The following is a 115,343-nucleotide window of genomic DNA, read 5'->3' as shown; positions in this document are numbered from 1 at the left end:
GGACCAATTAGTAATGAGCTTCAATAATACAGCCGTATACGTGTTTAATAAGTCTAGACTAGTGGAAAGAATAGATCCTTTTGACTGGTTCTCAATAGAAGATGTGTTATTCATGGGTGCCGGAGGATATGCCACGTATATTGTATATTTCAAGCCTACACCTAATCTCGGCACGTTACTCCAGTTAGTTATTCAAGCAAATGATTTCATCAATAACTATACAACCACAACAATTGTACTCCTCGATATAGTCCATTCAATGAAACATAAAGAGGGTATGAGAGTTTTAGGTGGAATAGCTTCAGAAGTTAGTGGCTGGCTAAAGATAACTATACTTCAAGCACTTGTAGTTTTGTACTTATACATAATGTATAGGCTCTATAAACAAAAGAGACAGGTATTAAACAAGACTCTAACTACAAGGACAGGAAGCAATCTTGAGGCAACTATAAAATCAAACTTCTATACACGGTACCGATGACTTTACGGACTGGACTATAGCCCATTATGTCATAGATATCTGATACCCCTCTGACATACAGGTATATTGTACCCTGGATGAGCCTGTTTTTATTGATTATTGATACTGGTTTCCAGCCAGGTATCTCGAAGTCTAGAGTCACTATCCTAGTACCGATTTTTAGTTCACGTATAAGCTTGGGCTTCAAGAGCTCGTTGGCACGCTTGGTTAAGTACATGTATACTACTGTGGCATCTCTTATTGGTACGGTGAAGAAGTCTCCGTGAATAATCTCGACACGATCCTCTACACCAGCTTTTCTCGCGTATTCTCTAGCTACTTTTACGAGATTCTCGTCAATCTCTATACCAACAGCTTTCTTGACATTAGCTCTCTTGGCAGCCTCAATAACTATTCTTCCATCACCACATCCTAGGTCGTAGAATACGTCTTTCTCACTAAGTTTTGCAACAGAGAAGATCAAGTCGAATAGATCGGGGTTAGTTGGCAGATAAGGTACTGATATAGGGTGCCAGCTGTTGTGTGGTGTCATCCTCCTACCATATACCGCCATAGGGCTCGCCGCCGTTATTGTTGTCTTAGTAGACTACTATCTATTGTTTTCATGTAAAGAAAACTCTTTAACCCTAATAATCCTATTCTTTAGAAACCTATTATACTATATGACTATACTTGACTTGTTCGTTGCAATAGGGGCGTGTGCCAGCAATGCTTGACAGAATAGGGTTAACCGGGTTTAAGCGAAACTACTGGGTCATAGTATCTACATGGGTTCTCGTGGTATTCGGCTCAAGAATAGCCATGACATACATGAGCAACTATGTCTACGTGCTGGGTGGTGACGAGAGACTCGTAGGGTACGTACTGGGGGTAGCAGCGATTCCAACGGCTATTGTAAGGATTCTTGGTGGAGCATATAGTGATGTTTATGGCAGGAAGAAGATTATAGTAAAATACACATGGGTATTGGCCATAACAAGCTACTTAATAGCCTTTGCACCCGACTGGAGAATCCTGCTCATGGCAATGCTCATCAACAGCATCACATTACTCTATACGCCAGCACTCCAGGCAACACTTGCCGAGAGCATGCCTCCTGGGAAACGGACACTTGGATTCCTCTATGCCAATATCATACCCGAGTTATTGAGTATACCAGCACCACTAATCGGTGGCTTCATAACAAGTCTCTACGGTGTCAATGATGTCACAGGGTACCGTATAGTCTTCACTATTAACGCCGTATTCCTAACAATAGTAGCGATCATAAGGCATATGTTCCTTGAGGAGACGATAAAGCCTCTCAAGATACCTGGCGCAAAACTCATGGACGGTGTCAAGGGTGTCTATAACCTCATGCTGGTGATGCCACGTTGGCTAAAGAGGTATCTTTTCTTGAACTACGTTGTTTTATCGATCCCTGTAATGATGTACACATACTATGGTATAAGGTATGTTGTTCACCGTGGATACAATAACATGCTGTATGGATGGATTGTTACAATGGGGATCACTATATCAATGGCTATAACAGTCTATGTAACCAAGAAACAAATCAGTGTAAAGGATACGCGGCCCCTTGGCATAATAGTGCTCATGATGTCCCTAGGGATCGTATTGTTTGCACTAGATGGAATGCCATGGATAGTTATTGGTGGTGTACTAGCCCAGTCCGGTATAGTGATGAGGTTCGCTATAGGCAATGCTCTCCTGCACGAGTACATAAGCAATAGACTACGAGCAAGATTTTCTAGTTTCGCACTAGCATCACTAGATATATCATCACTCGTAGCAGGACTTGTCTCGGGTACACTATACCCTATTAGCCCATTCTATACAATGATACTTGCGTCAATACTTTGTCTCCCAGTAGGGATAGTATTCCTTGTAAAACCGATAAGACCGCCACTAGCCTCTATAGCGAAAGAAGTAGAGGATAAAATAATCCTAAAAAACTAGTCGTAGACCCACATGCACAGGAACATACTTGTCTATAAATCTCCTCCTGATATAATCTCTTAACTCGTCACCACTACAATGGGCTGCTCCAATATATTTTACTCTACTAGCAAGTCTATCGATTATCCTCCTAGAAGCATTATGGAGACCACCTATAACCATGTATACCTCCTTTTCCCCGGAAACCCTAACGGCTTCTTCAACAAACTTCTCCACACCAGGATGAGAACAACCAACGACAACCACGAGACCTTTGCCGTCGACCTTAAAGGCAAATGCTATCTCCCAAAGACTACTCAAGGGGCTGCTCCTGAAGGCACCTATTACCCAAGCATCATCAGCAACTTTCTCAGAGCTCTTGACAACAATAGGTTCTAGACCCCATTCCCTAAGATACCCTGTATCACCAGGCGGAACATAGACTTTAAGCCCCCTATGGACACGTCCAATAAACTCGAAGCCACCACAATGATCTCCATGATGATGACTCAATACAGCAAAATCAAGATCCTCGGGATTAATACCAAGAGCCTCCATATTACACTCAATAACATCGGGATCACCACCGGCATCAAACAATACTCTCCAAGAAGGCGATTCAATATAGGCAGACCAACCCCATTCACTCCTGAGCCCAGGAGAAGACGTATTATCAACAACTACTACAAGAGTAGCATTAGATACCACTTGATGCCGTCACCCCTCCAACCAGGATGCCTGGGGTGAGAGAAACTATGTTGTTCTACTAAAATTAACCTAGCTTCAAACACTTATCTTACAATTACTAAGCCGTAGTTAAAACTCCTGGTTGGGGGTCATTACCCAGGCTGGCCGTAGTGAAGACCTTGTAGAGGCTATGACTGGTCTTTGTTCATACATTGTTTTATTTTTGTATATCATCTGTATTAATAGGGGGTTTACTTAGGAGTTGAGGATTACTGATAGTATAAAGTACTTGGAGTCCCGTGGCTACAGTATAGTCTATGAAGTAGAGCCTTTCATTGAGCCTGAGCGTGTCGACAAGAGATTTACCGATATAGTCGAGGAACTTGGCAATCTTCAGGAACTCAAAGAGTTCGCGAGTAACAGGCTTTATCTACACCAGTTTGAAGCCTATAATGCCCTGCTAAAAGGCTCGAACGTGATCCTCAGGTCTGGTACTGGCTCGGGTAAGACTGAAGCCTGGGTTATGTACTTCCTAAACAAGGTCAAGCAGGACAAGAGCTTTAAGGCGATCGCTGTATATCCAACACTTGCTCTTGCTAACGACCAGATCCGTAGGATAACCCTGTACTCCAGAGCTATTGGAGCTAATGTGGTACAGCTTGACGCTCCTCATAGAGACATGTACATGAGGGAGCTTGGTAGAACAAAGCTAAGGCAAATGATCTCTAGTGCCAATATTGTTGTGACAAACCCTGCTTTCCTACTTCATGAGCTCAAAAAGTATTTCATCAAGCAATCGAGTAGTCTCCTGGAGAGCTTCTTCAGGAAAATAGACTTAATTATTATTGATGAGCTCGACTTCTATGGTCCTCGTAGTCTAGCGTTACTAATGGCTATGATCGAGCTTTTGTCTATTGTGAGCAACGTCAAGCCCCAAGTAGTATTATTGACCGCTACGCTGGCAAACCCTGACGAGCTAGGTTCCTACCTCAAGGACATTACTGGTAGGGACTATGTTGTAATCGATGGCAAGCCCTTCCACGTGGAGAACAGATTGATCGTTGTTCTAGGTAAAGACCTGGAAAACGTGTGGAAGAAGATCAGAGGATACCTCGGTAGCTTGTCTAGGAGAAGCGATGTAGACGAGGATATCATCAAGGCTCTTAGAGACTACAAGGAGTTCGTTAAGAACCCCTATCGAGTCCTATCCTACCTTGAGGCACTAGGCTATGATGTACCGAGTATTGGTATAGACTATAGTGAGATCCTAGGAGCATACCTGGAGGACGATGGCGTCACTCTTGTTTTCACCAAGAGTATTGCTAAAGCCGAGGAAGTAGCCAAGAGACTGAAGACCGTATACCAGGAGCACAGCAATCGTATTGCATCACACCACCACCTTGTATCAAAAGAACAACGTAGACAGATCGAGGAGGCTGCACGTAGAGGAGAAATGAAGATCATCGTTAGCCCAAGGACTCTATCCCAAGGCATTGACATAGGCACTATAGTTAGGATCGTGCACCTGGGGCTCCCCGAGGATGTTAGAGAGTTTATTCAACGCGAAGGACGCAAGGGGAGGAGACTAGAGATACCATTCACCGAGTCAATAGTTATACCTAGCAGCCGCTGGGACTGGGATCTATTGACCAAAGGCTTGGATGCACTCAAGAAATGGCTTTCACTACCACTAGAAAAAACCATTATAATACCGAGGAATCTCTACATAAAACTCTTCACAGGCATAGTAAAGCTGTTATCGCCATGGCTTGGACTAGAGTTGTCCGACCACGAGAAAGAAGCCCTCGAGAAAGCCGGGGTACTCAAGAAAACAGGGGTTGACAAGAAGAAACTAAAGTGGATATGGGATCGCATGGGCTTCTACGAGTTCGCGCCACCATATGGTATCAAACGGTACCTTGAGACAAAAGATGGAGTACGCTCCCTGGAACCGATAGGCCACTGCGACCTCGTCGAGAGATTCCAGATCGGATGCATAGACTATTCAAGCGATGCAATGGTTGTTAGACACAGTATCTCGGCTCGCGGGAGAACAGTCACAGCAGTCTACGAGAAGCCCCTATGGGAGATCAGGTTCTGGGAAGACGAGGCACTCGCCGAAGCCTACGAGGAATACCTTGACATAAAAACGAGGTGGGGTGAAGAACCTAGTCTCGTCAAGGACTTGATGAGAGGCAAGATCAATACTCATGTTCACTGTGTAGTCTACCCGCCTAGACACGGTTTCGGACTCCTCATAAAAGTCCCGAACCGCGTTGTATGGATCGTGTCATCGGAGAAACCACGTGTCATAAAAATCAAGGGAAGACATGTTGTAACCAGGGATAAGAAGACGATATATGTGCCAACACCAGTTCACGGCGAGTACCGTGACTATACCTATGGATACATATACGAGGTTGACGAGCGTCTCGATACAGCACTGCTTAGACTAGGGCTAGCCTATATCATGATCGTGCTGAGGAGAGTCTATGGGATAGCATTCGAGACCATAATGTATGGTGTCGAGAAAATCGGTGACAAGAAGTTCTTCGAGCTCCACGAACCAGAAGCAACAGCCCTCATAGACGAGCTTGACTGGCTTGATGTCAGGAAGAGTGTTATGGAGTACAAGCCCGATGAACTAGACCTCATACTCTTGAACCAGATAGACGAGCTCGCCTACGCCGATATGCTCACACTAGGAGTAGACTGGGAGCCCGTAAGAGAATACGCACTAAAGATCCTAGACTACATTCTGTCTAAGGAGAAAATTGTTGTAGAAATCAGTGGGCTAATAGAGGCAATACCGAAGCCCAGCAAGGCCCAGAAAATCGTGGCCTTGGACGCTATAGTCGAAGAGATCGGTGGTGAAGACGTGTTTTCGCCACCACTACTACTCATAGCAGTAGCTGTCTTTGATGGGGAAGAAACGAGGACCTACATAGACTTAGTCCTCAATATACCGGGGCTCAAGCCTAAACAAGAGCTGAGAGAGATAGAGAATCTCGTAGAAGACCTCGTGTACTATAATAACTTCAAGATAGTGGTTCCAGCGAGAAACATTGCCGACTCTCTTGAGAAGACTGGTCTAAAGAAACTACCTGTCCTAATAAGGAATACGGGTATTGAAGCCTATAGTCTTACACGGGAGGAACTAAAGAATATAACTATCGAGGACTTGTTCGAAGTACTACCAAGAATCTACGGGGACATGAAAATACCGAGGCTACCCAGAATACATAGGATCGTGGAGAAAATACGTGAAAACAAGTACACAAAACTCCTAGACTCGGAGAAAGATGAAATAACAAAACATATGGAAGCACGTGTTAAAGCACTCTACCTACTATACATGTTAGCATCTTCAAAAAGCAGTGATAAAAAATAGTCTGGTTTTATAAACTACGTTTACTCTTCAATGATCTTCCTTAACTCATCGATCTTCTTCTTAAGCTCATGGACTTCCTTCTTAAGCTCAGAGAGCTCCTTCTCAAGTTTTTTCTCGGGTAGAGACGATGGTGGCCACATTGCTGTTAGCCCGAAGGTTACGACAAAAGCCACGCCTAGAAACAGCAGCACCATTATGTTTGTCCAGAAGTTCACGCCACCGATCCAGAGGTATATTGATGATAGGATTGCTATTGTGATCCAACAGACAACGATTATTATAGCGGTTGTCCTACTTATCATCACGGATCATCTCCTTCAGTTTTTGTGGAGAGACATGTATATCGAAATCAACTAGCTCATAGTACCTGAGTGCACGTGCCTCATCCTCTAGGACAACAATACGGCTTTTGACAAGCCCGGCTTTCTCAAGCTTCTTGAGATGAATCTTGGCTAGCGCCCGGCTAATACCAAGCATACCAGCTATCTCGCTCAAGTACATACTCCTCCCCTCCCTAGCAAGTACAGCTAGGATACGTAGCCTCAACGGATGACCCAATGCCTCCAGCTTCTTGGCAAGTTCTTCTAGAGACCCCATGCATACTAAACCCCTAGATTACATGTAATAAAAAGATTACATATAAAGTTTTCTATTACATAGTAACACAGAGATAACATTCGAGATCTACTAGTCACTACATCGTTGTTGAGGTTGAGAAAACGCGTGTTAACTATAAGCTATACAATACACAATGATACCACATAATAGATAATACGTTTCTATCTTAACTAACAACGTTATATCAACAAAGAATTCTATGCTAGGGGAATTTTACTACGAGTAATCCTTTTCTTGTAACATCACTACTTATGAACCATAGTTGCTCGGTCAACCTGTTTCTCAGGTCTTGGTAAACCTCGTCTAGCACGTTCACAAGGTCTCTTCCCACGCTGGTCAAGACTGTTTCTCCTCTACTGATACCTCCTCTCTTTATGACAACAATTTGTGTACCGAGGCTTCTTTCCAGCGACTCTATTTTCTTCTTTAGTGTTATGTATGGTACGGCTAGTTTTTGGCTAACTTTCTTGAGACTCTTATATTTCTCGATGAGCTTTAGTGCTTTAACAAATTTCTCGTCAACCAGGACGTCATCATTTATTTTGAGTACGATATCAACTCTTACCTCACCTATCTTGCTGAGAGATTCCTTGCTAACAAGTTTCTCTAGGAAACCACGTAGTACAGAAGACAATGGCTCACGTATATTGATGTTACTCAACAATCTATTGTCATGTACTAGTATAGACGTGTACACTGGTTGCTCAGCGAGTTTCCATGTATACGTCTTCGTTTTACCGTCAGGCTGTAGTATATACTTATAGATCCTATGCGTCTTGTTATAGTATAGAAATACATCGTATATAAGCCATTTAGTAGGCTCCAATGGCTGCTCAACAAGATCCTCTATGCTACGTACATAGGTTAAACACTTTTTATCAGTTATTATCGCTTGGTTTACATTGTATTTTCTCGATACCAGCATCAATAATTCTGTATCAATACTACTTGGGTCATAGTGGTTTATTATGTATAAACGGCTGTTCACTGTCTTTAAGGAGGCTACTTCGGTTATAACATTGTATAGCTCGATGAATTTATTACAGTAGATTATTATGGAGTAGACATCTCTTAACAAATCTTGATAGAATTCTCTCGAGAAATCCTTCACTATACGAGATGTAATAATAATGTTGATGTCTTTTACATTATTTGAGACTAGTTTTTCCGCGAAGAACTTTGCTTCTTTGATGCTATTTGGTGAATCAACCATTATGTTTACTTTACATCTCTTGATTTTACTCATGAATTCAACCATTGTGTTTGCAAGAGATATCTTGTCAAGATATCTTTCAGTCACTATGGAGACGTTGTTTACCGGTAAAAGAGGATTCTTGCAGATGTCATCTCCCGCATAGACGAACAATTCCAGTGGATCGTAGTTTCCTGAGTAGCTGGTGTCCAGCATACATACCATCCTTGATAACTATAATCGTCTTTACGGGTAATTACCCTATCTATAGGCTATGCAGCTGTTTATGCAGAATATACTTTCCCGTGTCGTTATTACTCTCATGTTTGTCCTTAAACTCGGTTGTCTCGCTTTCTTTACCTCGAAATACTTTACTATTTTAAAAACGATATCTTTGCTTGATACGGTGAAATTATGTCAGAGAAATTAACATTAATTGTATGTCCTTATTGTGGTGTTGGATGCAGGCTTTACATAAAGAGCGTCGATGGATATCCTGTAGGTATAGAGTATGCTACAGACCTGGATGGCATACCTAATGAGAAAGGCAAGCTTTGCCCAAAGGCAAACGCTGTCATAGAGTATCTTACCAGCCGAGACAGGCTCAGGAAGCCACTTAAGGCTGTTGAAGAAGGAAAGTTTAGGGAAATCAGCTGGAAAGAAGCGATAAAAGAGGTTTCGGAAAGGCTTCTAGAGATAAAGAAACAGTATGGCCCTGATGCCGTAATGTTCTTTGGAAGCGCTAGGACCTTCAATGAACCAAACTATCTCATACAAAAACTAGCGAGGGTCTATGGGACAAACAATGTAGATCATTGTGCCAGATTATGTCACTCAGCTACAGTAGCTGGCTTGAAGGCTGTTTTTGGAGCTGGCGCGATGACCAATACTTATAGAGACATAGCGATGGCCGACTGTATTATTGTCTGGGGCCACAACTACGCTGAAACCCACCCAGTAGGATTCAGGTATGTGCTCAAAGCAAAGGACCGTGGCGCGAAACTAATTGTCGTCGACCCAAGGCGTACACGTACGGCATGGTTTGCAGACATACATCTACAACTGTATCCGGGAACAGATATAGCGCTAGCAAACGCGATGATACATGTCATCATAAAGGAGAATCTTTATGATAAAGAATTCGTTGCCAAGAGGACAGTGGGCTTCGACGATCTTGTGAAAACTGTTGAGAAGTATACTCCAGAGTATGCAGAGAAGATAACAGGAGTACCGGCTAGCCTGATACGTGAAGCAGCTAGAATGTTTGCTAGAGCAGAAAAAGGAGTGATCACATGGTGTATGGGGCTTACACAACATACCTGTGGAACAGACAACGTCAGACTGCTCGCTACATTGGCTGCGATATGCGGTCATGTAGGCAGGGAAGGTACTGGCTGCTCGCCGATGCGTGGACAGAACAACGTACAGGGAGCATGTGATCTCGGTGTACTCCCCAATGTGTTCCCAGGCTATAAGAGCGTAACCGCCAGCGAGAACATAGAGTACTTCAAGAAGCACTGGGGCGTCGACTACCTAAGCGACAAACCAGGCTACACAATAATAGAGTCTAGCTATGCTATAGAAGAAGGAAAAGTCAAAGCCTACTATATCATGGGAGAAAACCCTGTTATCAGCGACGCTAACTCCAACCACGTTGTAAAAGCATTGAAGAAACTCGAGTTCCTAGTAGTACAAGATATTTTCTTGACTGAAACAGCCCAGTTCGCCGACATAGTGTTACCAGCAGCTGCACTACCAGAGAACGAGGGCTCGTTGACAAACACGGAGAGAAGAGTACAATGGTCTTTCAAAGCAGTTGAGCCACCAGGTGAGGCAAGACCCGACTGGTGGATTATAACAGAGATAGCAAAAGCTATGGGCTACGAGAAACAATTCCCGTACACAAGCGTCGAGGAAATAACGCTAGAGATCGCGAGAGTGGTACCACAGTATGGTGGAATGACCCCGGAGAGACTTAAGAATAATATTGCTGGAATACACTGGCCATGTCCTTCACCAGATCATCCCGGAACACCTATTCTATACAAAGACAAGTTCCTGACACCCGATGGTAAGGCTCATTTAGCTGCTGTAGAGCACAGGCCACCAGCAGAACAACCTGACGACGAGTACCCGTTTATCCTAACCACTGTTCGTGTTGTAGGAATGTACCACACCAACACCATGACCGGTAGGAGTCCGTCACTTAAGAAGAGATGGCCCGAACCATACCTAGAGATCCATCCTGATGATGCGGAGAAACTAGGGATCAAAACTGGTGATAAAGTAAAGATCATTACTCGCAGAGGAGAGTATGTCTGCAAAGCAAAGGTTACCATGACCATTAAACCCGGTGTCGTAGCTGTTCCATGGCATTGGGGAGCTAATGTATTGACTAATGATGCACTAGACCCCATCAGCAAGATCCCTGAGACAAAGGTTTGTGCATGTAAGATCATTAGGCTTGAAGGGTGAGACCCATGGGCCGTAAGATCATATTAATAGATTTCAGTAGATGTATAGAATGCCGTGCATGCGAAGTAGCTTGTGAAAGAGAACATGAAGGTCAGTCACTCATTAGTGTCTTCGAGTACCAGGAGACAACAGCAATACCTCTGAACTGTAGGCACTGTGAAAAAGCTCCATGTATAGAAGTATGTCCAACTCGGGCACTATATAGGGACGATGACGGAGCAGTTATTCTCTCGCCACTGAAGTGTATTGGCTGTCTCTTATGCAGTGTCGTATGCCCATTCGGTATACCAATACTCGATAAAGTAAACAAGGTTATGATAAAGTGTGACCTGTGTGCACATAGAAGAGCCGAAGGAAAACTACCAGCATGTGTTGCTACATGTCCTACTGATGCACTAATCTATGGAGACGTCGAGGAACTCCTGTTCGAGAAGAGGAAGAAGGCTGCATTACAGGTTGTTGAGTCCAGTAGATCTGCTGCTTCCTTGAAAGAGTTTACCAAGTACTTCATAACGCCATGAGGGTGCTACCCATGGACCCCATACTTATAGCTTTTTTAATACCCATACTAGTCCCCTTCACCATAGGTTTATACTTGTTCCTACTCGATGGAAGGAAGGCTGATTCATATCTTCTCATACTCCTATCTCTGATCCTGTCTTCATACATTTTTGGCACATTCCTGTTTATTACAAGCAAACAAGAAATACTCCATTACATCATCTCGTACACGGAGTACACAGGAGAATTCTATGGATTCATCATCGACCCTATGTCAGTTGCCGTAGGCTTCGTCGTTATTACAGCTGGAACAATATTCCTAGTATACTCGATAGACTACATGAGCCCCAACAACAAATTCCATCCAGTACATAGTGGTAAAGGAAGATTCTACGGATGGATGCTACTGTTTATCGGAGCCACACTAGCCTTCATACACTCCTCAACAATAATACAGCTACTCATGTTCTTCGAGGTAATGAGTTTCTCGTGCTGGGGACTCGTATCCTACTATGGTACAGAGAAAGCGCTGAGATCAGCAAATAAGGCTCTCATATACACACATGTAGGTGCCATGATAGGATTATTCACTGCCTCATCAATATGCCTATTCCACCTACACGACTTCAGTCTCACTGCCATCAATAAACTAGAACCCATGCTGAAGTACCAGTTGTTCGCCGCTGCAATGATCGCTGCTTTCTCTAAGTCGGCCCAGTTCCCCTTCTACTCATGGTTGCCAGACGCAATGGTAGCGCCAACACCCGCCTCAGCTTTTCTGCATGGAGCCGCAATGGTTGAGATGGGTGTATACCTGCTGGCGAGACTAGCACAGTTCGCTACCCCATTACCGCAGGGCATCTTCTGGCTGATGTTGTTCTTCATTATGATAACAGGAGCTATCTGTATGCTCATGTATCCTGTCCAGCGCGATGCGAAAAGACTTCTCGCCTACTCGACTATAGGCGAATCCATGGTTATGTATGTTGGAGTACTCTATGCTACAACAGGTTCTCTCCTAGGCTTGCAAGCAACAATACTCCAGTTATTCAACCATGCCTACGTAAAGGGGCTTGCATTCCTTACAGCTGGAGTATTCGGATACTCCCTTGGCACACACTCGATGGAGAAGATTAAGGGGCTTATCAAGTCATCACCACTCATCGCCGCTGCTTGGACGCTATCACTACTAGGATTGACAGGTGTACCACCATTCGGGATTTTCTACGGGAAACTAATGGTGATCTCTTCAGCTACAATAGTAGACCACATAGCATGGTCTATTATTCCATTGCTGGTAGTCCTACTTGACTCAACAATATTCTTCATCGTAGGGCTTTCATGGATACACGAAATGGTTTTCAAGGAATGCAAGAAACCATCTACAATAAGCATAACGACACTCATGAAGCTATGTATTTTATCACTAATAGTATTTTCTCTCATATCAAACTACATCGCCTACCCCTTGATCACTAGAATAAGGTTCCTCGGGGGATAGTCCTTGTCTAGCTTTCTAAAACCCCTTATATGCATCCTCGTATGTATTACAGCACTCCTCACATCCCTCTATATCTACTTTACAGGCTCCACCATAGAGCTGTATGGTATAAAGCTAGCCATCGATACACTATCGCTGTTCTTCATAGTAAACACATGTATACTAGGAATAGCATGTATATGGGCTTCACATAGATACTTAGAATTATACAAGAACACTCATCCATTAATACCATATTATGGTCTTATGCTAATATTCATACTCTCTATGGTAGTAATACCTGCCTCGAGGAACTGGATATTATTCCTGTTCTTCTGGGAGATAATGACTCTCTCCTCATACTTCCTCATAATATATGACTATGCCGACGAGAAAGTGCTCAGAACAGGGTGGATGTACTTCGTCGCAATGCATATACTTAATGCACTACCTTTGTTCCTCATGGTAGCATTGATTTATATGTCTACAAGTAGCTTCGATTTCACAAGCTACAGCAAGTTCTGTATCTACATAACATTACTAGCGCTAATAGGGTTCGCCACTAAGGCTGGTCTCTTCCCGATGCATTTCTGGCTACCAGAAGCCCATCCAGCAGCGCCATCACCAGTATCGGCATTGCTATCTGGTGCGATGGTGGAGCTAGGTATCTACGGTATCGTACGAGTATTCAGCTTATCGGCATTCCCGATAACCCCATGGATAACCCTGGTTGCATACATAATGGCTTTCATGAACATAGTAGCAGCACTCTTAACTTATCCTCTTCAATTCGATGTCAAGAGATTGTTCGCCTGGTCTACTATAGAGAACTCTGGATGGATGATGCTTATTGTACTAGTATCAAAAGACATCACGGACATTGCTTTGCCTCTAGGACTCTACGTACTATGTCATGGACTAGCTAAAGCAGCAGCATTCCTTTCATCAGGAGGAATAATCTACGTATATGGAACAAGAAACCTTAGTGAAATCAAGGGTATGGTGAATACATGTAAACCACTAGCATTCCTCACAATATTCTCTATACTAGCTCTCGAAGGAGTACCACCATTTAATTTATTCCTAGCAAAACTATACGTTGTACTTAAGGTGTTCCACTACAATAACTGGCTCGGCGGATTCCTCGCCATAATATGGTGTTTCGTATTCATAGTATTCCTAAACATTATCCATACATTCATTCTAAGCAAGGGTTCTCCTGAGGCGAAGAGGAAACTTCCTCTCAGTATATCAGCTCCCATCATAATGCTCCTCATACTCTCCATGCTCTCTTACCCACTAGTATCACTAATAATGAAGGGCGGTGTTTGGAAGCTATGGTAGTCCCTGTACCCGTAAAGGTACTAGAATACTCGATAATGTTATTCGTAGCTGGTATACTAGCTGGTTTCATACTCTACAAATCATCAAAGAAAGCACTCATAGTATCTAGTATGCTCGGCGCTATAGCATCAATATTTCTCCTAGTTTTTTGTATACTAGTCGCCGCCAATAACACGGTTATTGAAGCCATTGTATTCAATATACCTATCTACATAGACTTCCTGTCAATACTATTACTAATAGTGCTAAGCTTACTCGGCTTTGCTACGCTGGTCTATACTCCACAGTACATGGAGCACTATAGGAGACTTAGCATCAACTGGCTTTATGGCGCTATTCATAACACGTTCATCTTATCCATGGTGCTAGTAGTTATCTCTAGGAATCTTCTGTACTTCATATTCTTCTGGGAAGTTATGACACTAGCATCTTACTTGTTGATAACATGGGAGTACGATAACGATAGCGTTAGAGAGACTGGCAGAAAGTACTTCATCACAATGCACATACTCAGCACACTACCATTATTGCTAGCGGTAATAACTGTCTATGACACCTATAGGACACTAGACATAGTAGTGCTACGTAGTATTGCCGGAGTCAACCCTGTTCTCTACTTCCTGTTCCTACTGGGGTTTGGTAGTAAAGCTGGTGTAGTACCATTCCACTTCTGGCTACCCGACGCCCATCCAGCTGCACCAAGCAATGCATCAGCCCTCCTCTCGGGAGCAATGATCAAGGTAGCGGTCTATGGTCTCATCAGGACAACATGTTTCATGATGCCCTATAACACCTTGTACGGCTACATAATCGCTACCATGGGTACTATAACGCTTACAGTAGGTACATTATATGCGCTCAAACAAACGGATGGAAAACGACTGCTTGCATACCATAGCGTGGGACAAATGGGTTATATATGGCTGGGTGTTGGCGTAGGCATAATATTCTTGTCACTAGGCGATCCGTATAGAGTCTTCGGCGTAATAGCTCTTGCAGCAGGTTTATTCCATCTCCTGAACCACGCGTTATTCAAAGGAGCGCTCTTCCTTGCAGCTGGATCTATTCTTTATAGAGTGCATACACGTGACCTCAATAGACTCGGTGGTCTAGCCAAGAACATGCCGTTTACAGCACTAGCAACAATCATTGCCGCGCTCGCTATAGCAGGTGTTCCTCCTCTAAACGGGTTTATATCGAAGTGGATGATTTACCAAGCTACATTCCTTTCAAACAACGCGTACATAATATTCTGTGGTATCATGGCCCTCTTTATAAGTGCTGCAACATTGGCATCATTCATAAAGTTCTATACAACCGCCTTCGGCGGCGAACTAAATGAGGTAACAAAGGAGGCTAGGGAAGTCCCGTTGACTATGAATTTTGCACAAAACTTCCTGTCAATCCTATGTGTAGTACTAGGAGTTACTCCATCAATAGTGCTTCCAGTACTATTAGGTATAGGTGCTTCGTCAATAGGATTAGATCTAGCAAGTCTAGTCGACTATGTGTCCTATAGTTACTTGGTGATACAGTTCATACCACCGTGGAGTAGCCCGTTGTATCCATCATTCTTCTCGCCAATAACATTGGCCATAACGATACTTGTCTTAACCACTATTACAGTAGTATATGTAGCATCACTAAGAGTGCCGGGAACCACTGGTTCATGGCTATGTGGTGTCGAGGCTCCTGTTGCACAAACCAAGCTTAAGGCAAAGTATTACTATGGTGATTTCGAGGAGTCTATCGAGCCTCTCTATGCTTTCGGTGAAGAACTACATAATGGTTTGTCCAAGGCTAAGAACACACTGTTTGGTGGATACGAGGAGTCTCTTAGAGTGCTGCTTGCTGAAGCAGATAAGCTAAAGCGTGCTCCTAGGATATGTGTTGGCTATAGAAGGATCCTATGTGCATTACACAAGTTCTCTGAAAGGATTAGTGGAACCATTTACTTTATACCAAGGATTTACCATAGACTGGTTAAAGGCGATATATACATCGATGAAATGCTTTGGATGCCTCTAGTAGACTTCATCAGGAAATCCCTGGTTATATTCAGGGGTAGGAAGTATAATTTGGTATTTTACTGTATTTTATCGGCTTTCATGATCTTCTTGTTGGCGCTAATAGCATTATTAGTAATAATCAAATGGGGTGGGTGATGGAGAGTCATGTACACGTATTTCCTGGCACTAATACCGCTTGTAATGATTTTCACTGTGCCACCACTAATAGATGGTCTCGGTAGAAAGATCAAGGCGTCGCTACACTATAGGGTCGGTCCATCGATAATGCAGACATGGTACGATCTTGTCTCGCTGTTAAAGATAAAGCCCGTGATTGTTGGACAAAGACTTGCCTTTACACTAGCTCCATGTATAGCCTTTGCATCAGCTGTAACAGCAGCCCTTATACTACCATATGGAACAACAAGCATACTGAGTTTCACAGCCGATGTATTCGTCTTCATCTATACTTTAGCCATGGTATCTATATCACTAATGATCGCTGGTTTCAGCGTCAATAACCCATATGCAAACATTGGCGCTAATAGAGAAATGATGCTCATCCTGACAACCGAGCCTATAATAGGTGTTGTCTTCGGCGTCCTTGCACTAAACACTATGTCGCTCAACATTTATGGTATACTCAGCAACCTAACCCTAAAACCATCACTACTACTCATATATCCTATACTAGCATATGTTATCTACGTAGAATCAGGGTTCATACCCTTCGATATAGCTGAAGCTGAAACAGAGATCCTTGAAGGACCTCTTGTAGAGTATAATGGTGCTCTACTAGGGCTCTTCAAGTACGCGTTATTGATTAAGAAATTTACTCTCCTATGGTTTCTGTCAAGCACCATAGTACTCCCGTTCACGAGATTCTTTGCAGTACAAGCAGGCCTGGCCACATGGGCTATAGTACTGCTGATGCAGTTTGCTTCTATACTACTCATCTACACGATCTACACAATGCTCGAAGCATACTCGGCTAGAAGCAGAATAAGAGATGTGATCAAGCTTAACTCCAAGGTGTTTATTGCAGGACTCGTTATACTCGCCATAGCCGCAACGGGGTGGTAGAAGATGCAGTGGACAAGTCGTGTAGACAAACTGGTTAAAGCTCTTGGAGAAAACGTCAAGGAGGTTAAGCAGGTAACACCGAATCAGTTCGTCATCGTTATCGACAAAACCATCCTCCCCAAAGCCGTGAAGTTATTTGTTGAAGAACTAGGTGGCAGTGAACCACAATTGTCAATAATGGTGGGTAATGATGAACGTCCTCTAGGACGGGGCTTCAGTATAACATACTGGTTCAGCGTTAATGCTGGCGAGGAAGACCTCTTCATAGGGCTTAGAACCCGTGTAGACGAGAAAGATCCTTCATTCCCGTCTATAACACCATACCTCAAGGGAGCAGAGTGGTATGAGAGAGAAGTACTTGACCTCCTTGGCTTGAAGCCTGTGGGCCACCCTGACCCAAGGAGACTTGTGTTACCTGACGACTGGCCCGACGACGTGTATCCATTGAGGAAAGACTTCCCCTACAACAAGAGCCCTATCTCCGAGAGAAAGTACCCCTATAAGGAGAAGAAAGACTACCTAATCGTCCCCTTTGGCCCCTACCACGTCTCCCTAGATGAGCCCGCGCACTTTAGGTTGTTTGTGAAGGGAGAGGAGATAGTTGATGTGGATTATCGTGGATTCTACTCGCATCGCGGCATAGAGAAGCTTAGCGAGACAAGACTCACCTACAACCAGGTATGCTTCATAGCGGAAAGGGTATGCGGTATATGTGGATGCACTCACAGTACAGCGTATTGCCAGGCAGTGGAAGCCATAGCTGGAGTAACTGTTCCCGAGAGAGCAGAGTACATAAGAACTATAATGCTCGAAATAGAGAGACTCCACAGTCACTTACTATGGATTGGTGTTGCATGCCACCTACTAGGATTCGACCTCGGGTTCATGCACTCCTGGAGGATCCGTGAGAAAGTAATGTGGCTGGCAGAAAAACTCACAGGCAACAGAAAGACTTATGGTATAAACCTTGTTGGTGGTGTGAGAAGAGACTTCCTCGACTACAGGATAGAAGAAATCAACAAGTGTATCACCGAGCTCAAGAAAGAGTTCAAGAACCTAGTCAACTTAATCACTTCAACAAGATCGTTTATAAAAAGATGTAAGGACGTAGGCATCCTACCCCTTGACCTAGCTAGGAAATGGTGTACAGTAGGCCCATTAGCTAGGGGTTCTGGTAGGAAAATCGATGTTAGGAAAGATCATCCGTATGCCGCCTATAAGGAGCTTGACTTCAAAGTACCAGTCTACACCGAGGGCGACGTACTAGCTCGTGCCATGGTTAGAATAGAAGAAGTCTATGAGAGCATATGGATAATAGAACAAGCACTAGACAAGCTACCCAAAGGCCCGATACTAGAAGAACCCGACGAGATACCTGCCTACAAGGAGGCTCTAGGCTACACAGAGGCACCACGTGGAGAGAATGTACACTATGTGATGTCAGGCCCCGGTAATAGAGTATACAGGTACAGGATCAGAGCTGCAACATACAATAATCTCCCTGCTGCACGGGACATGCTTATAGGCTATACTGTTGCTGATGCACCCCTCATAATCGCGAGCATAGACCCATGCTATTCTTGCACAGAGAGAGTCATTGTCATAGATGTTCGTGACAAGAGCAAGAGAGTGTATAGTGAAAAAGAACTCGTTTACATGTCAAGAAGAAAAAGCATGGAGGTGTGAGTATAGTGAGTGTCACATTAAGATACCCCTATGAACCTAGTCCTGCACCCAAAGAATATAGAGGAAAACCAAGGATTGACCCAAGCTTATGTATAGGATGCGGAGCATGCTCACGTGTTTGCCCTCCAGACGCTATACTTGTCATAGATGATACAGTCAAGGGCTACCGGAAGATCATATTGGATGTATCAAGATGTATAAGATGTGCTAGATGCGAGGAAGTATGCCCTACAGGAGCCATAAAGCTTACACAAGAATACGAGCTTGCTACCAACGACAAAAATGATCTACTACAAGTAGTTGAACTAAGACTGGCTAAATGTAGTGTATGTGGAAGATACTGCGACTATACTGTAAGACAGGTAAACAAGGCACTAACAATACTCCCCAGCACGATCCTTGATAGGGAATCTGTTCTCGAGCAGATTTTACTATGCAAAGAGTGTAGGAAGAAAGCTACTATAAACAAAATTGTTGAACAAGGAGGTGTCTTACCATATGAGTAAGCTGAAGTCTATATGGGTATTCCACCTCAATACAGGAGCATGTAATGGATGCGACATAGAGGTTCTCGACATATTCACACCATATTATGATGTCGAGCGCCTAGGTGTGAAACTCGTTGGCTCTCCCAGGCATGCACATGCCCTCTTGGTAACAGGGCCTCTAACAAGACAATGTGTTTACGCTGCTAAGAGAGCGTATGAAGCAATGCCTCCTAGCCCAAGAATAGTAATAGCTGTTGGCACATGTGCTTGTAGTGGAGGAATATTCTATGATAGCTACTCAATATATCGTGTATCGCCGAGGGATACACTGGAGTATCCTAGGAGAGGTGGTATTGAAGAAATTCTTCCAGTGGACATATACATCCCAGGCTGTCCACCGAGACCAGAGGAAATACTCTATGGTTTAGCTCTACTAAAAGGCATTGTTGAAAAACGTGTCAAACAAGAGTATCAGAGAGAGGAAGAAGAATCAATTACATTACCAGAGAACATAACAATAGAGGAGAGGATAAAGCTAGATCTCCGTTGTTCCCTAAGAAAAATCGTTGGCTACTTTGATAGAGATGCTATCCTAGAGGATTTCATGAAGCTTGTTGAAAAAGCGAAGGATACAGATAATGAAGAAGCTGTACTCCATAATCTTGTTGAAGAATATTGTAGAAAGGTAAGCGATTCAAGAATAAGATTCTGTATTAGGTTTCTTGAAAAAGAGTATTGGAGGGTTAGAAGACGTTATGAAGAAATGGTGCCTTCTAAAATTAACATTGCTTGAAGTACCCTACCAAGCATACGTACTAGATCATTTTTTAGGTGAAGTTGCTGCATTAGAAGAAGTAGGTAGGATTAGCGAGGACACCGTAGAGCTGATACGTCAAGCATTAAACTATAGTCGAGACGAGGAGCTAGTCATAGACTACAAGAAGATCCCTCTTATTCCTCTAGAAGACATCCGCGAAGAAGACCGCTTGGTTCTAGAGAAAATCCTTGACAAAATAAATGACGATACCTTTATTGTAATAAAGGAATGTGTGGATGAAAGAAGTTGAGAGCTGTTGTCTTGGCAGGGGGTCCATCAAGGCGTTTTAAAGGAGACAAAATATTCTATAGAATCAACGGCAAGCCAATGATACTTTATGTATTAGATAAGCTATCGAGATCAAGACTTATTGAGGAAGTCCATGTTATAACTTCACCTGACAGAGTTCATCTTCTTCATTTTCTTGGTGTTAAAAACGTTATTGTAGACCATTTATTGATCGGGCCCATAGGAGGAATCCTTATTTCTCTGGAAAAGCTGGGCGACGTATTTATTGTAGCTGCTGATATGCCTCTCCTCAACCCAACATTCATAGATCATATTATAGAGCTCTATAAGCTACATAGACATAAGTATCTAGCCTACGTACCAGCTTGGAGGAACGGATACTTAGAGCCCTTACATGCAGTTTATACGAGAGATATACTTGGCCCTATCAGAGACTGTATTAACAACAATATTTTTTCAATACAACAAATCCTCAGACTATTGGGCAACAAGGTGTATAAGATAGTTCTTGACGACAAGCCTTCCGAATATAAATCAAGTGTTTACAACGTGAATACTAGGAGTGACTTAGAGCGTATAATCAATATAATCTTGTCAGAATTGCCTCATGGTTTCCAGAAATAGTGTCTGCCGAGTTATTGTATATATGACATTGTATTTTATGACATAAATTATTCGAGTCTCTTAAAAGATTATGAAAAAATATAATTAACGTGTTAAATAACCTCAAAAAAGTTGATCGAGGTGTTATCTGTTTGAAAGAAGAACCAGTACTCTACGGGGTAAAGGATACTATAGAGGCTCTCAGCAACGTCGGAAAGGCCAAGGGTAGTGTTCGTCCTTCAAAGCTTCTATTAGCAGGCTTTGCGGCAGGAGCATACATTGCTTTCGGTTTCATGTTAGCAATTACTGCTTCAGCAGGATTCCATCCAATGTTCCATGATGGACAACAGTGGTACCTAACAATCTTCAAGATACTTCTTGGAGCAGTATTCCCAGTGGGCCTAATAGCAGTAGTAATCGGAGGAGCCGATCTCTGGACCGGCAACTGCCAGATCGTGCCACTTGCAAAGATGCTCAACAAGATCAGTTTTAAGAGGGTACTATACAACTGGGTTACATCATACACAGGATGTTTCATAGGCAGTGTCTTCCTGGCATTCCTAGCAACATATGCTACAGGATTGTTTACTCCAGAAAACATCTTTGGCCAAGTCACAGAAGCTATTGCCAAGTACAAAGTAGGGTTGACGCCATGGAAAGCATTCTGGCTAGGTGTAGGCTGTAACTGGCTTGTAAACGTAGCCATATGGCTTGCAGTGAGGACAAAAGATTCCGCCGGCAAAATCCTTGCAATCTGGTTCCCCATATTCGCTTTCGTAGCAATAGGGTTCGAACACAGTGTAGCTAATATGTGGGCTATACCGACAGGGATATTCCTCAGCAACCATGGTATTACATGGATAGACTACTTCAACAACATAATCCCGGTATCCATAGGAAACGCTATAGGAGGCTGGCTCTTTGTAGCATTCTATTACTGGTACCTTGGATACAGCGAGAACCCTGCAAAAGAGATAATAGATTACACAGTATTACTGCTAATATTCGTCGTCCTAATGCTTCTAATACCACTAGGCATAGCATACGCCATAGAAACTCTTGTACAAGGCGCTGCCCTATGGTTATTCCCAGTTGTATATGGTATCTATGGTATAATACTAGCATATTTAACGTATAAGTGGTAAAACAATAGATGCAATAGTTGCTGGTGTCTAAATAACAAAATATTTTTTAATAAAAATACCGCCAGCGTTATTCTCAACAATTGTTTCTTTACTTGTTTATTCTTGCAGGTATCCCCTTGTACTCCGGTATACCCGACTCAGGATCTATGATGTCTCCTGCAAGAGTGTTCACTGGCGGGTTCGTGAAGTGGTTTGGTATGAACAGTACTCCTTTAGGTACTTCAACCGAGATCTTTACCATTATTTTCTCTCTACCATACGGTGTTTCAAGTTCAACAATATCTTCATCAGATAGACCAAGTTCTTCAGCATCTTCGGGTGATACGTAGAGTAGACTTGAGCCGTCTTTAAGCATTAACTCCAAGATCCTTCGTGTCATAGTCCCTGTATTGTAGTGTGTTATCAACCTACCATTTATAAGGATGAACGGGTAGTCTTCGGTTGTCCTAACTGTTATCTCGGGTCTAGTAGGTATTATCTTAGCTCTCCCATCTGGTGTTGGGAACTTCTCTGTATGCAGGATCGGGGTACCTGGATGATCTTCGCTGGGGCAAGGCCACTGGATACCATATTTACTCTCTTTGAGTCTAGCATAACTTATTCCACGATATGTTGGCACTACTCTACGTATCTCCTCGAATACATCCTCTGGACCACTATAAGGTACCTCGTAGCCTAATTCTTTGAGGAGCATAAACAGTATCTCTAGGTCAGGCTTAGCCTCACCCGGCGGCTCAACAATTTTCTTTATTAATTGTACTCTTCTCTCCGTGTTAGTCATTGTACCAGTTTTCTCCGCCCACAATCCTGCTGGAAGAACTATATCGGCATGCTCGGCTGTTTCCGTTAAGAAAATGTCTTGTACTACAATAAACTCTATTTTCTTTATAGCCCTTAATACTCTGTAGTACCCTGGCTCAGCTAACAGCGGGTTTTCTCCCATGATATAAAGCATCCTTATTTTACCGAGTAAAGCCTCATTCCACATCTCTGTAGAGAAAAGCCCTTTCCACCCAGGTACCTCAGTACCCCATAGCTTCTCTAGCTCCCTAGCATTCTCTTCATTGACACGCCTGTATCCAGGGAAGAAGTCTGGTAGCGCACCCATATCACATGCTCCTTGGACATTGTTCTGACCACGGGCAGGACATATCCCGGCGCCAGGTTTTCCTATATTACCTGTTATCAACGCCAAGTTGACTAGTGCTTGCACTATTGCTGTACCATTACGGTGCTGTGTAACACCCATTCCATAGTATATTGTGGATGGCTTGTTTGTAGCATAGATTATCGCTGCTTTCTCGATAAGATCCTTGGGTACACCCGTTATTCTGGAGGCATACTCTACATCAAAATCCTTAAGGCTCTCAACTAGTTCTTCATAGCCCTTGGTTCTCTTCTCTATGAACTCCTTGTCAACGAGGTCATGATCTATAATCGTCTTTATCATTGCGTTAATTAAGTATAGATCGGTGCCAGGCTTGTGCTGCAAATGTATATCAGCTTGTCTCGCCGTCATAGTCTTCCTTGGGTCGGCAACAATCATCTTGAACCTAGTCTCTATGAATCCTAGAGCATACCTTGAAGCAAGTACTCTGGTTAATGCAGGAGCATACTTCCGCTTAGCCTCGGCTATAAACCTGAATATAGCTGGGTGTGTCTCGGCCGGGTTATAACCTATTATAAATAATGTTCTAGCGTTGGATACATCGCTTATAGGATTAGTCATTGCTGCCGAGCCAAGAGATCTTGCTAGAGCAGCAACGGTTGGCGAATGACATAACCTGGCACAATGGTCTATATTGTTTGTCTTAACTATTGTCCTAGCTATTTTCTGGAGCAAATAGTTTTCTTCATTAGTGCACTTGGCTGAGGCCAGGAAGTATACTTGCATCGGGTCATCCTTAGCGATCTCCTTGAGCCTCTCCGCAATGACTCTTATTGCCTCCTTCCAGCTTACAGGCCTGAAGCCCCTGCCCGTCCTCATTAAAGGTGTTTTGAGCCTATCGGGGTGGCCTATTATTTTCCATGCATAGACTCCCTTGGGACAGAGTACGCCGGCTGAAACAGGGTGTTCGAATATTCTTTCAGCACCAACGACAACACCGTCTCTGACGACTAAGTATAGTCCACATCCTGCTCCACAGAACGGGCATATTGTTGGCACCATTCTTAGTTTGGACTCCATAGTCTACACACCCAGCTCCTCTCTAAGACTCTTGATCCTCTGTATGATCAAGGAGAACGGGATCTTCATAGGACACACGTCTTCACAAGAACCACATTCAACACATTTATCGTACATGTACGTGATGATGCTTACCTGCCAGAGAACAGGTCCAACACTCTTCTTCCATACAAGTACTTCTTTCTCAGACCTAATAGGGCATGCATGCCAACACTCAAGACACAAGAGGCATTTCGATAAGATATTCTCTAAACCAATCCTATCAAGCTCCTTAAACTCCTCCTCTCTCGTAACCATAGCAGATTTCTTAATTACTTCAATAAGCTTGTTTCTAAGCTCAACACCCTTCCTGGGAGCCTCTATTACCTCCAGTAAGCCTTCTCTAGCCATTGAGTCAAGAATTTCCGCACCCCTGCTCGTCGAAGGAATAGTATAAGTATATTTCTCGTAGCCCGGCAGTAAACCCCAGTACCCACATATTATGTCAACATTCTCTGGTACTGGGCTACCACATCTCCTACAAGCCTCTCTATACCCGAGAATCCTTGCACCTTCAACGTAGTTAACCTTGATCTTCCTATTACCAGTGAGAATAAACTCTATATGATCCTCCATATACTTTATAGAGACAAGCTCTTTAGGATCAATATTCATTCCAAGCAAGCTCTCTCTCAAAGAAAACGGGTCAAATAATCCACCACAGTTAAGCCCTATTAACACCATGTCATCTCTCTTAAACAACCCACGTGAAACAAGATATTCTACGGCTTTAGCTTCACAAGGCTTAAGAGTTAATGCAACACGCTCACCAGGCTTAATATAGTCTCTAAGGAGTTTAGCCATGTTTATCGGAGCTATAGTAAAAGCCCCTGCTACATCATAGACCCTATAGGGATCACTTATGAAAACAGGTTCTCCGCCAAGAATCCTGTCTCTCTTAATGCTTATAACAGTGTCCACAATATGTTTCTCAAGTAAATACTTTAATACAGCAGAAACCACTCCACCACAACAAGATGACTCAAGTAGCTTCTTATCGGTTGCCCTCATGTAATAATGTTTCCCGATTTCAATACCTTTACTCATACATAACACCACACAATAGGCAAAAACTTATGTAAGCAACTACGGATTTTACGTGCCTCAAGTCTATTAGCATTATCTTATTATATAATTAAATTTGCCGAAGTAAAATAACATATCAACGAATAGTATAAACGACATCAACTCGAGAATACAAGAAGTATTGAAAGATAATGTACACTTAACTTAGACAACCAATTAAAAGATAAAATACCTGCCCGTTAATAAGCGTCCATGCAATCATAGGTCCTATAGAGTTCTTTGTATACTTAAATACTAGACCTAAGATCAGCCACGTAATTGTTACACTAATAGCATTTACTATTCCTCCTTGAGGTGAAAGAACTATATGTGATAAACCAAAAACAAGTACTGTAATTAGTAATCCTGGCGAAAAGACTTTCCCTATACTTTTAAATACAAGATCAGTATTAACAATAAGCCATATAACAAAGAATACCTCCAAGGGGCCGTATGCAAAAACTCCCAAGAAAGCATACCAGATATTATACGGGAATAAGAGATTAAAGCTCTCAAACCTTGGGCTCCCATAGAGTATTCTTGCGAGAATATTAATAGCTATTAATGGAAGAGATAATGCTAGGCTCATTAACATACCTTCCCTCCTTAAACCATATATCTGAGGTTCATCTTTACAAAACAACGTGAAAACCAAGGGTAAACCTCCCATACCAACAACTTCAGCGTAAGATGCTAAGTAAGGCTCATTATTAAGCATGTTAATGATTTCATTGAAGTTCATTGATACACCCTTGATGTAAGCTATCAATAAGATGGTCACCATACTACCTAAGAACATCCAAATCCATACCATAATAACCAAGATAGCACGTGAGGAACAAAATTGTCGCTGATGCACTATTTGCCACCCTAAGACTATATGTTTCAATATTTATTCAGTTATTATATTACATGGAACTATATTACTATTAAATTTTGAGAGTACATGCTATGCAATATAGAGGGTTATGGGCGAGGTGGAACTCCCTAGGTGCGACCATAAATCTAATAAAATTGTTTATAAGTAGTCAAGATCTCTTCACGTCTAGGCCTCTAGTGTAAAACCATTACTTACAATATTCTTTTCATGCGAGGACATAATGGATCTCCTTTGTTGTAATCTCCGTAGACCAGATATGATCTCGCAAAACATCCTCCCCTACATTGTGTCACCAAAGGACATTTCCTGCATGCTTGAGGAAGGCTTTGGGGTTCAACAATTGATTTTATTACGGGGTCTAATGTGTACTCTCTCCATGCCTCCTTAAAGTCTTTATTTCTTAGATTCCCAGCCCTATAGTCTATTACATCACATGCAAGCATGTTCCCGGCCGGATCTATGTCTAGCACATCATATGTTCTACAGTAATAGCTATGTACATACTTCGACTTAGTTATCAATGGTGCGAATGGTGTACACCAAAGAGCTACTGGATAGCCTAGCTCATCCGACTTCTTGTCAACGATCTCTATCGCATTAATGTAGTTTTCTCTAGTAACATACATCTTGTTTACACGTGCTTTACCAGAGGGCATCACTGGTATTATGGCTACATGATTTGCTCCATATTTCACTCCAAGTTCCACAATATAATCGGCATACTTGTAATTCATGTTATTAATCGCCATGACAAGAGCGTAATCAATACCATTGTCTTGGAGTCTCTTAATAAACTCTAGAATACGATCAAAAGTACCGTTCCCCCTAACAGCTTCATGAAGTTCTTTCGGCCCATCAAGGCTCACGTACAGGAAAACATCATGTCTCTTAATAGCCTCAATGACATGGTTGTTCCATACAATACCGTTAGTCACCATTCCCGCTTCGATCCCATGGAACCCTATCCTCTCAATAATGCTTCTCGTATCAGGATGAATCAATGGCTCGCCACCTGATAAACCAATGTATTTTACACCATTATCAGCAAAGACATCAACGAGACGCAGTTTCTCGTCTCTACTAAGCTCGCCATGGACTCCAAGTCTATATGCATAACAATGCCTGCAAGACAAGTTGCACCTCGTGGTAAAGATCCATATGATCGTTGACGGCATCTTGATAGCCATCACATCCACCGCTCCACACCCTTATCCTAGAAGATAATGTATGTATAACCCATATTATAGCAACATCATGGCCCTTGGAGTGAGAAAAGAGCGTTTATTTTTCCCGCTTCTCCCCCATAAACCCTCCTGTTGTTGTAGCTGGTTGGACAGGTACTTGTATTACTCTCTTAAGCCATGTTCCTCTCGACATCCAGTAGAGCGAGAGAATACCTGCAACAATATTGCTTATTGTCATAGCTATCCATATTCCAATAGGCCCCATACCCATAATGAATGCCAATAGTATCGAGAATCCTATACGGAGACCCCATAGCCTTAGTATCGCTATTACCGCAAATACTTTAGTATGACCCGATCCGCTGGCTATAGCGCTTCCTATAAAGAATACGCCGAAGAACGGTATTGACCATATGAAAATCTCTATGAGTCTCGAGCCTTCCGCGATTACATTAGGGTCTTCTATAAAGAACGATATTAATTGAGCACGACCAATGTATATGAATACTGCTCCTATGAATAGTACAAGGAAAGTATACGTGATCGCTATTCTAGCGATCTCTCTCGCTCTACCATAGTTTTCTGCGCCAATATTCTGTCCAATCATAATCGATGTTGCCCTCATAAGACCCCATGTGAAGGCTTGGATTACGTCTATAACTCTTATAGCTAGACCATATGCTGCTACAACCACTGACCCAAATTGTGATACAAATGACGTCATCACAGTAAAGCCGAGCGAGTTACCGGATCTCTGGATCGCCAAGGGCGTTCCTATATGAAATATTTTCTTAAGCCACCACTTCTCAATACCCATGTACTCTCTCTTTATCTTTATGCCATGAAACCCCTTGTAGAATAAGTAGTATACACCAGCTCCAGCCACAATCATTCTCGATAGCACTGTCGCAAGAGCTGCACCAACAACGCCTAGCCTTGGGAAACCAAACCATCCAAAAATCATTATCGGGTCAAGAACAATATTCGCTATAACAGATATTATGTTGAAGAAAGTTGGAGTCCTTGTATCACCTATAGAATTAGCTATAATGTTGAATACGAAACCAGTAAAAGTAGCTGGTATACCAGCAAATATGACGAAAGCATAGCTTACAGCAAGAGGATAAATGTCCTCGGGAACACCCATAAGCATTAATATCACGGGGGAAGCTACTATACCAGCAATACTCATAACTAACGCCATGATTAGAGCAAAGAACATAAGCATACTAGCACTCTTTTCAGCCATATCCTTGTCTCCGGCACCAAGATACTGTGTGACAAGAGCAATACCAGCTGACACATAGCCGAATCCTAGTGAATAGAAAAGCATTATCATAGGCCAAGAAACCGTGGGCGCACCAAAAGCCTCTTTACCAATCTTACCAAGCCAGAAAGCATCGATAAGATTATACGATATACCAATAATATTAGCGACAATAATAGGCCAAGCTAGCCATAACATCGTACGAAGAATAGGGCCATTAAGGATCCTCTCACGATACTCGCTATAGCCTCTGGTACCAGCTATTTTCATTCCACGTTCACACAATATATTTACAAAGAATATATTGGGTATAAATATATTCTCACGAATATACGCGATGGCGTGCTATAGTACAAGTATTTTTCTTGCAAAATCAATTGGTTTAGCAGTGATTTCACTGGAAACCGACCAGTTTCCATGAACCAACCTGCTTAGCCGAGCATTAAATAAGAGTTATTGCTGTTCATTTACTCAATATTAACTTGTTCCCCAATATGGTATTCTATGTACGGTACTATAGTTCAGTAGAGGAAGAGACATATGGTTACGAAAGTTACTATCGGCGAGCTTTACGACATTATTAGTAAGATTAATTGGAGGGGCTATAAGGCTTACAAAAGACTCAAGGGTCTTATAATTGATTATGGGCTTGCCACGGGTTACTTTACTAGAATTCAGGGGGATCCTTTCGCTCCTCCTTCATGGTTTGAAGTCGTTATACCAAAGAGTGTACATGGGTTTCCAAGCAGGTGGCTTCATGGAAGAGAATCCATAGCTTTGTCTGATTATATTGCAAGGAAACTCTATGCCATACTCAAAAGCCATAGACGTAAATGTGGCACTGGAAATAGTTGTTATCTGGGTGTACCCAAGCCTAGCCCAAGGATACTTAAGCGCTCATGTGTTGAAATAGACGATAATGGGTCTCTTATCCTGAGGTTCCACGTTGGCTTACCTGCTCGTGGCAGGAAGATTCTTGGAGGAGAAGCCATAGACTTAATTATTGATAAGATAGAGCTTGTCCTCAGAAGCATTGTTTCCTTGAAAAACCGTTTAAATGAGATCAAAGAACACATCAGTATATTTATTGACCAGGAATACTTGAGAGACTGGCTTAAGAAGAACGGTTATATTGCCTTCGTCGCCGATGACAGTATATTGCCTAGAGAATCTAGTTTATCCGAGAAACCAATGCTTAATGCCGTGAGATTCAAGACTCCAGAAAGTCTACGAAAAACAATCACGTTGCCAAGTGGTAGAAGAATAAGTGGCATGGCTATACCCGAAGGCGTCTTCCTCATTACTGGAGGAGGTTACCACGGCAAAACAACTCTTCTCGAGGCAATACAAGATGGGATCTATAGCCACATTAAGGGCGACGGCAGAGAGTTTGTTGTAACAAGGAAGAACACTATTATCGTAAAAGCCGAGGATGGAAGGATTGTACATTGTGTCGATATAACTAGTTTTCTCGATAAGCTACCCGGGGGTAGGGACACCACTTGCTATTCTAGTCTCGATGCTAGCGGATCGACAAGTATGGCTTCATCAATAAGTGAGGCTGTTGAAGCCGGGTGCGAGGCAATACTGATCGATGAGGATACTAGTGCTACAAACCTGCTGTTCAAAGACCATGTCATGGCCAAGATAATAAGGCTTGAGCCAATTAAACCATTATCTGTCCAGGCAAAGAGTTTCTACAACAAAACAAAATGCAGTCTCGTGGTAATAGCTAGTGCTTCATCAGCATTCATACCAGCTGCCGACAAAATAATTGTGATGGAGAATTTTGAGCCCAGAGACATAACCATGGAGGCCAAGAAATTCTTCCAAGAAACAAGCATTGAAGCCGGCTATAACCCTCCTAGAAGACGTGTATTCCACGGTATCAAGGGAGTAAAGAAAGTAAAAGCACGCGGATACAAGATAAAAATAACCTATGTTAATGGTGAACAATTTGAACTAGATCTGAATGGTTATGACCGCATTGTGGAAACAGGACAAGTAAAGATGATAGCACAGATAATAGAGTATTTCGCGAAGAATAATGTCAAATATTCTTCCAGAGAACTCATAGAGTACATAGATAAGACTCTTGAAGAGAAAGGGTTCAAAGCATTTACGAGACCTATACCACCTGATTTAACGATGGTAAGTGGGTTTGATGTATACTGGGTTCTAAACAGAATCCCAAGAGCAGTATTTAAACAATAGAAAAGTTGTACGATAAGTTTTTACATTGCTAAACACAAGTACCATTCTAAGAGTGTGGTTTGAACATGAAGCTTAGTACCTATGGCTTTAAGGATCTTGCACGCACTTATAGTGTAATCCAGTTCGAAGACCAAGAAATAGGTGTTATAGTAGAAAAACTCAAGAACACACCAATAAATGATCTAAAAGAAATAATTTCGAAAACTCTAGGCACAGAAATAAGAGAACTAAGTGTTGCTACAGGAAAACTATTGTACGAAAACCAGCTACTAGACATGGCATACCTACGTGTAAACACTATCGACAACGAGGAATACATACTAGAGATCTATAGGGAGTCAGGTACAGCAATAACAAACATGACGACTCCGGAGGCACACAAGAAGATAATAATACTGTTAAAAGGATTGTATCCAGAAATAAGAATGCCAAGAACAAGAATCATAGGCTTCTAAACTATTTACAAACAAACAGGATCAAGACAAGGTAACTATATGTCAACATAGAGTAGAGAAACTCGCTACTATCAAAGATATGCTTCCAGGACTCGACAATAATGCTACTATACATTATATTCATGAACTAAATTGAATCGATAATATCAATACGTGAACTAGTGTAAAAAATATTTATTTTACGTAATAATATTACTTTCTTGCCACAATTCTGGATATATCAATGATCTTCTTAGCTACTTCTGTTGGCGTTTTACCGAATACTATTGTTAGAGGTTCTTTGCCGTGTTCTCCATAGTCATAGACTACATCAGGTATTTTGCCACCGATTTTTTCTACAGCTGTTTTTATACCCCATGGTGTTGTGGCTCCTTCGACTTTCTTTACTTCTGGTGGCTCTTCTTTTCTATCAAAACTACTTGCCAAGAGACCTAGTTGGTTTACAGCTTCTTCAATGTCCTTGTTGTAGGCTATGTTTGCAGCCGATCTTGTCTCTGGATCAAACTCCATTATTGTCAAGATTGCTCTAGCGATATGTCTTGATACGCCGAATTCTGGCTTGGCAGGGATAATGATTGTATCCTTGTACTTTCCTATACGGCCCGGTATGGCTGCTACGTCTAGGATTGACCTAGCGTATGGTTTTGGTAGGGCCATTCCTATGTTCATGAATACCTCCGGTATAACCTTGTTTACTGTCTTGCCATGCTCTTTTAGTAGTTCTATCGCTTTCTCTAGTTCTTCTAGGACACGGTATCTTTCTGCTGGTATAGCCATCCAGGAAACAGGGTTAACGGGCCCATGCCCTCCACCGATCTCTAGTCCATAATCGATCGCGATGGTTATGAATTTCTTGGCTACATCAACTGCCTCCGGTATACTCCTGCCCTTGGCTAATCCAGCTGCTATTGCTGCTGAGAACGAGCATCCCGTTCCATGGGTTGTGTTCTTGTTTATCCTCGGGGCTTTGTACTCATAGTACCTGCCATTATAGTATAGTATATCGATGGAATAGTCACCACTTAGATGACCGCCTTTAACAACAGCTGCTCTAGCTCCATGTTCTTCTACAATAATCCTGGCTGCTTCACGTGCATCTTCTAGACTCTCTATCTTGACGCCTGTTATTACCTCGGCTTCCATTTTATTGGGTGTAACAACCCATGCTCGAGGAATAAGTTCCTTTATCAATGCATCTATAGCATCGTCTCTAAGTAGTTTCGCCCCAGACTTGGCTATCATAACAGGGTCTACGACTAGCGGGAACCCATATTTATCAACTGTTTTCGCCACAGCCTTGATTATATCCTTGTTGCTAAGCATACCCGTCTTGGCAGCGTCAACACCTATATCGTCAGCTACGGCCTCGATCTGCGCAACAACGATCTCGGGAGGAATATCATGTATAGCTCTGACTTCACGTGTATTCTGTGCAGTAATGCTCGTTATAGCCGACATCCCATGTACTCCTAGGGCAGCAAATGTCTTCAGGTCTGCTTGTATACCCGCTCCGCCGCCACTATCGCTTCCAGCTATAGTTAATGCCCTAGGTATACATGCCTTATTCTTCACTCTTGCCCACCTTTACGAAGTATATCAAGAGTCTTGAAGAAAAGTAGCCAGAACGGATCCTGTTTAGGAACAGGTACTTCCTCCTCGTCACCATTCTTTTTAACCAGAACGACTCTTTCATCCTTAGTTACTTCACCAATAATAGCAGCGTCAATGCCTTTTTCCTTCAACAACTCTATGGCTAGACTGGCTTTATCCGGTTTTACAGTGGCAATCAATGTACCCTCACTAATAGCGGCATAAGGATCTACTTGTATCCCCGTAAATTCGCTAAATGCTTTAACGACTTTTGCTACATCATCTCTAATAAACAACTTGTCCTCATAGACACGTATACCAACCCCGCTGGCCTCAGCAATATCGTGTAGTGCACCCCAGACACCATATTCTGTTGCATCATGCATTGCTGTTACACCGGTCCTAAGCCCAACCTTAGCTATAGTTAATGCATCGTCTACAACAGACTGAAGCCAAAAGATCTCCTTGGCTTTCTCAGCAAACTCACTGCCATAAGTCTTTACAAGTACCTCGGGGAACATTGTTGATAGTATGCCAGCTGTTTCCACAGCTGGACCCTTGGTCATTATAACCAGGTCGCCGGGCCTAGCCATTTCTGGTGTGACATAGTTGTCTCTAGTAGTCACACCAATCATTGTAGCACCACCTATCATCGGGTAATCAACTCCACCATACCTACCGGTATGGCCGGCAGCAATGGCTATACCTAGTTTCTCGCATTCCCTATGGATCCTGATCCATAGTTCTCTGAATTCCTCATCGCTCATATTAAGTGGTAAATTAAGATCTATGAACAAGTATCTTGGTGGGACACCTGATACAGCTACATCGCTGGCGAGAATATGTACGGCAAACCATGCACTCCTATCCCAACCATACTCTGGTACAACGAAAACCGGGTCAACCTCGACTATAAGCACTTTTTCTCCAAGATCTATGACGCTGAAGTCTACGCCGAACCTTGGCCCAACTATTATGGATGAATCTTTCTTGCCTAGATTAGGCAGGATTATATCTCTAAAAACTTCTCTACTAACCTTTCCGATAACAAGTCTATCCATAGTCATGGTGTTCGCCCCCTATACAAGCGGTATAATGTATAGATTATTGATACAATGATGAGCGTTGGAATAGAACTACCTACGACAGCGCCTAGCTCGCTGAAGAATGGGATGTATAGACCTGGTATTAGCCCGGGGGCTGCTAATAGTATGTATACTGTAAAACCTATAGCCCATACTATTATGGAGCCCCAGTCAACAAGAATACCTGGATCAAGTATCTTCTGGGGATCGTAGCTCTTCTTGTCAATAATGAAGTCTGTTATCATCAGAGCCGTCAAGCTAACGAAAGCACCACCTATAAGTATTAGGAACCACTCGTACTCGTGTATGGGGAATACCAGTGCGATCAATGTTCCTAGGATGCCGACGAACGTTATTTGTTTACGTGCATCAGCTTGAGGTCTTATATTCTTGAATGTAATAGCAGCACTGTATACGTCAAGAAATGTCGTCGTGACTGTGGAGAATACTATTATGAGCATTGCTGGTACTCCAAGCCCATAGAACGCTATGATACTTATTGGATCCATCTCGCCGGCCACGATATTACTAACTGCTCCAAGGAAGTAGAATAGAGAGCTTGAAACAAAGTATCCTATGTAGCTACCCCAGAAGCCATCGCTTACTCTCCTAGAGAACCTAGTGTAGTCAGCTATTAACGGCGCCCATGAAACAGGCATAGCTATGACGAGGTCTAGTCCCAGCCAGAAACTTGGTGTAAGCACTAACGGCCCGCTCAATAAATCACTGACTGCATAACTCTCTAGTACTACATAGGCAAGCCACACCGATAATACAAGAAGTAGTATAGCAGCTATTTTCTCGAGAAGCCTCCATTTCTCAGGGCCTATTAGGCTCCATAGAGTCACTAGTATTCCCAGCAGGATAACCCATAGACCATATAGATTGATTCCCGCAAGACTCATTGATACATTATTCATCGCAAGAGCTCCTACAATAAGCATTACAGCAGTCCAGCCAATCAACTGTAAGTAATTAAGTATTGATACAAGATATGATCCCCTTAAACCAAGAGGCTTCCTTGATATAACCATGGTCGGTAAACCAGTTTCAACACCAATAACACCGACCATCGACAATAGTAGGTTGCCTATAATATGGCCGACTATAATGGCTATCAACGCTAGCTTTAAGTCAAGAGATATAGGTGATGCAACAAGTATTGCCCCAGCCCAGAACTCAGCAATACTTATTCCAGCACCAAACCATATTGCGAAATTATCTATAAAGTCGTATTTTCTTTGAGAAGAGGGTATGGGCTTTATATCATACCCGTAGCTCAACCCATTACACCGTGAAATGTGTCATGAACTATTCGATTAATAAGCATATAAATAACCAAGTTATAAATAGATCAAGTATAATACATTAGTTTATTTATAACCTGGTTATATGAATTAAATCACGCTAGCTTCGCTACCACGATATTAAGCCATTACAATAAGGTTTTTTACTTGATAAAACAGTCTTCAATAAATGGTTGAAGACAATGGTACCCATGAGATGGCGCCATAGACGGGGACAAGTAGGCAGAATGCCTAAGCCAAGGTATATAGACTTCATACCACCATCAAAAATAGTGTTTATACCAAGAGATCACCAAGGAAACGACCTAAGCCGTGGACCACCAGTAACCCTCATGCCAGATGAACTAGAAGCACTGCGCCTCGTATACTTGGAGGACATGACCCAAGAGGAGGCAGCACAGAGAATGGGTGTATCAAGAGGAACTATATGGAGACTACTAGAAAGCGGGAGGAAGAAGCTAATCAGCGCGCTAGTAAATCTCCAGCCAATAGAAATAGAAACAGTAAAAGAAGAAAAATAACATGTTCTTGACCAAGACTGACATTAATGCTTTGGTAAAAAACTAGAACAACCTCTTCTCCCTAAATATAAGGATTGCCGCAAAAACATTCTTAAAGAAACTCTGACACGTACCGGAGCATTAATGTATAAGTATGCATGTTGGTAAGTTTTGAAGAAATGCTTTTGCCCGCATTACTGACTAGTCTGAGCTAATTATCTTGAGCCATTAAATTCTAGATACTATACAATTCTATGTGATCATTATATATTACTGCTAGTTTGCTTTTTGTTACAGCTAATAGCTTCGCTATTGTTCTAGCTAGTTTTGGTATATTGTCCTTGGTTATAGGAGCTGCTAGGAATATTACTCCGGTCGCTATCTTCTCTATTAATGCACGTCTCATGAAGTCTTTGTCTCTTGTTAGTATTATGCGGTTCTCCTTGTTGGCACGTGTTATGACTTGGGCGTCGCTGAGACCCCTCTCCTCGCTATCGCCAAGCCACACAATATCGATACCTATTTCCTCGAGCTTTTTTACAAGTGACTTGGGTATATTCTCGTTAGCCAGGATTTTTCTAGGCGGGGGAGCTTGAAACATCTTCGAGACCCATGAATACAACTTTTCTTAAGAGATCAAGAGCAAAACGAACTGCTTCACGGACAGCTTCAACAGGGACATTGTATTCCCTTGAGACCTCCTCGACATTCCAGCCGTAGCCAAGGCTTTCAAGCAAGGCTTCTACTGTTACACGCGTATTCTTTATCACGGGTTTCCCCGAGTATTTATTCGGATCGACTTCTATATACCTAAACCCCTCTATTATCAAGGTTTTCGTGCACCATAGAGTCCTATTATACCATAGACCCCTATAGTGTAAAAACGGTTTTTAAAACTATTCTGTCTTCCAATATATTCGTGTAAAAACCGTTATGACGCGAGTATGTTGTAATATAGACTTAAATGACGGCGGGCCATTCTAAGCCAATGAGTTCTAATAGCGTATCCATATAGATTAGTCATGTATGCTACAGCATAGTCGTAGTTTTCGTAAAGCCACTTGATCTTCTTTGCAAGACCAAGCGGGTTTCTCGTAGACACTGTTAGTCTTGGCACAAACTGGTATAACTCAAGAAGTCTTGGAACCCTAGTGCCTATAATTGGTTTCAAACTACCCATAGATAAGTGAAGTATGCCGCTAACAGAATAAGCACCAGGTTTATCTCTATATGGAAGTATGACTGTATCTGCAAGCGCTATGAGTTTCAATATCTCGTTTTTCGTCAAATACTTTTCAAGAAATACCGTATTGATCCTACTAGAGATCTTCCCCACGAGATCCTTAACTTCAGGATCCCTTACCTCGCCCGCTACAATAAAGGTTGTCTTACTAGGCCAGTCTCCATGACTTAGTGATTCAAGTAATATATCAAGACCTTTATCTTTACGTAAAAACCCGGGCAGTACTATAATCAAACCCTTTATATTGTCTTCACGGATACCAAGGTCGCTCATCAGTCTATGTCTTGGCATGCCAAGATAGGGGTTAAGGAGAGTGCCATGTGGTATCCGGTGTATTATAATCGGGTCTACCCCCTGGTACTGTAGCTCAAATTCTTGGACAAAACTATGTACGATTACTGCATCAACATTATTCAAGTTTTTCTGGAAAACAAGAGCACCTTGTCTTCTAGACAAGGGATGATATACTGTATGCATTGTGAAAACTATTTTCTTGGCAAGACCTTCTCTACGAGCCTCTATAGCTGCTTCGAGAATACCATTATAATCCCCGTAAATACCATACTCGTGTTGTATGTGCAACACGTCTACGCCATTAATACGGGATAAATAATCGAGGACTACACTATAGTTTTTAGATTGCTTCTCAAAGACGGGATAGACACAAACCCTTGCCTCCTCATCAAAACGCTCCTCACCACAATTAACATCTCCAAAAACATGAATAATAGAATCCGGAGCAATAGACTTCAAAGACATTGCGAGCATACGTGTGTACTCTGCTACACCACAATGTGTAGGCGGATATGTTGAAACAAAACTTATTCTAATCATTTACATATCAACTCCAAAGGTAGTAGATTAGAATATCTAGGCAAAATACTTAGCGGAGGATATCACAGTGAAGACGGCTCGGTACGCGGCCTCTGAGCCGCATAAGACTACGGCCTACCCACGGGTGTAGGCTACCTCATCGCCTCTAGTAACTATATTACCGTATAGACTTTAATAATATATTAACCATAAACACCTAATGTATTGATATCAATATCCTTGAAGATAATGCTTTAATACTTCAACTCAAAGCTTTTATGATGTATAGTTACCTATGAGAAATAGCTGAAAACGGTGTAATGATGTGTTGGAGATTATGGTTTTTATAGCACTAGGTCTCGTGATCGGGGTATTATCGACTATTGCTGGCATAGGCGGCGGGGTTTTCATGGTACCTCTCTTCTACTTCCTTGGACTAGACATAAGTAAAGCTGTTGGTACAAGTAAATTTGTTATAGTTTTTCTCTCATTGATTGGCGCTATAAATTACATTAGGTCACGGAAAGTACTATTTAGAATTAGCATGATGGTATTGGTTGGAATGATCCCCTTCTCGTATATTGGGGCGTATTTGTCTAGTGCTCTTGATAAGACTACGCTTAAACTTATTGTATCGGTTTTCATAATCTATTATGGACTAAGGCTATTGTACTCATATATTAAGAGGAAATATTTCAGTAAAAAACAGCAAATACAACAAGACTTGAATCCGCCGAAGAACTATGATACAAAGTCTAAATGGTATATTGTCGTAGCAACAGGGTGTTTCTCAGGTCTTATAGCAGGCCTTACTGGGACTGGAGGCGGCGTAGTAAACATGCCATTATTTCTTTCGGTACTACGAATGCCAATACACTACGCTATAGCTACATCAACATTCATAATATTTCCATCATCTATAGTGGCGACAATACGTCACATGATAGACAACGAAATAAATTACGCTATAGCTCTACCATTCACCATAGGCGCTATGATAGGCGCTAATATAGGGCCGAGAATAGCATTATCACTAAAACCACAGCATTTGAGGTTTATCGTTGGAATAATACTGTTGATAGCTGGTATTAGGATGCTTGCAACAGTCTTTTAGGCTATCTATAATTTTATTAGTGAGGGAAAAAGAAGTAGTCAAATATGGTTTTAGTCTAAGTGTAGCTATTGTTTATGTTTCTCGATAACGCTTAATGCTTCTTGAAGAGAGTTAGTACATTTTTTAACATACTGTTCTACATCATCAGCACTAGCAATATTTTTGTCTTTAAGCTCACTAAGAATGTTTATTGCTTCATCGATTTTCTCTTTTATAAGAGCCATTGATACACTATACTTCATTTTATCAACATAGTCTTTTCTAAACTTAACCAGTTCACGACGGGCTCTGTCAAAGTCATTAATAGCAGCGTTAATGTAGACACGTTCAAGGAATTCGGGTAGAATAGGTACACCCGAGAGAGCAGACACCATAACTAGCTCGTTTAGGGGCTTACCCTTGTTTTCTTTGCGAATATTGTCTGCAACCTTAAGCTTCATCTCAGCTAGTTTAACGCGATGTATTATCGACGAGATCACTTTCTCTGGATCACGGCGGCGACGAAACATATTTTTATTCCCAGCCCTCATAACCTACATGTCTTCCTCATTATGTCCCCTTGTCTAGATTGGTTTAAAAAGCTTGCCTACAAAAGAAACAAAGTTTATTTATATTAACAGAATACCACTACTGTAGGTGTTACGATGGCTGAAGAAGATGAAGGGTGGGCATGGGAGCTTTTCATAGCACTAATGTTCATAGGAATAGGGGTTGGCATGATATTTGATGCAGCAGGTGCAGGTGCTCTTATAGGAATGGGGTTAGGGTTTATCGTGGCTTCACTTGTTAAGAAGATAGAGCGTAGATACACCATAATTATTCCGCGGAGCATAGCGTCTGTAACGATAATATTAATCGGTTTAGGATTTATTGTAGGGGGGTTGCAAATATTAGGTATACTCATGATCCCTGAGAAGCTTTACCATTACATCGGCGCACTAATAATGATCCTCATAGGCATAGCCATAATTATAACCGGACTAAAGATCGAAGCCAAGAAATAACCAGCTATGTGGTGAAAACGATTTGCAATTACCTAAAAAATTTCTTGAATACATCTTCTATAAACGCATTGAAGTACTGAAGAAGATGAGCAAAGGAGAGCCTCTCGGCCCAAGTATGATGATAGAATTTACTAGAACAACTCCTGCAGTCATAACTGATGGACCAGCTGGTCTTAGTGGAAGCATTAAAATGGTTGGATTTGTACCAAAACAAGAATACATTGACAACCTGGCCAAGAAAGCTGAACACTATGCTTATGAAGAAGATATCCGTGACATGAAGGATATTGCACGAGTACTCTTAGAGGAATTTTATAGGGAAGAAGTTATTGATTTCACCAAGCTTGGAGGACTCGAAATGGGCTTCAAACATAGCTGGATAAACATAAGAGCCACAGGCAAAGCCACATTGCTTTTCTATACACCGCCAATAGAATCCTATGAAGTACGGTGTGATGTTAAAATACATGAAGATCCCGACGACCCATATACAAGATATCTTAATGCACTACATGACATATTCCATCGCTCCACGAAAAGATCAACGTATCCAGCATACTTGTTTACAATCAAAGAAATCTATGATAATTCCGTGAAAAAGAATGGTTTCGGAACAAAAATATATTGAATAAATGCTAGCCTTCTACTCTTAAACGCGGTGGGTACTCTGGAGGCATTGAATACACTTTTTCTCCATCAACATAGACTTCTATGAAATATCCCTTAAACAGTGTTGAAGAGGCTTCTGTTGGCGTAAATGTTATAGAGACCGTGACGTTTTCATATGGTTTCAAGGTCATACTGTAGCTCTGCTCTTTCACAACTTGATCAGGCCTTAAAACTAGATCCTTCTTGATAACTATTTTTATTGTTGCCGTTATTTCCTCTGTTGGACGGAGAACAACTACGCCTTCAACGGTATCGCCTACCCTGGCTGTGTAGTTACGTTCTCCATTTATAATCCAGTAAGCATCAACGACCTTTACTATACTGGCTCTACTCAATACTTTTAGCCGAGGTGGATAACTATCCTGCATGGTATAGTATTTCTCTCCATTGATGTATACTTCAAGATAGTATCCTCTTAATGTATCACTGCTTGTTTCTGTTGGCGTCCAGGAGAAGTCTATTACGCCATATCCTTTCAATGGAATAGTGGTACTATACTCGTAAACTACTTGATCAGGTCGTGAAACAAGATCTTTCTTAATATAAACATCCACTTTAACCTCTTTTGAAGCTACACTAAATAAGCCTACATGAATATCTACAGGTCTATCAACAATAGTCTCCTGAGGCTCAAAACCTATATCAACTATACTCAAATACTCCTTATCAAGAGGCCAGGGTAGCTTCTGTGAAAAACTAACACCGAAATCCCTGTATGTTTCATGGACTTCCGCTAAATCAAGTAGCTTAATGGGAGTCACTATGGTTCCGTTGACAATAACGTTTATTGTCTCGTTATTTGTTAGAGCTTCCAGGATCACTCTAATGGCCTCCTTGTTCTCAACGTGAAGTAGTGTCGAGACAGTCTCGATTCCCTTGCCAGCAATATCTATATCTGTTGCCTCGGTAGAACCAGCATACACTCCATCAACATAGACATTAATCTTAATCGCCTTAATATAAGCTGGTTCATCAGCATTATTACGCACATCAACTACAAGCAATAAATCAAGCCTCTTCATAACAGGCGTTCCAACAGGATCCATATAATCTATTCTAGCATCAATAACCTCCACATTCTGCAGAACATCCGAGATCTTTGTACCCTCATAGTACACGTACCCGCCGATACCTGCTGCCAGTATAACAGCAGGTATTATAGCTAGGAGAAGTATTGTTTTTGAAACCATTACCTTGACCTCACTTATTCTCAACTACTATAAGATATGGTATTTCATTGTATATAAATGGATTATATACAAAAACTCCTTTAATCACTCAATTACTATTTCGGTATCTTTTTTGGATACAGCATAGAGTGCCGCCAATGAAATCAGTATAGATGGGACAACTGTTGGTATTATTAGTTTGTCATCAATATCTTTTACAGGCCCCATAGCTTCTATCGTGAATGTAAATACCTGGTTCTTTACAATAAATACTCTAGTTCCAACAATCTGGAGTACATCCGTAACCATCTCGCCCTTGGAATGAATAAGCACACCATATTCATCATACTCCATATTTGCTGTAAGCTCAAGACTAACTCTTATGCCCTTAAATGGTGTCCTAATGTATCCCTCGAAAGTGTAGTCTTCAAGTACCGTATTTGGATCATCTGTCAAGAGCCCAGCCCAATCAAGTCTATTAAGTACAATCCTCGGCTCATCTTCAACAGGAGACAGTACCACTCCTTGAGACAGCGTATACACCGCTACATCAGTTTTTTCTTCACCACCAGGATACCCAGCTGTTATAGTGTATAGGTATACGCCAGATTCCATTTCCTGGCTTGCAAGAAGTGAGTAGAATCCTCCAGCCATGAGTGCTACTAAGAGTATTGCTAGTATTGTTTTTGATGTACCGCCTAGCCCGCGTTTTATGATATAGTGTTCTCCACCAAAACCATAGTAGTCATCAGGATAGTCTTCATAGTAGTGGTAGATAGTCATGTAGCTCGTCCATGGATAGAAGTATATGGGTCTCATAAGGACTTCTTTACGTGGTTTCAGTGCAAGAAGAGCAGCCAATCCCATGACGAAACCTCCTGCATGGGCGAAGAAAGCTACACTTCCAAGACGGGCGTAACCGTAGAGAACTTGCATTGCAAACCAGAAAATCAGGAATGTCGCTGCTGTCGTTGTAAAACACCATGGTATTATCCATAGAAACCAGCACACACTCATTCTCCTATTGGGGAATAACAGTAGATATGCTCCAAGAACTCCACTTATAGCACCCGATGCACCAAGAGCTGGTATAAATACAGTGTAGATACCCGTTATCGGTGTGAAAGCCGTGTGGAAAGCTATTGCTGCTAGACCTGAAGCGAAATATAGTATAAAGTATTTCCCGGAGCCAAGTACTTTCTCGACTTCTTTACCAAATATGTATAGGAAATACATGTTGAAGAATATATGGAATATGTCGGCATGGAGGAACATACTCGTTATAATTCTATACCATTGCCCATACTCGAGAAGCAAAACAGGCATCAAAGCCGCCTTCTCAATCCAGTACTCACTTGTCTGTATAAACGAGTTCTCGTAGCTAGTCAACAAGTATACAGCAACATTAATTAGTATTATAGCATATGTAACCTTAGGTCTACCACCATAATCGTAACCAGAACCTCCAATAGGTATTACACCCACTACATACCAGCCCCACAGTCAAAACTGTGATCCAAATGGCTCTCGTTACTAAATAAATACTATGGTATAACATAAACTTTATCGCATATTATCTGCTTCGTGATTTACCGAAAAACAAGAACAAGGAAAAAACTGTTCCAATTAGAACAAAAATATATGATCTTATAATCTAATGGCCTATACTCGCTAGAAGTTCTTTATAGCCTTCTATTAATATTTTCAACCTATTATACTCTTTATCAAACTCGTCTCTACTTATTTCCTTTCTTGCAAACTTAGCTACAAGTTCGTCCATTTGCTGTTCAAGTTTAGCTATACGTGTCTTAATGATCTCTGCGAGATCAGTCAATTTTACTAGATGTGGCTCTCTCTCAAGCTCTATTGGTGTATGCTCGCTCTTTATGACGCCGTCTTCTATCCTGAGAATCCTGTTTGTCCTCAGAGCTATTCTTGGGTCATGAGTTGATACTATGACTGTTTTACCGTACTCTTTAGACAGCTTTGTTAGCAAATCTATGATCTTCATTGCATTCTCTGTATCAAGCTCAGCTGTTGGCTCGTCAGCTAGAATAAGTGGTGGATCGTTGGCTAGCGCAACAGCTATAGCAACACGTTGTTGTTCTCCACCACTGAGTTCTGTTGGCTTGTGATGTAATCTATGGCCTAGACCAACTAGTTCAAGAAGCCAACGTGCCCTCTTTACCCTTTTCTCCCTAGGTATACCAAGCGCTATCATTGGAAGTTCAACATTCTCTAGGCTTGTGAGAACAGGAATGAGGTTAAATGCCTGGAATACGTATCCCACCATACTAAGCCTGTATTTCTCAAGCTCGCTTTCACCAAGCTCATGAACTCTTATGCCTCCAACTATTACGCTCCCAGCCGTCGGTACATCAACTCCACCAATAATGTTGAGCAACGTTGTTTTACCAGAGCCGCTCGGACCCATTATAGTGACTGCCTCACCTGCCTTCACACTCATTGACAGCCCACGTAGAGCCTGTACCTCAATACCCCTACCCATCTTGTATACTTTGACTAGTTCCTTGATCTCAACGTCTACTCCCTTGGTGGCAAAGCCTTCAACAGGTATTTCACGAGGAGTTTTTACCATACATACCACCCAGGAGGGGAACTATTATATGTGACTTCCGAGTACAACAAGGGCCTCCCTCAAAACCTTCTTGTAAGTTACATAAGAGATCACCAGAGAGAGAACTATTATGAACAAGGGAATACCTATTGTCGGCAACAGTATCTCTAGAGTAGGTTCTACGAGGAAGCCTATTCCATACATCTTGTTTATGTTCTGTAGTTCTGGGAGCGCCGATAAGTATAGGAATGATCTAACGGCGTTGTAGCCTAGGACTACACCTAGTATAATACCTGGTATTACACCAAGCATTGATATAGTAAGCCCTTCGGCTAGAGCCATTTTCATTACTCTACTTGATTTAACACCTCTAGCCCTAAGTAATGTGAAAGCATAGAGGTTCTCATAGATACTCGAGTAAGCTAATATAGCTATAGCTATCAAGCTTGTTGTGTACAACGCTAATCCCGCGGAAACACTTTGCCTGACTCCAAGCATGAAGAACTCCTTGGCGTTCTCTACACCTTTCTTCCTAGCTGTAGCATCATAAATTCTCCATCCAGCATTCTTTATCTTCTCTTCATCATCAATATGGTTTGTTGCAACAATTACTGCGACTCCTGCGGCCCAGGGCATTTTTTCTTTTGCTCCTTCAGCATAAACAGTTTCTTCTCTTACCGTAGAATTGATTTTATTAACTACTTTATCTACATCATTAATACTCATGACAAGGAATGGCTCAATTGTGGGCGTTGGTATGTATGCTCCAGGCATTATCCCGAATTTTGTTTCACTAACCATTGCATACCCCCATTTTGCAGCTGCAGACAAACTGTTGAACACTAGTGATCCGGGGAGGTTGTACATGTTACCAATGATTTTAATACTGCATATTTCTTCGCCTACATCCCAAACTGATTTCTTATATACTATCTTGTAGTTACTATCCTCAATGCTCTTTCCTTGAGTACCAACAATAAAGATCGCTTTACCACTGTCAAGAGAACTCAGTAGATCAATAGCATTAGCATCAACTCCTAGTACATTCGGGGTTCTAAATATTTTTGTGAAACTATTCTTGTCTATGAATATAATGTAGTTGATCTTCTGGTCTCCAACGTAGAGATCGCCTACTCTCACGCCAACGATGTATATTAACGAGTATTCTCCCTCAACAAATTTAGTAGCGTTCTCAACAATGCTGTCTTTGTGTTCTAGGAAGTACGTTGTATTAAAGCCCTTGTAGATATAATAGTCTGTACCATAAGCGACATCTCTTATCGTATTCATTGTTTGCTCTGTAGAATATGCTCCTATTATTCCTTGCATAAGCACACCGACAGCAAAACCTATCATCATTATAGCAACTGTTATACGTGCAGGCTTTACTTCAAGAAGCCTTGATACTAGGTTCTTTAGTTCTCCTACAAACGGTGCTACTATTGCATTAACTATTTTCGTCATCTTACCGGGATATGCTACGAGAAGCTTCGCCACGCCATAAATGAAGAATATTGGTCCGAGGAACGATACTATGGGGTCAAGTATAGCTAGTATTATTAAGAGTATTACTAGTACTGGTGATTCCGGATGGTGAGTCATCATATATAGCATTGGCGAGAAACCTATCGCAGTCTTTACAACATAATATATACCTAGAACAAGTATGATCCAGCTGCCAGTACCCATACCCTTCTCGATCATGGGAAGTTCCGCTAGTATTGTAGGTCTAGTGAATTCTCTTGGTGCAACTCTTGATAACACTGAAAAGCTTTTCCTAATAGACAACACTATAGCTATTATCGCGATTACTCCAAGACCTATCAGAGTATAGATATCTTGAATGACGCACTCTATATACCTTGGTGCTTCCATTAAACTTATCTTCTTCAGTACTAGTGCATATATAGGGCCAACCACAATACCTATAGCCAAGCCAACTATACTCCATACAACAACAGATACCGCAAAAGCTCTCTTCAACGAGCCTATGCTTACACCACGTATTCTTATCAAGGCAATTATTTTCCTCATAACAGATATCACTACTGGCGGCAGTCTTGATGCAATAATCCATACTACTATAAAGCTTGGTAACATCCCGATTATTGTCGAGAACCTCATAAACATTTCCTGAAACCTTGCTTGCTGAAGCGCAGAAACTAATTCATAATTCATAATCAATATGGCATAACCATGGCCGATAGCATCCATGCCAATATTGTATATTGTTTCACCAATCTTTCTTATAGAAGCATCAATACTGTAGCCAAAAACAACCTTCTTCAACTCATACCTATAGCCAACAAACACAACCGCGTAACCATTGTCTTTTGCATACCTATAAGCTGATATGAGTTCATCAGCTTCTCTTGGTTCCAGTCCTATGTTATAGAATCTTTCTTCAATCCAATAGCCGCCAAAATATAGCCCAGTTATTATTTCAACGTGACTATTAATATCATTCCAGATGCTTTCTAGGTCATTTATAGGTGTAAGGAGTACAACATAGTACTCACTAGTATATGGCGCTTGGAAGAGACCATCAGGATCGATATAAGATGTGTAGTCACGCCATAACTCGGCAAAAGGCGATCTATAGAATTCTTTATACAGTGTAACTTGAATAGTTTTATTGAATAGTTCACCATAAACAACAGACTCTTCTAGCGCATTGGGACTTACCGTGAAGTTCTTATTCATATTCATATTATATTCAATAATCCTTGTAGACACGTATAGTACTGGCTGTAGTGTTATAGGGCTTTTATCTATTGTAATTATTATAAACATTGTATCTTTTGGTAACGTGAGACTAGCATTATAAGTTGATATAGATACATTGATCTCATCTTTCAACTGATATTTTGCCGCATAAATAAGGCATCCTATATCCTCTATTTCATCAGTGTTTTCCAGTATCTTCTTTACATTAGAAAGCATGTCCATTGGTGTCTCGTTTTTACCGCTAATAAAGCTGAGAACCATATGCCTATCTAGAGTACCTAGTGCACGTTCAATACTCTCCTCCAAGTATATTGTTGAAAGCGTTATTGTCGATGTAAATAATATTGATACAGCGAGACCTACTGCAAACACTATAGCCATGAATTTGTTTCCAATGAACACTCTAGATAAAGATGTCAATGAGGTTCTCCCTCGTCACCAAGACGTCATCAATGTCTCTCCCGAAAACATTGTGTTCTCTACTATATAAATCATACTATTTGTACATAAAAGTAATCACCTAGTATAACCGTGTTTTGAATTAATCCATTCTATGCATCAAGAAGTAGGCCAACATGTAAACGGTCACGACAATAAGCCCTAATACAGCCTCTATTAGTAGAGGATTAGCGATAACATAAAGTAAGTAAACAGCTGCTATATTCAATAATCCATGTAATATTATTGCTAGCAACAAATATTTGATGACATCACCACTCTTGATACCCACAAATATGATCATTGCTGCCGAGACGTGGAATAGCAACGCTATATTCCTCTCAATAGCACCCGCAACGAGATTCTCTAGAATAAGACTAGTACCCATCATGTAAGCCACAAGGACGTTAAGAACATAGAGAACAAGAGCCTCCATAAGACCCCATCCAAGACCAATACAATAAACAATCCTCTTCTCCCCGGTTTCACGATAAAAATACTTGATAACAAAATACCGGACAGGCTCCTCGAAAACACCAGCCAACCCAGCCTGAATATATCCGACAACACTGGTAGCACCCATATAGATAACCATAGGAATAAACACTGGATAACGAAGAAGTAGTGCAAGAAACCAGCCAAAACCACCAACCAAAGCAGCAAGCCACTTAAAACCATTACGTCCAGCCATCCAACACAACACAACAAACCCAGGAACAACAGCAATAACCAATGAAGCGACTACACCAGGTACCTCAAGCGACACTAAGAACACTCACCATGTAGTCATTAATTTTATAAGAATTTAATTATTTCGATATTACTTCGATAACAAGATATCGAAACAAGAGATAATATATCTACAGGAAGTCAATCAAAAGTGTTTCTATATTATGTACTTCCCAAGACATAAAACTGTTAACTACATTTCCAGTATTTTATATAGACGTCTCGGCTGTCTGTACATAATCTAAACCAGTACCAACGCTAGAAGTTTACTTATTATCTACATCAAAAGGTCTAGCATATTATGTTCAATATTCAAAACATTATAATCTAGACTGCCGATATCGCTCATCCATATATGGTATCAAAAATAGTTGTATACATCAAAACAGTTTTAAATTCAAAATTCGAGAATATCAATAGTAACTAGTTAAATAGAGAGGATATGAATTAATGCGAAAGAAATATTTCTCTTTAATACTGATCGGTATAATAGTTTTATCAGTATCACTATACTATGTAATAAACAGCTACATAAATGAACAAACAGATGTTACTAAGAACACATTCACGGAAACCCCTATAGTTGATATAAGAAACATCAATGGTAGAACCAATAACTGGACTATTATTAAAAGCATACTTCTTCACTATAAAAACTACTGGGAGTCAAAGAACTTAACAACATATGCAATAGAAGTAGTATACAGTTATTCAGTTTTAAACATCTATGTAAAAAACTTAAGTGTTAATACTTATATGAATGTACGTTCATATATTTCTAACAATACTTTAGCTTCTATATCCAGAGTTATTGACTTGATTATATATACTTATGAAGTAATTGCCCCGAAGATACTGCATTTTTACCGTAACACTCCTGAAGCAATAGAGTTTATCAATAATAGGACGTTTATTGACGCATACTATGACAATTCCTCGGATAGACTTATTCTATTCCTTAGTTTACCTATTATTGATGAGTACACTATAGAAGGATGTTATCAATCATTTATGGTATCTATGTTCTATATTGATAAGACGAGAATATTTATTGCTTCGGCTATTGATTTTTACCCGGGACGCAGTATTATTCATGGAGCAACTGAGCCGCTTATTATTCATTTTCTTTTACACCCGCTTTGGACTGCAAATGGAATGGGAGAGTATGTTGTGGGGTTAAATAAGGTTACTGGTTTGCCTTGTTTTTGGTTTTGTATTAACAGAGGTCTGGGATTTGCTTTATTTACTGTTTCTGAAAATGATTTTAAGAAGTTCTATTCTTATCTTTATCCCTATCTTGCTGATCATCCTAGTAAGCGTATTCATTATTTCTGTAAAGAACATTGTGGAAAGCTTAGGTCTAACCACTATTGGTATAACTCTTATAGGGTTGTTGTTGATGATGGTGTTGAGAAGCTTTTGAATGTTACTATTACTATTAATGGTAGTGTTCACCGTATACCTATTGGTTTATATGGTGTTTATATTCGTGGTGATAAGTGGCATGTTTGCGGAGAAGCTGTTTCAGAGTATGCGTTGAATTTGTGTAGGGATTTCTGGCGTGATGTTGTTATAAGGTATGCGCGGGAGCATGGATTATATGTTGCTAATTATACCGATTTTGCTTATTATACACGTATGCTCTTGGACTATGGTATAAGCGATTATGTACCATTACCACTTGATAAAGGGTTAGCCTGTTTTATTGATTCTTGTGGCTGAAGTCTAGTAGGCTTTTTTGTTTTGTTTTTGTTTTCTCAACCATTTTCTCAAGTGAGGTTAGTTTTTCTATGAGTTCTTTCTTTGGTTTTGGTTTTTCTCCAAGGAGTATTTGTTTGAAGAAGGTGTCTCTAACAGGCTCGTATACTAGCTTGTAGAATTTTTGGGGGTCTTCCAGTATTTTCCTAGGGAACTGTTTCACGTACTCAACAGCTGTCTCCCATACCTTGTCTGGATCGAAGAATATTCTTAGTTTTGATGTTACCTGTCGGTCATAATCTATTGGCTCTTGCTCCTGGTCTCCTATCATGTAATAGCCCCGTGGACCTACTTGGACGCATTCACCAGCTACTTCAATAAACCCCTCAGGACACTTCGTCTTCTCTTTTCCTTTCACTAGTTGTTTCCTGTAGAGTTTCTCGATCTCTTCTAGTCTTATGTTCCTATAAGGCATTTTATGGGGCCCATAGTGCTTGGCCCACGCATAGAATATCGCTCTATTGAGGCCAAAGCTCTTCGCTTTCTCTTTGTCACCATAGAGAACATAATGTCTCGCTGCTTGCAATAACGCCATTACCTGGAATCTCCCTATACCAGCCGCCTTAAGCTTCTTCTCGGGATCTATTCTACTAGACATAAGACACCATCATGTAGATGCTTTTGTACCAGAGTATAGGTTGTGTAAAAACAGGGTTTTAGAAAATAGTATTCATTAGCCTAGAACTAGTGTTATTGAGTTAATTCTTTTACCAACTTGGCTATTCTCGATACTCCTTCTTCTATTAGCTCTGGGTTTGCCATTGAGAAGTTCATTCTTATAACATTCTTGCCGCTTCCATCGGTGAAGAATGGTGTTGCCGGTATTACTGCCACATTGTACTTGTCTAGTAGTTTATCAGCAAACTCCCATGCATCCAGTTTCTCGGGCAGCCATAGTAGTATAAACATTCCTGCCACTGGTTTCGTGTGCTTGAGTCCCGGGAGATACTTGTCGAGCATTTCTAGCATGATGTCTCTCTTCTTCTTGTAGGCCTCGATTGCTTTCTTCTTGATCTCAGGGAACAATCCTCTCTTCAGTACCTCTGTCACAAGGTACTGGCTTGGCACAGGAGCACACATGTCCATTGGCTGCTTGGAGTACCTTATTTTCTCTATGATCTCTTGCGGTGCTTCAAGCCAGCCTATTCTCAAGCCTGTCCCAAGTACTTTACTGAAGCTACCAGCATATATTACACGATCTTCTTTGTCTAGTGAACGCAAAGGCTTCACATCAATAGGCTCGTATACCAAGTGGTTGTAAGCAGTATCCTCTACAACTAGTACATCGTATTTAGAGGCTATTTCGAGGAGATGCTTTCTTCTATCCATACTCATCGTTATGCCGCTGGGGTTTTGTCCTGTGGGTATAGTGTAGACGAGTTTTACTTTCCTACCAGTCTCCTTGAGCTTCTTCAGTGTCTCCTCTAGTTTCTCAGTGATCATACCGTTGTCGTCCATAGGTACACCAACTATCTTAACACCATAGTGGCTCCAACACAACAAGGTGTTAACGTAGCTCGGGTTCTCGGTAACCACAATGTCTCCGGGCTCAAGCATTATACGTGCAACAATATCGAGAGCCTGGCTACCACCAATAGTCACTACTATTCTATCCATACTCGTGTCAACACTCTCATACTCCTTCATGAACTTCGCTATTTCTTCACGAAGCTCGATAATACCTTCACTAGGAGAATAATTAACGATCTTTCTGACCTTTAAGAAGATCTCGCTCGACAACTTAGCATAGAGATCCCTAGGCAACACGTCTGGATCAGGCTCACCTGCAGCAAAAGAGATAACCTGTGTGGTACGTGACTTAATCGCTATCTTCGACACGGCTTCTCTGATCGGTGAGGGATTCATATAGTTTACACGGCTAGCAAAGAATTTATAGAAATCAGGGCGAGCCAACTCCATAGCACCCTAGTAAACAGGATTTAGACTACACATATACACTATAATGCAAGCAAGTATTAAAATAATGCTAATAGATAGTAGAACACGATGATGAAGGCGTCCTATGCGGACAAGGTGAAGAAGACAATCGGTGCTGATTAACGTAATAATTGAATCATTATTAATTATTAATATTGATCACTTTTGTCTAATTACTGATAAGGTGACTATACAATGAAGATAGAATAGCTAAAATTAGTTCTTTTATTATTTAATTTGTCTGGATAAGTGTTTAGGTGCTGTTTAATGGGTATTAGGCTTGGTTTTATTGTTAATCCTATTGCTGGTATGGGGGGTCGTGTAGGGCTTAAGGGTACTGATGGTGAGGCATATAGGATTGCTTTGAAGAAGGGTGCTAAACCTGTTTCTCCAGAGAGAGCACGTGTGTTTCTTGAGAGTCTAACGCTGGATGATATAGCTTTGTATGTTGCGCCTGGGCCTATGGGCTGGGATATTGTGTCGAAGACTAGGCATAGAGATAAAGTGGTAGAGGTTGTCGGGAGTATAACTGGTAGCGAGACTTCTGCTGAGGATACTAAGAGGATCTCTAGGGAAATGCTTGACAAGGGTATTGACCTACTTGTTTTTGTTGGTGGTGATGGTACTGCTCGTGATGTAATGGATGCTATTGACCAAAAGATTCCTGTCCTGGGCGTCCCTAGTGGTGTTAAAGTATATAGTGGTGTTTTTGCTGTCAATCCTGTCGCTGCCGCCAAGATAGTTGAGGCTTTTGCACGTGGTGAAGCCACTGTTGTAGAGGAGGAAGTACTTGATATTGATGAAGAGGCTTTTAGAAGAGATGAACTACGAATAAGACTATATGGTTACATGAAGACACCTGTCGTAAGGGATCTAGTTCAACCAGGTAAACAGCCCAGCATTGATACTGCTGACGAGGAAGACAACAAGAAGGCGATAGCAAGAGCTATTGTAGAGGAAATGGAGCCGGATACATTGTATATTCTTGGCCCTGGGACGACGGTTAAAGCAATAGCTGACGTGCTTGGAGTCGAGAAAACTGTACTTGGAGTAGATGCTGTATACAACGGTAAACTCGTTGGAAAAGACCTTGATGAAAAAAGCATCCTTAAGCTTTTAGACGAGTATCCCAAGGCAAAAATAATTGTGACACCAATAGGTGGCCAGGGATTCATATTTGGTAGAGGAAACCAACAGATCTCTCCAGAAGTAATCAAACGAATCGGGGGTAAAAAGAATATCATTGTTGTGGCTACCCGCAGGAAACTCCAGAACCTAAAGGTTCTCCGTGTAGATACTGGAGATCCTGTTGTCGACAATATGTTAAGGAGTTACATCCGTGTGGTAGTCGATTACAATAACATAGTTATGATGAAAGTAGTATGAAATGAAACATAGTTATACGTTTTCTTAAGATATTTTTGTAATAAAAAAGATCTGAAATTAAGAAAAGATCTAATGACCTTCTTCAGCGTGTTTCTTAATATGTTCGGCGTATTGTTCTGGAGTCATAAGTTCATCGTATTCTTTGGGGTCACTGGGCTCTATAATCAGGATCCATCCTTCACCATAGGGGTCTGTGTTCAGTAACTCCGGCTGATCAAGAAGTTTCTCGTTTACTTCAACTACTTTACCGGAGACAGCAGCGTATAGATCTGCTGTAGCCTTGATTGACTCGATCACACCTATGACTTCTCCTTTCTTAACCTCTTTCCCGACTTCAGGTAACTCAATACCTACAATATCCTTGAGCTCTTTTTGAGCGTAATCAGTTATTCCTTCACGAATCTTGCCGTCCTCGAGTTTAGCCCATTCATCTGTTTTTGTGTATTTACGATCGGTTTTGATGATATACTTCTTTTTCTTAACTTCAACGACTATCTCGGACACATACATCACCCCCAAGGACACGGGGACACATAGTTAATTTTATCATTGTAAAAATTTATTTGTTATTTAACAACTGGCCTGCCTGGAACCAATGGGAAGTCTACTATTTTCGCTTCATACCTCTTATTCCTGATCTGTACTTCTACGGTCTCTCCGAAGACCGCATACGGTGCTTCAATGTATGCCTGTGCCACACCTCTCTTAAGGTATGGCGAGTATGTTCCACTTGTTATCCAGCCTACTTCAACGTCATCGATATAGATCTTATACCCTGTTCTCGGGACAACTCTACCGTCTTTCTTTCTGAACCTCAATCCTACCCTGATCCATTTAACGCCTTCTCTACGATATGCTCTTAACGCTTCTTCTCCCGCGAAACCGTGTTTATGCCAGTCTATAGCTCCTAGTCCGTACCTGAGCGAGATCGCGTTGGGGAATCTTGTTGGGTCTTCACCGTACTCGTGTTCTCCTAGTACGAAACCCATTTCTATCCTCAAAGTGTCTCTAGCTATTGTACCAACGGGTTTTGCTCCTGCCTCCAAGAGCTTCTCGTATATCCTTATCATTGCTGGGGGTTCCGCCCAGATCTCGAAGCCGTCTTCACCAGTCCATCCGCTCCTGCTTATCAAGAATATTTTCTCGCCAGCGAAAACTGTGTTGTAACGGAACTCGAGTGTGTGTAGGTCGTTGAATTCTTTTGCTCCAACTTTTTCGAAGACCTCTTCTACCTTGGGCCCCTGAATAGCTATCATAGCGAGGTTAAACGTTAGATCCTCTACTTCGACTTTCAGCTTCTTCTCCTCGATAACCTTCTTGAAGTAATTTATCATCTTCTCCCTATAGGGGGCATTGGCTACTACAAGCCACTCCTCATCACTGATCTTGTAGAGCATTTCATCGTCTTTAACACGAGCCCATTGATTGAGAGCTAGTGTTGGACCACTCATCCATCCTTCCTTGACTTTCTTCATGTCTTTCGTGTAAAGATACTGTATAAGCTCCATTACATCAGGTCCACGGAACCTTATTCTACCCATATGACTTACATCAAATATTCCCACATCAGTTCTAACGATCATATGTTCTTCAATAGCACTCTTATAGAGCATTGGTACTTCCCAGCCGCCAAACTCGCCCATGGTAGCTCCAAGTTTCTCTACATGAAAATCATACAAGAGGGTTTTACGAGCCATTGTGTCGGTCACCTGATAGCTTGAGGTACAAGTGCATGAGAGAACTTCCTTATCTCTGGCTGACAATACTATAGTTATCTGCAGAGAAATTAAATGTATTCTATAATACTAGCTTGTCTAAGTGTTTTATCTAGGGATCTTGAGATAAAGCGATACACCTTTTTGCTTCGCCAATATAAGAATACATTTGTAAGTATACGCGGGGGTCCTTATCCTTGGTTAAACATCCCTGGTTACCCAATTCTCCCGATGAAATCAAGAAGAAGATGCTGGAGACTATTGGTGTTAAAGATGTCTCGGAGCTTTTCAGTGACATACCCGAGGAGGCGAGGATAAAAGTTGACTGGAATAAACTAGAGATAGGTTTCGGAAGACCTTTATCCGAGATCGAGGTCAAGAGGAAGATTGAGGAGTATTTGGATAAAAACAAGATCTTCAAGAATCCCCCGCCATTCCTCGGAGGCGGGGCGTGGCCTCACTATGTACCAGCTGTCGTGAGATATATTATAACACGTGGAGAGTTCATGACCACTTACACACCGTACCAACCCGAGATCGCGTATGGTCTTATGCAAGCATTGTTTGAATACCAGAGCATGATAGCCGAGCTCCTCGATATGGAGGTAGTCAACGCCTCAATGTATGATTGGGCTAGTGCTGCTGCTGAAGCATTCCTCATGTCATTCCGTGTAAATCGTGGTAAAGAGAAAGTAATTGTTCCATCAACTATGAATCCCTTCCACGAGAAAGTAATCAACTCCTACCTATGGCCCCATGGCTACAAGATTGAGAAAGTGAAACATGACCCGGAAACAGGGCTAATGGATCTAGAGGATTTGAAGAACAAGCTAAGCGACAAAAAGGCTGCAGCCGTATACATTGAGAACCCCAGCTTCCTCGGGTTCATAGAGGAGAACGCGAAGGACATAGGTGAGATAGCTCATGATGCTGGTGCACTGTATATTATTGGAGTAGACCCGATGAGCCTTGGTGTCCTCGAGTCACCGGGTAAACTTGGTGCAGATATAGCTGTTGGCGAAGGACAGCCGCTTGGCCTGGGCCTTAACTTCGGCGGACCATACCTAGGTATTTTCGCGACAAAATGGAACATGAAGTTTATAAGACAAATGCCCGGTAGGATCATGGGTCTCACGACCACGAAAACAGGTGACCAAAGAGCCTTCGCGATGATACTACAGACTAGAGAACAACACATCCGTAGAGAAAAAGCTACATCAAACATTTGTACCAACGAGGCACTATGTGCTGTAGCAGCAGCTGTCTACATGGCTTTACTCGGCAAGGAAGGATTCAAGAAGATAGGAGAGCTAATACTATACAGGTCGCATTATGCCGCAAAGAAGCTCAATGAAATAACGGGCGTTAAAGCACCGAGATTCAAGTCAGAGTTCTTCAAGGAGTTCGTAGTGGACTTCAATGAAGCAGGAGTAGACTACAAGACAATACACGAAGAACTACTCAAGAGGGGGATACATGGAGGACTGTATCTCAAGCCATACTATCCTGAGCTCGGTGAATCAGCTCTCTATTGTGTAACTGAAGTTCATACAAAACAAGACATTGATTTCTTGGTTGAATCGATCAAGGAGATCCTTGGGAGGTGAGTAATATGGCGTGGAGACAGGCAAAATGGCCTGAGCCCATAATATACGAGCTTGGTGCTCCTGGTAGAATAGGATTCCTTGTACCTGAAATTGAGGAGGAAATAAAGAAGTATGTTGGTGAGATAAAGCTTCCCGACAAGATAAAAAGATCCAGTCCTCCTGAACTACCCGAGCTCAGCGAAGTAGAGGTGTTAAGACACTTCGTTAACTTGACACAAATGACTTATGGTGTTGATAACGGTCCTGTACCACTCGGCTCTTGTACTATGAAGTATAACCCGAAGATAGCTATGGAAGCCGCGTTTGATCCAAGAGTCACTATGTTGCATCCACTACAAGACGAGCGAACAGTACAAGGACTCCTCGAGATGATGTATCTTCTAGAACGATGGCTAGCCAATATCGTTGGAATGGATGCATGTACACTACATCCAGCAGCAGGTGCACATGGTGAACTAGCAGGCGTATTAATAATAAGGAAGTACCATGAGCTAAAAGGACAGATCGACAAGAAAAAGGAGATAATAATACCCGACTCCGCACACGGCACAAACCCTGCTAGCTCAAGCATGGCCGGCTTCAAAGTAATAGAAGTGAAGAGTGATGAACGAGGCAACGTGGACATTGAAGCACTTAAAGCAGCTGTATCGGAAGCCACAGCAGGACTCATGATCACCAACCCGAGTACTCTTGGCATGTTCGAGGAGAACATCGTAGAGATAGCAAAGATCATACATGAAGTAGACGGACTACTCTATTACGATGGAGCGAACCTCAACGGCATAATGGGCTATACAAGACCAGGCGACATGGGCTTCGATATAGCCCACATAAACATACACAAGACATTCTCATCACCCCACGGCGGAGGCGGTCCTGGAGCAGGCCCTGTTTGTGTAAAAGACCGTATAGTAGACCCTGACAAGGGAATCAAGTTATCAGACCTCTTGCCAGGACCAAGAGTAGTCTACGATGAGAAAGAGAAGAAGTACAAACTCAAGTGGCCTGGCCCATACAGCGTTGGTATGCTGAAAGCATTCTTCGGCAACGTCATACCTCTTGTATGGGGCTTCACATACATAATGGCAATGGGTCCACAGGGACTCAAAGAAGCAACAGAACAAGCAGTAATCAACACCAATTACTTCAAGAAGCTAATGGAGGGAGTTAAAGGCTACACACTATACTATGGCCCAGAGAGATGGAGGAAACACGAGATCGTATACAGCGCAAAGCCTCTGGCTGACGAAACAGGAGTCAACGCCGAAGACGTGGCTAAAGGCCTACTAGACGCAGGATTCTATGCACCAACAATATACTTCCCACTAATAGTACCAGAAGCACTAATGATAGAATTCACCGACACAGAGACAAAAGAAAACATCGAGAGATACGCTGAAAGACTAAAAGAGATCGCTAGAATAGCCTATGAGAACCCCGAGGAACCAAAGAAGTGGCCTAAGAACACAGCTGTAGGAAGAATAGATGCAGTAAAAGCAAACCACCCACGCCACGTCACACCTACTTGGAGAGTCTACAGACTTAGAAAAGAAGGAAAACTAGGACTACTAAAGTAAAGCATTAACAAATATTTTTTAATATATAAATATCAACAGTTTATATAATACAAAAAAGAACTTAAGAGACTTCTATTTACTGTAAAAATTATGACCGATTATCCTTTCGTATGTATCTTAAGGACAAGCATATACTTTCTATAAGCCGCTAATACAAGTAATCCTAAAGTGTATACTGTCAACGATACCAATATAGGGTTTAGTCTTATGCCCCATGGCGTGTAGTTTAGTATAAGCCCAATTAATGGGACTACTGCTAATGATAACCCTATGGATAACGCTAGTCTCTCCAATGGAGATAGCTCTCTTTCACCAGGGTACAATGCCTCTATCAGGGCCATCCCGGGTAGGTAGAGAACCATTATTGATCCTAGGATATATCTCAAGTAGAGGATAAACGGGTTTATCCATGAGAAGTAGACTGTGAACAAGGTTAATCCGAGGACTATAATTGAGAACCAGAACCATAAGCTGTGGTCAAGTCTTAGGAGATACTCTATGAAGTCCCTGGGTGGGTTAGGGTCGTATATCTCGATCTTTCCTTCAGCCCATTCCCTATAGATTTTCTCGATAGCTTTACGTCTATCCATGCCTCTTCTAACGTATTTGGCTACAAGTTCCTCTATTGTTGTAACACTGTTTTTCTTCATGTGACAGGCGCCTCCAGTACATCTACATATAAGTGTACCCATCTACCTGAGTAAACCCATGCATCTTTATCGGGGTCATAAAGCCATAACTCAAAGATTAATGCTATCTTTTTCCCAGGTCTATCAACAGTGATAGTTACCTTGAAGGTAGTGTTCTCATTATGATCGAGAAAGCCTTTCCACTCCATTACAGGGGGTTCCGGAGACGAAGTATTCTGTGTAGGCAGTGTCTCGTTAGTACCGATCTTATACACGACTTTGTAGTAAATAGGATAGCCCATATAGTTATGGACAAATATACATAATGTAATATTCTCGCCAGCAACAACAATTTCTGGATAATCACCTATTTTACACTCCTCATTAAGGAGACCAATAGCAGTAAATGGTTCCACGACACTAGGGCGAAGTACTTGGGCTATACCAAACACACTTCCTACAACAATAATAGCCATAATGACGGCAAATACCTCCTCGTCAAGAATCATTTCTTTACCACCCATTTCCTCTTAAGCTTATACCACATATCGAGGTAGATACGTGGTAAGAACAAGTATGTTAAGACAGGTATTGAGGCAAGACAGACAACTGTCATTGCCTTCGTGAAATCTCTCCAGAATACAATAGATGGAGCCTGTTCTTCAAGTCTCCTCGCATCCTCAAGCACTTCATCAATAAGTTTTTCCGCCTCATCATAATGTTGTTCATCAATAAGCTTTTGTGCCTCATTAAGCTTGTCTATAAGGTTTTTCACATCAATACCCATTCTACCGAGCTTATAAACGATCTTATAAGCCTCTACAATCTTGTTATCTATTGTAGTAGTTTCTTCACCATAAGTAATTATGGTGCCAATAGTAAGTGCCGTAAGCACAAATATTATCAGGACAATACGTGTTCTGTTAAACACTGTTTATCGCCTCTCTAGCTTCGTCTTAATATGTATAGTAACTACTATCAATGCATACAAAATCACGATTGCAAGTAGTATTGTAGTTATATTAACCCATAGCAGTAGATACTCATAAACTCTACTTACATGCCTTGTTCCTATCTGTATTTTACTGAATAATTCAATTAAATCACTGGTGCCAACACCATGCTTGAAAAGAGAAACCCTAACATAAGCCATAATCTTTTTGCCACCAAAATACACAGGCACTTCGTATACGCTGTAAGCTAGTGTTATTTTCTCCCCCGTAACACTTCTCAAGAGCATGAAAACAACTACTGTATTGTTCAAATAAACACTCCATTCATCTTCTATAATGTATCTTTGAAAAGTTAAACAAACACTCCAACTATGGAACCTGCTCGGTGTCTCGGCAACTTCTATGTACCCTGTATAGATGTCGTTCTTATATCTGACAATGATTTCCTTTACAAGACTAGAACCGAGTGCTCTGATTAGTGTTGGCCTATCTATTTCTTCAAGAACTATTGCCCCTGTCCCATTAAACACTATTTTCGTAGCATTCATGAACAATTCCTGGAATTCCAGAACAAACGTGTTCTCACTACCATTAATATTGGTTGAATATAAACTAGCGTACAATCCGGTAAATATGCTTGTTATAATGAGTAACGAAAACAATACTCCTCCTATTTCTTTGGGATTAAATTGCTCTTCTTTAATCCCATTGACAAATATTGTTTCCTTGTTCCCAAAAACATTACTTATACCGAGAATCTTATGTGCTAAAAGAACAACTACTACCACTGCAATAGCGCTATAAATTATCGATGGTACTGTATGGAAGAAGGACATGGCGGCTTCATAACTCCAGTACTTCGTAATTAGTACAACAAGTGTAACACGAATTATGTTCCCAATATAAACGACTATTATACCAACGGTTATACAACCTATCATACCAAGTATTTTCCTATAATCATATTTCTTGCTTTTTACAAGAAAATAGGCAAGCATTATTACTAGCGATAGTATCGACAACAAACTTATTATACCACTACATACGCCTGCAATTTCAAACAACCTAGCGTTACCGCTAGAGTCTATTACTTTTAAGAAAACCTGCTGGCCAACACCATCCTTAACGAGCTCAGAGCCAGTTAGAAATGAGACAACAGATGCAACATGCTGCGAAAGATACAATGCGATTTCATCAATAATACTCCTAGGTATAGGTATAAGGAAAACTAAAGCAAGCAAGGGCAAGCCCATTACACGAAAATCTCTAGGACTAAAAATTATTGCCGAAAACCCCCATACTAAGAAGATAATCGAAGCAATTTTGAATTCTAGAATATACTTATTCGTTATATAGGAAAACATGAGCAATACATAAGAAAGTACAATGAGCACAGATGCAACCAATACTCTACCAAAATGAATTCTCTTCACACCACTTACATTACATGATTCCATGATAGCTATCAATAGCACTATGAAGGATATTACGGCAAGATAGCTATACTCATTTGTTTCAAGCAATAAGAAGTAAGCAAGTATTGCATCTTTATATATTAATTCGATAAAAGAAGCTATGATACCCACCAATGTGACAAGTATTATAAAACCCCTAGTATTGCATCCTGGGCACATGCTTTGATACAACACTATCAGCCGGCAGCTATTTCTGTAATAACCCTAGTTAGTTCACTGTAAGGCATTACCCTAGGTGGAATATAGGTATAACCATTCATGACCAGTAGCTCCTTAAGTATACTATTATGTAATGCCGATGGATTTCCATGAATTATAGTAAACAACAATGGTGGCAACAATCTTTTCTCAGAAAGAATTCTAAGCAACTTCTTTGAAAACATTATTGTATACTGCCTAATAGTTTCAATAATTAAGCTCTTATCCTTAAAAGTCAAGAGCTTGTAGATATTATCGAGACTATATTCTCTGCCAAAACTCTCATATTCATAAAACAACTTAACTAGTCCTTCTTCGTAGACTCTTGTAAAGAAAGCAAGTATTTGTAAAGGAGAACCCCTGACGTAGAGTATTTCATTCGAGGGAGCAATAACTACTAATGATAATTCAGCATTAACGTTTCTGGTAAGCATTCCAACTATAAACGATAATGTCGTATAAGTTATTGTATCAAGTTCTCTGCTATTTGATGAAAGCAAGTCTGTTATAACGAGGATCCTGTTGCCTCCACTACCTCCGCTATGCCCACTATACTCCTTTACATAGAGTTTTAGTTTACTAACAGTTTTCTTCCAGTGAATATCACGTGGAGAATCCCCACTTAAAAACTCACGAGCACCCATGTATTCCCCACGACGATACTTTCTTGCACCGGTTAGGCTTCCCCGTTCTCTTGCAATAATCCTAGCAACTATCTTGCCCAAATAACCTTCCTCAGAAATTTCCTCACCTATCTCGCCCTCGCCTTCACCATATCCCCCTCCAAAAACACCTCTTATAGTGTAAACCTTTATTTCAATAGGAAAACCGGCTTCGATAAGTATTTCTTTAAGAACAGTCCTGATCTTTTCTATAGCGATTTTCGTGTATGGAGCAACATTTACCTCGCCCTCAATAACACCAACAAGCCTAGATGTAAACCCATCTAGATCGATAGCATATATTCTAAATCTATAGGGCATTACACCAAGTCTCTTAGCCTGTAAAGGTATTTCTAGACGTACAACCCCTTGTACAATTCGCTCAGCAATCACCTCTTCACCACTAACCACATGAATAAAGGCATTAACAGTAGACTCAATAAGTATAACTATGGAAGATTTTCCTGTCAAAGCAATAGTTTTAGGTGCATATACAACCTTATATGATATGTTTCTTAGACGACTATAATTTACAGTAACCAATGTAATTATATATACATACATTACAATATAGTACAGCGATACTATTGGCCGGAGAAATATTACTGGAAGATACATGGAACTAATTGTTATCATTGAACGTGCAAGTGGGCCAAAGAACCCCGCGGGCTTAATTGCAGGTTTAACTATGGACTTAACGTTTACTGGGAAAACAAGAATGAATGGTATTGTAGACAATAGCGAGTACAAGTCTTTACCCGATATATAAAGGGATAAAGCTGTGAGACAAAGTAGTCCTGCATAATACCTCTTCTTATGTACCAAGATAAATGTTGTACCAATAAATAGTATGGGTAACATGTCGCCATAATATAGAGTGACAACTATGGACACAATCAACAAGTATATCATGGAGGCAATGAATATTCTGTATTTACGCATGTCTTCTCCTAGCATAAACACCAACACCAGTCACAGCTATCAAGAATCCAGCCAGCAAGTAATCTGAGCCAAGGAAAGTGGTGTATTTGTTAACATGGAACTTCAAGTAATCCATAGGCCCTAATTTTAGCTCAGATAAATCCAGACAAGTATCTTCTTGACCGATGAGCTCCTTAGTAAACAGTGTATTGTTTTCTAATACTATAATAGAATTGGTGACAATGTCTTTATCAGCGATCACTATAATTCTTCCTTTACCGCTGGCTGCTTCTACTCCAAGATATTTCTGCCCAATAGGCTCGCCTACAGTGTAATAACCATTACCATCCATATCAACATAGGAATAACTTGATGAATAAAGTATTACTCGCTTATTAGTTAAATCACTTATCTCTATGAAACCAGGCTTATACAGGATAACGTAGCCATGATAACTATCTATACTATATCTTGCCTTAACATGGAATCTGTCATCCTCTTTAAAAACCTCATCCAACACAGTCTTGTTAACAATAGTAATCCCAAGCCCTAATTTACTAAACAAATTATTAGTATAACCGGCGTCATCAAAAACTATTAGGGTACCTCCCTTGGCTACAAAGTTTTCGTATATATTTATTTTGTCTTCATCAAGAGGTTTTTCAGCAACCACTATGAGAACTTTACATCCAATATCATCTGTATTAACAATATTAGGTTTAACTCCAATATCGTTAACAAATACAGATAAACCATCACCATAAGTATTATAGGGGCTAAAGCTTGTAGTAGTTGGTACATAAGTGATGATAGACATTGTTATTGCTGCAATAAGCACTATTATAAGCATTATTGTTACTTTACTCACCCAGGGCATTTTCCACCCTCTTCACGAGCTCTTCAATAACATGTTTATCGGGTTTCTTGATAGAGTATAGATCTTTTTCTACAAGCAATGTGAGCTTTCCGAATACCTCACGTGCATCTTCTGGGAGTTTTTCTCTACTTCTTTTATAATACTCTCTAAGCGTTTCATGGGGCAATGGTTTTGGTAGTACTCTCGAAAGCTTACCAACAAGTTTCCAGTAGATACTGGCCGCCCAAGACTTTCTTATTTTAACCACAAGATACTCGATCGCTCTTGCCTTAATACTTTTGACCCCAAGTTTACCTGAGGTACGGGTCATTGTTAGGGCTCTTTGTGTTTTTCCTATAAAAAACCTGTATATCGCGGTTATATCTCCTGGAGTCTCTATAAACATGAGGGCAAGCATTATAGCTGATAAGATCACTAAACTAGCGATGTTCACAACAATAACTTTAGCCTCAACAACCAATGGATCATAACGAGGATCTTCAGGAACTACTTTGAAAACCACATCATATACCGATATTAGAAATGTGTATGGAAGAGATATTTTTGCAGAAAAACTATATGGAACACTGTCGTTGTAGACGATATCATTACCTACGGAAACAACAAGCTTTATACTACCTAAATCACCATTATCGTATACTATCCCCTTAACTACATAGCTAATAAATGGCTGTATACATACTCTACTATACTTAATAACGCCATCAATCTTTTTTCCAACAACCGCCAATGCAGCAGTATGAGTTAAACCAACATACTTACCCGTAGGATCACTCTTAAATACAAGCGTATGATATCCTTTACCGAGGACGTAGTATGGTAATGTGTAGCTTGTTATACCTTTTCTGACCGTAATTCTAGTTATTTTTACTCCATCAAGTATTATTGATACATTAACTGGGCATTCAATACCAGAGAATATTTTTATAGTAGTGTTTTCTCCGTAATAGACAAGCTGTGGCACAATAAACATTATCTGTGGCTCATACAATGTGATTGTTAAATTAAACACGTTTTTACCTACAATGATGCTTTCATTACCAATATTCTTTAAACAATAAATAACACCATAAACATCAACATAATAATCTCCATGACTAGGGCCCTGTTCTATCGGTATACTCTTATCAATAATCTCCTTTGCATCAAGTAGTCTAAGAACAATATTGAATTCAGTAGTATTTACAATAGAAAACTCATATTCCTCAAGATACCAGTATTCATACCATAGTCTTAACATGAGCGTATAATTTGTTATACCAGCGGACTCATTGATTGAAACTATCTGTACAGGAATAATAAGTTTAGATCCTGCAGGTAATTGTCTTGGTATATAGCCTATTTTTATATCAACATATTCTGTTTCAATCACTCTACTAATCTTATTAATGTACTCAATTATATCATAAATTCTTTCGTCAAGGATATTCAGTAAATTGTATGTTTTTGTACTTAAGAGCTTGGTATAATATGTACGTTGTGTTGTGTTAACGTACTTCAATAGTCTTGAAACATAATCATCTAGGTCGGTTTCAAGTCTTAATTTATCGCCATAAAGCTTTATAGTGTATTTTTTAAGTTCTGTAATACTTTCATTCAATTCCTGACTGGTATAGTTTTGAAGCCAAAGCTTGTTTATTTTATCCATAAGTTTGTTTATTATAATTAAGTCGTTAACGATCTTGTCTAACTTTTCATAAATAGTTTTATGAAGATATGCTATATCATATGGTACTTCGGCTAACTTTACATCATTTATAATGTTTTTAGCTTCATTATATTTCTCGGATATTATTAAGTCGATTACTTTTGTAAAAATTTCTGCAAGTATTGCACCATCAAAACTTGATTCTTGAGAATCTAGTATCGCTAAACCTTGCCCAACAATAATCATTATAGTTGCCAGTACAGCAATAATCTTTGTTGAAGACATTGCTTTTTATTACCTCTTCTACACTGTCGCAAGGATCTCCATTATCCTGTAGACCACTATAACCATAAATAAAATGAACAAACCTATATTTAACCCTTGAAAGTACTTTGTGGTTTTACCAAGCAATGGATCTAATACTGCATACAATACATAATACACAAGTATAGTTAAAGCAATATAAACATCAAATCTATTTTCACCAACAAGAACAAGAGCAATATTACTTAAGACTACAAATAAAGCAAACACAAGCATAAATACTTCTACTCTTCTCACTACAATACCACCCTTATTTTTGCAGTATACGTATCACCTTCAATAGATCGACTCTCCATATAGAGGCTTTTCTTCATTAATTGAGCTAGAATGGTTAGTACAACAACATCTATAGGTGATAAGGGCTCGTATAGTACTTCCAAAAGCTTTTTATCAACACCTTCAAGACTTAAGTCAAGCAGATCCTTAGTACGGGTAATTGATACTCTTGTACATAGACCATAGGTTTCTATCAAGAGAGATTTGACACGAGACTCTAATTCTATAGGGTCAGTAATGGGTTCTTCAACCGCTTCTGCGTAGATATTAGGGAGTTTGAAAACATAAGATGGAGCGCCATTTACGATCATTATACCTGGAGTAATTTCTTTGCCAATGCCGCTAAATGATTTAAGTTGTGTCAGTACCATGTAGTATTCATTTGATTCTTTAATAAATAGTATTTTAGGCAAAATATTAATTAGACGTAGATCCTCTAGTGTCTTCAACACAAAACCTGATATTATCCTATAATAATCTTTGAGAAAAACAGCCGTTGGTTCTCCATGTGATAAGCCCACTGCGACAGATACTGCGCCCACAATGCCTATAGACCCTGCTATACCAATCAACTGTGTTGAGTATGTTAACCATCCGTATACCGCCATTACTATTGCTACAGCTATAATGTTTATTCCAGCAAGCACAAACCTAATATCCAAGGCTTATTACCCACCCGTAAACAACTCTGGTAATGTAATCGGCGATGACTGGTTGTATGTAATAACCTCTATGAAACATCATAAGCTTGATAACGCTTACTACAAACACATAGGGTATAAAGACAGGATATATACTATAGTATAGTGCTATGATCGCTACTCCAAGAAGTTTATCTAAAACACTTCTTCCACAAAATATATTGACCCACATAGCCTCCAATACTGGTCCTAGTAAAAAGAATGTATAAAACTGTAGTCCAAGGAGTGCTACCAAAAAGAGCTCGACAAGCATGATAGCTAATATGATCCTCGATTGAATACTCAATTTTCTCATAACATTATCATCAGGTCTAACCATTACCGTAAACAATAATGCTGAAAGAACAGTAATACTGATTAACCCAGTATTGTTTGTAACCAATATTAAGGCATAATATATTGTATAAGATAATGGAATAACCCATAACGGAGGATTTAGTTCAAGTTTCTTATGATAACCTATAATATATGTATTGAATAGTATTATAAGGAATATTACCGACAAAACCAAATTAATGGAATTATTTGTTGACAAGAAGCATGATACAAGAAACAATATAGTAAATATTTTAGATACAATACTTAGTGTTAACTTCACTCTTTAGGCACCTTTACACTATTAAGTGCCTCATCAACAATATCTTCAGGGGTAAGTCCCTCAGCCTCGGCCTCCGGACTTAGTAAAATCCTATGCGCAAGAACTACTTTAGCAAACTTCTTTATGTCATCGGGTATAACATAGTCTCTTTTCTCAATCAATGCATACGATCGTACTATACGATACAAGCTTATCGATGCACGGTGACTTAATCCCGTTGCAACATCCTTATGTCTACGGATATAGGTTATTAAATCGACAATATATTTCACGATCCTCTCGTCAACATGAATGTTTTGCTTAATAAACTTGATGAGCTCACGAACTTTATCTATATTGGTAACAGGGTTAAGGTTAATAGCATCTAGTTCATCAGATTTGCTAACGATTAAGTATTCTTCTTCAGGGGGATTATATGTTGTCTTTAATCTCACCATAAATCTATCAACAAGTGTTAAAGTTAGAGGATATGTACCACGACTTATTGTTTCAGGAATTTCTGTAGCTATCAACATAAAGGGTTTAGGTAATTCGTAGTCTATTCCATCGATGGTAACATATCCTTCTTGCATTGCCTCAAGTAATGCTGCTTGAGAGCGTGTTGGTGTACGGTTAAGCTCGTCGAAGAAGACAATGTGTGCAAATATAGGTCCTTTTATTAGTTCTCCACGTTTCCCTTCAAGAGAATAGACATGGAACCCTGTTATATCACTAGGTAGTATGTCTGGATTGCCTTGTATTCTCCTAAATTCACCTCCAATTACACGCGCTATACTTTTAGCAAGAAGAGTTTTAGCTGCTCCTGGAGGACCTTCAATAAGTACATGTCCTTCACTAAGTAGAGCTGATATTGATACAATTATTTCCCAATCTTTACCTACAATTACTTTCTTTATTTCTTTAATCATAGATGATGCAAGTTCGTATGCCTCATCAAAATCCATGATCTTACTGCACCCAAGTTAATACTTCTGATCGGAATACATCACTGTAGTACTATAGATAGACTAAATCCTTAATAAAGGAATAAATAGTTATCGTGAAAAAGCTACTCACGTTTTTTCTCGAGTGCACTTATTCTTTCCTGAAGCGTTTCAATCTTACTGGTAAGTCTCCACTCCATTCTCTTTAAATAAACCGATAGTATAGCTATCAATAGGCTCTGAAAACCTGCAAGAGTCATTATTAATGCAATCAATCCTTTCACATAATATTTTATGCCATGGAATAAATAATAGTATGCTACATAGCCTCCTAGTAAAAGCCCTGGTACAAGTATAATTGCGCCAGCTGAAAATAATACAAATGCTGGATTATATCTCCACGCCAATCTAATCATATCAATACCGATTCTTATACCATCAAGGATCCTAAGTTTCTTTTCACCAACTCTTCTCCTATAGGATATAGGGTGTTCTATTATTTTCCCTGTAGTCGATGCTATATGGGCAGCTATCTCTGATTCTATACTGAATCCTTTTGTTTCAAACATTGCTGAGGCGAGTTTTTCTTTTCTTATAATGTAAAGACCTGAAAGCACATCTCTTAGTTTTGTGCCAAAGAGAATGTTAAACAGTTTAGTCAAAACATAGTTACCCAACCTATTGATTAGGGGTATGTTTTTCCTGCCATAAATCCTAGCTCCTATAACTTCATCCCAGCCACCGTTTTCAGCTACATGTAGAAGATCTTTAATGTGTTTAGCCGGGTAGGTATAGTCTCCATCAATAACTGCAACATAAGGTGTTTTAACATACTTTAAACCTGTTCTTATAGCATCTCCTTTGCCATGACCTTCTTGATAGATTACCTTTACACCCTTACTCTTGGCTATCTCAACGGTTTTATCGGTACTATGCCCGTCTACAACAATAATGTTTTCTTTAGAAAAGCCCTCCGCAATGAGTTCATCTATAACTTTTCCTATACCTTCTTCTTCATTGTATGTTGGTACAATTACTGTTACTTTCTTATTAAGTTCTTCATCCATATTGACCCCCGGTACAGCATCGTCTATAGTAGTGATTACCACTGTACTTGTACCTATTACTAAGGTCGTTTAAGAGGCATTACACATATAGTATTTATGTATTTTTCATAATATAAATTAACTAGCGGTCTTAGCTTTTTTAAAGTACAGTTTCCCCTTAGCTAGAAAGTAGTCTTTAGTACAAGGATAGTCAGCATAAAGATCTGTTGTGGACATTATTACCGCACCACCCTGCTTTATAACGTATTCACGGAAAAGATCTAGAATTATACCCGCATTTACGTCATCTAAATTAGATAGAGGTTCGTCCGCCACTATAAGTAAAGGTTTCTTCGCAAGGGCTCTAGCTATGGCAACTCTTTGTCTTTCCCCGCCACTAAGAGATCTAGGATGATAGTCCTTCTTATGTATGATGCCAAGTTTATTAAGGATTTCATTAACAATTTTTGTAGCGTCTTTCTTATTAATGCCAAGCGTATACAACGGTAATAGTATGTTCTCTTCGACACTTAACATCTCTAAAAGACCGAGTTCTTGAGGTATATAACCAATGTATTTTAATCTTAATAAGGCAAGAGTACTATTACTTAATGACTTCGTGTTCTTCCCTAAAAATATTACATTACCTTTATCAGGACGTGTTACCAAAGCTATGATTTTTAATAAAGTTGTCTTTCCTACACCGCTTATCCCACGTATACAAATAAAGTCTCCATCATTGATAGTTAAAGAAACATTTTCTAGAACAAGCTCGCCGGCAACACTCTTACATACGCCCTCAAGTCTCATTAGCTCTCTTCTGTGCTTAGCTACGCTATCCAATGTACATATTCACCATCGAACTATCGTATACTCTGTTTGTATCCTTTTCTAATATTTCAATACATTGTTTACTTAAACTAAATATCATTAATGCTTGCACTATGCCTTTAGAATAGTTCTCTCTATATAGTATATATAATGTGTTATCTTCGGCCACGCCATCAACAACAAGCCTGATCAACGGTGTGGGATACACATTGATTTCAAAGTATTTGAATAAATAGTCTATCTTAGCATCACCAGTTATACTCATATTCCCAACATATTCTTTAACATAGAGACCAGCGTAGAACTCGGCTTTGTTGTAAAGCCAGTAAAACGATACAGTATCATTACGCGATACAATCAAGGACATCACTGATATTCCCGATAAAACCGCTAGGAATACAAGTACAACCCCCAGTATCCTCTGAAATAATGTACTAGCAGTATTGAACAATCGGGATGAAACAAAACCAATTGATATAGCAAGTGGGAAATCCATAAAGTCTATGACTCTATGTATTGCGCTTGCACCCAGTGGGTTATCCGCAAATAACAAATACGCTATAATGGAAAAGCACCCCATAGTCCATGCAATCAAAAATACGATCAATTTGCTTTTCTCGATAAAACATTGTCTGTAGGTATACCAAAACGCAATTGGCACAATAATGTATGGTATGCTATAGTACAATACGCTTTGCCCTAGAGATGGTATTCCAGGAGCAGGGGAATACGTTGAAGCATATACTACAACAGCAAAAACTATAACTACTATAAAGAGCGGCTTGTATGGAATCGTAAATCGTGTACTGGATTGCCCGTTATTTGGTGCTTTTCCAAACAAGACAATAGGCATAGTAAATAGTATTGTATAGAGAAATAATGTCAGTATGTCTCTAGGCGTAGCTGCTATCCGGAAAACACCTGGGCCTATCACTAAGTGATGTATTATAGCGAATACGAAAACAAAAAGCAACGGGTAAACGCTGGTTTTCAGCTTGATATTTGTTTTCACACTGCTAAGACTTGCCACTAGTAATGTTGTCAATATAATGTATATATACATGAAAGTAGTTAGATGATGAGATAAAACAAGAGTTAAAGAAGCTAGCAATGATACTAGTACTTCTGCCTTCCTCCACACTGGTTTTAGAGCTAAATAAATAAGCATTACAAACAATGGGTGTGCAAACCCCTCCTTGGTAGCTGCACTTGTAAACACTATCAATGGGGGTATGACGGCCAACGCCAGTGCTGAAAATATTGCTTCTCTGGAACCATTGTACCTACTTACTAGGAGAACTATAAAGATCATGGAAAGAACATTTACTGTAGGTACAAGTAAAGGCATTAGTATTATTGGTTTGATCTCGGTAACTATTGATGCTGTAGATGAAAACAATATTACTCCGGGCCAATGGTTATTATAGCCATCATAATATGTGTCATTAAAGATATGGTTTGTAGGTGATCTAATTAATTTCTCCGACAAGCATATTAAAGGCCATGAGTCCGTGGAAAACGGTGTAGAATAAATTATTACTGGTATTAACCTTACCATGATAGCTATTATTAATGCTAAAAACAATAGATTCCTCGGCTTCATCTCTCAGTATCAACCCTCGATAGGATGATACCGGATGAGAATAATATTATACTTGCACATATAATTAATAAAATCAGTACATTATCTATGACTGGTTTTACGGTATATCCGAATAGTATCGGTACATTAATAGTATTCACCATATTTAATCCAAAGAGAATCCCTATGAGTGTACCACAAACAATGACTGGTAGTAAAAACAGTATTGTTATTGTCTTAAGGAATCTTGTATGTATACCCTGAACATATAGTTCGAAGAATACCCTTCGTTTCATTACAGTAACGAGTTTTCCTAGAACAAACATACTGTAGTTTGCAATAACTAGAACAGCTATAGAGACTGCATAAAATACATCCGAGGAAAGACCCATTCGCCTTAGATACATGTTTACTATGTATTGTTCATTGGCAACCATTATATTCATTCTAGCTTGTACTCCAACAATCTTCTCTAAGACATATATAGGCATACTTGCACGGGTTTGTGGTCTTTCTATAAACTCAGGACTCGTAATGTTTCCAATATTAAGTGATTCGAGTATTTTTTCTTCAGTAGTAACATTTTTGTCGTATACTATCTTAACTATGGTGGCAGAGTACTCTCCGACACCACGTAGTATTCTAGCAATTGGCATCGGAGCTAAGATCTCGTCGTCGTAAATACTGTTTGTACTATATATTCCAGCTACAAGGAGACACATAGGGCTTTTACTGAAGAAAGATGAGACATTAACTTTATCACCTATTGATACTCCTAGGTACTTTGCTGCATTGAATCCAACCCATATACAATACAGGCAATCAAGATCTATTTGTCTACCGTCAATAACCTTTATATTAACAGTTTTAATGAAGCCTTCATCAACTCCACGCATTATAACAGGTTTATCGTTAACAAGTACTGGAACCAAAAGCTCTGACGAAACTATTCTCACACCAGTGGCATTAGTGAGCGCGTTGAATCTTCTAGTGTCAAACACGCCTGTGAATGGTGTTGTTGAAGGGGAAGTGAATATTATTGTACTATCTTGTCTCGGACCAACAATTACATCAGCTAATATTTCTTGAAAACTATTAATAGTGAAGTACATTATGGAGCAAACAAAAGAAGAAATAATAGCAACTATGAATACCAAGGCAAATACGCTCTTCCCAATGATCTTCATATGCATTTTAGCTAGATTGAATCTCCTCAACATGTTGCCTCCAGATAGTTCTCCACAGAACAATCGGCGCAATCAGGGAAGGTATAAACGCTATAAAGAACAAAAACAACAAGTCATTTATTGTTAAAAATGGTCTAAAAGGAACAATTATACCATAGAATCTAAGCATAAATGTAGCTATTTGTGAAACAACCAAGCCTAGTGATGAACCCAAAAGCCAGCCCAGGATGCCTGTAAAGAATGATGACAGTATATAGTATGAGAAAAGATTGTGTTCGGTAAATCCTTGTAAGTACATATCTCTGATGAACTCTCCTAAACTCAAACCGAGCTTATGTATACTTATTGTTACTGAAACAAACGCTGTAATCATGAAGAGTATTACTAGATAGTACACAATATTCTTTATTTCATTATTAAGCCCTATCAGTGTTTTCAAGAATATATCTGTTCTATTGATACACCATTCTATTCTCCATGTACTCGGGGAATGTGTTTTATTAACGCAATCTCTCGAAATAATCATTAGATCTAGCTGGCTTCTACTATAATGAATCGCTACGACATGTAACGCCATCTTTTTTCCGTTCCCATAAATAATATCGAGATAGTCTCCAACATTAATATTGTATTCACGTGATAACATACTCCCTATCGAAACATTAAGACCGCCAATAAGCTCGGGGTTCCCCCGGAATCTTACACCATTATCTTCAAGTACAGATATCTCGCGTAAACATATCATCAATAAGCTGATATTCTTTTCTCCAAACCTAACTGTAACATTGTATAGTGTGTAGAAGCCATTAACCATGTTACAGGTTTTTTCCTCGCCGATTACAATATGCTTCCTCATGTAATCAGCTTCCATAGTAACATAATTTGCTGTAGATAGCATAGCTGCGGATATTGAAACATAGAGGATAACTACAATTAAAAGAGCCAGTGCTTCGTGAAATCGTGTAATAGTTCTTAACACTATCCATAACATGGTTTTTATCATATTCATCAATCCGAAGTTATTATGTTGGTGTATCGTTTTCTCTATATTACCTTAACTATAGTTTAATTTGTTGTGTATTATTTTCGTTAACCCTAAAACTCTATACTGTATGGCAGTTTTTACGCAAGTTAAAAACGATAAAGTTACCCTGTTGACGTTATTTCCTCTAGCTTGTGGTTTCCTCTTTTTCCTGTTTTTCTTCTTTCTTTTCCTCTTCTTTCATTTCCTTTTCTAGTTTCTTTAGTTCTTCTTCTAGTTCCTTTTCGATCTCCTCAATCGGCTTAGGTGGCGGTGTTGTCGCTAATGTATAACCTATCCATGCCAAAATCCCGAACACACCAGCAACAGCAACAAATCCAGTAATCTGGAGGATCAGTAACGACCATTGTGTAAAGAATACAAGCCACCCATACACTATAATCACTATGATTGATACTATGAGAAGCCCTACACCTATTATCTGGTCTCTAGACAAACATGCCTCACCTGCTTGTACCTGGTTATGCTATACTTATGTGAATAATTGCGTTTGGTAAATAAATTATTCGACTAATAATCAAGTGTTTATCCTCCCAATATATGTATGTAACATTATTATCTCGCGGAATGAATAATTAAGACTGTATAGCTGCCATCTCAGGTGATTCTATCTTGACTGAATCCTATGACCTAGTTGTTCTAGGAGGAGGTCTTGGCGGGTATCCTGCAGCCATAAAACTTGCACGTAAAGGGTATAAAGTCGCTATTGTTGAAGAAAGATTTCTTGGCGGCGAATGTACTAATTATGGTTGTGTGCCATCTAAAACAATATATAAGTTTGCACATGCTTTTGATTCTCTAAAAAAAGTCTCTAAGGAAATAAGTATTGATACAAAAAAGATCATGGAGTCAGTTAAACAGATTGTTTCATCAACTAGAGAGGGTTTAGAGTACCTTATCGAGAAACATGGCATCAAACTCTATAATACTCATGGCACACTTGCGGATAATGAAGGAACAGTAAAGCTCGGTAACGGTGAGGTAGTAAAAGCAAGAAACGTGATAATAGCTACTGGTACTGATCCACGTCCGTTACCAAACATACCTTTCGATGGCGAGCATGTTATTTCGAATAGGGATTTCTTCGAGCTCGAGGACATACCCTCAAGTATACTTATTGTAGGCGGTGGTGTTATAGGTTGCGAAATAGGCTATATGTTGTCGAGCCTCGGCGTTGAAACATATATTGTAGAACTCCTGCCTCGCCTCCTTCCGGGAATAGATATCGATGCTGCAAGGACTATAGAGCGTTTCCTTAGAATGAAGGGGGTAAAGATCTATAAGAAAACTGTTGTAGAATCCATAAACATAAGACCTGAAGGGCTCGTTGAAGCACGATTATCAAATGGTGAAACCATACAGATAGAGAAGGTCCTAGTTAGTATCGGCAGGATCCCTAGATCCAGAGACGCTGGAGTAGAGAATGCTGGAGTAGAAACTGATAACAAAGGATTCATAATAACACGTGAAGGGTATAGAACAAGTAATCCACGTATATATGCTGCAGGAGATGTAATCGGTGGACCATTACTAGCTCATAAAGCTCTCGTGGAAAGTATTAGAGTTGCAGAAACAATCCATACAGGAAAACCATTAGAGAAAATAGAGCCACACAATATTCCTGTTGCTGTATTCACGGGACTAGAAATAGGGTCCATAGGCTATACTGAAGACGAACTAAAGGAAAAGGGCATAGAGTACAAGAAAGTAAAACTCCCATTAGCATTTCTTTCAGGAATAAGGATAAAAGATGGCGAACTAAGTTTCGTAAAGATACTTCTCGGAAAGAATAATGAAGTGCTAGGAGTACACGTCGTCGCTCCTAATGCAACCGAAGCTATAGCACAATTCCTACCATTATACCTAGATAAAATGAGTCTAGGAGAGATCGTTGAAATCCCATATCCACACTTGACATTATCCGAGGCGGTAAGGGAATTCGCTGAATACCTGTTGGGAGACCCTGTACACATTGTGTTGAAGAAATAATTGATTTAGATTATTTTTTCCTACCTTCCTCTTCGATTTTACTCCGCCATAACTGCTCTAAATCGACGTCACGATATTCAGGCGCCAAAATATACTTCTTATCAGGGTTTTTCGTGAAATAATATATTGAATAACTACATATTGGTTCTATGTACAGGTTCTTTTCTTCAGCTAGCTTAACAGCATACTCCATGAGCTTCTTAGCTATACCCTTACCTCTATGTTGTGGTGGTGTATATGTTTCAAGTATTAGCATCCTGTTTTCTCTAATCTCATACTTTATATACGCCTTTGTGTTATCGGGTAAACGAGCCCATATGACAGTGCTTGTATGTTTTATTTCAATACTATCATTCCGTTCCATATCTAAAACCCTATTTTGATCTAGGAATGTCATGGTTAATATAGTAGTTGTATTCAGTCCATATATTGTATCTACGCGTATATACTTGATAATAAAAAGCTTAAATTTTAATCAAGAACCACTAGTCTCACTTAGCGGAGGTAATACTCATGGGTTTGCGCCATTCATTCTATAGAGCATTATTTGCACTAGCTCCAGGAGAATCGTGTAGTATTGATGAAATAGCAGAGAAACTTGGTGTCCTACCTTCGACAGCAAAGAGGTATTTGAAAGAGCTCGTGAAACTGGGTTATGTAACTGAGGTTTTTGAAGGGAGGTTTTCACTAACGGAAACAGGCGAGCTCCTGCAGAAAAGCGTGTTGTCTCATCTAAAGAGCCATAAGGACCTATCGCCATACTTCTTTACAGATCCCTCTACATCACAACCAGTACCATTATCAATAAAGAACTTGAAGCAACTCTATGCACTATTAAAGTATGATGTGATAGAATGGAAGATCCTTGAACATCATGTTAAAGCAGGCTATTTATCGAAATGGATCCGTGAAGCAATAGGTGATATAGAGCTTGCAAATAAGATTGATGAAGCTAGGAATAGTATTGACAAAGATAAGCTTATGAAAATTATAGAGGAGAGACTAAAGATCATTGATAGTATAAAGGGTCTCCAGGTGTCCGAGAAAATTTGACATCAATACCATTAGATAAACTGGAGGCGTGGCTGCCAAGAATAAGATGGTGGCCTTATCCCACGGCAGAAGGTATCAAGATTCATAGAGAATGGAGTGAAGATGATTTAGTCTTCATCATAATTGATTATAGAGGCGAGAAATTCTATCTTCCATTATCTAGTGGTGAACCACCAGAGTTTCTCCCAAGTGAAAGAATAATCCATATAGACAATACTATATTTTATGAGGCAGAGTTTTCGCCAAAGTATCTTAGAGTACTAGATAAAAGTGATCATATCGAGAAACGATACTATGGTACAGGAGAGTTTACCTCAACAATAAAAACAGTTAAGCCCTTGACTTTCGAGACAACAAACATTGTCTCCCTCCATGAAGGACTTAACAAAATTGTTGTAAAAAGCTATAGAAGACTTTCTAAAGAAAATCCAGAGCCTCTTTTCCTAGACTTGTTGACAAGAAAAGGATACAAGTATGCACCGAGTCTTTATGCAATGTATATATGGGAAGGCAACCCGGTATCTCTTGCAATGGAGTATATTGACGGGGTTGGTGATGGAGGCAAGCCTTTCTACGATGCTTTACTCAGCATGCTTAAGGGTAGAAGCAAGGGTATGAAAATAGGTCTTGCAAGCCTTCTTGGCACTGAAATAGCTGATCTCCATTGCGTTATTGCAGAAAGCAATGATCCGTTCTTTTCTCCTGAAAAAATAGTTGAAGAAGATGTAAAGAAATGGGAAAGAATACTCTATGGAATGTATAAAACTGCTGTCAAAAACCTTGAGGAACTAACTAGCATTCAGCAATTCAAGTACCTGGAGTTCTGGCTAGAAGTATTCGATAAGATAGCTCCGAGGCTAGCTGAAATAGCTGTAGAAGGGTTTAGTAAGCAGACTGGTTTGAATAAACTGAGGATACATAATGATTTACATTTAGCTCAATTCATCTACAATAAAGAGAGAGGATTCATACTCACAGATTTCGAGGGAGAGCCTGGGAGGAAACCTGACGAGCGATTGTTGAAACTACCCGTCTTTAGAGACATTGCATCGATGGCTAGGAGTTTTCAGTATCTAGCGTTCTTTGCATTGAAGGATTATCTAGGGCTATCTATAGATGAGCTCGGCCGTAGACTAGTTAGTGGCTCCAATGACCCGACTTTACCATGGCGTAACGTTCATTTAAGAGCCTTGACTGCAAGTTATGTTGCGGGCGTAGCCCGCATGTCACCTGTTATTACTGGGAAGAATCCCGTGGAACTATTGAGATTATTCAACCATTATACTCTACCATGGATTATAGAACGAGGATTCTATGAAGTATACTATGAGACATCCTATGGTAGAGACCTCATACCTGTCCCAATAACTGGCTTACATGAAATCTACGTGTTTTTGACAAGAAAACCCAAGTCTTTATCTTACATGCCTGGCAAGGAATAAGATGTTGAGGTGTACTTATGCCTGATGTAGTATTCATGTTTGAAGTGCATCAGCCGTATAGACTTGATAGAAGAGCCTATGAGAAACTCTTAGAGAAAGGTTTACGTGGTAATCTAAGCTACAGGGATCTAGAAGAAGCTATACTTGATAATGGGTTGAATAAGCTTGTTATGGAGAGAGCTAGTGCACGATGCTATATACCTGCGACAAGTATTATCATAGAGAACATAAAGAAGTACAAGAATTCATACAAGCCTTTCAAAGTGAGTTATAGTATTAGTGGTGTATTTATCGAGCAGGCGTCTAGATGGGCTCCACGTGTAATTGATTTATTCAAGGAAGCCGTAGACACAGGCATGGTTGAGATTATTGAGCAAACCTACTATCATAGCCTAGCAGCTTTTATTCCACCTGATTTCGATGAGCTTAGAGAACAAGTTTTGGAGCATAGGAAATTGGTGAAAGAACTATTTGGTGTAGAGCCTGTTTCTATCGAGAACACAGAGTTCATGTACAATAACGACATAGCCGGGTTCTTCCATAGTCTTGGCTATAAAGTTATGCTTACAGAGGGTGTTGACTGGGTTCTAGGGTGGAGATCACCGAATTACGTGTACAAAGCCTATGGCAGCGATATCAGGGTTCTAACACGAAACTATAGACTCAGCGATGACATAGGATATAGGTTTAGTGATAGAAACTGGGACCAATACCCTCTTACAGCGGACAAGTACGCATCGTGGCTAGCCGCTACACCTGGAGACGTGATCTTCATTGCAATAGACTATGAGACATTTGGCGAGCACCATTGGCCTGAGACGGGTATATACGAGTTCTTGAAGTGGTTGCCAGGAGAGATACTCAAATGGATGAACCTCTATACTTCAACACCCAGCGAAGCAGCATTCAAGCACCCCGTACGCGATGTAATAGACGTGCCCCCATGGAGTACCATTAGCTGGGCCGATGAGAGGGATATATCCGCTTGGCTTGGTAACCACATGCAACGTAATGCATTCAAGATGTTGATTGATTTAAGACCCTATATAAAAGCCATCAATAAACCAGAGTTAACTAGACTTTGGAAGCTCATGACTATAAGTGACCACTACTATTACATCGCAACAAAATTCGGGTCAATAGAGCAGGTACATAGCTACTTCAGCCCATACAAGAACGCGCCAGACGCCTATGCCATACTTGTACAAGCTCTCTCCATACTGACAATGAAGATAGCGGAAGAGCTGAGAAAGAACCCCAAGAAAATCGCGCTTAGAATAATTCTACCAGACGATAAAGCATTTCATTTCCATAGGAGAGAAGGAGAATATCTATGGGTTAAAGCCAATAGCATAAAGGAGTTTATAGAGAAACTCGAGCATATACCACTGGAGTCAGTATTATATCATTTACATAGAGGCGATATACAAAATTGGCTGAGAAATATATTTGCACTAGATGATCTTGCTAAAGAAATCGATGAGATCGCTAGGGAGAGATTGCCTGCTGAAGAAAAGAGAAATAAATTACTCAGTATATTAAGAAGATATTTTGAATTATAAACCCAATAGGGATCTATTGATACAATGTATTATGAAGTATTTTTAACAACATATAGGAAAAAGGATTCTGTATCTATACATGTTTTCTATTAATGATGAGTAATATTTATAAGTGATCACTAGCATTTTAGAGAGTGGCAATTTTTCCAAGGCTTTGGAAAAAGTATCTCTCTATATAGATATATAATCTTATTTAAAAGCTCAGGAGGTGATGTGGGAGTGATTAGAGTAGTTATTTTAGGTCAGGGTATGGTCGCCTCGCATTTTGCTGTAGGTGTTGAGAGGCTGAAGACTGGAGAGATAAAGCCTTTTGGTGTCCCTCTAGCGAAATATAATTTGCCTTACAAGCCTGAGGATATAGAAATTGTTGCTGCATATGATGTTGATGCTGATAAGGTTGGTAAGAGTATCTATGAGGTTGCTAAAAAACTTGTTGGTGATATACTACCTATCCCTGAGACACTTAAGGACATAGAGGTACGTGAAGGTATCCACCTTGGAAGCCTAAGAGGACTACCATTCAAGCCACGCGGTCTCGATGATAGAATGAGCGTACACGAAGCCATTATGAAGCTTGTCGACGAATGGAAATCCCTTGATGTCGACGTGGTTATTAATGTCATTACAACAGAACCCGCCAAACCATTTAACGAACTATCAATGCTAGAGTACACTATTCACAGAGACAAGGGAGGGCTCAGTGCTACACAAGCATACGCCTATGCCGTAGCACTATATTCTAGAGAGCATAAGAGAGCAGCTTTCGTCAACGCTATACCAGTACCAATAGCTAACGATAGAGCATTCATTGAACTCTATGAGAAGTATGGTGCAGTAGTGTTTGGAGACGATGGTGCCACTGGTGCAACCCCATTAACAGCTGACTTACTTGAGCACATGGCAGAAAGGAACAGAATTGTACAATATGTCGTACAGTTCAACATTGGAGGCAATACAGACTTCCTTGCCCTAGATATACCAGAGAGAAACGTAATGAAGGAAACAACGAAGAGCACCATAGTTGAAGACATACTAGGCTATGATGCACCACACTACATTAAGCCAACAGGCTACCTAGAGCCCATTGGAGACAAGAAATACGTTGCAATGCACCTAGAATACCTAACATTCAACAATCTCAAAGACGAACTATACATTAACGCGAGAATAAACGACAGCCCAGCTCTAGCAGGACTACTAGTAGACCTTGCAAGACTAGGCAAGATCGCTGTGGACAGAGGCGTTAAAGGCACAGTATACGAGGTAAACGCATTCTACATGAAGAACCCAGGTCCATACAACGCCAAGGCTATAGCAAAGATAGTTGCCTACTACAAACTACTAGATTGGCTCGGAATAAGCAAGTAATCCTATCTGCCTGGCGTAAATCGAACTGTTTTTATTTTTTAAACAACGCTTTTTTGTTTAGGGTGCATCTATTGCCCAAGATAAACTTCATATTTATTATACACTTCCATCAACCAACAGGGCAACTTGAGTGGATTCTAGAGAAGATCTATAACAACTCCTACAAGTTGCTGTTAGATATCTTCAAGATGTTCACTGACATAAAAATCGCCGTCCATATCAGTGGACCTTTACTTCTTGAAATGAATGAGAGATACCCTGAATGGATTGATGGTATAGCTAAGCTTGCCGAACACGGAACCATAGAGCTTTTAGCAGGAAGTATTGGTGAAGCAATACTACCCCTGCTACCGCCTGAGGATAGGTACTACCAGGTTAAGGAATACATTAAGGTGTTCAACAGGATCTTTGGGTTCAAACCCAAGGGCATGTGGCTACCAGAGCGTGTTTGGGAGCCCGGTCTACCAGAGCCTTTAGCACGTAACGGTATAGAATACGTTGTTGTAGATGATAGCACCCTATATAGAGGCGGTAGGGGAGGCAATGATTCCTTATATGCATGGATCACAGAAGATGGAGGACACCCACTAAAAATATTATTCATAGATACTCAATTGAGGTACATTCTCCCATGGAGAAGCCATGAAGAAGTTTTCAACTACATGCTCAGTAGAGCCGATGAAAAAGGAGATAGGTACATGCTATGGGGTAGTGATGCAGAAAAATTCGGTGAGTGGCATGATCCTAAATGGGCTAGGGAATGGCTCATAGGGTTCTTTAGTAAACTACGTAGGCTAAGACACGAAATAGAAACAATACATCCATCAACTTATCTCGAGAAATACGGTGTTAAAGGACTAATCTACCTACCTTCAGGCAGCTATGACAAAATGCTTGAGTGGAGTGGAGGATTCTTCAGGAACTTTCTAATCAAATACAGGGAGAGCAATAATCTCCATAAGAAAATGCTTCGAGTACGTATGAAGCTAAAGCAAGCCAATGTCACAAGCGAAGACATATGGAGACTATACCACCTAGGACAATGTAATGATGCTTTCTGGCACGGTCTTTTCGGAGGAATATACTTAACACCACTTAGACAAGCCCTTTATGAAAACTTGATAAAAGCTGAAGTACATGCTGAAGAAGCTATGGAATACTATGGCGAATCAAAAGTCATTATAACAAGAACGGACTTCGATTACGATGGGAAGCCAGAGATCCTTGTGGAAACACCTTTAATAAACGCTTATTTCAAACCAAGCGATGGAGGAACACTATTCGAGCTCGACTATAAAGAACATGGTTTTGAACACAATCTACTGAACACAATGACAAGATACCAAGAACCCTACCTAGATGGAACCGGGTTTAGAGCTGATTGGTACCGTAGAGTCAGTCTTAGAGAACATTTATGGGCACCCTATGCAACAATTGATGACTGGATCAATAATACACCATTTATTGATAAAAGCGATCTAGCCCTTGCAGAGTACAAGCCTATTCTTGAAGACAACACGCTTATACTGAGAACTCTAGGTCATTACTATCCAGAAGGAGCTCAGCCCGTAGAAGTGTTTGTCGAGAAGAGAATAAAATTCGATCCAAGTGAGCCAGGTATCATTATATCTTACAAGATTGAGAATCAAGGCAAGGCATACATTGATGCAAGACTTGGAATAGAATTCACGTTAGCACCAAAACTACCCCGTCTTAAGAAGGAAGTAGGTTTTGTCGGTTATACCGTCAATGGGGTCGACAAACCTATTAACGATAAATGGATAGGCGAGACAAACACGTTAATCCTCAAATCACCTGTAATGCGTGACGTTGTACTCGAGACAAGCAGTAAGACGGAGTTCTGGGTTTCACCAATAAACATGCCTTCTAGAACAGAGAAGGGAATCCAAGAGAATTTCGAAGGCCTGGGCATAATGCCTGTATACAGGATTATGTTGTCTCCAGGAGACGAATTTAGACAAACAATAAGACTAGTATTCATGAAAACTAATAGTAGTACGGTGAACTAGTTCATGAAAATATGGATGCTAACATTTGAATCAAAGAGGATAGTCAAAATAGGTGGTTTAGGCGAGGTACCACCAAGTCTCGGAGAAGCTCTTGTAAAGAAGGGTCACGATGTAGAAATTATAATGCCTAGCCACGGTGTTATACTCAATAATGCTTTTACCAGTAAACACAAACTATCACTTGTTTTTGAGAAAGAAGACTATAAAGCATATAGAGTTGATGATATTACTCCTCCACATATCCTATTGTCAAGTAATATCCTAGATAACAAGAAGGTCTATGACCAGGATATCTTGTATGAAAAGATAAGAGACTACGCCAAAGCTGTTTCTCTATATGCAATACATGCTTTGAAAACAAACAATGTACCAGATATCATTCATTGTAACGACTGGCATACAATTCCATCACTACTTATCCTCAAGACCATCCTAGGAAATAAAACCAGGTTTCTATACCAAATACACCTCCTATCCCACAAAAGGATCACTGGTCTAGATCCACAGAGTCTAGGAATTTCACTGGATGTACAGATACCAATAAAAATTAATAGCACACAGAAAATGCTTAGCATAAAGGAAATAATTGATCTCGCTCATAATGATCTCGAGCGTTTGGGCTGTATTCTTGCAGATGTAATTGCAACTGTTAGCAAGCATTATCTCGTCGACGTCTTATCCTATGTCGGGTGGGAACTCAAGGATAAAGCTACAGTCATATATAATGGTACTGACTGGAGTCTTGAGAAAATCTATAAAGAAAACATCACTAGTAACCCCTTGTTCTCCAACAAACTTTCCGGCGATCCATTGAAAGATAGGAAAACAATACGCGACACTCTACTGACTAGACTCAACGAGGTATTCGATACAAATGAACCAATAATTTCGAATAAAGACGCTGAAACTATAGTAAAGAGTGTTGACAAATACCCCTTCATGGGGAGAGGTCGTCTCCATCCATTCACTAAAACGGGTCCACTAGTTATAATGACTGGTAGACTCACAGAGCAGAAAGGATGGAGTATCTTCATTAAGGCCTTGGATACACTATTATTTAGAGTTCCCGAAGCACGAATACTCTTATTCCCATTGCCCGTAGGCGGTCATATCGATCTAATGAAGACGATAATTGACTATGCTAGAATTTATAGAGACAATATTAGGCCTGTTTTCGGTATTGCAAAGAAGCTTTTTGTTACGGCGCACATAGCAGCTGATGTAATGGCGGCACCCAGTTTGTTCGAGCCATTTGGTATAATGGCTCTAGAGGCTATGGCGTCCGGCACACCAGTTGTAGCAAGTAGAACTGGTGGATTATCAGAGACAGTACTTGATATAAGAGAGCATGGTGTTCTTGGTACAGGTATACTTGTAAGCCCCGGTAACCCAACAGAGCTAGCTAAGGCTTTATCTAATATGTTGTTGTTCATGGAGGCAGGCTACATTAAGCCATGGTCTCCCGAATGGAAAAGACTTATTGAGAGAATTGACGACGAGGAACTATCTAGTCTACTCTTAAAGAACCCCGAGGCTCCATGGAAGATAAGAGAGTCATGTATTAGGAGAGCAAGAGAGTTTTCATGGGATGCTGCAGCAAGAATAGCAGAGAAAGCTTACGAAAAAGCTTTAATGTAACATTTCTAACGTAGCCTCTTTTGCTTCAATACTTTATCTCTTCACTGCTCCTCTAGCCATCGCTTCTCCAATGTACTTCTGAGCTACAGCATATAGTATGATTATGGGTATTGCATAGATTATTGTTCTAGCAGCAAAATCTGCCCAGTATATTGTCTGTCCGGCTGCAGTCTCGTAGATGAAGGCTCCAAGTGTTCTTACCCTGAGGAAACTCGCTATAATGAAGTCTCCCCACGCCCCCATGAACGCAAATAACGCTATCACTATCATCGCTGGTCTTGAAGTGGGTAGTATTACTTTGAATACTATCATGCTCCAGCTTGCTCCATCAATAAATGCTGCTTCATCGAGATCACGTGGTATTGAATCGAAGTAGTTCTTTATCAACCATGTCTGGAATGGTACTGCGCCAGCCGTGTAGACTAGAGGTAGTACAAATGGGTTTCCTAGCATAGGCAAGCCCATTACTTGTAGCTTTAAGAAGAATACGTAGAGTGCTATTACTGCTGCAATACCGAATCCTCCACCAATCTGGCTTAGAATAAGGTATGTGTATAGTAACGTGTCTTTACCCCAGAATTTGAATCTCGAGAAAGCGTATGCTGCAGGCGTTATTGCCAGGACTGATATTAGTATATTCATGAACGCCACTAACATACTTGTCGTGAATGCCCTAACAAATCCCTCTTCCGAGATCGCACTATAATAGTGTTCTAAGGATAAACCGAATCTCTCTATGTCTTCAAAACTCGTCACAATAACCTGTCCTTTAATCAATGACGTCAATACAACGAATATTACTGGATAGAGAAGTGCGAAAACTATTAGCATGCCGAGTACAGTCAATATTATCCTCATACCTATTGTTGTAAGTAAAAAGCCTATACCATGTCTAATGACCGATGTGGCTTGCGTAATTTTTGTCATCGTTCCTCACCCTTGGGTTTAATGTACTTAAACCATATCATGACATAGACCATTAGGAATAGAACCGCTATCAAGTAGGCTGCAGCAGCATAACCATATTCACGATCAATATACGCCCTGTTATAGCCAAAGAGGATAAGCATTTCGTTCAGATTACCTATCTTCGGCGGGAGCCCGAATATATTAATTGTACCCGTTGGACCTCCTCCGTTAATCAGTAGAGGAACCATAAATGCTTGCAGGCTTGCACCAGTAGTGAGTATTGTTACAAACATTATTGAGCTAGCTACTTCTGGTAGTATTATCTTTCGGAATCTCAGCCAGGGACCAGCGCCGTCAATATATGATGCTTCTATGATCTCTTTGGGGATCCCTGCTATAGCACCCATAACAACAGTCATTATGAATGGGTATGCAAGCCACATTTCAACAATATTGTATACAATGAATGCATGCCATTCGTTGGTGAATATCTCGAAACTTGTTCCTGTGATGCTTGAGAAGAGTTTGGCCATAACTCCCTCACGTGGTAGGAACAACATTCTCCAGGTCGTTACTGATAATAGTACCGGCAAAGCCCATGGAGTTAACAACAATGCCCTCATAACCTTTCTACCGTATACATATGGTGTTGAAAAGAATAATGCAAGTGCAACGCCCACAGCTACTTTTAATGGAACGCTTGTAGCTACGAACAACAATGTCTTCAATATTGAGTAGACAAATCTCGCGTCTGTAAATAGTTTCTCGATATTTTCTGTCCCAACAAAGTGTAGTGTAAGCTTGTCTATTTCTTCATCTATGTCTTTCACAACACCTTTCTTAAAGGATTCATAATCGGTAATCACAACATTAAATCCATCATATGCTTTCTTCAGTGAACTAACTATTATATCGATTCCACTTATTATCTCTGCTATATCCTCTTTTGTCAGCTCAGCTCCGCCTAGAGGGAAGTATACTATTGTCTGTAATTTGGCGACAAGTTTTTCCTGGAAGACTGAGTTAGCTGTACTCACGTTTTCCCCAATAGGCTTGTATCTTAGGAAGAACGTGTTTTCATCCTTAACTATAACAACAAGTTTATCCATTTTATCTTGTATGCTCTCTAAATACTGTCTTATAATTGTTGTATCCACTTGTCCTCCTGTTTCGTTTACTTCAATGAGGTATTCACGAAGAGCGCTAAGATCGCTTTGTATAGATTCAATCAGCGTTTTTGCTTCGCGTGCATAGTTTTGTATGAGTTCTTTATTTTCATCAAGTTTAGATGTGATGTTTTCTCGAAGCTCGTAGAGTGATTGAAGCTTTGTAGGACTGGGCGCTATGTTGTAGTTGTTGGCATCAGTAAATGCGAGATATACAGAGAACATTATAGGCCATATCATGAAGAACAGGTAAAGCACTAGACTGGGCAAAACTAGTACTAGAGCTACTTTTACTGGATAAAGACGGAGAGTACTCTTTATCTTTCCTACGCTTTTCTTGAAAGTACCCTCACCGCTCATGATAATAGACCTCGTCCACGAAGAATAAAGGACGCGGCCACCCTCGTATAGAAGAGGGGACACGATTAATTAAAAACATTATCATAGAAAACAGGCTTTGCCGGCATTATCTTAGATTATGCTTATGTCCAAATAATGGGTTGTTAAAGTGAAAAAAGTTTGTGGATAATGTAAAACGTTCTCGATCTCATTATTCACCCGACATTGACTGCATTATCTCTGCATAACACTGGTCTAGTGTACTATCGACTGCTGCTAATGCTGCCTCGAGTCCTTCAGTCTGGTATGTCTGTAGTATTGAGTTCAAGCATGTACCAATGTACCATGCCTTGGACATCTTAGGAGACTTTGGCATTAGCACACCTTGTGCTACTGATTGTGCGAAACCGAATACTATGGGGAACTTATCTTTGTTTTGATTAACGTAGTCTAGCACACTTAATTTCACTGGTATAAATCCTGCTTTTTCTACAAGGAATTTCAGGGTATCGTCGTTCAATGTAAACCATAGTACAAATAGTAATGATGCATTTATTCTATACGGCTTATCTGGTGAATCGGCTTCAACAAGACTTGATAGCCATAGCATTTTTATTCCAACAAATGGCTTAGGTACTTTATCGCCAATCTTTGGTAACGGTGCTACACTGAAGTTTCCACCTAAGCTCTCGTTTATACCTGGTATATCCCATGGACCTGTTATAAGAAACGGTGTTCTGCCTTGCTGGAACAATAGGAGTTGTCTCTCATGTCCTAGGTCTGTTGTATCCATGTATGGGAGTACGTGTTGTAAGAAGAACTTGATACCTTCTTTTGTTCCAGTACTATTGACTCCTATGGTATCTGTTGCTTCATCATAATAGTATCCACCAAATGCTGTAACCCATGGATATATAGTATAAGCATTAACCTCCATGGCTAGACCAAAGAGTCCCTCGCCAGGATTATAGTATTGTTTCATGATCTCCTCAAATTCACTAAAGTTCTGTGGTGGTTCGCTCACCATGTTCTTGTTGTATATGAGGGCTATTGCCTCGGCGGCCCAAGGCAGGCCGTATAGTCTAAGGTTGTAGTATCCTGCATTATAAGCTAGAGCTAGATACTGGTTTCTAAGGTCTTCAAGAGTTTCCTGCGGCAAATACTTGTCTAGAGGGACAATGTATCCTCCTTCTGCCAGTTCTCCAGTCCAGTCATGAGCCCATGTGAATATGTCTGCCGCAGCTCCTACTTCGCCAACCTGTACTCCAGCCATAATCCTATTCTTTAACTCACCGAGACCTCCACCAATGTTCTCGTATTCAACATGGATACATGGATATTCTTTCTCAAACTCCTCGACAACTTGTCTTATCACTTCTTCTTCAAAAGGCATCATTTGTGTCCAGAAAACTATTGTTATATTCCTGTCAAGTTGTCCTAATTTACACTTGTTGGCAAAGTCGTAAAGCCAGTATGGCACTCTTATTGTTGCCGATCCTATCGTCATCTCAACTATGCTTTGAGGAGAAGGAGGCGTTGTTGTGGTCGTAGTCGTTGTCGTTGTTGTGGTTGTCGTCGTGGTAGTGGTGGTGGTTGTAGTTGTGGTCGTAGTCGTGGTAGTAGTAGGTGTGGTTGTTGTCGGGGTCCCTGTCTCTTCTGGAACCCCAGGTTTTTGCTGCATAACATATAGCACTCCAGCCGTTACGGCAACAGCAATAATGATAAACAATATAATGGCTTGAAGTCTTGTTACGGCACTCATACTCTTGGAACCCATACGAAACCCCCGGAAACTCTTACTAAAAATATTTATTCGCTTCTAACCCATAAATAAGACATCATCTACAAAAACTAATTGCTGTGGTTGTCTTAGTGATTCGGGGATAAACAGAGCTAAAGGCTTATTTTTGAAGTCAAGTAATTTACTTATCTGGTGGTACCTCTCTCGAAGGCTGGGTACAGATTCTATGCCGGTGAGAACATGATCTATAAGAATAAATTCATTGCCCTATTAGTACTCTCCGTGTTACTATTATCATCATTAATGGCAGCCTTACCTACCAAAAGCCAGGAAACCAATAAACTCTATGTAATGATTGTATGGCATTACCATCAACCCTGGTATTACAATGAAAACGAAACAGCGTTTATACTGCCATGGGTTAGACTACATAGCGTTGGCAACTACTATAAAATGGGCTATATCCTCCAGAAACATCCTGATATCAAAGTAACGTTTACGTTCTCAGGTTCATTGCTAACACAGCTTCTAGACTACGAGAGAGGATTGATGGATTATAGAGAAATAATATCATGGAAAATAGCTAATGGTGAAAACCTTACGGATGAAGAAATAGTGTCAATGCTTAGAATACCCGGAGGATTCTTCGATATAAACTGGGCTAGGATAGTCGACCAGATACCCAGGTACTCAGAACTCAGAGATAAGGCACAAAACGTATTCAAGATCTGTTCAGTGCTGCCGGAAGAAGAAATGATACACTGTATAGCATCAAAATTCTACCCACAAGAACTCATAGACCTCGCTGTAATGTTCAACTTGTTCTGGATGGACCCAGAAGTAGTTAGGGAACAGTATCCTACTCTCTACGATCTCATGGAGCGTGCTAAAACAGAGGCTTTACCAAAGTTCAACACTACAGAGCTCAGAATGGTTCTTGAAGCCCACCACGAGATAATAAGCAAGATAATACCATTGTATAAGAACCTAACTGAGACAGGCCAAGTAGAGATAATACCTGTACCATTTAGCCATCCATTGGCACCGATTATAGCAGACTTTGGATGGACTGAAGACCTCAAGCTACATGTCAACAAGAGCGTAGAACTATTCAACACATACTTCAACTATACACCGGCAGGAATATGGCCTGCAGAGCAAGCAATCAACGAATATGTACTGCAAGCATTTGCTGAAGCAGGTATAAACTGGACAATAAGCGACGAGTCAATATTAGCCAAGGCAGGCATTGATACGACTAGTCTCGACAACATAGGGAGACCATGGTATATAGACTTCAATGGCAAGAGACTGTATATAATATTCAGAGACACTGAACTAAGTAACTTAATAAGCTTTGAATACTCCAAATGGGATCCTGAACAAGCCGCTGAAGATCTTGTTAACAGGCTACTACAGATAGCCCAGTCAAGTGATGGAACACACTTTATAGTAATAGCTCTTGACGGAGAGAACCCATGGGAACACTACGAGGAGTTTGGAGACACATTCCTACACGCATTATACAGTAAGCTAAGTGAAATGCAGCAGCAAGGACTATTAGAAACAATAACTCCACGTGAATACTTGAAGTTATATGCTGATAAAGCCAAGGAACTCCCACTAGGAACATACCAGTATCTTGACCTACAAGGCAAGGACATAGCCGATATACCACAGGACAGCTACGGAGACGCCTATGATCAGTTACCAAGAAAAACTGTCGAATCAAGAATCCCCGAGGGCTCTTGGGCTGGCGAATTAAACATCTGGATTGGTGATAGACAAGAAAACAGCGCATGGATGTGGTTTGCTAAAGCAAGAAGCGATATACTCAATGCTCTCGGTGTAAACAGTATTCTCGAAGCCTACAACATTGCTCCACAAGCAGTCGAGTACCTATTGAAAGCTGAGGCAAGCGACTGGTGGTGGTGGTACGGAGGAGACGGTGGTGGTTCGCCACAGACATTTGACCCCTTATTCAAGGCATTCCTTAGGAGAGCATACGAACTAGTCAATCTCACGCCACCAGACTACCTGAAGGCAAGCTTCTATCCAGATACAACACCTAGATTCACACTAAACGTTGACGTACCAAAGCCTGTTGATAGCGTACCAGCCATTGACGGCAATCTTGAAGACACTTGGGCACTTGATGTCAGCACTGGAAAAGGACTTAACATAACAATAGGCCTAAACTACACAATCAACGCATACCTTCTTGTTGATGGATATGGCATGAGCTTAGCTATTATACCCAAAGACAGTAGCCTACTACAAGACCCCGACCTAGAGATAGCACTATACATCACGAACCCGAGGAGAAGCACAAGCCCATACACACCAGGATACAACACTTATCCAAGATACGGCAATAGAGACCTAGGCATAGGCTTGGCTATTGAAGTACTGATCAAGCCCGCTGAAGGAAAAGCCTACATCAACTATGCTGATGGAACCGGCGGATTCATACAAATATACAAGATTGATGTCGCCGTCGGAAATGTTGTAGAACTACAAGTACCATGGGTTTATGTGGGTCTCACTGCAGGCGATATAGCATACCTGACTATAGCAACATTCTACAACCATCAACTCGTTGAGACAGCTACAAAGTTCGACGGTGTATACAAGGTTTATGTACCAGCTTTGGTCACAGGACCAGCTGGCAATGTTATATTCGAGATGGATGACCCCGAAGGCGACGATGATGGTGCGGGAGGTTATACTTACCCAACAGCACCAGTATTCAAGCCCGGAGTCTTCGACATGCTGAAATTCCAGGTAATAGATCTTGGAGACACGCTACAATTCGCCATAACAGTGAAAGATCTTGGCGGTAACCCATGGAACGGACCCAACGGATTCTGTCTACAGTATATACACATCTACATAAGGACGATGCCTGACCAGCCTGGTAGAACAGACACATTCGGACTATGGATCAATGTGAGCGAGGATAGTGCATGGCAGGTAGCGATACTAGTAGCACCCGGCTGGGGAACAGACCCCGTACCAGATGGTGAGAGAGCTGCAATCTATTATGCCAACAATACTGTTGTAGTACAAGATGGTGACTTCAAAGTATACGCTGACCCAACAGCAAACACAATATATGCTGAAGTCAAGAAGTCGCTACTGCCAGGAATAGACAACATTGAAAACTGGGTTTACGTAGTGGTTCTAACAAGCTACGACGGCTATGGCGAAGCCAGAATAAGACCGTTTGGCGTACAAGCAAGTGACTGGGTTGTCGGAGCAGGCACAAAGTACGCTGAAGCAATACTCAAAGGAGTAGTACCAAGAGTTATGGACCTACTGGCGCCAACAGCCGAACTCCAGTACGAGATGCTAAACACGTTTGACGCTTCAGCCGGAACTTACGCTGTTGTAAGTGGTGTAAGCAAAGTAATGGCTCCACCCACAGGTGAAACAGTCACCGTAACAGAGACAACAACAATAACAGAGACGACTACAGAAACAACTACGGTATCAACAACAATAACTGAGACACAAACCACAACACATACAACAACAGAAACAACAACAGTTTCTATAACCACAACAGAAACAACCACAGAAACCACCACCGAGACAATCACAGAAACCAACACAGCATACCTAGGCGGAGCATTTGCAGCCGGACTAATACTCGGATTAATAATAATGCTAGCAATATCAAGAAGAGGCTAAAGAATACTATTTTAAACTAAATCATATTTTTTCCTCACACTCACCATAAATACCTGCAACTTTTTCCATAAAAATAGCTCCAGAAAAATACTATTATCCATTATTCTTATTCCATTAATTGAATTTATAGAAGAGTATTTTTCTCGGTGTAGCCTAAAGTTTCTCTAGGTTATAGAAGCGTGCTTTGGAGGAGGTATCTTTGGCTAGAGTAAGACTTGTTGATGTTGTTAAGAGATTCGGGAAAACCATTGCTGTAGACCATATAAACCTTGATATAAAGGATGGTGAGTTCTTCGCACTTCTAGGACCATCTGGCTCCGGCAAAAGCACTACATTAAGACTAATAGCGGGCCTCGAAGTACCTGATGAAGGAGAAATATGGATCGATGACAAGCTCGTTAATAATGTTCATCCAAAACACCGTGATGTAGCAATGGTTTTCCAAAACTATGCGCTTTACCCGCATCTAAAAGTCTTTGACAACATAGCATTTCCTCTTATAGCAAGAAAGAAAGAGCTTGGACTAACAAAAGAAGATATCAAGAAGAGGGTTATTGAAGTAGCTAAAATGCTTAACATAGTGGATCTGCTAGATAGATATCCTAATCAATTGTCTGGAGGCCAGCAACAACGTGTTGCATTAGCCAGAGCACTAGTTAGAAGACCCAAGGTATGGCTTTTAGACGAGCCATTATCTAATCTCGATGCTAAACTGAGACTTATGATGAGAGTTGAGCTAAAGAAGCTTCAAAAGGAGTTAGGCATAACAACAATTTATGTAACTCATGACCAGATTGAAGCAATGTCAATGGCTGACAGAATAGCTGTCATGGATCGTGGTAAGATACTACAAGTAGGCACACCATACGAGCTATACTACAAGCCGGCAAACACTTTTGTGGCAACATTCATCGGAACACCACCAATGAATTTAATTAATTGCGTATTTAAAGAACTAAGCGAGCCAGTGAAACTCTTTAACAAACAAGAGAAAACAAAATACGTTCTCGAGTACCATGCAATCCGTATACCTATACCTGAAACCATAGGGAACGAAATAAAGAAGAAAGGATACGGGCCCGAAATAATATTGGGTATAAGACCAGAGTTTATGCGTTTGTCAAAAGAACCTCCCGCAGGAAGAGAGGGTGTAATAAAGACTCGCGTTATCGTCGTCGAACCTCTTGGTTCAGAAATTATAGTGACCATAAAGATTAACGATGACCTATTGCGTGTAAAGATGCCTCCTGGTGTATCATTTAGTATGAATGAAGAAGTATATTTGGATATTGACTGGGATAGAATAATATTATTCGATGGAAAGACAGGTAAATCCATTATATAACAATTGCTTCTTTTTATTAAACATAATATAAAGAACCAATACACTAAATCAAAGGACAATGAAAAGTTACAAGCATATATTCGGTGAAAAAATTGAGCTCCCTAGTACCTGTAAAGACTGTGGATAATATTGAAGCCTATATTGTTTCGGAAAAACCAGCCGTATCCCCAGGTTCAAGTTTGAAAGCCATTGCCCTTATTTCAAATAAGTCATCCACAGAGAGAAATATCAATGTGAAAATAAAATATCAATGCAGCGATGGTAAAGAGACATTAATATATGATGGACAAGTTAAAATAGGTTCGATGGCTTCATTAACAATAACAACTGATGTGCCTCTAGGCGAGAAACATGGTGAACATAAACTTGTTCTCTATATCAATGATAAGATTGTAGACGAATCATTATTCATTGTCGATGAACCCCTGGACAAACCAACACTATTCACTATAGTATGGCATCATCATCAAGCACCAAATTATACTCCAGACGGGAAAATCCATGCACCATGGGCTTTTGTCTACGTATGGGGGGCATATCTATCGCCATATGGTTATGGACCATATCATTATCACTCAGTACTTCTCTCGAAGAAACCAGGGTTTAAGACAACATACAATTTGAGTCCTAGTTTACTTAAACAATGGCTTGATGCCATTGAGAGAGGTATTGTTTTTACTGATGGAAAGAAGCTTGACTCAAACACACCTGAAATAGAGCTTGTGAGGGAGACTCTAGAAAATTACAGGAATGCTCTTCATAGAGGACAAATAGATGTTTTGACAAGCATTTACGCTCATACCATAGGAGGATTCCTCGTAGATGTTCTTGATGCAAGTGACATAGTTGATGAGGAAATAAGCTATGGTAAAGAAATAACGAGGAAAGCCATGGGCAGCAACTATGATGCCACCGGGATCTGGACTCCAGAAATGGCGTTTTCCATGGGTCTCATACCAATTTATGCTTCCAACGGCATAAAATATACTGTACTTGATGATCAGCATCATTTTAGGTTCGCTGAGGGAGATAAGAACTCTCAATACGAACCATATCTTGTAATAAATAGCGGTACAGGGGATTACATAACAGTATTCTTTAGAGACCACGAGTTAAGCGATATCATAGGATTCATGAATGTTTTCATGAGCGAGCATCATGCTTGGAGGAATGCCTATGAAACAGCTTATCGTATTTTAAAGAAAGCATTGTCTACACACGCTTCAACACTCGTACTAGCACTTGATGGAGAGAACTGGATGGTTTTCAGTAAAAACCCTCCAATGACAGCATATTACCTTGATAAACTATCCGACTACCTTATATCAATAGACCAAGAAAAGTTCATGAAACTTTCTCACCTAAGAGAAATGCTTGAAAAATGCCCGCCCCAACGCGTATTAAAACACATACCAACCAACAGCTGGCTTGGAACATTTAGGAAGTGGAGAGGAGAAAAACAAGAACACGAAGAGTACTGGATTAAAGTCGTAGAAAAATACAGGATACTCAAAGCATACGAGAGAATCATCGGCAAGAGAGATGAAGTGAGTACGCAAGCCAGGTGGTGTCTATGGCATGCTCTTGATAGTGATTATTGGTGGGCAGAGTTTTGGAGCCCCAAAGTAATAGATATGTGGTTAAATGAGTTCGAGAAAACAGTTCCACAGAAACTCTCCCTGATTAAGATAAGCGACATAGAAATCGCTGGCGAACCAGTTGAAGGAGGAAAAATAAGTATTCTCATAAAAACAGTTAATAAGACAGACAAAGAGATCAAGCCAATAATAAGAGTTAGAGGAATAGATATTAGGATCGAGGAAGGGAGTGAAATAAAACCAATTGTTGTAAAGCCTATGTCAAGCTATGACAGGGTAGTTAAGGCCAGAGTACTTACGTGGGGGAGAGTATTCATTATTGCTGCTATAACAGCTGACGGCTATATCATTGATGTTAAGACTAAAGAATTCTATGTAAAGCCATTTATTAGACCTAACCCAGTGTAAAACAAAACGTCATCACCTATTTTTGTTCAAAACTCTTGTACAAGCCCGTATCAAAACTAGTGATATAAGGGTTAGTGGTAGTGTCTAATCCTAGATGATTAAAATGCTTACAACCAAAACAAAGGGAATACTAGTAATAGTTCTATCAATAATGATGCTGGTTTCATTACTATTGAGTACTATAGTTTGTTCAGAAGAAACCGTATATCCTCTTGACTCTAAACTATATCTCTATAAAGAACTAAAAATAAGCAAAATAGATGAAAACACTATAACCTATACTGTATTATTGTACATCATTAACCGTGAAGATAATGAACAGTACGTGCTAGGCATTAAGGAAAATCCTGTATTGGTAATAACCAGCGGCGACAATACTATTTTATGTAGGCAAACAATCGGTGTCAACAAAACAATAAAGGTACCACCTTACACAACAGTAGTTCTTGTCAACATGAGCATTACATTACCGCGAGACTATAGCATACAACTATTTTTCAATAGTAGCAGCATAGTTATAGTAAACAAAGTAAAGTTGACACCACTCGTTGCCGCAACATACGGTAGATCGTCACAAAATGTTTATCCAACTAGTTATAGCAGTAATGAAGGAGTATATGAGGCGCATTTAACTAGTGAAAGTAGTCAACAAAAAACCTTTTCTGATATAATGAAAGAAGTACTTATTGGAGTAGGGATAGTGTGTTTGATACTACTAATCTCAAGGATTATACTTAAGTTCGTGCTCTAGATCAAACACTATACCATCAAGAATGAATGAGGGAACAACACTGTGGAACAAAACAGTTCTACCGCCACCGACCTTGATCCGTTACTTAACTTATCTGGTTCAACATTGTATGTTTACCTGATATTGCTTACAAGCAATAGGCCTCTTGGTGTGAGAGAAGTACAACGACGAGCAGGGTTCAGAAGCCCGAATAGTGCTAGGCACCATTTGGAGAAACTTGTAGAGAAAGGTTATGCGATAAAGACTGACGAAGGATATATTGCAGTTAAACCTCATTCTTCTATTTTATCACATTTAATTTACGTTCGTGGCTTATTTCTGCCGAAAATACTCTTCTACGCGATTTTCTCTTCACTAGCAACACTATTGTATATACTAGTAAGACAATATGCTGTCGACATAATTGCCACGATTATAATGACTAGTTTATCTATTCTATTATGGCTTGATACCATTTCTTGGCTTACAAAAATAAGATCACTTAACAAGCTTTTACATAGTAAACACTCGCTTCTTAATAAGCAATAAGATTTTCTCATTTTAGTAAAGTTTAATTAAGATTAGCTTATCTACTAAAACGTGTACAAATAATTGAATTGTATCTTCAGTAATCCAATGAGTTGCAATTAGGGATCGCGATCTTGAATACCACATACAACACAACATACATCATCTCACACTGGGATATTGATGGTATTGCCTCAGCGGCACTCATAGCTAGGTCTACAAATATAACGAAGACGAGAATTACAAAAATAAGATTATCAACAATATCAGCTCTAACAACAAATCTTAACCACGCACTATCTAAATCATTCTATATCCAGCCCTTCACGAATCTTATTATCTCCGACTTGAATCCCTCACCTCAAGATATGGAGGCAATTGTTTCTCTTCTCTCTAACGCCTTAGATATGGGGATAAAAGTATATTGGATCGATCATCATGTATGGAAGAAGGAGATAATAGACGCTCTCAAGTCAATTGGTGTAAAACTCTATTTAGATCCATCTAAAGTGTCAGCCGAACTAGTAAAGACTCTTATAGGCATAGATGATATGACAAGCAATACTCTCGTCCAGCTCGCACGCGACGACGACCTATTCCTGAACCGTATATCGTATACAAAGAAGCTTAGAAGAATATTGAGATGGTATGACTGGAAAATACGTTATAAAGTACTCAAGTACTTCATCAACGGAATCATATGGAACAACATGCTTGAAAGACTATACAACCAAATATCGGAAGAATACCAAGCCTTAATCAAGAAGAGCGTCGACAAGCATTTGGTCTACACTGTCAAGGGATTAAAGATAATCGTTGTAAACGATATAGACCCACGTGTACACCCTGGTGAAGTCCAAGAAGAAATAGAAAAACGAGGACTTACAGCTGATCTCTACGTATTCATTTATCCTACTGCTACTAGTCTACGTAGCAACCGTATAGATGTTGCACGTATAGCCATGTCTCTAGGAGGCGGAGGGCATCCGAGAGCTGCAGGTATCCCCGAGGCACTAGACATCACTACAATACTAAATCACATATCTCGTTTAATCTAGATCTATTCTTGTTTTTCAATGAGGTTTTTCTCTTCAAGCCATGCAATAACTTGATACACAATTTTTCTCAATGCCCTATAGCCTTTCTCTCCCTCATAGACTATCTTTATATCCTCTGGCGTGGCTATTTGCTCAGCAAGATAAAGATCAATCATGTGCTCTACCTCGAGTTTACCCTTCGCTAGTGCTGGCAACACTATTGTCACGAATTGTGATACCAAGTTATCTTTTGATATCGTTTTATAGAAATCTATACCAAGCTCCAATGCTATTTTTAGTGAAGAGATATTTGATACACCCTTGTATACTACTCCTTTACCAGTTTCTAGTGCTAACTCATTTCTTCCCTCCAGTAAGCCCATTGTTCTCTTTAAAGCTCTACCTATGTATCTAGGTAGTATTGACTCAATGAATCTATGGTCTTTATTCCGAGCAATTGCCTCCATTACGTACCATGTCGTTAAATAGCCATAATAGTTTCTAGCATATTCACGTATGGTACTTTTGTATTTATTGATGTTTCCTAATATGTATAGTATCGATGTAAGCATTTGAGTTTCGATAGCCATTTCACGCCATCCAATAGTATAGGGTTCATCCATATCAGTATGATAGTACTTACTCGGCCACTCATTGACCATAACAGCTTCGATACCGTTTATCAAGAAAACATCGTGGTCGCTTCCAAACCCATAGGGTGTTTCATCGAACTTTATTGCACCCATACCTGGATGTCCGTGGAAAGTCTTGCCTAGAGTCATTACTGTCCTCATAACCATATCTGTAACAGGTGTCGCAATACCCATGTGGTATATCATGCTTCTTATTAAGTGAAGTGTTGAACCTGTTAGAGATTGTATTGACGCAACCATGTCATAGTTTATTGCGGCAACAATGTTCTTAACGAGCTTCTCTTTAAACAACATTACTGTACCAGTGTATTCCGGCACCCAATAGAAACAAATCTTTGCTTGGAGACTACTCTCTTTAACAATGTTATTCAGGGTAATAGCGGCTAAAGCAATTGATGTAGAACCGCTTGCATTATCATGTGCTCCGGGGAGTGGATGACATATATGGGCAGTCACAGCCACTGTATCATCTGCTTCCCCTATACAAGCCATAAGCACTGGTAGACCGCGTTCATGATATCTGGACTGTATCTTCCAGCGAATTCTGTACTTGGATCCCGTCTTCATTTTCTCTATTATTCTCGAAGCTATTTTATATGGAAGTGTTATCACAGGTATTTTTTCGCGTAAAAGCTTGCTGGGAAGGAATAAACCTGTATACGGGTATGCTGAATGGAATCTATCAGGGCTATACCATATTATAGCAGATACACCCTTGTCTACGCCAAGATAGTATGCTAGTGAAGCTCTATCTTTAGTCAGCACAGCTTTTCCTTCAATATTCTTATCGCCATCAATAATGCTTCCATGAACTATTTCTGCCTCACCTTCACCTCCAGGGCTATGAGCAGCAATTAATGTAGGGTGCTCAATAGTCGTTGTACTCAAGATCTTGTTTGAGTCCTCATAAATCTCTATTTCACCATATTCTAGATCCCATCCGCATGGTGTTTCCAATAGATCTAATGCAGTATTGTTCTCTACCCTGAAGACCTTCGCATAGACACCATTTTCCTCAAGAACTTCCTTAACAAACTTGACAGCATCCCATAGCCCTGTCGATCCCTGTATTCTGTGGAGACTAGTTATATAGCCTAGGAGCCTCGACGTTAGGTGTCGAGGATAATTTTTTCTAGCTCGCTCAACTATTTCGCTTACAAGAACCAACGTATCTACACCTCAGTAACTAAGCCACGGTGTATACAGTATGGATATAGGACTATACCTAGTAGTAATAATGCTTGCGCTTTCACCCATAGTAGAAGTGAGGGGTGCAATACCCGTAGGCATAGCTGGAGGACTTGATCCCCTTCTTGTATTTGTTCTAGCATTCATTGCCGCATCAATACCGGCTCCCATATTAATCTATGGTCTCTCATACATTGAGAAAGAGTTTCTGCCAAAAATATTCACTAAGATGCCATTACTTGAGAGAATATACAAGGCCAGTATAGAGAAGGCTCGAAGGAAGGCTGAAAAGATTAGGGGAAGCAAGTATGTGTACCTTGCACTCGCATGCTTTGTCGCTATACCTTCACCAGGAACAGGCGTATGGACTGGCAGCCTAGTAGCCTATGTTCTGGACTTGAGTAAAACCAAGTCTACCATTGCTGTGATTATAGGGAACCTAATGGCATCAATAATAGTTCTCATTGCAACTCTTGGCGTGAAAACAATACTGTCTTCCTAGTGTTTAGTATAAAGCTAGTTTAAGAATAAGAAGTAGTGCTTCACTACTATAATATAGATGATGAATTACGCCAGCGTCGGAGCACGAAAATGTTTTGCTATGAAGATTTTCGCCCCACCTGATCCCACTTCATGTCCCTATTTAAATTTATGATGTATCCTAGGTTCTAAAAGGGTTAGTCTTTGCAACATAGTAATCGGTGTCTTAGTTCATGGCCGAGGAGAGCATACTAAATACTACCAAGACAACAATAATTCAAACACCTTCACCAAAGGATATAGGGTATTTTATTGCAGACATAATATCTATCGCATCAGTATACAAAGACCTTGTAGTCGATGACAAGGGGAAGGAGGAAGCAATAAGATACATAACTGCTGCTTTCGATAAATGGCTAGAGCTTGTTTCGCCCATCGAGTATATTCCAGGTCTTGTTGAGAAACTAGACAAGATAATCAAGCACCCGTTCTGGGATATTATACCAGAGCTCACAGAAGATCTCTTTGAACGTATTCTCATAGAGTCAGTGGTTTTCAAAGAAGAGCTCTTCAAGAACAATGAACCCATTATACTTGAGGCACTTGCCGAAACTATCCAGGCCCATGCCATCATCCTACTGGAAAAACTCAGTGGAGATGCAAAAGCTGCAGAGGAAATAGTCTTAGAGACAATAAATACGCCAGCAGATCCCTCAGAAACCATTAGGAAAGCCATAACGATAATAGCGGTAGCACTAACTCTTTCTCTAAACAAAAAGTAAAATAGCCATTGTTTTATGTAGTAAACTATTCTGTTAAGAATAACCTCATTATATTTTCAAGCGGAGACAAGTAGTATTTCTTCTTGTCCATAAAGAAAAGAAGTTATATTAAAATATCTGCAGACCGAAGAAAATAAGCTAGGTTGATTATTCTTGATGGATGTCACGAAAATCGCTTTCATAATACTGATAATAACATCATTTACGATACTTTACATAGTACATAATACCTATTCAATAACTGTTGCTTCATTTCCATTAGATAAGACCTACTCTATTAGCCTACCTCCTCGTCTAGAACACATTATATTGTACAAGAATATAGCTAATGAAACCACTACAACAATTGTCTTAAAAGGACCGGTTTTACAGACAACAATAGAGCCCGCCCCATTGATAAAATACGACTATGTTATCGTGAAGTCTAGAGGTGTAGACATTTATGTTGTCTCCATGATAATCACAGGTATTATTGTATTTGGTATTTTATGGACTTACATCCTAAGAGAATTAAGTGGGCGTGCAAAAACAATTATCACATTAGCATTCCTAATAGCCCTTGTGCTAGCTCTTGCTAACACCTTGATAGCATCACTATTCTCTACAATACCTTATTCCATTGCAAGAGAACAAAAAGGCACACTCCATTTATTAAATCCTGCTGGTACCATAGGATATCCTCTTCTCCCAAAGAACTACACGATGTACTTGTTCAAAGAACATATTGACACAGAGAAGATCATGGTTTTCGAAAGTAATAGAACAAACTTCATCGTAATTGTCGGTACAAAGAATTTCACTAAAGGAATAGAAATGAATCCATCTAATCTTTTCGTAATACATTTAAACAAATCATTCATAGGCAAGAAAATATACATATTTGTACTCGTACCCACCAACAGTAACGTAAAGGAATTGTCTTATAGAGAAGTATCGTTTTATGAGTTTTCAGCAGAAAACATTAATAGGACAAGGATTTTCTTGTACTTTATAACGCCGACCATATACTTATTAGCATTAATAATAGCTATGTTTGTTAAGAAGAACATAGAATACTATAAAGCAAAGTTTAATAAAAACACACAATCTATATCATCCAGCTAGGTATACCGTTTGGTGTAACAGCTCTTTTTGGAGGCCATAGCCCCATTTTCTTGAGTAACCGTATAACATGATCGTATAGTATAATGTACTCCCAGTCAACATCAGTTAAAGCAGGATGTATTCTCCGTAATTCACTGAGGAACCATTCTATATCTTTTTCATCACTCCAGCCAATCATTGCAGCAGGATAGACTTGCTCCCCAGGCTCGAGTCCAGCATCAACAAGATTTTTTAACGCCTTCAACTGAAGGTACCAAGCATCCTTCTTCGCACCAGTGAGTCTAGCGAATTCTTCAGGCGTAACTCCTTTGAATGAAACCCTTACAATTATGTTCTTTATACTAGCAAGCTCTTCAGCATAGGACTTATCATAACCAAGGAGTATTCCATTTGTTTCCACAATAAAGTACTTCTTTTCTGAAGAAACAATAGCCGCTATTTCGAGAAGATGCTTTCTACATATAGTTGGTTCTCCGCCTGTTAGCCTAACATACTTGTATCCTCTCGTAGAAGCTATGTAGAGTAATTTATCGGCTGCTTCATAAGGACTACACCACTTCCCCTTTCTGATATTATCTCTGAAGTAGTACGCCCAACAAAATTTACAAGCCATATTACATCCAATAACATCAGCCGACGCTATACCGCCATACCATTTTCCTCCACGGAACCTATAATACAATCTCTCTTCAATACCATCCACATTCCTACAAACATTCTTTGAGACAAGCATCGCCCTCTCAATAGGATCATAGCTCATCCTACTAATCACCATGTAAGTAATAGCTAGGCTTCAACAATCTTTAGGATCTCTTCTGTACCGAGTTTCCTCACCGAGAAGTATTTTGTTGAAAGTCTCTTGAGAGACCTATTATCACCAAATATCATTACTGAAATAAGTCTTGCATTGGCTTTCCTTAAATTATGAGAGATCAGTGATTCAGCTATTCTATCAACACCATCGGTTATCAATACTATATCGCTTACATCTTTTGTAATACCAGATCTTATATCATTACATGCGAGCATTAATGCTCTTGATATGTCCGTTCCTCCACTCCCCTTAATCGAGGCTATATAGTCCATGAGTTTAAGGGCTTGTTTAGTGCTAGGCTTCTTGCTTAACTTCACAAGAGGATAGGGTATACTGTCGAAGAACCTGAAGTAGAATTCTCTATGTTCTTTAAGGGCTCTCATATAGAGACTTAGAGCGACTGCTTTTGCCCAAACCATTTTGATTCCATCCATAGACCCACTATTATGGACTATAAATCCATTTGCAAAGAATCTATTCCCGTTTTCAAGAGTTATGTCATAGACTATTTCTTCGCCTACAGACTTTATTGATGTTATAGGAACTGTATACAAGAAATCATGTTTCTTAGCTTGCTCTAAGTCATTACTTATTTCTTTTGAGGCAATGTTTTCGTGTTTTATATTTCGTAAAGGAAGTTTTCTAACAAGTTTTACAAGGTTACTTCTATCTATAGTTATCTTGAATACTTTTGAACCATACTCCTCGATGATTCTACTCATTATTCCCTGCTTGAGCAATAAGAGATGTATTTGACGGGCAAGTATTCCGTTCCTAAAAACCATGATTATCTTATCACTAGCAGTAATACCACAAGCATCAATTACCCCAGCCAAGAATAACGAAAGGGATCTCCCACACAGTCTAGTCAAAGAATCTGGTATAGACTTTACATCATCATTCCTAAAGATACTCTCATAGTTCTTATACAGTATTTGAATTGCTTTTTCTTTAATCGGTAATGAGATACAGTTTCCATAGACATAGTAATTGCCAAGTGTGCTCAATACATCCTTGTATTTCTCTATGACGTTTTTGTTTCTAAAACATATTGTGACGATACCATCTTCTATACTTATTTTACCTCCAGTCAATAACCCAAGAAGGATTACTTCTTGGTCAGCAAAATTATCTCTACATGTTTTATTAAGTAGTTCCGGCGTTGGCATTAATAGTTCATCGCCATAATCTATATTATCTATGGTTGTCTCAATAAGCATATTGTCTCTAACAATCATTACAACATGATTACCTGTAGCATTAAGAGTTCCCATGGGTGTTTCTACTTTATACACTTCCCTAGCTCTCCCAGGTCTAATAGAGACTACTTTTGATACAGTAAACACTAAGGAACTACCTATTGGGGAAACAGAGAGGATTCTTTCACCAAGCCTTATTTCAGAAATAGGCTTAAGACCACCCGTACTCGTGTAAACCAGTGTATCGCCAGGCAAACACTTGTCAACAAGAACATAAATAGGTCCCATGCTATGTGATAATACTTTCTGATTTAAAAGAAGTCTTCCTTCAAGGAATCTCAAGTAGAATAATTCATCAGGCAGAGCAAGGTTCGAGGCAACAATTCTCTCGATATCTCTACCTAGTTCATATCCAGTTATTTCTCCATGCTTTGATCTACGTTTTCTCTTTGGGATATTAATACTCCAAGGCTTTACTCCCGATATTAGTTCAAGTATCTTTTTTACTTCCGTATTTCTTGCAAGTCTAATTAACTCAATAGCATACTCTTCTTGCACCATCATACTTACTGTGCCCGGCTGTTGTCCCTCGATAACATACCTAAGTTTTCTAATACCATCAATCTCAGATTTCGTGTTACTTAAAGCACGTTCAACAACTTTCTTAATGGTTTCATCACGCGTAACAATTCCCTGTTCTTTGTCTTTAACTTTTTGTTCAGCATTACCAGTACTTTCTTGTAGCTCATTCTCCAGCTCTGATATAAAGATCCCTGCAGCTATGCTACTGAGAAGACTATCGGCTACACTTTTTCCTCTAATATCATGTATATGCTTAGAAGAAAGCATTGATGATATTATCTTATATGACGTGAAGCCTTGTTTATCACTTATCTCCATAGGATCTTTTAGAATAGGATATGGGAGATAGAATGTGTAGAAGATATCGACAGCCGTTATATAGTCTATACTCAGCTTCTCTTTGTCAACAAGTATTTTGGCAAGCTTGTATACTTTCCTACCTCTATACTTGACAACAGGGTCTGTATAATCAATGTTTTTTATAACTCCTTTTCTCTCCTTTAGTTTATCGAAGGAAAACACTTCTAGATCCCTAGTTTACTTCTTATCATCGATATTACATCGCTTATTTCGGCAAGCACATCCAAGGCTTTCCTTCTAACTCTCTCGTCAGTCGTTTCATCAGCAATCTTTTTGACACGATCCCTTACTGTCTCAAAGCTCCTTAAATAGTCGACAAGACGGGGCTCGAATTCTGTTATACTCTCTATGTAGGCCATTGCATCACGTATATTTGCTTCTATTTCATTTAGTTCACGGAGGTAACGTTCACTAGCTTTAACTTCTTCGAATAGTATTGCTGTTACTTGTTCAGCTTCATCTCTGTCTTTGGGGGCTATCATACGTAGTACGAGAAGATCCTCTTCAACTGCAACCATTCTACCGGAGAGAAGTGCTGAGCCAGCAATAGCCTTCAAAGCTTTTCCTTTTCTCCTATCAGTTATATGTATACCATGGTCTTCAAAGACAGCATATATTTTCACAAGTTTCTCTTTTATTTTAGACAAGTCTACTTCAAACAACAGTTTGTTTAGAGCTCTTAACTGATCCATTGATAAAATGGGTTCTGCTTTTTCATAGTATCCTGCCTCGATTTTCCAGACAGCATCTATTAGTTTTAACCACTTGTCCTCGCCGACAGGTTTCACGAAGTGCCTATATAGGAACCTATCGTATAATGCCTGTAATTCCGGCTCGTCTGGCACGTTATTGCTTGCAGCAATCATCGTCCATAATGGCACATGGATCTCGTTGTATCCATCGTAAACAATTCTTTCATTCATTATAGTCAAGAACATGTTTAGTATAGCGGAATTAGCATTAAAGATCTCATCTATAAATGCGATCTCTGCTTCAGGTAGTTTATTCTTGGTTATTCTCACATACTTACCATGCTTTAATGCATTTATATCCAAAGGCCCAAAGAGCTCGTCGGGCTCAGTAAATCTAGTTAATAAGTACTTGAAAAACCTTGCATTCACTAGTTCTGCTGCACGACGTGCAAGAGCTGATTTAGCTGTACCTGGTTCACCTATAAGTACTACATGTTCACCTGATATGAGAGCTAGAGCTATGGCATAGGCTTCTTCTTCTCTACCAACAAACGGCTTGCTAAGTTCTTCAACGAATTTACTAGCGAGACTAAGTATATCATGCTTGTTCATCTACTATACACCACGATACCTGGCAACCATCTTATTCTAATACCTAAAATAATTATTCATCATTAATATAGATGATTAACACCAACTACTATTAAGGTTAGGTTCGAATATAATGTAATTGGGATGAAGACCCCGGTTTTAGCTGAATAGAAGTATGATGACGAGTTGCTCGGCGGACCGATATTGAGTTGGAAAGTTAGAGTGGAATTGTTAGTTTCTTTAGTAGTTCTTTTGCTTCCTCAAGTTCAATACTATAATCAAGCAATAGATCTTCTATACCCTTATCTCTTTTATGTTCAAGAATTTTACCTATCGTAAATAATGATAATCCTATTCCTGTAGAGATCATTGTTGGATCGGGCATTGAGAGAAATATCACAGAAGTCTTCTTTAGTTTTGTACCATACTTGTTTGGCCCACCCTTTATTTCATGTAGTATTTCATTGAGGTTTTCTTTTAACTGTCTAATGATCTTTTCATCATCCAATTTAATCACCCAATAACTTATGGCAAGATATTTACTTATAAAGCACCGATCAACTTATATAACGAGATAATACTTCTGGTGAAACTTGATGCCCGAATATTCCACTATAGACGATATCCCGGCAGAAAAAGGAGTTTATGTTCTTGTGATCAAGGTTGTTGAGGATACAAGCATTAATGTTGGTAAACTTGGTTCATTCGTATTCGGTAAAGGCTACTATGCTTATGTAGGTAGTGCCATGGGTCCTGGTGGTTTGAAAGCAAGAATAAAAAGGCATATTAGTAAAGTAAAGAAGCTTCGTTGGCATATAGATTATCTTACATCAAACAATTACACAGAAATCACTGCAATTATTTACTCTACTACGTCAGTTAACGGTATGGAATCACGAATAGCTAAAATTCTCGAAGAAAAACTTGCTCCGTCAATAAAAGGCTTCGGGTCAACCGATACCAACGATTATACTCACTTATTTAAATGTATTAGTGATCTTAACAAGTGTGTATTGCTTATAGCAAATTCCATGGAAAGTCTTGGTCTGAAACCAACAATTTTATTGCTCCGACACATTTATTAGTCGTGGAAGAGAATAAGGGCACAAGCCCATATACGTCGTAGGAGTCGAATTTCGTATGTCTCAAAACGTAGGCAAAGAAAAAACTCCTGTTATAAACCTCAAACCTAAACAAGAAGACGTCCACATAATAGTACGTGTCCTAGAAGCAGGTCCAACAAGAGTTATTCAAACACGAAAAGGGCCAAGAACTATAAGTAATGCCATACTAGGCGACGAAACAGGTAGAGTAAGAGCAACATTATGGGGACGAAAAGCTGGTACATTAAAGGAGGGACAAGTAGTTGATATAACTGGTGCTTGGACAACAGCCTACAGGGGTCAGGTACAAATCAATATCGGATCAAGTACTACGGTAAGAATAATCGACGAAGATATTGTACCGCCAAAAGAAGAAATCCCCGAGGACTCGCCAAAAGCGCCAGAGGAGCCAAAGGGCTTTTCCAGAAGGCAAAGAGGATTTAGAAGAACTTCATGGAGGTAGAGAGGCTATGGCAGCTAGTAATGAAACTAAGCATAAAGAAACATTTGACCAGCTCAAAGATTTAAAGCCATCAAGAAACGGCAACTATCTTGGCGAGAAAGGCGAGAAATTCTACATAGCTGTATCGCCTGAAGAAATCTATGAACTGAGTCCACTTGCATACTATGTTTGGCTATTATGTGATGGAGAACATACTGTAGCAGAAATAGCAGAAAGAATGAGCAAAGACTTATCAATGCCTCTGGAAGAAATAATAGAGCCTCTAATAATCGCGCTTGATGGGCTTTCTAACGTTAATCTTGTAATAATGGCTCCAAAGAAGGAGGAAGAAGGTTCTCAACAATAAAATTTGTTTTATTTTACAATTAACTCATTAGCATAATGCTAAGTCTCATTTATATTCCATTTTCGTATTATACTTAACCTGGTGGCACCCAGATTGCCTTATGTGGAGAAAATATTTGTCATTATATTAATTGCTATAGTAATATTGTCGTCATTATCTATTGATACTGTATCTAGTGCCCGTCCACCATATACGGGTGTTATTAAAATTAGAATTTACATTGGAGGATACATATTAAATAGGGGTTCACATCCTGTTCCTGTTAATGAAACTGATCTTCTCGTATTTCCTTATCCACTAAATTTGAGTGACCAAAGAGTACTTAGCTATACTGTATACTTGAACAACACTATTGTCCCCGATAAGTACATCAGCATACACTTTGGCAAAAACCGTAATGTGCTAAGTATTAATGAAAGCTATCTAAACGATACACTAATAGATCCTTGGGAAAACATCAGTGCTGGAATAGAATACATTGTCGAAATAAACATGACCGAGAGAAGGAAAGTTCTAGGCACATTTCTTGGACTGTATCCTGGCGAGTGGAGTGCCATAATAGTAGCCAATGAGACATACATAGAGAAAACAAGGCTATGGAATTTCTCTAACCCATTGGTTAGCCTACTAGTAGATTATATGATGAAGAATGAGAAATACAATAAGACTCCCTATAATTATGTACTAGGATTGTTGTCATGGTTTGAGAACAACGTGAAGTACTCGACAAGAATACCACCTAGACAGCCATGGGAAGTCATAGCATTCGGACGGGGAGATTGCGACGATCAAGCAAATCTGTTTATTACACTCCTCCGAGCCGTTGGTATCCCGTCTTACCAAGAGGTAGGAATCGTCTACATATCAGACGATATTGAATACAGTGGTACAAGCGCAAACGGATATTATAAGTACAAGTTTAAAGGCGGGGGTGGTCATGGCTGGGTCGTCGCATACATTCCCCCATGGGGTTATTTAAGAATAGACTTAACATTCGGTAGAGCGTCCAGTAGACTACAAGACCATATTCTATTAGCCGCATACTATAACTTCCCAACAGCTGTACTTGAACACGTAGTGCACGGCGACTATACTGTTGGGTCAGCAAAATTCCTTGCTACAATAGAGGAGAAGAAACTTGAAGAAGGAGTGGTTGTAATTATTGAAATAGTTGATTAACAGTTCTAGAGACAAATCATCGTAATGTTCTTTGCTTTAATACTAACTATTTGGTTAACTTTTATTAGCTCAAAATGGTAATTATGATTATCTGGATGACAGGTGACTCCAATACCGAGAGGAATTCGATGAGGAAAACCACCCCTTCAGGACCATTCTTTAACAGTACTTTGCACATCTAGTATTTCTTGTCTAGAGGAGAAATCACTTCCATTATTTTCTTGTATTCCTCTTCTGTAAACGCTATTATGTCATATCTGTGAACTCTAATTAAATGCAGGTAAAGACCACGTCTAGTAAATGGTCCTTTCCCACATATATTGCATCTGGGGAGACCGTTTTTTGTAGTAACAATATTTGCTGCAACTCTCCTAACTACTTCTCTCATAACTGGATAGAGTACAGACCCTGAGATTCTTCTTAGATCACTGTCATCAACAGGTAGTCCGACAGCTAGTCTAGCAACATACTCTACAAGCCTAGGAGCTATTGTTGCCACGCTGACCATGTTATCACCGTCTGGATGTTGTCTCGCTTAACATATTCATGTAACCTCTACTTATAAAGAAAGAGTTTCAATATATAGTGTTTACCTAAAATACATTATATCAATAGCCAAAAATATGTATAAACAAAGCTTTCAAAACGTCAAGATGTATATCAGGTATAAGATGCGGACAATCACAAGACTTATAATTAGATGCCTATTGTATAAGATTCCCTAGGATTATAACTTATCATTATGAGGGTGTCCATATAGTGTCTCGTGATCCTGTGTTTATTGTTGGAGTTGGATTAACAAAAATTAGTAGATGGTTTGACAAGAGCGCTAGACATCTTTTCTCTGAAGCACTATTAAAAGCGATCGAGGATGCCGGTGGGGTTAAACCACAAGCACTCGTTGTAGGCAACATGACTTCAAGCGTGTTAATGGAACAAGATAGCTTGGCTGCATTAGTCGCTGATTACAGTGGATTACGTGGAATACCTGCATTCAAAGTAGAAGCTGCTTGTGCAAGTGGTGGTGCGGCATTCTATGCTGGATACGGTCTAGTCTCATCAGGTGTAGTGGATGTCGTTGCTGTCGGTGGTGTAGAGAAGCTTACGGAGAAACTTACTGCCCATGCTACAAAAGCTTTAGCACAAGCTGCTGATACAGAATACGAATTATTCTATGGAACAAGCTTCGCCGGGCTTAATGCTCTTGCCGCCCGGTTATACATGACAAAATATGGTTATACGAGCGAGGACATGGCTTATTGGCCTCTCCGAATGCATGAATATGCTTCATATAACCCCTATGCGCAATTACCACGTAAAACTGACCTAAAAGCAATACTCTCAAGCCCCGTTGTAGCCGATCCATTACGGCTATTTGACTGCTCACCATTAGGCGATGGAGCTGCCGTAGTTATTCTCGTTAGAGGAGAAGAAAAAGCAAGAGAAATAGCAAAGAATACTGGACGCGACGTTCTTGTTGAAGTAGCTGGTATAGGCATGGCTACCGATAGCGTTGACCTTGGGAGCAGAAGAGACCTACTTGTAATGGACTCAACTATAGAGGCTGCAAAGAAAGCATACGAAATGGCTGGCGTTGACGCCAAACAGATAGATTATGCCGAAGTACATGATGCATTCTCAATAACAGCCTTCCTATCAATAGAAGACCTAGGTTTCGCGGAAAAAGGAGCAGCCGCCAAATTATGGAGAGAAGGAAAGTTTGGAAAAGGAGACAAACCCGAGATAAACTTCAGCGGCGGTTTGAAAGCCAGAGGACATCCTGTCGGAGCCACAGGTATATACCAGATCGCCGAGGTAGCAATGCAGCTTCGCGGCGACTTCCCTGGATACAAAGCAAGTGATCCAGAAATAGGGCTCGCCCAAAACCTAGGCGGTGTTGCAACATATACAACTGTCACTATTCTCCGCAGAAGAAGATAACATTAGCATCCACATATATTAATCATGGGAAGTGACCCGTATTGAGTGTCGAAGAGAAGAGAACTATAGATCAATTACTAGACGAACTCAAAGAATTAAGAAAGAAATCTCTGGAAGGCGGAGGCCCCGAGAAAGTAGAAGCCCAGCACAAGAAAGGAAAACTAACAGCACGTGAGAGACTAAGTAAACTACTTGACCCCGATACATTCCATGAACTAGGTTGGCTAGTGACAACAAGATCAAGATACTATGAAGAACTTGGAATAGAGTTCAAAAAAGTAAAGTATCTTGGAGACGGTGTCATAACTGGTTTCGGAAAAATCGATGGAAGACTCGTCTATGTATTTGCACAAGACTTTACCGTTCTCGGCGGAAGTATAGGAGAAGCTCATGGAGAGAAGATAGCACGCTTAATAGAGATGGCTATAACAAACCAAGCACCAGTAATAGGCCTATACGATAGTGGTGGCGCAAGAATACAAGAAGGAGTTGCATCACTACATGGATGCGGCAGGATTTTTGCTGCAAATATAAAGGCAAGCGGAGTCATACCACAAATAAGCCTAATACTAGGTCCATGTGCAGGCGCTGCAGCATACAGTCCAGCATTAACAGACTTCATAATAATGACGAAAAACAGCTTCATGTTTATAACAGGCCCCGAGGTAGTCAAGGCGGCTACGGGTGTTGAGACAACATTTGAGGAATTAGGAGGAGCCGATGTCCACGCTACGACTAGTGGCGTAGCCCACTTTGTCACCGAGACCGAAGACCAGGCTTTCTTGCTTACACGAAAACTCCTAAGCTATCTGCCTCAAAACAACAACGAGACACCACCCTATGTCGATACAGGTGATCCATGGGATAGAGAGGACCCCGAGTTAGATACCATAGTACCACCCGACCCAACAAAACCGTTTGATATGCACGACATAATACTAAGTATAGTCGATAATGGAGAGTTTCTCGAAGTACATAGTAGTTATGCCAGATCAGCAATAGTAGGATTCGGTAGAATAGGAGGATTTGTAGTAGGCATCGTTGCTAATCAGCCTCTTGTTAACGCTGGTGTTATAGACATAGATGCATCAAATAAGATCGCGAGGTTTGTAAGGTTCTGTGACGCATTCAACATACCGATAATAACATTCGTTGACACCCCAGGATTCATGCCAGGTATAGACCAGGAGCACAATGGCATAATAAAACATGGAGCAAAAATACTCTATGCATACACCGAGGCGACTGTACCCAAGATCACGATAATAGTGCGGAAAGCATATGGTGGAGCATACATTGCAATGGGCTCTAAATCGCTTGGAGGAGACATAGTCTATGCATGGCCTACAGCCGAGATAGCAGTAATGGGACCAGAAGGTGCTGTACGTATACTCTACAGGAAACAAGCAAGTAAAATGGAGGATCCCGAAGGATTCATGAAGCAGAAATTAATCGAGTACCGTAGACTATTTGCAAACCCCTACAGAGCTGCAGAACTAGGATACGTAGACGATGTTATTGAACCAAGGACTACAAGGAAGAAGATATTCGTAGCATTAGAAGCATTAATGGATAAGAAAGAAGAGATTATACCAAGAAAACATGGTAACATCCCACTTTAATGTTTTGACGATTCAATAAAACAAATACAAATAATTTTATACACAACACAATATGAGGCAATATTGGTTTTAAACATGTTATAGTTTATATTCTATAGATAAGCAATACTGTTTATTGTTTCTTCTTTCTCCTACTCTTTTTCTCCTTTTTCTCCTCCTTGCCTTCTTCCTCGACTATGGGCTTTATTTTTACTATCTTTTCACCCTTCTTTATCGCGACACCAGGCTTTACATAAACCTCTGTTACAACACCTGCTATACCAGCCTTGATCTCCGTAATCATTTTCATAGAAGACATTAAAGCAATTACGCTATCAGGGTTAACTTTGTCTCCTGGTTTTACCTTGACGTCAGTTATCTTTCCATCAATAGGCGAGACAATTAATCCTTTTTCTCTCTGTACAACTCTTTTTACACCAGTTTTTTCACCATAACTTATCGGAATTAACTCAAATACTCTTTTCACAATAGATGGCACACCATTAATCACGATTCCTCCAGACAAGCCTGCTATCTTTACTCGTCTACCGTTTATCTCAATAACAGCTTGTTTGGCGTCATCATCAATATTTATGATCTTGACATTATATATTCTAACACCGGATTCATCAAATATTTTCACATTATACTCACGATCTTTACCATCTATTTCTATCTCTATGAATCCTCCCGACGATATCTCTGCTCTATACCTACGTGCCAAGATTTCTACACCTTGTTTTTGTACTACACCACATTATCTTTACTTTACAAGGCACATAGGTACACGCTATCCCTTATAAATAATCGTGGTAAAACAAATAGATATTATTTCTCTTAAACACACTATGAGAAAGCAATTCTTTCCGCTTCTGCGTCGCATTCAATTTATACCTTGACAGTAACTTCTATAATGTGGTGGCTATAATGCTTCCCAAATGGGTCTATGAGCTTGCTGAAAAAGTCCTTATGAAGAGTATTGAGTATCCAACAGTTCTAGGAGATAGTTACAAAGAAATTGTTGAATATTATAGCGAGGTATTGAAGAAATACGGTATCCACACCACAATCTACCGTGTCGAAGATGAATACCTTAGGAAAGTTCTACCAGAATCGCTGAGACCAGAAAAACCAAGATACATTCTTCTCGCGAAATTAGGTTCAGGAGACAAAGTAATACAATTTAATGGACATTATGACGTGGTCGCACCTGGTGCTGGATGGAAAATAACAGACCCATTTAAACCTAAGAAAATAGACAACAAGATCTATGGACGTGGTTCCACTGATATGAAAGGCGGGATAGCTGCCTTTGTAGCAGCAATGGCGTATTTGGCGTCGTCTAAAGAACCTCTCGACCATGTCGTTGAAGCAGCTATAGTTCCTGATG

At 40.2% G+C, this 115,343-nt stretch carries 103 protein-coding genes (2 of these 103 cut by a window edge); 49 read left to right on the top strand and 54 right to left on the bottom strand.

The window, feature by feature from the left end:
• On the top strand, window positions 1-481 hold the final stretch of the coding sequence (locus tag J4526_05965; GenBank protein WFO74627.1) for a hypothetical protein. It extends 518 nt beyond the left edge of the window; 481 of the gene's 999 nt are visible here — the last part of the coding sequence; its start codon lies off the left edge, out of view; its stop codon occupies window positions 479-481.
• Here J4526_05965 and J4526_05960 read toward each other — a convergent pair.
• Window positions 447-1,013 carry a class I SAM-dependent methyltransferase gene (locus J4526_05960; protein ID WFO74626.1) on the bottom strand — a complete coding sequence of 189 codons (567 nt, stop codon included), beginning with the start codon at window positions 1,011-1,013 and terminating at the stop codon, window positions 447-449. The two genes, J4526_05965 and J4526_05960, sit on opposite strands and share 35 nt — an antisense overlap.
• Between J4526_05960 and J4526_05955 the strand changes: the two genes are divergently transcribed.
• Both J4526_05955 and J4526_05950 read left to right on the top strand, forming a co-directional pair.
• Window positions 1,000-1,197: a hypothetical protein gene (locus J4526_05955; protein WFO74625.1), complete on the top strand. Its 198-nt coding sequence runs from the start codon at window positions 1,000-1,002 to the stop codon at window positions 1,195-1,197. The genes J4526_05960 and J4526_05955 overlap by 14 nt on opposite strands.
• Complete coding sequence (locus J4526_05950) at window positions 1,190-2,440, top strand: MFS transporter (GenBank protein WFO74624.1); 1,251 nt, start codon at window positions 1,190-1,192, stop codon at window positions 2,438-2,440. Before J4526_05955 ends, J4526_05950 begins: the two co-directional genes overlap by 8 nt.
• On the opposite strand, the gene J4526_05945 is transcribed toward J4526_05950, so the two are convergent.
• Window positions 2,429-3,127 carry an MBL fold metallo-hydrolase gene (locus J4526_05945; protein ID WFO74623.1) on the bottom strand — a complete coding sequence of 233 codons (699 nt, stop codon included), beginning with the start codon at window positions 3,125-3,127 and terminating at the stop codon, window positions 2,429-2,431. The genes J4526_05950 and J4526_05945 overlap by 12 nt on opposite strands.
• 241 nt (window positions 3,128-3,368) lie before the next feature.
• Between J4526_05945 and J4526_05940 the strand changes: the two genes are divergently transcribed.
• Window positions 3,369-6,497: a DEAD/DEAH box helicase gene (locus J4526_05940; protein WFO74622.1), complete on the top strand. Its 3,129-nt coding sequence runs from the start codon at window positions 3,369-3,371 to the stop codon at window positions 6,495-6,497.
• 20 nt (window positions 6,498-6,517) lie between these two features.
• Here J4526_05940 and J4526_05935 read toward each other — a convergent pair whose 3' ends face one another.
• The 3 genes from J4526_05935 to J4526_05925 all read right to left on the bottom strand — a co-directional run bounded on the left by J4526_05935 (window position 6,518) and on the right by J4526_05925 (window position 8,523).
• The gene (locus J4526_05935; GenBank protein WFO74621.1) at window positions 6,518-6,802 is read right to left on the bottom strand and encodes a hypothetical protein; all 285 of its coding nucleotides are present in this window, start codon (window positions 6,800-6,802) and stop codon (window positions 6,518-6,520) included.
• Window positions 6,789-7,094, bottom strand: coding sequence for a helix-turn-helix transcriptional regulator (locus J4526_05930; GenBank protein ID WFO74620.1), 306 nt, complete (start codon window positions 7,092-7,094; stop codon window positions 6,789-6,791). Before J4526_05930 ends, J4526_05935 begins: the two co-directional genes overlap by 14 nt.
• A gap of 223 nt (window positions 7,095-7,317) precedes the next feature.
• Window positions 7,318-8,523 (bottom strand): hypothetical protein, encoded by a 1,206-nt coding sequence (locus J4526_05925; protein ID WFO74619.1) that lies wholly within the window; start codon window positions 8,521-8,523, stop codon window positions 7,318-7,320.
• A gap of 198 nt (window positions 8,524-8,721) precedes the next feature.
• Here J4526_05925 and fdhF (J4526_05920) point away from each other — a divergent pair, with 198 nt between their 5' ends.
• From fdhF (J4526_05920) to J4526_05865, 12 genes are all read left to right on the top strand, one after another.
• Window positions 8,722-10,782 (top strand): formate dehydrogenase subunit alpha, encoded by a 2,061-nt coding sequence (fdhF, locus tag J4526_05920; GenBank protein ID WFO74618.1) that lies wholly within the window; start codon window positions 8,722-8,724, stop codon window positions 10,780-10,782.
• Between the two features lie 5 nt (window positions 10,783-10,787).
• Window positions 10,788-11,303 carry a 4Fe-4S binding protein gene (locus J4526_05915; GenBank protein ID WFO74617.1) on the top strand — a complete coding sequence of 172 codons (516 nt, stop codon included), beginning with the start codon at window positions 10,788-10,790 and terminating at the stop codon, window positions 11,301-11,303.
• An 11-nt stretch (window positions 11,304-11,314) separates the two neighbouring features.
• On the top strand, window positions 11,315-12,784 hold the full coding sequence (locus J4526_05910; protein WFO74616.1) for a hydrogenase 4 subunit D: 1,470 nt from the start codon (window positions 11,315-11,317) through the stop codon (window positions 12,782-12,784).
• Window positions 12,785-12,787: 3 nt separating this feature from the next.
• Complete coding sequence (locus J4526_05905) at window positions 12,788-14,107, top strand: hypothetical protein (GenBank protein WFO74615.1); 1,320 nt, start codon at window positions 12,788-12,790, stop codon at window positions 14,105-14,107.
• Entirely contained in the window at window positions 14,101-16,272 is a 2,172-nt protein-coding gene (locus J4526_05900) for a hypothetical protein (GenBank protein ID WFO74614.1), read from the top strand. The genes J4526_05905 and J4526_05900 overlap by 7 nt, the downstream gene beginning before the upstream one ends.
• A gap of 9 nt (window positions 16,273-16,281) precedes the next feature.
• Entirely contained in the window at window positions 16,282-17,199 is a 918-nt protein-coding gene (locus J4526_05895; protein ID WFO74613.1) for an NADH-quinone oxidoreductase subunit H, read from the top strand.
• Between the two features lie 3 nt (window positions 17,200-17,202).
• Complete coding sequence (locus J4526_05890; protein ID WFO74612.1) at window positions 17,203-18,885, top strand: NADH-quinone oxidoreductase subunit C; 1,683 nt, start codon at window positions 17,203-17,205, stop codon at window positions 18,883-18,885.
• A gap of 5 nt (window positions 18,886-18,890) precedes the next feature.
• The gene (locus tag J4526_05885; protein ID WFO74611.1) at window positions 18,891-19,391 is read left to right on the top strand and encodes a 4Fe-4S binding protein; all 501 of its coding nucleotides are present in this window, start codon (window positions 18,891-18,893) and stop codon (window positions 19,389-19,391) included.
• Complete coding sequence (locus J4526_05880) at window positions 19,384-20,166, top strand: NADH-quinone oxidoreductase subunit B family protein (protein ID WFO74610.1); 783 nt, start codon at window positions 19,384-19,386, stop codon at window positions 20,164-20,166. The genes J4526_05885 and J4526_05880 overlap by 8 nt, the downstream gene beginning before the upstream one ends.
• Window positions 20,129-20,440, top strand: coding sequence for a hypothetical protein (locus tag J4526_05875; GenBank protein WFO74609.1), 312 nt, complete (start codon window positions 20,129-20,131; stop codon window positions 20,438-20,440). Before J4526_05880 ends, J4526_05875 begins: the two co-directional genes overlap by 38 nt.
• Window positions 20,437-21,063, top strand: a complete 627-nt coding sequence (gene mobA / locus J4526_05870) for a molybdenum cofactor guanylyltransferase MobA (protein WFO74608.1) — start codon at window positions 20,437-20,439, stop codon at window positions 21,061-21,063. The genes J4526_05875 and mobA overlap by 4 nt, the downstream gene beginning before the upstream one ends.
• Before the next feature lie 131 nt (window positions 21,064-21,194).
• Window positions 21,195-22,187 (top strand): formate/nitrite transporter family protein, encoded by a 993-nt coding sequence (locus tag J4526_05865; protein ID WFO74607.1) that lies wholly within the window; start codon window positions 21,195-21,197, stop codon window positions 22,185-22,187.
• 88 nt (window positions 22,188-22,275) lie between these two features.
• Here the strand turns inward: J4526_05865 and fdhF (J4526_05860) are convergent, their stop codons facing one another.
• From fdhF (J4526_05860) to J4526_05840, 5 genes are all read right to left on the bottom strand, one after another.
• Window positions 22,276-24,375: a formate dehydrogenase subunit alpha gene (gene fdhF, locus J4526_05860; GenBank protein ID WFO74606.1), complete on the bottom strand. Its 2,100-nt coding sequence runs from the start codon at window positions 24,373-24,375 to the stop codon at window positions 22,276-22,278.
• A 3-nt stretch (window positions 24,376-24,378) separates the two neighbouring features.
• Window positions 24,379-25,461, bottom strand: a complete 1,083-nt coding sequence (locus tag J4526_05855; protein WFO74605.1) for a Coenzyme F420 hydrogenase/dehydrogenase, beta subunit C-terminal domain — start codon at window positions 25,459-25,461, stop codon at window positions 24,379-24,381.
• 178 nt (window positions 25,462-25,639) lie between these two features.
• Window positions 25,640-26,248, bottom strand: a complete 609-nt coding sequence (locus tag J4526_05850) for a hypothetical protein (GenBank protein WFO74604.1) — start codon at window positions 26,246-26,248, stop codon at window positions 25,640-25,642.
• A 302-nt stretch (window positions 26,249-26,550) separates the two neighbouring features.
• Window positions 26,551-27,546, bottom strand: coding sequence for a radical SAM protein (locus J4526_05845; GenBank protein WFO74603.1), 996 nt, complete (start codon window positions 27,544-27,546; stop codon window positions 26,551-26,553).
• Window positions 27,547-27,640: 94 nt separating this feature from the next.
• Entirely contained in the window at window positions 27,641-29,080 is a 1,440-nt protein-coding gene (locus tag J4526_05840; protein WFO74602.1) for an MATE family efflux transporter, read from the bottom strand.
• A 270-nt stretch (window positions 29,081-29,350) separates the two neighbouring features.
• Between J4526_05840 and J4526_05835 the strand changes: the two genes are divergently transcribed.
• The gene (locus tag J4526_05835; protein ID WFO74601.1) at window positions 29,351-31,024 is read left to right on the top strand and encodes an ABC-ATPase domain-containing protein; all 1,674 of its coding nucleotides are present in this window, start codon (window positions 29,351-29,353) and stop codon (window positions 31,022-31,024) included.
• 65 nt (window positions 31,025-31,089) lie between these two features.
• Entirely contained in the window at window positions 31,090-31,479 is a 390-nt protein-coding gene (locus J4526_05830; protein ID WFO74600.1) for a hypothetical protein, read from the top strand.
• Window positions 31,480-31,671: 192 nt separating this feature from the next.
• On the opposite strand, the gene J4526_05825 is transcribed toward J4526_05830, so the two are convergent.
• From J4526_05825 to cytX, 3 genes are read right to left on the bottom strand one after another with little or no spacing between them, the layout of a single operon-like run.
• Window positions 31,672-33,051, bottom strand: coding sequence for a bifunctional hydroxymethylpyrimidine kinase/phosphomethylpyrimidine kinase (locus J4526_05825; GenBank protein ID WFO74599.1), 1,380 nt, complete (start codon window positions 33,049-33,051; stop codon window positions 31,672-31,674).
• Entirely contained in the window at window positions 33,048-34,130 is a 1,083-nt protein-coding gene (locus J4526_05820; GenBank protein ID WFO76353.1) for an AIR synthase family protein, read from the bottom strand. The genes J4526_05825 and J4526_05820 overlap by 4 nt, the downstream gene beginning before the upstream one ends.
• A gap of 2 nt (window positions 34,131-34,132) precedes the next feature.
• Window positions 34,133-35,455 carry a putative hydroxymethylpyrimidine transporter CytX gene (cytX, locus tag J4526_05815; protein WFO76352.1) on the bottom strand — a complete coding sequence of 441 codons (1,323 nt, stop codon included), beginning with the start codon at window positions 35,453-35,455 and terminating at the stop codon, window positions 34,133-34,135.
• A 197-nt stretch (window positions 35,456-35,652) separates the two neighbouring features.
• Here cytX and J4526_05810 point away from each other — a divergent pair, with 197 nt between their 5' ends.
• Window positions 35,653-35,982 (top strand): DUF134 domain-containing protein, encoded by a 330-nt coding sequence (locus J4526_05810; GenBank protein ID WFO76351.1) that lies wholly within the window; start codon window positions 35,653-35,655, stop codon window positions 35,980-35,982.
• A 214-nt stretch (window positions 35,983-36,196) separates the two neighbouring features.
• Here J4526_05810 and J4526_05805 read toward each other — a convergent pair whose 3' ends face one another.
• The 3 genes from J4526_05805 to J4526_05795 all read right to left on the bottom strand — a co-directional run bounded on the left by J4526_05805 (window position 36,197) and on the right by J4526_05795 (window position 38,038).
• The gene (locus tag J4526_05805) at window positions 36,197-36,562 is read right to left on the bottom strand and encodes a DUF5615 family PIN-like protein (protein WFO74598.1); all 366 of its coding nucleotides are present in this window, start codon (window positions 36,560-36,562) and stop codon (window positions 36,197-36,199) included.
• Complete coding sequence (locus J4526_05800) at window positions 36,540-36,791, bottom strand: DUF433 domain-containing protein (protein ID WFO74597.1); 252 nt, start codon at window positions 36,789-36,791, stop codon at window positions 36,540-36,542. Before J4526_05800 ends, J4526_05805 begins: the two co-directional genes overlap by 23 nt.
• A 101-nt stretch (window positions 36,792-36,892) precedes the next feature.
• Window positions 36,893-38,038: a glycosyltransferase gene (locus J4526_05795; protein WFO74596.1), complete on the bottom strand. Its 1,146-nt coding sequence runs from the start codon at window positions 38,036-38,038 to the stop codon at window positions 36,893-36,895.
• Between the two features lie 316 nt (window positions 38,039-38,354).
• Between J4526_05795 and J4526_05790 the strand changes: the two genes are divergently transcribed.
• Window positions 38,355-39,131 carry a sulfite exporter TauE/SafE family protein gene (locus J4526_05790; GenBank protein WFO76350.1) on the top strand — a complete coding sequence of 259 codons (777 nt, stop codon included), beginning with the start codon at window positions 38,355-38,357 and terminating at the stop codon, window positions 39,129-39,131.
• Between the two features lie 65 nt (window positions 39,132-39,196).
• Here the strand turns inward: J4526_05790 and J4526_05785 are convergent, their stop codons facing one another.
• Window positions 39,197-39,640, bottom strand: coding sequence for a hypothetical protein (locus tag J4526_05785; protein ID WFO74595.1), 444 nt, complete (start codon window positions 39,638-39,640; stop codon window positions 39,197-39,199).
• A gap of 135 nt (window positions 39,641-39,775) precedes the next feature.
• Between J4526_05785 and J4526_05780 the strand changes: the two genes are divergently transcribed.
• The gene (locus tag J4526_05780; protein ID WFO74594.1) at window positions 39,776-40,135 is read left to right on the top strand and encodes a hypothetical protein; all 360 of its coding nucleotides are present in this window, start codon (window positions 39,776-39,778) and stop codon (window positions 40,133-40,135) included.
• 22 nt (window positions 40,136-40,157) lie between these two features.
• The gene (locus tag J4526_05775; protein ID WFO74593.1) at window positions 40,158-40,763 is read left to right on the top strand and encodes a hypothetical protein; all 606 of its coding nucleotides are present in this window, start codon (window positions 40,158-40,160) and stop codon (window positions 40,761-40,763) included.
• Between the two features lie 7 nt (window positions 40,764-40,770).
• Here J4526_05775 and J4526_05770 read toward each other — a convergent pair whose 3' ends face one another.
• From J4526_05770 to J4526_05750, 5 genes are all read right to left on the bottom strand, one after another.
• Window positions 40,771-41,994 carry a hypothetical protein gene (locus J4526_05770; protein WFO74592.1) on the bottom strand — a complete coding sequence of 408 codons (1,224 nt, stop codon included), beginning with the start codon at window positions 41,992-41,994 and terminating at the stop codon, window positions 40,771-40,773.
• A gap of 84 nt (window positions 41,995-42,078) precedes the next feature.
• Window positions 42,079-43,458, bottom strand: coding sequence for a rhomboid family intramembrane serine protease (locus J4526_05765; GenBank protein ID WFO74591.1), 1,380 nt, complete (start codon window positions 43,456-43,458; stop codon window positions 42,079-42,081).
• Window positions 43,459-43,627: 169 nt separating this feature from the next.
• Entirely contained in the window at window positions 43,628-44,572 is a 945-nt protein-coding gene (locus J4526_05760; protein WFO74590.1) for an ABC transporter ATP-binding protein, read from the bottom strand.
• Between the two features lie 24 nt (window positions 44,573-44,596).
• Window positions 44,597-47,698, bottom strand: a complete 3,102-nt coding sequence (locus J4526_05755; GenBank protein WFO74589.1) for a hypothetical protein — start codon at window positions 47,696-47,698, stop codon at window positions 44,597-44,599.
• Window positions 47,699-47,819: 121 nt separating this feature from the next.
• Window positions 47,820-48,482, bottom strand: coding sequence for a YhfC family intramembrane metalloprotease (locus tag J4526_05750; GenBank protein WFO74588.1), 663 nt, complete (start codon window positions 48,480-48,482; stop codon window positions 47,820-47,822).
• Between the two features lie 413 nt (window positions 48,483-48,895).
• Between J4526_05750 and J4526_05745 the strand changes: the two genes are divergently transcribed.
• Complete coding sequence (locus tag J4526_05745) at window positions 48,896-50,167, top strand: hypothetical protein (GenBank protein WFO74587.1); 1,272 nt, start codon at window positions 48,896-48,898, stop codon at window positions 50,165-50,167.
• On the opposite strand, the gene J4526_05740 is transcribed toward J4526_05745, so the two are convergent.
• Both J4526_05740 and J4526_05735 read right to left on the bottom strand, forming a co-directional pair.
• The gene (locus J4526_05740) at window positions 50,148-50,801 is read right to left on the bottom strand and encodes a hypothetical protein (GenBank protein WFO74586.1); all 654 of its coding nucleotides are present in this window, start codon (window positions 50,799-50,801) and stop codon (window positions 50,148-50,150) included. The two genes, J4526_05745 and J4526_05740, sit on opposite strands and share 20 nt — an antisense overlap.
• A 92-nt stretch (window positions 50,802-50,893) precedes the next feature.
• Complete coding sequence (locus tag J4526_05735) at window positions 50,894-52,123, bottom strand: PLP-dependent aminotransferase family protein (protein WFO74585.1); 1,230 nt, start codon at window positions 52,121-52,123, stop codon at window positions 50,894-50,896.
• Window positions 52,124-52,408: 285 nt separating this feature from the next.
• Here J4526_05735 and J4526_05730 point away from each other — a divergent pair, with 285 nt between their 5' ends.
• The gene (locus J4526_05730) at window positions 52,409-53,527 is read left to right on the top strand and encodes an ATP-NAD kinase family protein (GenBank protein WFO74584.1); all 1,119 of its coding nucleotides are present in this window, start codon (window positions 52,409-52,411) and stop codon (window positions 53,525-53,527) included.
• A 69-nt stretch (window positions 53,528-53,596) separates the two neighbouring features.
• Here J4526_05730 and gcvH read toward each other — a convergent pair whose 3' ends face one another.
• Window positions 53,597-54,037 (bottom strand): glycine cleavage system protein GcvH, encoded by a 441-nt coding sequence (gene gcvH, locus J4526_05725; GenBank protein ID WFO74583.1) that lies wholly within the window; start codon window positions 54,035-54,037, stop codon window positions 53,597-53,599.
• Between the two features lie 56 nt (window positions 54,038-54,093).
• Window positions 54,094-55,224: a glycine cleavage system aminomethyltransferase GcvT gene (gene gcvT, locus J4526_05720; GenBank protein ID WFO74582.1), complete on the bottom strand. Its 1,131-nt coding sequence runs from the start codon at window positions 55,222-55,224 to the stop codon at window positions 54,094-54,096.
• Window positions 55,225-55,439: 215 nt separating this feature from the next.
• Between gcvT and gcvPA the strand changes: the two genes are divergently transcribed.
• Window positions 55,440-56,849: an aminomethyl-transferring glycine dehydrogenase subunit GcvPA gene (gene gcvPA, locus J4526_05715; protein WFO74581.1), complete on the top strand. Its 1,410-nt coding sequence runs from the start codon at window positions 55,440-55,442 to the stop codon at window positions 56,847-56,849.
• 5 nt (window positions 56,850-56,854) lie between these two features.
• The gene (gene gcvPB, locus J4526_05710; protein WFO74580.1) at window positions 56,855-58,426 is read left to right on the top strand and encodes an aminomethyl-transferring glycine dehydrogenase subunit GcvPB; all 1,572 of its coding nucleotides are present in this window, start codon (window positions 56,855-56,857) and stop codon (window positions 58,424-58,426) included.
• Window positions 58,427-58,524: 98 nt separating this feature from the next.
• On the opposite strand, the gene J4526_05705 is transcribed toward gcvPB, so the two are convergent.
• The 17 genes from J4526_05705 to J4526_05625 form a co-directional block, all read right to left on the bottom strand.
• Window positions 58,525-59,076, bottom strand: coding sequence for a DUF1616 domain-containing protein (locus J4526_05705; protein WFO74579.1), 552 nt, complete (start codon window positions 59,074-59,076; stop codon window positions 58,525-58,527).
• Window positions 59,073-59,564 carry a DUF1616 domain-containing protein gene (locus tag J4526_05700; protein WFO74578.1) on the bottom strand — a complete coding sequence of 164 codons (492 nt, stop codon included), beginning with the start codon at window positions 59,562-59,564 and terminating at the stop codon, window positions 59,073-59,075. Before J4526_05700 ends, J4526_05705 begins: the two co-directional genes overlap by 4 nt.
• Window positions 59,561-59,986, bottom strand: a complete 426-nt coding sequence (locus tag J4526_05695; GenBank protein ID WFO74577.1) for a hypothetical protein — start codon at window positions 59,984-59,986, stop codon at window positions 59,561-59,563. The genes J4526_05700 and J4526_05695 overlap by 4 nt, the downstream gene beginning before the upstream one ends.
• 3 nt (window positions 59,987-59,989) lie before the next feature.
• Window positions 59,990-61,654, bottom strand: a complete 1,665-nt coding sequence (locus J4526_05690; protein ID WFO74576.1) for an exosortase/archaeosortase family protein — start codon at window positions 61,652-61,654, stop codon at window positions 59,990-59,992.
• 5 nt (window positions 61,655-61,659) lie between these two features.
• Window positions 61,660-63,300, bottom strand: coding sequence for a DUF58 domain-containing protein (locus tag J4526_05685; protein ID WFO74575.1), 1,641 nt, complete (start codon window positions 63,298-63,300; stop codon window positions 61,660-61,662).
• Window positions 63,278-64,141, bottom strand: coding sequence for a hypothetical protein (locus J4526_05680; GenBank protein ID WFO74574.1), 864 nt, complete (start codon window positions 64,139-64,141; stop codon window positions 63,278-63,280). Before J4526_05680 ends, J4526_05685 begins: the two co-directional genes overlap by 23 nt.
• The gene (locus J4526_05675; GenBank protein ID WFO74573.1) at window positions 64,125-66,074 is read right to left on the bottom strand and encodes a hypothetical protein; all 1,950 of its coding nucleotides are present in this window, start codon (window positions 66,072-66,074) and stop codon (window positions 64,125-64,127) included. Before J4526_05675 ends, J4526_05680 begins: the two co-directional genes overlap by 17 nt.
• An 18-nt stretch (window positions 66,075-66,092) precedes the next feature.
• Window positions 66,093-66,350 carry a hypothetical protein gene (locus J4526_05670; protein ID WFO74572.1) on the bottom strand — a complete coding sequence of 86 codons (258 nt, stop codon included), beginning with the start codon at window positions 66,348-66,350 and terminating at the stop codon, window positions 66,093-66,095.
• Window positions 66,350-67,051, bottom strand: coding sequence for a hypothetical protein (locus tag J4526_05665; protein WFO74571.1), 702 nt, complete (start codon window positions 67,049-67,051; stop codon window positions 66,350-66,352). The genes J4526_05670 and J4526_05665 overlap by 1 nt, the downstream gene beginning before the upstream one ends.
• A complete protein-coding gene (locus J4526_05660) occupies window positions 67,041-67,688 on the bottom strand; it encodes a hypothetical protein (GenBank protein WFO74570.1) in 648 nt (215 codons plus the stop codon). Before J4526_05660 ends, J4526_05665 begins: the two co-directional genes overlap by 11 nt.
• Window positions 67,685-68,632: a MoxR family ATPase gene (locus J4526_05655; protein ID WFO74569.1), complete on the bottom strand. Its 948-nt coding sequence runs from the start codon at window positions 68,630-68,632 to the stop codon at window positions 67,685-67,687. The genes J4526_05660 and J4526_05655 overlap by 4 nt, the downstream gene beginning before the upstream one ends.
• Window positions 68,633-68,736: 104 nt before the next feature.
• On the bottom strand, window positions 68,737-69,678 hold the full coding sequence (locus J4526_05650; GenBank protein WFO76349.1) for a glycosyltransferase: 942 nt from the start codon (window positions 69,676-69,678) through the stop codon (window positions 68,737-68,739).
• A 117-nt stretch (window positions 69,679-69,795) separates the two neighbouring features.
• Window positions 69,796-70,500 carry an ATP-binding cassette domain-containing protein gene (locus tag J4526_05645; GenBank protein ID WFO74568.1) on the bottom strand — a complete coding sequence of 235 codons (705 nt, stop codon included), beginning with the start codon at window positions 70,498-70,500 and terminating at the stop codon, window positions 69,796-69,798.
• Window positions 70,493-72,091 (bottom strand): hypothetical protein, encoded by a 1,599-nt coding sequence (locus J4526_05640; GenBank protein WFO74567.1) that lies wholly within the window; start codon window positions 72,089-72,091, stop codon window positions 70,493-70,495. The genes J4526_05645 and J4526_05640 overlap by 8 nt, the downstream gene beginning before the upstream one ends.
• Entirely contained in the window at window positions 72,088-73,290 is a 1,203-nt protein-coding gene (locus J4526_05635; GenBank protein WFO74566.1) for a hypothetical protein, read from the bottom strand. The genes J4526_05640 and J4526_05635 overlap by 4 nt, the downstream gene beginning before the upstream one ends.
• Complete coding sequence (locus J4526_05630) at window positions 73,265-74,260, bottom strand: hypothetical protein (protein WFO74565.1); 996 nt, start codon at window positions 74,258-74,260, stop codon at window positions 73,265-73,267. The genes J4526_05635 and J4526_05630 overlap by 26 nt, the downstream gene beginning before the upstream one ends.
• Before the next feature lie 166 nt (window positions 74,261-74,426).
• Window positions 74,427-74,735: a transcriptional regulator gene (locus J4526_05625; GenBank protein ID WFO74564.1), complete on the bottom strand. Its 309-nt coding sequence runs from the start codon at window positions 74,733-74,735 to the stop codon at window positions 74,427-74,429.
• A 176-nt stretch (window positions 74,736-74,911) separates the two neighbouring features.
• On the opposite strand from J4526_05625, the gene J4526_05620 reads away from it, so the two are divergent.
• Window positions 74,912-76,288: an FAD-dependent oxidoreductase gene (locus J4526_05620; protein ID WFO74563.1), complete on the top strand. Its 1,377-nt coding sequence runs from the start codon at window positions 74,912-74,914 to the stop codon at window positions 76,286-76,288.
• A gap of 10 nt (window positions 76,289-76,298) precedes the next feature.
• Here the strand turns inward: J4526_05620 and J4526_05615 are convergent, their stop codons facing one another.
• On the bottom strand, window positions 76,299-76,652 hold the full coding sequence (locus J4526_05615; protein ID WFO74562.1) for an N-acetyltransferase: 354 nt from the start codon (window positions 76,650-76,652) through the stop codon (window positions 76,299-76,301).
• Window positions 76,653-76,801: 149 nt separating this feature from the next.
• Between J4526_05615 and J4526_05610 the strand changes: the two genes are divergently transcribed.
• From J4526_05610 to J4526_05585, 6 genes are all read left to right on the top strand, one after another.
• On the top strand, window positions 76,802-77,341 hold the full coding sequence (locus J4526_05610; protein WFO74561.1) for a MarR family transcriptional regulator: 540 nt from the start codon (window positions 76,802-76,804) through the stop codon (window positions 77,339-77,341).
• The gene (locus tag J4526_05605) at window positions 77,338-78,783 is read left to right on the top strand and encodes a hypothetical protein (protein WFO74560.1); all 1,446 of its coding nucleotides are present in this window, start codon (window positions 77,338-77,340) and stop codon (window positions 78,781-78,783) included. The genes J4526_05610 and J4526_05605 overlap by 4 nt, the downstream gene beginning before the upstream one ends.
• A gap of 17 nt (window positions 78,784-78,800) precedes the next feature.
• A complete protein-coding gene (locus tag J4526_05600; protein WFO74559.1) occupies window positions 78,801-80,345 on the top strand; it encodes a glycoside hydrolase family 57 protein in 1,545 nt (514 codons plus the stop codon).
• A gap of 219 nt (window positions 80,346-80,564) precedes the next feature.
• Window positions 80,565-81,713, top strand: a complete 1,149-nt coding sequence (locus J4526_05595; GenBank protein ID WFO74558.1) for an inositol-3-phosphate synthase — start codon at window positions 80,565-80,567, stop codon at window positions 81,711-81,713.
• 71 nt (window positions 81,714-81,784) lie between these two features.
• Complete coding sequence (locus J4526_05590; protein WFO74557.1) at window positions 81,785-83,743, top strand: DUF1925 domain-containing protein; 1,959 nt, start codon at window positions 81,785-81,787, stop codon at window positions 83,741-83,743.
• A gap of 3 nt (window positions 83,744-83,746) precedes the next feature.
• On the top strand, window positions 83,747-85,381 hold the full coding sequence (locus tag J4526_05585) for a glycogen/starch synthase (protein WFO74556.1): 1,635 nt from the start codon (window positions 83,747-83,749) through the stop codon (window positions 85,379-85,381).
• A 33-nt stretch (window positions 85,382-85,414) separates the two neighbouring features.
• Here the strand turns inward: J4526_05585 and J4526_05580 are convergent, their stop codons facing one another.
• The 3 genes from J4526_05580 to J4526_05570 all read right to left on the bottom strand — a co-directional run bounded on the left by J4526_05580 (window position 85,415) and on the right by J4526_05570 (window position 89,572).
• On the bottom strand, window positions 85,415-86,239 hold the full coding sequence (locus J4526_05580) for an ABC transporter permease subunit (protein WFO76348.1): 825 nt from the start codon (window positions 86,237-86,239) through the stop codon (window positions 85,415-85,417).
• A gap of 65 nt (window positions 86,240-86,304) precedes the next feature.
• Window positions 86,305-87,816 (bottom strand): ABC transporter permease subunit, encoded by a 1,512-nt coding sequence (locus J4526_05575; protein WFO74555.1) that lies wholly within the window; start codon window positions 87,814-87,816, stop codon window positions 86,305-86,307.
• Window positions 87,817-88,006: 190 nt separating this feature from the next.
• On the bottom strand, window positions 88,007-89,572 hold the full coding sequence (locus tag J4526_05570) for an extracellular solute-binding protein (protein ID WFO74554.1): 1,566 nt from the start codon (window positions 89,570-89,572) through the stop codon (window positions 88,007-88,009).
• Window positions 89,573-89,776: 204 nt separating this feature from the next.
• On the opposite strand from J4526_05570, the gene J4526_05565 reads away from it, so the two are divergent.
• The 6 genes from J4526_05565 to J4526_05540 all read left to right on the top strand — a co-directional run bounded on the left by J4526_05565 (window position 89,777) and on the right by J4526_05540 (window position 98,896).
• The gene (locus tag J4526_05565) at window positions 89,777-93,229 is read left to right on the top strand and encodes a pullulanase (GenBank protein ID WFO74553.1); all 3,453 of its coding nucleotides are present in this window, start codon (window positions 89,777-89,779) and stop codon (window positions 93,227-93,229) included.
• A 199-nt stretch (window positions 93,230-93,428) separates the two neighbouring features.
• A complete protein-coding gene (locus J4526_05560; protein WFO74552.1) occupies window positions 93,429-94,574 on the top strand; it encodes an ABC transporter ATP-binding protein in 1,146 nt (381 codons plus the stop codon).
• A gap of 74 nt (window positions 94,575-94,648) precedes the next feature.
• Window positions 94,649-96,580 (top strand): glycoside hydrolase, encoded by a 1,932-nt coding sequence (locus tag J4526_05555; protein WFO76347.1) that lies wholly within the window; start codon window positions 94,649-94,651, stop codon window positions 96,578-96,580.
• Between the two features lie 103 nt (window positions 96,581-96,683).
• Entirely contained in the window at window positions 96,684-97,331 is a 648-nt protein-coding gene (locus tag J4526_05550; GenBank protein WFO74551.1) for a hypothetical protein, read from the top strand.
• A gap of 42 nt (window positions 97,332-97,373) precedes the next feature.
• Entirely contained in the window at window positions 97,374-97,859 is a 486-nt protein-coding gene (locus tag J4526_05545) for a LexA family transcriptional regulator (GenBank protein ID WFO74550.1), read from the top strand.
• 113 nt (window positions 97,860-97,972) lie between these two features.
• Window positions 97,973-98,896: a phosphohydrolase gene (locus J4526_05540; protein WFO74549.1), complete on the top strand. Its 924-nt coding sequence runs from the start codon at window positions 97,973-97,975 to the stop codon at window positions 98,894-98,896.
• A gap of 2 nt (window positions 98,897-98,898) precedes the next feature.
• Here J4526_05540 and J4526_05535 read toward each other — a convergent pair whose 3' ends face one another.
• Window positions 98,899-100,695 (bottom strand): M28 family peptidase, encoded by a 1,797-nt coding sequence (locus J4526_05535; protein ID WFO74548.1) that lies wholly within the window; start codon window positions 100,693-100,695, stop codon window positions 98,899-98,901.
• A gap of 40 nt (window positions 100,696-100,735) precedes the next feature.
• Between J4526_05535 and J4526_05530 the strand changes: the two genes are divergently transcribed.
• The 3 genes from J4526_05530 (at window position 100,736) to J4526_05520 (ending at window position 103,082) form a co-directional block, all read left to right on the top strand.
• Window positions 100,736-101,218 carry a small multi-drug export protein gene (locus J4526_05530; GenBank protein ID WFO74547.1) on the top strand — a complete coding sequence of 161 codons (483 nt, stop codon included), beginning with the start codon at window positions 100,736-100,738 and terminating at the stop codon, window positions 101,216-101,218.
• Between the two features lie 211 nt (window positions 101,219-101,429).
• Entirely contained in the window at window positions 101,430-101,978 is a 549-nt protein-coding gene (locus J4526_05525; GenBank protein ID WFO74546.1) for a hypothetical protein, read from the top strand.
• A 156-nt stretch (window positions 101,979-102,134) separates the two neighbouring features.
• Complete coding sequence (locus J4526_05520) at window positions 102,135-103,082, top strand: hypothetical protein (GenBank protein ID WFO74545.1); 948 nt, start codon at window positions 102,135-102,137, stop codon at window positions 103,080-103,082.
• On the opposite strand, the gene J4526_05515 is transcribed toward J4526_05520, so the two are convergent.
• The 4 genes from J4526_05515 to J4526_05500 all read right to left on the bottom strand — a co-directional run bounded on the left by J4526_05515 (window position 103,066) and on the right by J4526_05500 (window position 107,828).
• Entirely contained in the window at window positions 103,066-103,842 is a 777-nt protein-coding gene (locus J4526_05515; GenBank protein ID WFO74544.1) for a radical SAM protein, read from the bottom strand. The genes J4526_05520 and J4526_05515 overlap by 17 nt on opposite strands.
• A gap of 26 nt (window positions 103,843-103,868) precedes the next feature.
• Window positions 103,869-106,199 carry a hypothetical protein gene (locus tag J4526_05510; protein ID WFO74543.1) on the bottom strand — a complete coding sequence of 777 codons (2,331 nt, stop codon included), beginning with the start codon at window positions 106,197-106,199 and terminating at the stop codon, window positions 103,869-103,871.
• 2 nt (window positions 106,200-106,201) lie between these two features.
• Window positions 106,202-107,341: a MoxR family ATPase gene (locus J4526_05505; protein ID WFO74542.1), complete on the bottom strand. Its 1,140-nt coding sequence runs from the start codon at window positions 107,339-107,341 to the stop codon at window positions 106,202-106,204.
• A gap of 196 nt (window positions 107,342-107,537) precedes the next feature.
• Window positions 107,538-107,828 (bottom strand): hypothetical protein, encoded by a 291-nt coding sequence (locus tag J4526_05500; protein ID WFO74541.1) that lies wholly within the window; start codon window positions 107,826-107,828, stop codon window positions 107,538-107,540.
• Between the two features lie 88 nt (window positions 107,829-107,916).
• Here J4526_05500 and J4526_05495 point away from each other — a divergent pair, with 88 nt between their 5' ends.
• The 4 genes from J4526_05495 to J4526_05480 all read left to right on the top strand — a co-directional run bounded on the left by J4526_05495 (window position 107,917) and on the right by J4526_05480 (window position 110,411).
• Window positions 107,917-108,405, top strand: coding sequence for a GIY-YIG nuclease family protein (locus J4526_05495; GenBank protein ID WFO74540.1), 489 nt, complete (start codon window positions 107,917-107,919; stop codon window positions 108,403-108,405).
• Between the two features lie 55 nt (window positions 108,406-108,460).
• Window positions 108,461-108,886, top strand: coding sequence for a single-stranded DNA-binding protein (locus J4526_05490; GenBank protein WFO74539.1), 426 nt, complete (start codon window positions 108,461-108,463; stop codon window positions 108,884-108,886).
• 7 nt (window positions 108,887-108,893) lie between these two features.
• Window positions 108,894-109,232, top strand: a complete 339-nt coding sequence (locus tag J4526_05485) for a PqqD family protein (protein WFO74538.1) — start codon at window positions 108,894-108,896, stop codon at window positions 109,230-109,232.
• Between the two features lie 93 nt (window positions 109,233-109,325).
• Window positions 109,326-110,411 carry a transglutaminase domain-containing protein gene (locus J4526_05480; GenBank protein WFO74537.1) on the top strand — a complete coding sequence of 362 codons (1,086 nt, stop codon included), beginning with the start codon at window positions 109,326-109,328 and terminating at the stop codon, window positions 110,409-110,411.
• A gap of 178 nt (window positions 110,412-110,589) precedes the next feature.
• On the opposite strand, the gene J4526_05475 is transcribed toward J4526_05480, so the two are convergent.
• Window positions 110,590-110,919, bottom strand: a complete 330-nt coding sequence (locus tag J4526_05475; GenBank protein ID WFO74536.1) for a hypothetical protein — start codon at window positions 110,917-110,919, stop codon at window positions 110,590-110,592.
• Window positions 110,920-111,170: 251 nt separating this feature from the next.
• Between J4526_05475 and J4526_05470 the strand changes: the two genes are divergently transcribed.
• Both J4526_05470 and J4526_05465 read left to right on the top strand, forming a co-directional pair.
• The gene (locus J4526_05470; GenBank protein WFO74535.1) at window positions 111,171-112,352 is read left to right on the top strand and encodes a thiolase domain-containing protein; all 1,182 of its coding nucleotides are present in this window, start codon (window positions 111,171-111,173) and stop codon (window positions 112,350-112,352) included.
• A gap of 41 nt (window positions 112,353-112,393) precedes the next feature.
• Window positions 112,394-113,974: an acyl-CoA carboxylase subunit beta gene (locus J4526_05465; protein WFO74534.1), complete on the top strand. Its 1,581-nt coding sequence runs from the start codon at window positions 112,394-112,396 to the stop codon at window positions 113,972-113,974.
• Between the two features lie 112 nt (window positions 113,975-114,086).
• Here the strand turns inward: J4526_05465 and J4526_05460 are convergent, their stop codons facing one another.
• On the bottom strand, window positions 114,087-114,677 hold the full coding sequence (locus J4526_05460) for an acetyl-CoA carboxylase biotin carboxyl carrier protein subunit (protein ID WFO74533.1): 591 nt from the start codon (window positions 114,675-114,677) through the stop codon (window positions 114,087-114,089).
• Between the two features lie 203 nt (window positions 114,678-114,880).
• On the opposite strand from J4526_05460, the gene J4526_05455 reads away from it, so the two are divergent.
• Window positions 114,881-115,343, top strand: the 5' end (the start) of a protein-coding gene (locus tag J4526_05455) for a M20 family metallopeptidase (GenBank protein ID WFO74532.1). Its footprint extends 758 nt past the window's final position; 463 of the gene's 1,221 nt are visible here — the first part of the coding sequence; its start codon is at window positions 114,881-114,883; its stop codon lies off the right edge, out of view.

This window comes from Desulfurococcaceae archaeon MEX13E-LK6-19 (assembly GCA_029637525.1).
In the GTDB taxonomy this organism is placed as follows: Archaea; Thermoproteota; Thermoprotei_A; order Sulfolobales; family Desulfurococcaceae; genus MEX13ELK6-19.
This window is presented reverse-complemented; position numbering and strand designations above follow the sequence as displayed.

Excerpts from the sequence above, each read along its gene's own strand:
- J4526_05960 (WFO74626.1), bottom strand. The coding sequence starts at position 1,013 with ATGACACCACACAACAGCTGGCACCCTATATCAGTACCTTATCTGCCA.
- J4526_05950 (WFO74624.1), top strand. The coding sequence starts at position 1,190 with ATGCTTGACAGAATAGGGTTAACCGGGTTTAAGCGAAACTACTGGGTC.
- J4526_05930 (WFO74620.1), bottom strand. The coding sequence starts at position 7,094 with ATGGGGTCTCTAGAAGAACTTGCCAAGAAGCTGGAGGCATTGGGTCAT.
- J4526_05925 (WFO74619.1), bottom strand. The coding sequence starts at position 8,523 with ATGCTGGACACCAGCTACTCAGGAAACTACGATCCACTGGAATTGTTC.
- fdhF (WFO74618.1), top strand. The coding sequence starts at position 8,722 with ATGTCAGAGAAATTAACATTAATTGTATGTCCTTATTGTGGTGTTGGA.
- J4526_05915 (WFO74617.1), top strand. The coding sequence starts at position 10,788 with ATGGGCCGTAAGATCATATTAATAGATTTCAGTAGATGTATAGAATGC.
- J4526_05910 (WFO74616.1), top strand. The coding sequence starts at position 11,315 with ATGGACCCCATACTTATAGCTTTTTTAATACCCATACTAGTCCCCTTC.
- J4526_05900 (WFO74614.1), top strand. The coding sequence starts at position 14,101 with ATGGTAGTCCCTGTACCCGTAAAGGTACTAGAATACTCGATAATGTTA.
- J4526_05895 (WFO74613.1), top strand. The coding sequence starts at position 16,282 with ATGTACACGTATTTCCTGGCACTAATACCGCTTGTAATGATTTTCACT.
- J4526_05890 (WFO74612.1), top strand. The coding sequence starts at position 17,203 with ATGCAGTGGACAAGTCGTGTAGACAAACTGGTTAAAGCTCTTGGAGAA.
- J4526_05880 (WFO74610.1), top strand. The coding sequence starts at position 19,384 with ATGAGTAAGCTGAAGTCTATATGGGTATTCCACCTCAATACAGGAGCA.
- J4526_05875 (WFO74609.1), top strand. The coding sequence starts at position 20,129 with ATGAAGAAATGGTGCCTTCTAAAATTAACATTGCTTGAAGTACCCTAC.
- fdhF (WFO74606.1), bottom strand. The coding sequence starts at position 24,375 with ATGGAGTCCAAACTAAGAATGGTGCCAACAATATGCCCGTTCTGTGGA.
- J4526_05855 (WFO74605.1), bottom strand. The coding sequence starts at position 25,461 with ATGAGTAAAGGTATTGAAATCGGGAAACATTATTACATGAGGGCAACC.
- J4526_05845 (WFO74603.1), bottom strand. The coding sequence starts at position 27,546 with ATGGCTATCAAGATGCCGTCAACGATCATATGGATCTTTACCACGAGG.
- J4526_05840 (WFO74602.1), bottom strand. The coding sequence starts at position 29,080 with ATGAAAATAGCTGGTACCAGAGGCTATAGCGAGTATCGTGAGAGGATC.
- J4526_05835 (WFO74601.1), top strand. The coding sequence starts at position 29,351 with ATGGTTACGAAAGTTACTATCGGCGAGCTTTACGACATTATTAGTAAG.
- J4526_05830 (WFO74600.1), top strand. The coding sequence starts at position 31,090 with ATGAAGCTTAGTACCTATGGCTTTAAGGATCTTGCACGCACTTATAGT.
- J4526_05820 (WFO76353.1), bottom strand. The coding sequence starts at position 34,130 with ATGGATAGACTTGTTATCGGAAAGGTTAGTAGAGAAGTTTTTAGAGAT.
- J4526_05810 (WFO76351.1), top strand. The coding sequence starts at position 35,653 with ATGAGATGGCGCCATAGACGGGGACAAGTAGGCAGAATGCCTAAGCCA.
- J4526_05805 (WFO74598.1), bottom strand. The coding sequence starts at position 36,562 with ATGTTTCAAGCTCCCCCGCCTAGAAAAATCCTGGCTAACGAGAATATA.
- J4526_05795 (WFO74596.1), bottom strand. The coding sequence starts at position 38,038 with ATGATTAGAATAAGTTTTGTTTCAACATATCCGCCTACACATTGTGGT.
- J4526_05790 (WFO76350.1), top strand. The coding sequence starts at position 38,355 with ATGGTTTTTATAGCACTAGGTCTCGTGATCGGGGTATTATCGACTATT.
- J4526_05785 (WFO74595.1), bottom strand. The coding sequence starts at position 39,640 with ATGTTTCGTCGCCGCCGTGATCCAGAGAAAGTGATCTCGTCGATAATA.
- J4526_05780 (WFO74594.1), top strand. The coding sequence starts at position 39,776 with ATGGCTGAAGAAGATGAAGGGTGGGCATGGGAGCTTTTCATAGCACTA.
- J4526_05770 (WFO74592.1), bottom strand. The coding sequence starts at position 41,994 with ATGGTTTCAAAAACAATACTTCTCCTAGCTATAATACCTGCTGTTATA.
- J4526_05760 (WFO74590.1), bottom strand. The coding sequence starts at position 44,572 with ATGGTAAAAACTCCTCGTGAAATACCTGTTGAAGGCTTTGCCACCAAG.
- J4526_05745 (WFO74587.1), top strand. The coding sequence starts at position 48,896 with ATGCGAAAGAAATATTTCTCTTTAATACTGATCGGTATAATAGTTTTA.
- J4526_05740 (WFO74586.1), bottom strand. The coding sequence starts at position 50,801 with ATGTCTAGTAGAATAGATCCCGAGAAGAAGCTTAAGGCGGCTGGTATA.
- J4526_05735 (WFO74585.1), bottom strand. The coding sequence starts at position 52,123 with ATGGAGTTGGCTCGCCCTGATTTCTATAAATTCTTTGCTAGCCGTGTA.
- J4526_05730 (WFO74584.1), top strand. The coding sequence starts at position 52,409 with ATGGGTATTAGGCTTGGTTTTATTGTTAATCCTATTGCTGGTATGGGG.
- gcvH (WFO74583.1), bottom strand. The coding sequence starts at position 54,037 with ATGTATGTGTCCGAGATAGTCGTTGAAGTTAAGAAAAAGAAGTATATC.
- gcvT (WFO74582.1), bottom strand. The coding sequence starts at position 55,224 with ATGGCTCGTAAAACCCTCTTGTATGATTTTCATGTAGAGAAACTTGGA.
- gcvPB (WFO74580.1), top strand. The coding sequence starts at position 56,855 with ATGGCGTGGAGACAGGCAAAATGGCCTGAGCCCATAATATACGAGCTT.
- J4526_05705 (WFO74579.1), bottom strand. The coding sequence starts at position 59,076 with ATGAAGAAAAACAGTGTTACAACAATAGAGGAACTTGTAGCCAAATAC.
- J4526_05700 (WFO74578.1), bottom strand. The coding sequence starts at position 59,564 with ATGATTCTTGACGAGGAGGTATTTGCCGTCATTATGGCTATTATTGTT.
- J4526_05685 (WFO74575.1), bottom strand. The coding sequence starts at position 63,300 with ATGCTAGGAGAAGACATGCGTAAATACAGAATATTCATTGCCTCCATG.
- J4526_05680 (WFO74574.1), bottom strand. The coding sequence starts at position 64,141 with ATGCCCTGGGTGAGTAAAGTAACAATAATGCTTATAATAGTGCTTATT.
- J4526_05675 (WFO74573.1), bottom strand. The coding sequence starts at position 66,074 with ATGTCTTCAACAAAGATTATTGCTGTACTGGCAACTATAATGATTATT.
- J4526_05655 (WFO74569.1), bottom strand. The coding sequence starts at position 68,632 with ATGGATTTTGATGAGGCATACGAACTTGCATCATCTATGATTAAAGAA.
- J4526_05650 (WFO76349.1), bottom strand. The coding sequence starts at position 69,678 with ATGGATGAAGAACTTAATAAGAAAGTAACAGTAATTGTACCAACATAC.
- J4526_05640 (WFO74567.1), bottom strand. The coding sequence starts at position 72,091 with ATGAAGCCGAGGAATCTATTGTTTTTAGCATTAATAATAGCTATCATG.
- J4526_05635 (WFO74566.1), bottom strand. The coding sequence starts at position 73,290 with ATGTTGAGGAGATTCAATCTAGCTAAAATGCATATGAAGATCATTGGG.
- J4526_05630 (WFO74565.1), bottom strand. The coding sequence starts at position 74,260 with ATGATAAAAACCATGTTATGGATAGTGTTAAGAACTATTACACGATTT.
- J4526_05615 (WFO74562.1), bottom strand. The coding sequence starts at position 76,652 with ATGGAACGGAATGATAGTATTGAAATAAAACATACAAGCACTGTCATA.
- J4526_05610 (WFO74561.1), top strand. The coding sequence starts at position 76,802 with ATGGGTTTGCGCCATTCATTCTATAGAGCATTATTTGCACTAGCTCCA.
- J4526_05600 (WFO74559.1), top strand. The coding sequence starts at position 78,801 with ATGCCTGATGTAGTATTCATGTTTGAAGTGCATCAGCCGTATAGACTT.
- J4526_05585 (WFO74556.1), top strand. The coding sequence starts at position 83,747 with ATGAAAATATGGATGCTAACATTTGAATCAAAGAGGATAGTCAAAATA.
- J4526_05580 (WFO76348.1), bottom strand. The coding sequence starts at position 86,239 with ATGAGGATAATATTGACTGTACTCGGCATGCTAATAGTTTTCGCACTT.
- J4526_05575 (WFO74555.1), bottom strand. The coding sequence starts at position 87,816 with ATGAGCGGTGAGGGTACTTTCAAGAAAAGCGTAGGAAAGATAAAGAGT.
- J4526_05570 (WFO74554.1), bottom strand. The coding sequence starts at position 89,572 with ATGGGTTCCAAGAGTATGAGTGCCGTAACAAGACTTCAAGCCATTATA.
- J4526_05565 (WFO74553.1), top strand. The coding sequence starts at position 89,777 with ATGATCTATAAGAATAAATTCATTGCCCTATTAGTACTCTCCGTGTTA.
- J4526_05550 (WFO74551.1), top strand. The coding sequence starts at position 96,684 with ATGCTTACAACCAAAACAAAGGGAATACTAGTAATAGTTCTATCAATA.
- J4526_05530 (WFO74547.1), top strand. The coding sequence starts at position 100,736 with ATGGATATAGGACTATACCTAGTAGTAATAATGCTTGCGCTTTCACCC.
- J4526_05525 (WFO74546.1), top strand. The coding sequence starts at position 101,430 with ATGGCCGAGGAGAGCATACTAAATACTACCAAGACAACAATAATTCAA.
- J4526_05520 (WFO74545.1), top strand. The coding sequence starts at position 102,135 with ATGGATGTCACGAAAATCGCTTTCATAATACTGATAATAACATCATTT.
- J4526_05515 (WFO74544.1), bottom strand. The coding sequence starts at position 103,842 with ATGAGCTATGATCCTATTGAGAGGGCGATGCTTGTCTCAAAGAATGTT.
- J4526_05505 (WFO74542.1), bottom strand. The coding sequence starts at position 107,341 with ATGAACAAGCATGATATACTTAGTCTCGCTAGTAAATTCGTTGAAGAA.
- J4526_05495 (WFO74540.1), top strand. The coding sequence starts at position 107,917 with ATGCCCGAATATTCCACTATAGACGATATCCCGGCAGAAAAAGGAGTT.
- J4526_05490 (WFO74539.1), top strand. The coding sequence starts at position 108,461 with ATGTCTCAAAACGTAGGCAAAGAAAAAACTCCTGTTATAAACCTCAAA.
- J4526_05485 (WFO74538.1), top strand. The coding sequence starts at position 108,894 with ATGGCAGCTAGTAATGAAACTAAGCATAAAGAAACATTTGACCAGCTC.
- J4526_05475 (WFO74536.1), bottom strand. The coding sequence starts at position 110,919 with ATGGTCAGCGTGGCAACAATAGCTCCTAGGCTTGTAGAGTATGTTGCT.